Origin of the sequence: Actinoplanes sp. DH11 (assembly GCF_020873875.1) — a bacterium.
GTDB lineage: Bacteria > Actinomycetota > Actinomycetes > Mycobacteriales > Micromonosporaceae > Actinoplanes.
Genome location: NZ_JAHWGU010000014.1, coordinates 57,672 through 173,014, shown reverse-complemented (window position 1 = coordinate 173,014; position 115,343 = coordinate 57,672). Strand labels below are relative to the sequence as shown.

Sequence of the window (115,343 nt, the reverse complement as noted above, 5' to 3'; positions counted from 1 at the left end):
CGCGACCGACTCGCTGCTCCAGGAACTGGTCGCCGCCGGGGAGGTGGTCCTGGCCGGGACCAGCGCCGGCGCCGCGATGATGTCGTCCACGATGATCATCGGCGGCGACGGTCTCGGTGTGACCGCGTCGAGCGTGCGGACCGGTCCCGGCCTGGAGTTCCTGCCCGGCGTCCTGATCGATCAGCACTTCGCGGAGCGGGGCAGGCTGAACCGGCTGCTCAGCGCCGTCGCCTGCTACCCGCACGAACTCGGCCTCGGCATCGACGAGGACACCGCGATCCTGACCGACGGCGACTGTTTCGAGGTGCTCGGCAGTGGCACGGTCACGGTCGTCGACGCCGGCGCCGCCACCGACATCCAGGTTCCGCCGTTGGGACCGATCGCCCTGGCCGGCGCGTGCATCCACGTGCTGCCGGCCGGATACACCTTCCATCTCTCGGGCCGCCGACCGGTCGCCGGCACGCCCGCCGCTGAACGAGGACGAGCCGCATGAAGATCGAGTTTCTGCGCCGCCTGCGCGGCCCCAACGTCTATCTGTCCCGGCCCGCGGTGCTGGCCCGGCTGCGTCTGGAGGGGCTGGCCGGGCTGGAGACCACCGACGTCACCGGCTTCACCGAGCGGCTGCTGCGGTCGCTGCCCGGCCTCGCCGAGCACCACTGCGCGGCGGGCGCGCCGGGCGGGTTCGTCAGCCGGTTGCGCAACGGCACCTATTTCGGTCACGTCACCGAGCACGTGTGCCTGGAACTGTCCCAGCTGATCGGCCGGGACGTCAGCTTCGGCCGGACCGTCGCGGCCGGCGAGCCCGGGGTGTACGACGTGATCGTCGAGTGCCCGGTGGACGAGTCGCCGATGTCCCGGGTGCCCGGCGAACTGCTCGACGCCGCGATCGACCTGGTGCTCGAGGTCCATGCCGGCCGCGTGATGCCGGGTGGGACCGCGCCCGTACGCCTGGGTGCCGGTTCGCGCGACGGGATCCTGGCGCGACGTCTCGCCGGGCTCGCCGCCCTCGCGGAGCAGGAGGCGGCCGGGCCGAGCACCCGGGCGATCATCGCGGCCGCGCGCCGCCGCGGCATCCCGGTGGAACGCTACGACGACCTCAGCCTGTTGCGGCTCGGCTGGGGCAACCGCCGGCGGCTGGCTTGGGCGGCGATGACCGACCGGACCAGCGGGATCGGCGTGGACATCGCCGGGGACAAGTTCGTCACCCGGTATCTGCTGGCCGAGGCGGGCATCCCGGTGCCGCCGGGCGGTGCCGCCCGGACCCCGGCCGAGGCGGTGACCCTGCTCGGTGAGCTCGGCGCCCCGGTGGTGGTCAAGCCGCGGCACGGCCGGCAGGGACGGCGGGTGGCGCTCAACCTGAGCGCGCCGGACGAGGTGGAGCGGGCGTTCGCCGAGGCAGACGGCGAGGTGGTGGTGGAACGGCAGCTGCGGGGGCGCGACTACCGGGTGCTGGTCGTCGCCGGTGACGTGGTGGCCGCCGCCGAACGCCTCGCCGCGCACGTGGTCGGCGACGGCCGCGCCACGGTGACCGAGCTGGTCACCCGGGCCAACGCCGACCCGCGCCGCGGCGACGGGCACTGCCGCGAGCTGACCCGGATCGACCTGGACGAGAACGCCGAGCGGGTGCTCCGGCGGCAGGGGCACACCCCGGGCAGCGTGCCCGGCGACGGCGTGACGGTGTGGCTGCGCGACACCGCCAACCTTTCCACCGGCGGCACCAGCCGGGACGTCACCGACCAGGTGCACCCGGATGTGACGCGGCTCTGCCAGCGGGTCGCGGCGCTGGTCGGCCTGGACATCGCGGGCATCGACCTGCGGCTGCCGGACATCGGGGCGCCGCTGCCGCCCGGCGACCCGGACCGGGTGATGGCCGGGGTGATCGAGGTGAACGCGGCGCCCGGCCTGCGGATGCACCTGACGCCGGTGCACGGGCGGGCCCGGGACGTGGGGGACGCGATCGTGCGGGCGATGTTCCCGGGCGGCTCGGACGGGCGGATCCCGACCGTCGCGGTGACCGGCACCAACGGCAAGACCTCGGTCACCCGGCTCACCGCGCACCTGCTGAGCGGCAGCGGGATCAAGGTCGGCACGGCGACCACCGACGGCGTGACGATCGACGGGCGTACCGTCCTGGTGTCCGACGCCACCGGCCCGCGGTCGGCGCAGACGGTGCTCGGCGACCCGCAGGTGGAGGCCGCGGTGCTGGAGACCGCGCGCGGCGGCCTGGTCCGGCGCGGCCTGGGGTACGACTGGACCGACGTCGGCGTGATCACCAACATCACCGCCGACCATCTGGGGCAGGACGGTCTCGACTCGATCGAGGACCTGGCACACGTGAAGGCGGTGGTCGCGGAGCGGGTCCGCGAGGGCGGCACCCTGGTGCTCAACGCCGACGACCCGTGGGTGCGCAGCCTGGCCGACCGGCCCCGGGTCCGCGCCGACCGCAAGCGCCTGGTCTGGTTCGGGTTGGACGCGGAGAACCCGGTGGTGACCGAGCATCTCGGCCGGGGCGCCACCGCGTACGTGCTGCACGACGGCTGGCTGGTGCAGGCCACCGGCGCGCGGCGCACCCCGCTGATCCGGCTGGCCGAGGTGCCCGGCGCGTACGGCGGTGCCGCCCTGCACGTGGCCGCCAACACGCTTGCCGCGATCGCTGCCGCGCGTGCCCTGGGCGCCCGGCCGGAAACGCTTGTGGACCGGCTGGGCGAGTTCGACCCGAGTGTGGAGAACCCGGGCCGGGGCACCCTGCTGCGGATCGGTGACGTGTCGGTGTACGTGGACTACGCCCACAATCCGGCAGCGTTGGCGACGACCGTGCGGACCCTGCACCGGTTGTGGGGCGCGCAGCGCTGCGTGGCCGCGGTGACGCTGCCGGGCGACCGCCGGGAGGACCTGCTCGCGGCGTCGGCGCAGGTGCTCGCGGACGGCCTGACGCGGGTGGTGCTCTACGAGGACGAGGATCTGCGCGGCCGCTCGCCGGGGGAGGTGGCCGGCCTGGTGGAGCGGGAGATGCGGGCACGGCGGCCGCAGATGGCGTGTGTGCGCGCCGACGGATACCGGGACGCGATCACCGAGGCGCTGGCGCTCGCCGCGCCGGGCGAAGTGGTGCTGGTGATCTACGAGAAGTGGGCACCGGTCCGGGCGTTCCTGGCCGGGCTGGGAGCGGTGCCGGCGGGCGGATCGCCGGTGGTCTCCGGGCCCGCACTGCCTGCGGTGCCCGCCATGGGAGCGATCCCAGGCGTAACCCGCAACCTTACGGCCCAGCGGACACTCTCCCGCACACTGGAGTGACGCAGATGACAAATCTTGGACAAAGTCGATCTCTCTGCGTAGCGATCCATTGACCGATCGTGACACTGTCCGACGTGGACGTCTCTCTTGGTTGAAGGAGCAAGCTCTGACGAAGCGGGCATTCCCGCTGTGGTGTCGTGGCGCTACGTGTCCGGCCGGTCCCGGAGCGCCGATCTTGTCCCCCGCACGAGGGGCTCCGAGCGCTCAACGGACGGTGACGAGTGCCTGCTAGATCGCGTTTCCCCGTGTCGAACTGGTGACCGACAGGGACTAACATCCTCGCCGCCGATGGGGGATGCTCAGGGTCCGATGGTGGGCCCGACTCGCCCGGCGTCGGGCGGCATGGCGGTGCTTGCCCGGTGTTGATCTCGAAGCGCGCATGTGGGGGCACATGAGCACGACGGACCTGCCCGGTTCCGGGCTGCTCGCCGGTCGTTATCGACTGGTCGAGCGCCTCGGTGCCGGCGGGATGTCAGTGGTGTGGCGAGGGTTCGACGAGGTCCTCGGGCGTCAGGTCGCCATCAAGGTCCTGCCGCCCTCGACCAGCGCCGACCCGTCGTTCCGGCGCAGACTCCGCGCGGAGGCGCAGGCCGCTGCGCGGCTCACCCATCCGCACATCACCAATGTGTACGACTACGGCGAGGCCACCACCGTCGACGGCGAGCCGGTGCCCTACGTCGTGATGGAGCTCGTCGACGGCGAGTCCCTGGCCGCCGTGCTGGCCCGGGTCCGGATGCTGCCCTGGCCCACCGCCGTGCGGATCAGCGCCGAGGTCGCCGCCGCCCTGGCCTCCGCGCACGCGCGCGGCATCGTGCACCGCGACGTCACCCCGGCCAACGTGATGCTCACCCCGGCCGGCGCCAAGGTCGTCGACTTCGGCATCTCCGCCCTGATCGGCGAGAACGACGTCGACCCGGACGGCAGTCTGCTGGGCACCCCGGCCTACCTCGCCCCCGAGCGGCTGGAGGGCGGCCAGGTCAGCCCGGCCACCGACGTCTACGCGGTCGGCCTGCTGATCTACCGGATGCTGATCGGCCAGCTGCCGTGGGACGTGGGCACCACCACCGCCCTGCTGCGCGCCCATCAATACACCGAGCCCGAGCCGATGCCGCCCGTCGACGGGCTGCCGCCCGCGGTGGAGGCGCTGATCGCCCGCTGCCTCGAGAAACGTCCCGAGGACCGGCCGCCCACCGCCGAGCTGGCCCACGTGCTGGCCGGGGTCTCGGCCAGCGCGCCGCTCGTCACCTCCGGCTTCGAGGCGGGCTGGGAGGGCGACGAGGACACGTTCATCCTCCCGTCCGGTTACCCGTACGCGGGTTTCGGTCCCGCCGCCGCGGCGGCCGGCGCCACCGGCGCGGACGGGCCGACCGACGCCGGCGCGGTCCACCCGGTCGTCGGGCAGGCCACCACGGCGCCGTCCTTCGCCACGCCCGCCGACCTGGCGCCGGGGGGCCCGCCGCTGCGTCCCGGTGCCGGCCGCCCGCCCGCCGGTTCGCCGCCGTCCCGGCCGCCCGCCGGGCGTGCCCAGGTGCGCGCCCGCCGGATCCTCGTGCTGATCAGTGCGGCCGCGCTGATGAGCGCCCTGAGTTACGGCTGGAGCGCCATGGGGCAGCCGGCTGACAAGAAACCCGGCGGCGGTGCCGGTGCGGTCGCCCTGCCCAGCGTCGTGCCGATCGCCGGGCAGTGTGTGGTCAGCTACGCGGTCTGGTCCGACGACGACAAGCGGTTCAAGGCGCAGGTCACCCTGGCGAACCGGGCGGACACCCCGGTCGGCGAGTGGGACCTGTGGTTCCTGATGCCCGGCGACCAGGTGGTCTCCGGAAACGGCAAGACCGTGCTCAAGCAGGACGGCAGCTCGGTCACGGTCTCCTCGGTGGCAGCCCTGGCCGCGCAGAAGACGACAACCGTGCAGATCACCGGCCGCTACACCGAGAGCAACGCGGCACCGATGGTCTTCAAGCTCAACGGGCAGCGGTGCGAGGCGTACGTGTCGGCCGAGCCGGGCGAGCCGTCCCGCCCGGTGGAGCACCTGTCCGACGGGCAGGTCCGCTTCGGCGCACCCGACACGCCCACCACCGGCATCTCGATCGACCCGGGTGGGAACGTGCACATCACCCCGGCCGCCCCGCGGTCGTCGTCGCCGTCCCGGGTCCCGCCGATCAAGCCGGCGCCGAGCGTCTCGCCGTCGAAGTCGCCGACCAAGGACCCGGGCGGTCCCGATCCGGGTGGTGAGGGGCCGTCGTCGCCGATCCCGCCGTCGCCGCCGAGCCCTCCGCCGTCGGTGGGCCTGTCGCCGAGCCCCAGCGCGAGCCTGTCGTCCCCGCCGCCCGAGCCCGGCACCGGCATCGACGACCCGTGTGACCCTGAGGTGCCCGACGAGTGCCCCGAACCCATTGGGTCAGACTGAAGAAGGCGGCAGGGTGCCGGTCACCGAGCTACGGTGAACATGGATACCGACGGGCGCTCATGCTCCGATCCGCACGCGGGCCCGGTGGGCGGCGCGTCCGGCCACAATACCGGCGATTGCGGCAAATTTCGCACGGCGTGGCTGCCGGTCGGCGTGCCACTCACGGGGAAGATGGGCGAGGGCCCGCACCCGAGTTCCAAGCAGGTCGTCGACATCAGGAGTTCGACATGATCAGCACAGTCAATGAGCTGGCCGCCGAGGCGCTGTTCGTCTCGTGCCTGCAGCCGTCGGAGTGTCCCAACCGGGAAACCGTGCAGGACGCCATCACGACGATGATCCTGCGGTACGGCAGTGACGGCTGCGCGGCCGTCGTCGCCGCCGAGTTCGGGGATCACCCGGACGTCGCGGTGCGCCGGATGGCCTGGGTCCGGACCGAGTTGACGGAGATGCCGGTGCCGCGCGTCCCAGTGCTGCGCTGACCCGTCCGTCACCTGCACCCCTTCCGTCTCGAACCGGTAATACCGGACGGGCCGGGAGGGGTTTGTTCTTGTGGGGCTTTCGGTCCACCCTGGTCCCCCCGGGACTGAGGTTTTTCATGAAAAAACTCCATAAAAGCAACCGAGTTCGGGCTGCGCTGCACCTTACGGCGGCCAACCTTCTACTCGTCAGCCGGTGTTCATCAGCCGGTTCGTACGAGCGAGGAGGACTACGTGACCACCACGACCGAACTCCCCGCCACCATCGGCGCCACCCACGACGCGCCCTCCGCGCGCGACATCGAGGACCTGATCCGAGAAAACATGCCGATGGTTGGCCATCTGGTCCGGGAACTACTCAATCGGGTACCCGGCCATGTCCACGCAGATGACCTCTCCTCAGCCGGGTTCGCGGCACTCCTGGGGGCGGCCCGCTCCTTCGACGTGACCCGCGGCATCCCGTTCCACCGCTTCGCCGCGGTCCGCATCCGCGGCGCCCTGCTGGACGAACTGCGCGGGCAGGACTGGGCCAGCAGGTCCGTGCGGGCCCGGGCCCGCCGGGCGGCCGCGGCCCGGCAGGAGCTCACCGCCGCGCTCGGCCGGACGCCGAGCGACGCCGAGGTGGCCGAGGTGCTCGGCATCGGAGTCTCCGAACTCGCCAGTGTCGAGGACGACGTGCAGAAGGCGTCGCTGCTCAGCCTTCAGGGTTTTCCCACCGGAGCGGCCGAGGAAATGGTGCCGGAGACGTCCGAAGGGCCGGAGGATCTGCTGTTGAAGCGGGAAAGACTGGGCTACCTGCACCAGGCCATCCAGGCGTTGCCGGAACGGCTGCGCCAAGTGGTGCAGGAGTCCTTCCTGCAGGAACAACCGCTGAGCGAGGTGGCCGCACGCCTCGGCGTCACGGAATCCCGGATCTCACAACTGCGCACGGAGGCTCTGCGCCTGCTCCGCGAAGGCCTGAACAGCTCCCTCGCACCGGAACTGCTCACCGTCGCGGCCGGTGGCCCACGCACCCGCAAGGGCTGCCTGCAACGCCGCCGCACCGAGTACTTCGCGAAGGTCGCCCAGCAGGGCAGCCTGCACACCCGCCTGGCACTCACCGACAGCCACGGCGTCCCCATCGCGGTAGCGGCATAGAAACCCGCGGTCGGCGAGGGCGATCTCCCCGGTCGCCCTCGCCGGCTTTTTCCGTTGTACGCCTCCGTCAGGCGCCCGCCCGGTCCGGGTGCGCTCGATGAGGCCGCCGGTCCGGGTGCGCTCGATGAGGCCGCCGGCCCGGGTGCGCTCGATGAGGCCGCGGTCCCGGTGCGCTCGGTGAGGCGGCCGGTCCGGTTCGTTCGATCAGGCGGCCGCCGGTGCTGCTGTCCGGGCGGCGTGCCGCGTCGGGTGGGCCGCGCAGTAGGCGTCGAGCACCGCCGCCACCTGCCGGGCGTCGGCGCCGACCGCCGTGACCAGCACACCGCCGCCGGCCAGCGGCATCATCGCGGCGTCCCCGGCAAGCGGCTCGATGCCCGAGCCGGTGCTGAGGCCGGGCACGTCGGCTGGTGTTTCTGATGCCGGCCCGGTCGCCACGACCGTTCCGACGGCCCGGCCACCGCCCAGGACCGCCGCCCCCGACCAGCCCGGCGCCGCCGGACCCACGGTGAGTTCGTGCCGGTGGACGGTCCGCCCGGCGTACCGGATCGTCGTGTCCGCCCGCACGTCCCCGGACTCCTCGCCATGCCGCCCGCAGACCAGGTCGTCGCGCCACAGCAACGAACCGCCCTCCTCGACGTCCACGCGGGTGACCGCCACGTGATCGCACCCGGCCGCCGCGATGAGAGGTTCGGGCAGGTAACGCAAGGTCCCACCGGAAGCCACCGTGGCGATGACGGTCAGCCGCGACGCCGGCAGGAACGGCCGACCCGGCAGGGCCAGGGACGCCGCGACACTGCGGAACTCCAGCCACGCCCCGGCGCCCACCTCCACGGTCAGCGACAGCTCGTCTCCGCGCAGGGGCCCGGCCGCGCCGCCGACCAGGTGCACGACGGCGCCGGCACCGCCGCGCGGGCCGGTGCGCCGCAGCAGCAGCGGCGACTCCCCGCGCAGTACGGTGAGCCGGGTCCGGCCGAGCCCGTCGGCTTCGGCGAGCACCCTCGCCTGGGCCCGCATCAGCGCCCCACCGGCCGCTCAGGCAGCGGCCGCTCAGGCAGCGGCCGGTCAGGCAGCGGCCGGTCAGGCGGCGGCCGGTCAGGCACCGGCCGGCGCGGTCCGCGCCGCGACGAGGGATCGGATCCAGCCGGCCACCGGGCCGGCCGCCCGGTCCTCGGCCAGCGACAGGAACACCGTGGGCAGGTCGCCGCGGCGGGCGGCGGCGTCGCGTTCCATGACGGCGAGGTCCGCGCCGACCAGCGGTGCCAGGTCCGTCTTGTTGATCACGAGCAGGTCGGCGGTGGTCACGCCGGGGCCGCCCTTGCGCGGCACCTTGTCGCCGCCGGCCACGTCGACCACGAAGATCTGCCTGTCGATCAGGCCCTTGCTGAAGGTGGCGGTCAGGTTGTCGCCGCCGCTCTCCACGAGGACCAGGTCCAGCGGGCCGAGGGCCGACTCCAGGTCCTCGACGGCGTCCAGGTTCGCCGAGATGTCGTCGCGGATGGCGGTGTGCGGGCAGCAGCCGGTCTCCACGGCCCGGATCCGCTCGGCCGGCAGCACCCCGTTGCGCAGCAGGAAGTCGGCGTCCTCGGTGGTGTAGATGTCGTTGGTGACGACGGCCAGCCGCATCTGTTCGCCGAGGGCCCGGCACAGGGCGGCGACGAGCGCCGTCTTGCCGGACCCGACCGGGCCGCCGATGCCGATCCGCAGCGCGCGCGGCCCGGCGGCCAGCGGCTCGTGCGGGTCGACCCCGGCCTCGGGGTGGGTGTGCGGGACCTCGTCGGGGCCGTGTTCGTGCGGTTCAGGATGCTGCGGTTCAGGATGCTGCGGTTCAGGATGCAAAGAGACGCACCTCCCAGGTGGCGTGGTGCTCGGCGCCGATGTCGAGCAGGGGAGCGCCCGCGGCCGGCAGGTCGTCGACCGGGTCGCGGTACCGTGCCGCGGCGACCGCCGCGATCCGGTCACAGTCGGGGGCGAGCCGGGCCAGCAGCGCGTGCACCGCGTACGGGTCCAGGCCGAGAAGCCGGACCGCGGCGCTGGCCGGGCCGGTGATCGTGCCGTGCGCCGCGGCGACCGCGGCCTCGCCGGGTCCGAGCCCGGCCGCCGCCGCGAGCACACCCAGCGCGACCGGCTGATGGGGGTCGCGGCCGGCGGCGCCGCTGAGCGACCACATGGCCCGGCCGGCCCGCAGCAGCGCCCGGCCCTGTGCCCGGGACGCCTTGCGCAGAGCCGGCGACGGCGTCCGGGCGTCCAGTCCGGCGTCCAGCTCACCGCAGCGCGACACGTCACCGCAGGCGGCGGCGGCGAACGCGGCCGACACCAGGCCGCCGGTGGCGAGCCGGCCGCGGAGGAACCCGCCTAGCGCGGCCACGTCGCCGACCCGCCCGGCCGCGACCTGCGCCTCCAGCCCGCCGGAGTGCGCGTGTCCGCCGGCCGGCAGCCGACCGTCGGTGAGGAGCAGCAGCGTGGACAGGCTCACCGCGGCACCGCCGCCCGGGACCGGCAGGACGTCATCAGAACAGGAAGTACCGCTGGGCCATCGGCAGCGACTCCACCGGTTCCGGTTCGACCACAATCCCGTCGATGCGGACCTCGAAGGTGTCCGCCCGCACCTCGATCCGGGGCATCGCCGCGTTCAGCGGCATGTCCGCCTTGCCGACCGAGCGGGTGTCGGCGACCGGCACGAGCGCCCGTCGCGCCCCGATCCGGTCGCCGAGCAGCGCGTCGATCGCGGCCGGGGCGACGAAGGCGACGGACGTCTGTGCCGGTACGACGCCGTAGGAGCCGAACATCGGCCGGGGCAGCATCGGCTGTGGCGTCGGGATGGAGGCGTTGGCGTCGCCCATCTGCGCGTACGCGATCATGCCGCCCTTGATCACCAGGGCCGGCCGGACCCCGAAGAACGCCGGGTCCCAGAGCACCAGGTCGGCCAGCTTGCCCGGCTCCACCGACCCGACCTGCGCGGCCATGCCGTGGGCGATCGCCGGGCAGATCGTGTATTTCGCGACGTACCGCTTGGCGCGGTTGTTGTCGGCGGCGCCGTCGCCGGGCAGGGCGCCGGCCCGGGCCTTCATGACGTGCGCGGTCTGCCAGGTGCGCAGCACGACCTCGCCGACCCGGCCCATCGCCTGGGAGTCCGATCCGATCATCGAGATCGCGCCGAGGTCGTGCAGGTGGTCCTCGGCGGCCATGGTGGACGGCCGGATCCGGCTCTCGGCGAACGCCAGGTCCTCCGGGACTGCCGAGTTCAGGTGGTGGCAGACCATCAGCATGTCGAGGTGCTCGCTGAGGGTGTTGCGGGTGTACGGCCGGGTCGGGTTGGTCGACGACGGCAGGATGTTCGGGTGGGACGCGACGGTGATGATGTCCGGTGCGTGCCCGCCGCCGGCGCCCTCGGTGTGATAGGCGTGGATCGATCGTCCCGCGATGGCCCGCAGCGTCTCCTCGACGAAACCGGCCTCGTTGAGGGTGTCGGTGTGGATGGCGACCTGCACCCCGGAGGCGTCCGCCACGCCCAGGCAGGCGTCGATCGCGGCAGGTGTGGTGCCCCAGTCCTCGTGCAGCTTGAAGCCGCCGGCGCCGCCGCGCAGCTGCTCCCACAGGGACTCGGTGGACATCGTGTTGCCCTTGCCCAGCAGCAGCACGTTGATCGGCCAGGCGTCCAGGGACTCCAGCATCCGGGCCAGGTGCCAGGCGTTCGGGGTGACGGTGGTGGCCTTGGTGCCCTCGGCCGGCCCGGTGCCGCCACCGATGATCGTGGTGATGCCGGCGGCGAGCGCGGTGTCCAGGATGGTCGGGCTGATCAGGTGCACGTGGCTGTCGATCGCACCGGCGGTGAGGATCTTGCCGTTGCCCGCGATGATCTCGGTGCTCGCGCCGATCACCAGATCGGGGTGCACACCGTCCATCGTGTCCGGGTTGCCGGCCTTGCCGATCGCCGTGATCCGGCCGTCGCGGATGCCCACGTCGGCCTTGACGATGCCCCAGTGGTCGAGGACGACCACTCCGGTGATCACGGTGTCCGGGGTGCCCTCGGCGCGGGTGGCGCGGGACTGCCCCATCGACTCCCGGATGACCTTGCCGCCGCCGAAGACGACCTCGTCACCGGGCCGCGGACCGGCGCTGCGGTCCTCCTCGATCTCGATCAGCAGGTTGGTGTCGGCGAGCCGGATCCGGTCGCCGGCGGTGGGGCCGTAGAGCGCGGCGTACCGGCTGCGGTCCAAACGTGTCACCGTGGACTCCCGTTGTCGCCGTTGGGCTGGCTCTCACCGGTGTCCTCGTCGAGGGAGCCGGCGGGTTCGATGTCGGCCGGATCTGGTTCGGCCGGCGGCGGGTCGGTGTCCAGCGGCCCGCCGGCCAGGCCGCGCAGACCGGGCACGACGCGGCGGCCGGCGAGCGCGACGAGCGTGACGTCGCGCGGGATGCCCGGTTCGAAGCGCACCGAGGTGCCGGCGGGGATGCCGAGCCGGTGCCCCCAGGCGGCGTCCCGGTCGAACTCGAGGGCCGCGTTGGCCTCGGCGAAATGGAAGTGGGAGCCGACCTGCACGGGCCGGTCCCCGGTGTTGCGCACGGTCAGGGCGAGCGTGGGACGGCCTGGGTTGATCTCGATGTCGCCGTCGCCGTGCAGGACCTCGCCGGGGATCGTCACGAGATCGGCCCGTGCACGGTGACCAGCTTCGTCCCGTCCGGGAAGGTGGCTTCGACCTGGACCTCGGCGAGCATCTCGGGAACGCCCTCCATCACGTCGTCGCGGGTCAGCACCCGGCGCCCGGCGTCCATCAGGTCGGCGACGGTCCGGCCGTCGCGCGCGCCCTCCAGCAGGAAGGCCGTGATGATCGCGGTGGCCTCGGGATGGTTGAGCCGCAGGCCTCGCTCGCGGCGGCGCCGGGCGACATCGGCCGCGACGTGGATGAGCAGTCGTTCCTGCTCGTGCTGGCTGAGGAACAAAGGGACCTCCTGATCGCGCCCCGGAATGCTCGCAGCTGGAAGTTTCGGACGCGTTACCCGCCCACTTGGTGATCGTCGTCCGGTTCCGCGCCGAAATCCAGGACTCGCCCGAAACGCGTCGCTTGTCAGGCCGGGATGTGCCGCGCGAGCAGTGGTGCCAGCATCGCGGCGTACGCGGTGCTCATGTGACTGCTGTCCTTCCAGACCAGCAGGTTGCCCACCACGGCCGGGCAGACCGTCGCCGTGCAGAACCAGTCCCGGGGGTCGACCACGGTGACGCCGCGGGCCCGGGCGGCCGCGGCGACGGCTTCCCGGCGGGCCGGCTCCACGAACGCCTCCGGCACCGGCCGGGCGCACCGGCCCAGATCGTCCGGGTGGGTCACCACGCACTCCGGCGCGGAGCCGCGCGGCCACGGCGTGTCGAGCAGGAGCACGGGTACGGCGCCGGCCCGCACGATCCGGTCCAGGGTGACGTTCCAGGCGTCGACCCAGAGCCGGTCCCGGCCGGGGCCCCGGTCGATCCGCTCGCCGGCCGGTGAGACGAGCCCGCCGCTGTCCCCGCCGTTGGAGGAGAGCACCACGACCCGCGGGCGCTGCCGCTCGATCTCGGCGAGGACGCTCTCCCGCCAGTCGGCGCACTCCTGGTACGGCCGCTTCATGATCTCGTTCCAGACCAGTACCGACGCGGCCTGGCAGGCACTCTTGGTCCGGGAGAACAGTCGCAGGCCGCGGTCCCGAGCGACGGCGTCGGCCGCCGGGAACCAGTGCGCGGCGTGCGAGTCGCCGAGCAGGAACATCTCGCCGGTGCCGGCCGGGTCCCCGTAGACGCAGGGGTTGTCGGCGGCCACGTACGCGTACGCGAGGTGGCAGTGGTCGGCGTAGATCGGCGGCTGGTCGCTGTTCGCGGTCCGCGGGTCGGGCCGCAAGTTGGCCGGAACCGTCCGCTGCCCGGTCGCCTCGGCGAGCAGGGTGCGCAGCCGGGCCTCGGCGTCGGCGGCCGCGGTGATCCGGTCGCCGGTGTCGGCGACCGCGTCACCGGTCGCCAGGGCCGGGGTGAACCGGCCGGCGGCCACCGCGAGCCCGGCCGTCAGCACCGAGATCGCCAGTCCGGTGGCGAGGCCGCGCCGGGCCCGCGCGGTGATCCACGAGCGGGTCCGGGCCGGGTTCTCCACCAGGTGGTACGACCCGGCCGCGAGCACCAGCGAACCGGCGGCCAGGGCCAGGCCGAGCCCGAGCGACGGTTCCCGGCCCAGGGCCGCCGGACCGATGATCAGAACCGGCCAGTGCCACAGGTACCAGCTGTACGAGTACCGCCCGATCAGCTGGAACGGCCGGGTACCCAGCAGCGTCGCCGCGCCGCGCCGCGGTCCCGCGCAACCGGCCGCGATGATCACTGCCGAGCCGAGGACGGGCAGCAGCGCCGCGTGGCCGGGGAACGCGGTGTGGTCGTCGAAGAGGAACGCCGAGGCGGTGACCGCGGCCAGCCCGAGCCAGGTGAGCGCGGCGGCCAGACGGCCGGGCAGGCCGGCGAGCCGGGACGCGGCGACCGCGACCAGGGCGCCGGCGGCGAGTTCCCAGGCGCGGGTGTGCGCCCCGAAGTAGGCCCACGGCGCCGACGAGCGGGTCTGCAGCACGCTGACCAGCAGGGAGACACCGGCCACGAGCGCCAGGGTCAGGAGCAGGGGCAGCCTGGGGGCGCGCTCCGCCCGTACCCCCGCTGTGGTGTCCTCGGCGCATGCCGCCGGGGTCGCCGCGCCTCGTCGCCGGGCCCGCACCGCCGCGTAGGCCAGCAGCAGCAGTGGCCAGGCCAGGTAGAACTGCTCCTCGACCGCCAGGGACCAGAAGTGTTGCAGCGGCGAGGGCGCGGCGTCGGCGTTGAGGTACTGCACGCCCTCGTCGGCGAGCCGCCAGTTGATCCCGTAGAAGGTGGCGAACAGCGCGTCCAGGCTGACCGGGTGGAACCGGGTCGACGGCAGCCAGAACCAGGCACCGGCCAGCGTGGCCACCAGCACCACCGCGGATGCCGGCAGCAGGCGCATCGCCCGGCGGGCGTAGAAGCGGGTGAGCGAGACGGTGCCGGTGCGGTCCAGTTCCTTCAGGAGCAGGGTGGTGATCAGGAACCCGGAGATCACGAAGAAGACGTCGACACCGACGTACCCGCCGGTCAGGGCCCCGATCCCGGCGTGCGAGAGGACCACCAGGGTGACCGCGACCGCGCGCATCCCCTCGATGTCCGGCCGGAAGCCGGGGTGCGGGCGTGCCGCGACGGCCGCGGGCCGGACAGCCCGCGGCGGGGCGTCGGAGCCACGAGTTACCGTCATGCCTCGCCCTCGGTAGCGGCCTCGGCGTAACCGGCCCGCTGTGCGGCGCAAGGGTCAGGGTTCCTGCGCGGCGTTCCCGGCCTCGTCCCCCTCGTTCTCGTTCTCATCTGGCTCGTTCTCGTCCGGTTCGCCGGTCGGCCCCGTGGTCTCCGGTGCCGTGGTGGTGGTCGTGGGATCGGTCGTCGCCGGTGTGGTGGGCTCGGTGGTGGTCCGGCTCGGCGCCGCACTCGGCGCGGCGGGTGCCGTGCTCGGCTGCGACGGCCGGGGTGAGCGGCTCGGCTCGGTCTCGTTCTGCTGGTCCTTGTCGCCGGTGCCGCTGTTGCCGTCGTTGCCGGTGCCCCGGGTGGGTTCGTCGCCGGTCGTGGGACTGGGCCGGCCGGACGGCGACGTGACCGGGCCGGGTGCCTCGGTGCCCGGCGTCCGGTCGGAGAAGAACCCGAACGGGTCGGCCACCGCGATCAGCGCCCCGGAGCCGAGCAGCACCAGCAGCAACCCCGAGAGCAGTACCAGATTACGACGGCCGGCACTCTCGTGGGGAGGGTTGGTGGCCGCCGGCGGCGCGGCGGGCTCGACCGGGGCCTGCGCCACCATCGTCCGGGCGAGCAGCGCGGTGGTGTCGGCGGCGCCGGCCGGTGCGGGGGCGGCACCGGCCACCGCACCGCTCGCCAGCAGCGACTCCGCCGTCTCGGCCATGGCGGCCGCGGACGGGAAACGGGCCTCGGGGTCCTTCGCGAGGGCCGTCATGACGAGGTCCCGGACCGGCGCGGGCACGCTGTCCGGCAGCGGCGGTGGTGGCTCGCCGACGTGCTGAAGGGCGACCGCGAGTGGGTTGTCGCCGACGAACGGCGGCCGGCCGGCGAGGCAGTGGTAGGCGACCGCGCCCAGCGCGTAGATGTCGGCGGCCGGGCCGGTGGTCTGCTTGGACACCTGTTCCGGCGCGATGTAGAGCGCGGTGCCGACCACCTCCCGCGCGCCGGTGAGCGTGACCGAGCCGGCCGAGCGGGCCACCCCGAAGTCGACGAGGACCACCGTCCCGTCCGGTTCGATGATCAGGTTGCCGGGCTTGACGTCGCGGTGCACGATGCCGGACTCGTGTGCGGCGGCGAGGGCCCGCGCGGCCTGCGCGACGATCGACAGCGTCTCGGCCGGGCTCAGCGGGCCGCGTTCGGTGATCCGCTGGTTCAGCGGCTGACCGTCGACCCGGGCCATCACGAGGTAGGCGCCGTCGTCGGTCTCGCCGAAGTCGTAGACCGGCACCACCCCGCCGTGCCGGAGCGAGGCCATGGCGCGGGCTTCGTGCTGGAAGCGGGTCCGGAAACCGGCGTCCCCGGCGTAACCGGCGAGCAGCGTCTTGACCGCGACGGGCCGGCCGAGCACCGTGTCGGTGGCCCGCCAGACCTCTCCCATGCCACCCGCGGCGATGCGATCGTCGAGCCGGTACCGGTCGCCGAGCAACTCTCCTGGCTGAGGCATGAATCTTCCCCTACCCAGTTGCCGGTGCCGCTACCCGTGCGGGGAACGCCGGCGACGCTCCCCGCACCGGGAGCTCAGGCGCCGGTGTAGAGGATGGCGTCGATCTCGATGTCGAAGCCGACCAGCGGGACCGGCAGGGTCGTGCGCACCGGCAGGTGCTCGCCCTTGATGTACTGCGGGTAGATCTCGTTCAGCTCCGCGAAGTCGCCGAAGTCGCGCAGGTAGACGCCGACCCGGACGGCCTGGTCGAGGCTGGCGCCGGCGGCCTCGGCGACGGCCGCCAGGTTGCGGAACGCGGCGTGCGCCTGCTCCGCGAAGCTGCCGGTCACCCGGGTGCCGTCGGGCAGTGCCGGGATGGCTCCGGCCAGGTAGATCGTGTCGCCGGCGACGACCGCGTGCGAGTACGGGCCACCGGCCGGCGCCGCCTTGTCGGTGATCACAGCGCGCTTGGGCATCAGGAACTCCTCGGTTCGGTTCTCGGGAACTGTTCGGCCAGGCCGTCCACGCCGACCAGCGGCGTGGCGAGCAGGGCACGGATGTCGCGGGTACGGCCGGACAGGGCCGCCCGTTGCGCGTCGGTGAGTGGCACCCACGGTGCCGGTGCGGCCGGCAGCCGCGGCTCCAGGAGGCGGCCGGCCACGTAGGTCGCCTGGTTGACCAGCCGGATCGGCGAGACCCGGACCTGCCGGTGGGCGTCGGCAACGGTGAGCGGCTCCGCCCGTACCTCGAAGATCGCGATGTCGGCGGGGTCGCCGGCCGTGAGGGAACCGCCGGGCAGGCCCAGGGCCCGGGCCGGGTGGGTGGTGGCCGCGGCGACGACGTCCGGCAGGGGCACGCCGACGGCCAGCAGCTTGGCCATCGTGGTGGGCAGGTCGAAGACCGGGCCGTGCAGGGAGCGGGCGTGCAGGTCGGTGGAGATCGTGTACGGCCGGAGCCCGGCCTCCAGCTGGGCCTCGAGCACGTCGAACGCGAACCCGCCGGACCCGTGCCCGAGGTCGAGCAGCACGCCCCGCCCGGCCGCCGCCCGCACCGCCGGGCCGAGCGGCGCCGCGATGCCGCTGGAGCAGTGCGTCACCAGGTCGCCGGGGCGCAGCAGGTCGAGCACCTCGTCGAGGGAGGGCGGTGCCGTGCCGATGTGGACCATGACGGGTACGCCGCACGCCTCCGCAGCGGCCAGCCCCCGGCGCAGCGGCTCGACCCCGTTGGCGCCGACCGTCTCGCTGTCGATGCGGACCTTGATGCCGCGGAACAGGTCGCGGTTGGCCTGGATCGTGTCGACGGCCAGGGCGACGTCGCAGTTCGTCAGGTCCCGGCTCTCCCCGGTGCGCCCGGCCAGGCCGACCGCCGAGACGTTGAGCAGCGCGTGCACCCGGACCGCCGCGGCGTCGGCCACCCGGCGCAGCCCGGCCGCCGTGTACGCACCGGCCGAGCCCGCGTCCACCCAGGAGCTGACCCCGGTGTACCAGGCGATCGGGTCCGGGTCGATGCCCCAGTAACCGGGTCCGATGTGGGTGTGCAGGTCGATCAGGCCGGGGGTGACCAGGTGGCCGGTGGCGTCCACGATCCGGCGGGCGTCGCGGGGCAGGCCGGGCCCGGTCGCGGCGATCCGGCCGTCGTGGACCGCCACGTCGAACGGGTCGCCGCCGGCGATCAGCAGGTCCCAGGTCATCGGCCTGCTCCGCTCTCCAGGGCGTTCGTGATGGCCAGCCGGTAGAGCCGGGTGGGCCGGCCCTTGCGGTGCTCCTGCGCGCTGCCCGTCTCGGTGACCAGTTCCGCCGTGGTGAGCTTGCGGATCAGTCGCCGTCCGCTGGGGTCGGTGATGCCGAGGTTGCGGGCCAGCTCGCTGGGGGAGAGGGCCCGGCCCGCCAGGGTGCGTTCGATGGCCGCGAGCCGGGAGAGGGTGGCCGGGCTGAGCCCGGCCCGGCCGGCGAGGTCCTCGATGCCGCCGTGCTCGCGGTAGGTGTAGGTGAGCGGCGTCGCCGTGGCGCCCATCGGGCCGATCGTCATCCCGTCGCCGGTGAACAGGTAGGCGCCGGGGTCGGTGTCCTGCTCGGCCCGGGTGGCGGCGCGTTCGGCCAGGGTGACGCTGAGCCGCGCGGACGCCCCGATGCCGAAGCCGGCGACCACCCGGATGCCGAGCGAGTCACGGGCCTCGGCCAGGACCGGCAGCCCGGTCCAGTGGTGGGTGACGGTCTCGAAGAGCGCGGCCGGGGCGAAGACCAGCACGCCGCGCGCGCCGCGCTGGTCGATCCAGGCGTCGGCGAACTCCGGGGTGTTGAGCAGCAGGTGCTGCAGGCCGACCCGGGCCCGGTCGAGGTCGGGGCTCTGTTCCGGCCCGGCGGTCTGCGGCCGGGCGATGGACAGCACCGCGGCCGCGAAGCGCTGGCCGTCGGCGCGTTTGTTGCGGATCCGCAGAGCGAGTTCGTGCAGGTCGGCGCGGATGGTGCCGGGGGTGGCGAGCGCGTGCAGCACGGCGGTCTGCCCGTCCAGCGCGGCGGCGACGCCCATCCGGACGCTTATCACGTAGGGGGCGCCGGTGCGGGCCAGCTGCTCGCGGTGGAAGGCGACCACGTCGGCGACCGGCTGGTCCGGGTCGAACGGGCAGGTGGCGATCGCGCCGCGGTCCAGCCCGAGGGCGGCGGCCACCTCGTCGATCGTCTCGCTCGCGAACGTGTCGACGCTGACCGGGGTGGCCGGCCAGCCGTTGCCGCGGGCCCGGGCCCAGGCCAGCGCCAGGTCGAGCGCGGCCGAGCGGGTGACGGAGAAGGGCAGGTCGGCGGGGATGAGGTCACGGGCCCGGGCGTACGGCACCAGGCCGAGCAGCAGTCCGTCGAGGCGGTGGTCGCGCAGCAGCCCGGCGACCCGGTCGCGGACCTCGTCCTCGTGCTCGTAGACCGCCCAGGCGAACTCGATGCCGGTGACGGTGCTCGCCGCGTCGGCGAACCGCGCCCGGTGGCCGGCGTGCACCACCAACCCGATCACCATCTCATCCCCGTCCCCGTTCTGGTCTCCAAGTGGTTCGTTAATCGCCGTCGTAGCGTGCGCGATTCATCGGCCGCGGTCAAGTGCTGTCGCATTTAACAAGGAGGGTCTTGACGCTTCGGCGATCTCACCCCAGGCTATGACGCACTGATCAACGAACTATTTACGAACCTGGCTCGTCAGGAGAGTTGATGAAGATACGTCTCGCCGCGGCCGCTGCCGTCGCGCTCACTCTGACCGCATGCGCCCCCTCCACGTCCTCGCCGGCCGACACGCCCAGCGACGGCGGCCCCCGGACGGGTGCCCTCAAGGTCTGGCTCTTCGACGAGCCCAACCGCGCGCCCAAGGAGGCCGTGGTGCAGGAGGCGATCACCGAGTTCACCGCCTCGCACCCGGACACCACCGTGGACGTGCAGTACATCCCGGTGGACACCCGCAGCGAGCGGTTCAAGGGCGCCTTCAACGACCCGGCCAGCGCGCCGGACGTCGTCGAGTACGGCAACACCGACCTGCCCGAGTACGCGGCCGCCGGTGGACTGGCCGACGTCGGACCGGCCGTCACCGGCTGGGCCGAGGGCGCCGACCTGTCCGCCGACGCCAAGGCCAGCGCCACCTACGAGGGCACCCTGCTCGGTGTCCCGTGGTACCTGGGTGTGCGGGCGCTCTACTACCGCACCGACGTCTTCACCGAGCTCGGCCTCAAGCCGCCGGCCACGCTCGCCGAACTGACCACGACGGCCCGGACGATCCGCGCGAAGAAGCCGGAGATGTTCGGCATCGCGGTCGGCGGCAAGTACACCTACGGCGCGATGCCGTTCGTGTGGGCCAACGGTGGCGAACTGACGGCGATCAACTCGCCGCAGTCCCGGGCCGGGCTGAAGTCGTACACCGACCTGATCGCCGCGGACAACTGCCCGCCGCAGAACTGCGCCGACCTGACCGGCGGCAAGACCGTCGAACTGTTCGCCAGCGGCAAGGCCGCGATGGGCATCCTCGGCAACTTCAACCGCGCGGCCGTCGACGCCGGCGCGGCCAAGGGCAAGTACGCCGTCGTCCCGCTGCCCGGTGTCGACGCCGGTTCGGTCGCACCCGCCTTCGCCGGCGGCAACAACCTCGGCATCATGCGCAACGCGCCGCGCCCCGCGCTGGCCGCCGACTTCCTGACCCTGCTGGCCGGCAAGAAGTACCAGGCCAAGATGTACGACGCGATGGGCAACCTGCCGACCCTGAAGTCCGCCAGCGACGAGATCGCCGCCAAGGACGCCTTCGTCAAGCCGTTCATCGACACCATCGAGGCCGGAACGAAGTTCGTCCCGCTCGACCCGGGCTGGGGCAAGATCGACGCCTCCGCGGTGCTGCCCACGATGATCGAGAAGGTGGCCACCGGCAAGGCCGGCGTGGACCAGGCCACCGACGAGGCCGCCAAGCAGATCGACGAAGCCCTCACCAAGTGAGCATCAGCAAAAAGGGCACCCGGGCACCACTGTGGCTGCTGCTTCCGGCTGCGGTGGTGCTCGGCGGCCTCTTCCTCTACCCGATGTACCAGCTCGGCCTGCTGTCGGTGCTCGACTTCACCCAGGCGCAGGTCAGTGGTGGCCGGCCGGCCAGCTTCGTGGGCGCCGAGAACTACACCCGGCTCTTCGCCGACCCGCAGTTCTGGTCGGTGCTCGGCGCCACCGTGCTGTTCGCCGCCGCCTGCGTGGTCGCCACGCTCGCGGTCGGCGCCGGCCTGGCGGTCCTGCTCACCCGGATCAGCCGGGTGCCGCGCCTGCTGCTGTCGGTCGCCGCGATGGCCGCCTGGGCGGTGCCCGCGGTCTCCGGCTCCACCACCTGGATGTTCCTCTTCGACACCGACCTGGGTTTCGTCAACCAGCTGTTCGGCATCGAGGGGTTCAACTGGATGTACGACAGGTACACCGCGTTCGCCCTGGTCGGCGCCGTGGTGGTGTGGGCGTCGTTCCCGTTCGTGATGGTGACGCTCTACGCCGGCATCGAAGCCATCCCGAAGTCGGTGCTGGAGGCCGCGTCGCTGGACGGCGCGAACGCCTGGCGCGCCTTCTGGCAGATCATGGTGCCGATCCTGCGCCCGGTGCTCGCCATCGTGGTCATCCAGTCGATCATCTGGGACTTCAAGGTCTTCACCCAGATCTACGTGATGACCCGCGGCGGCGGCCTGGCCGGCCAGAACCTCACCCTCAACGTGTACGCCTACCAGCAGGCCTTCGCCTCCAGCGAGTACAGCCGTGGCGCCGCGATCGGCGTGGTCATGATGCTGATCCTGCTCGCCGTCACCGTCCTCTATCTCCGGACCCTGCGCCGATCGGGGGAGCAGCTATGAGAGCCGGCCGTCGCCTGCTCGACACGATGGCGGTGCTCATCGCACTCGTCACCGTCTTCCCGATCTACTGGATGGTCCTGTCCGCCGTGAAACCGGCCGGCGAGATCCAGTCCCTGGAACAGCGCCCGTGGACGTTCCACCCGTCGCTCGACGCCTTCCACCGGGTGCTCGCGGTCAACGACTTCGGCCGCTACCTGCTGAACAGCGTCCTGGTCGCGCTGGTCGTGGTGCTGGTGTCCGGGTTGCTCGCCTTCCTCGCGGCGGTCGCGCTGACCCGGTTCAACTTCCGCTTCCGCACCACCATCCTGGTGTCCTTCCTGATCGCCCAGATGGTGCCGATCGAGGCCCTGACCATCCCGCTGTTCTTCCTGGTCCGCGACGTCGGGACGGTCGTACCGGGCATCGGCCTCAACACGCTCGGCTCGCTGATGCTGGTGCACACCGCGTTCACGCTGCCGTTCGCGATCTGGATGCTGCGCGGTTTCGTGCAGGCCATCCCGGACGAGCTCGACGAGGCCGCGCAACTGGACGGCGCGGGCCGCTTCACCGTGCTGTGGCGCATCCTGTTCCCGCTGGTGGCGCCGGGACTGGCGGCGGTGAGCGTGTTCTCCTTCATCCACGCGTGGAACGACTTCCTGTTCGCGCGTACCTTCATCATCAGCGAGGCTGACAACCAGACCCTGCCGATGGCGTTGCTGGTCTTCTTCAAGCCCGACGAGAACGACTGGGGAGCCATCATGGCGGCGTCGACGCTGATGACCGTACCCGTGCTGATCTTCTTCCTGGTGGTGCGCCGGCGCCTCGTCGCCGGCCTGGGCGGGGCGGTGAAGGATTGATTCCGCGTCCGTCGTCGGTGGTGTTCGAGGAGGGTTCGGTCCGTCTTGACGGTGCCGCTCTTCTTGACGGGGCCGCGGCCTGGGCGCGGGGCGAGGCCGGTTCCGGCGACCTGCGGCTGCGTCTGGATCCGGCGCTACCCCCTGAGGGGTACGAGCTGAGCACCGTCCCCGGGCATGTGGAAATCACCGGGGGCTCCGACGCCGGGATCTTCTACGGTCTGCAGACGCTGCGCCAGCTGCTCCCACCCGCCGCCCTGCGCCACCCTTCGTCACTCACCGCCGGGCCCGTCGAGGTGCCAATTCTTCGGATTTCGGACGCGCCGCGGTTCGCCTGGCGCGGGGTGCTGCTCGACGTGGCCCGGCACTTCATGCCCGTCCCGGACGTGCTGCGGTTCCTCGACCTGGCCGCCTTCCACAAACTGAACGTGCTGCACCTGCACCTCACCGACGACCAGGGCTGGCGCATCGAAGTGCCGGGATGGCCCCGGCTCACCTCGGTCGGCGCCTGGCGCACCGAGAGCATGCTCGGCGCCCGCGTCCACGAACGGTACGACGGGCGCCCGCACGGCGGCTTCTACACCACCGACGACCTGCGGCAGATCGTCGCCCACGCGGCGCAGCGGCACATCACCGTGGTGCCCGAGGTCGACATGCCCGGGCACATGCAGGCGGCGATCGCGGCGTACCCGGAACTCGGCAACGGCTTCACCGGCCCGGTCCGGACCGCCTGGGGTATCTCCTCGCACGTGCTCAACCTGGAACCGTCGACCCTGGACTTCTGCCGCCAGGTGCTCGACCACGTCTGCGACATCTTCCCCTCCGAGCTGATCGGCATCGGCGGCGACGAATGCCCCACCGACGAATGGCCCGGCGGCCGCGAACTCCAGGCCCGCTTCACCGCCGAGATGGCCGCGCACCTGGCCGCCCGGGGCCGCCGGCTCTACGGCTGGGACGAGATCCTGGCCGGTGGCGCCCCCGAAGGGTCGGTCGTAGCGGCCTGGCGCGGCGTCGAACCCGCCGAGGTCGCGGTCCGGGCCGGTCATCAGGTCGTGGCCTGCCCCGACGTGAAGCTCTACCTGGACTACCGCCAGTCCGACGACCCGGCGGAGCCGACACCGGTGGGCACGCTGCTGACCATCGAGGACGTCTACGCCTACGAACCGCCGCAATCGGACCTGGTGCTGGGCGCGCAGGCGAACATCTGGACCGAACACATGGAGTCGCTGCGGCGCGTCGAATACATGGCGTACCCCCGGCTGTGCGCCTTCGCCGAAGCGGTCTGGGGCCCGGCACAACGCGACTTCGCGGACTTCGCCACCCGCCTCCCGGCCCACCTGGCCCGCCTGGACGCGCTCGGCGTCAACTACCGCCCCCTCAGCGGCCCCCGCCCCTGGGACGCCCGCCCCGACGCGCCCGGCAACCCCCGAACCCTCACCGACCGGCTCGCCGAACTGCACGAGATGACCGCGGACCTACGGTGACCTCAGGGCACCAGAGGCAGCAGCCGACGAGCCACCCGCAGCGCCCGCCCGGTGCGCCGGCGGCCCGCGCCGAAGCCCTCACCCCCACCCCCGGCGCCTCGCTCCCCGCCCTCGGCGGCTCCCGCCTCGCTTCCGAGGCCTCGGGCCTCACCCCCGGCGCCTCGCGTCTCGCTTCCGGGGCTCGAGGCCCTGCTCTCGGAGGCAGGTGCCTCGCCCTCGAAGGTCCAGACCTCGCAGAGCATCGCCTGAACAAAACCCCAGGCGGCCACCCGCTCGACGGACATGCCCAGACCGTCGGCCAGCTGCTCCACCCGGGCCGGGAGCAAACCCAGCACGGTGTCGTCGCCGCTCCACGGGTCCGGGTTGTAAAGGCAGGCCCCCACCTCGTACCCCGCATCCCCGACCAACCCGTGCGGGTCGATCGCCAGCCACGGTTCGCGCTCCGCGGCAAGCACGTTGCCGTGGTGCAGATCCCCGTGCAGCACCACCCACCCATTGCCGCCACCGCTTTCGCCAGTCCCTCCGCTACCGTCGCCGCCAGCGCTGTTGGTGGCGCTGTGCGGCCGCGCTTGCTCGGTGGGGGAGGCGCAGAGCCCGGTGAAGAGCTCGGCGGCCCTCTCGACCAAGCGCCGGGGCAGCGGGTCGTCGCCGGGGAAGCGGCGCAGATGCCTGTCGAAGGCGGCGCCCCGGGCCGCAAGCGTCGGCAGCGCCAACCCCGGCGGCGCCGGACGGTGCAGCCGGCGGATGACCTCGATCAGTGCGGCGGTCGCAGCCTCGTCCCGTGCCGGCGCCCGCGCGGGTACCATCTCGTCCCGGGCCGGCGCCGACGCGGGCACCATCTCGTCCCGGGCCGGCTCCGACGCGACCGGCGGCTGGCCCCGTGTCGGCACCAGGGCGGTCACCGGTGTGCCGGGACGTGCCTCCTCCAGCAGCAAAGCCCCCAGGCTGTCGTCGCGGGCCAGCATCTCCACCGCACCCCGGCCGGCGAAGAACTCCAGGGCAGTGGCCTCGTCCGCGAGATGACCCGCGCCCGGTACGCCCAGCTTGAGGACTGCCCGCGAGCCGTCCGCCCGGCGTACCCGCGTCACCCAGTTGATGCTCAGCGGGAACGGCTCCTCCAGCCGCAGTTGCCAGTCGTGGCGGAGCTCTTCGATAAGCGTGGGAAGCATGCCCAGCCAGCGGCGGCCGGCGTCGCCGAAGAGGTTCTCGACAGTGCGGACGAACGGCGCGGGCAGGATCATCCCGGCAGTTTCACAGATTTTTCAGGTAGTTCTCCGTTCGCGTCGGGTCCGGCCGTTGCTCGTACCGCTGGCGCCGGAATCAGGTTTGTCTGTTCAATCCAGCTTTCAAGGAGGCTCCGTGACTGTCGACTGGCGTAGCAAGGGTTTCTGGGCGCCGGAGCAGGCCTGGGACGCCGCACGGTTCGCGGCGGAGCAGCCCAGCATCTTCGGCGGCGCTTTCACCTGGCCGCTGCTGGTGGTGCGGCGCGCGGCGGTGGAGGCGAACATCGCGACGATGGCCGCGTACTGCCAGCGGCACGGCTTCGACTTCGCCCCGCACGCCAAGACGACCATGGCGCCCGGCCTGCTCGAAGCCCAGCTCGCGGCCGGCGCGTGGGGGATGACCGTCGCCACGCCCAACCAGGCGCTGGTGCTGCGGCGGCTCGGCGTGGAACGGGTGCTGATCGCCAACGAGGTGCTCGATCCGACCGCACTGGCCTGGCTGGCGGGGGAGTCCGCGGCGGGCTGGGAGGTGTACTTCCAGGTCGATTCGGTGGCCGGGGTCCGCGCGGCGGCGGCCACCGGCGGCCCGCTGCGGATCCTTGTCGAGCTGGGGCATCCGGGTGGGCGGACCGGGGTTCGTACCCTCGACGAACTCGAAGATGTGGCGCGTGCTGTCGCCGACACCCCCGGCCTGGAGCTGGCCGGTGTCACCGGGTACGAGGGGCAGCTGGCAACGGCCGGCGAGGTGGACGAGTATCTCGACCGGCTCGCCGGCGGCGTGGAACGGCTGGCGGCGGCGGGCTTGCTCCCGGAACGGCCGATCGTCTCGGCCGGTGGCAGCGCGTGGTTCGACCGGGTGACCGACCGGCTCACCCGGCTCGCGGCGCAGGCCCGGCTGGTCCTGCGCAGCGGTGCCACGGTCACCCACGACGACGGGTTCTACCGGGAGCGGACACCGTTCGTGCGGGTCCCGGGGGAGGGGCCGCTCGCGGCGGCACTGGAGATCTGGGCCCAGGTGATCTCGACGCCCGAGCCGGGACTCGCGATCGCCGGGATGGGCAAACGGGACGCGCCGTTCGACGAAGGCCTGCCGGTGCCGCTGGAGGTGCGGGGCGCGGACGGCACCGTACGGCCCACGGACGGGATCGTGGTGACCAAACTGAACGACCATCACACGTACCTCGCGGTGGACGCGGCCGACCTCGTGCCGGGCGACCTGATCAGGTTCGGCATCTCGCACCCCTGCACGGCGTTCGACAAGTGGCGCACCATCCCGGTTGTCGACGAGGACCGGCGCGTCGTGGACGTCCTGGAGACCTACTTCTGACGGTCGTCCCGCCGTGGGTCGCCTCAGCGGGGGATGGTTCATCGAGATCAAGCCGATTTATGGTCGGTGTGCGTCGAAGAAGAGTTATTCCCTTTAGCGCCGCCGGAGTCCGCCATGCCCGTTTTCCGCGCAGACGGTCCTGAATCCGCCGACCAGCCCCGTCGCCATCCCGGCGGCCACCCCGTCCCGAACCCTCCCTCCCCGCGTCCGCAGCACTTCCCGACCGACAACCCGGCCCACCCACCGTCCCGGGCCGTGCCACCCCCGCACGCCGGGACGGACCAGCCCTGGCCCGCCCACCTCCTGAACCCGGACGGCCCGACCGAACCCCTGAACGCGCCTCGCCCCTCCGCACCCGTTCAGCCCTCCGCCGCCCCGATCCGCTCGGCCTCACCCAGCTCATCTCCGTCACCCAACCTCTCCGCGCCTGTCCCGCCTTCAGCGTCAGCCGGCCCTTCCGGGCCCGCCCGGCCCTCCATGTCAGCCCGCTCTTCCGCGCCGGGCCGTCCTTCCGTGCCGAGTCGCTCTTCCGCGCCGGGCCGGGCTTCCGCGCCGGGCCGGGCTTCCGCGCCGGGCCGGGCTTCCGCGCCGGGCCGGGCTTCCGCGCCGGGCCGAGGTTCCCCGGCAGCCAGGCTTTCGGTGCCGGCTCGGCCTTCCGTGCCGGTCAGAGGTTCGGTGCCACGCGGGCCGAAGAGCGGGCGTCGCGGCGGGGCTGCCGCCGTTGTGGTCAGCGTGCTCGCCCTGCTGATCTCCGCGGCGGCCGGCTTCTTCTCCTGGCAGACCTACCGGCTGGCCACCGCGTCCGCCGTTGCGAACACCGCTGCCCCCGGCGTTCCCGCCCCCTATGCCGTCTCCTCGTCCGCCGCCTCTGTCGATCGCCAGCCGGAGCCTGAGGAGTATCCGGCCGTCTATGCCAAGGAACCGCTCCGAGTGCAGGTCGGCTGCTCTGCCGTGCTGTTCCTGGACTTGGACGAGCCGCGCGTCGACGTCACCGAACCCGTAGCTGACCTGCGCTATGACAGTCGCTGCGGCGCTGCGGCGCCGCGCCTGCGCGTCGGTCCCGGTGCGGACGGTGGCAGCCGGCTCGGCAGCGCTGACACGGACGCGGCCGGCTGCTTCCGGGCCATCCGGACGAGCCCACTCGGCCCCGGTGCCGACATGGAGGTAAAGAAGGGAGCCGCACTGTGCGTACGGACCTCTGAGGCGCCGGCGGTCCTCGCACTTGTGGAGATCATCGACGTCGGCGGCACCGGCACCGCCGGCCTGCGGGCCACGGCGTGGAGAGTTCCTGACTAACCCGTGGCACGCAGCGCGGGGCGTGCCTGACAGAATGTCGGGTGCGCCCCGCGAACCCTGTAAGGAGACATTTCCGTGATCCGTACCCATGACGCCGGCACACTGCGCGCCAGTGACGCCGGCACAACGGTGACGCTCGCCGGGTGGGTCGCCCGCCGGCGCGACCACGGCGGTGTCATCTTCGTCGACCTCCGCGACGCTTCCGGCGTGGTTCAGGTCGTGTTCCGCGAGGAGGACGCGCACGCGCTGCGCAACGAGTTCTGCGTGAAGGTCGTCGGCGAGGTCAACACCCGTCCCGAGGGCAACGAGAACCCCGAACTCGCCACCGGCGCCATCGAGGTGGTCGCCAGCGAGCTGGTTGTGCTCTCCGAGGCCGCGCCGCTGCCGCTGCCGATCGACGACACGATCACCGCGGCCGACGACCTGCGCCTGAAGTACCGTTACCTCGACCTGCGCCGCTCCGGCCCGGCGAAGGCGCTGCGCCTGCGCAGCCGCGCCAACCAGATCGCGCGCGAGGTCCTGCACGCCCACGACTTCAACGAGATCGAGACGCCGACCCTGACCCGGTCGACGCCCGAGGGCGCCCGCGACTTCCTGGTCCCGGTCCGGCTTCAGCCGGGCACGTGGTACGCGCTGCCGCAGTCCCCGCAGCTCTTCAAGCAGCTGCTGATGGTCGCCGGCATGGAGCGCTATTACCAGATCGCCCGCTGTTACCGCGACGAGGACTTCCGCGCGGACCGCCAGCCCGAGTTCACTCAGCTCGACATCGAGATGTCGTTCGTCACGCAGGACGACATCATCGCGCTCGGTGAGGAGATCGTCTCCAAGCTCTGGAGTGAGCTGGCCGGTTACGAGATCCCGCTGCCGATCCCGCGGATCACCTGGACCGACGCGATGAACCGCTACGGCTCCGACAAGCCCGACCTGCGTTACTCCGTCGAGCTGGTCGAGCTGACCGAGTACCTGCGTGGCACCGCGTTCCGGGTGTTCGCCGGTGCGATAGACGCGGGCGGTTACGTCGGCGCCGTCGTCATGCCCGGCGGTGCCTCGCAGACCCGCAAGGAGCTGGACGGCTGGCAGGACTGGGCGAAGGCCCGTGGCGCCCGCGGTCTCGCCTACGTCGTCCTTGACGCGGAAACCGGCGAGGCGCGTGGGCCGGTCGCGAAGAACCTGTCGCCCGAGCACCTCTCCGGCCTGGCCGACGCGGTCGGAGCCAAGCCCGGTGACGCGATCTTCTTCGCGGCGGCGGCACAGCGGCGCGAGGCACAGGAACTGCTCGGCGCGGCCCGGATCGAGATCGCCAAGCGGTCCGGTCTGATCGACGAGTCCGCCTGGGCGTTCTGCTGGGTGGTCGACGCCCCGATGTTCGAGCGCACCGACGACGGCGGCTGGACCGCCGTCCACCACCCCTTCACCTCGCCGAACGAGGAGTGGGAGCCGCGTTTCGAGGAAGCGCCCGACCAGGCGCTCGCCTACGCCTACGACATCGTCTGCAACGGCAACGAGATCGGCGGCGGCTCGGTGCGTATCCACCGCGCCGATGTGCAGAGCCGCGTCTTCGAGCTGCTCGGTATCACCCCGGACGAGGCCGCGGACAAGTTCGGCTTCCTGCTGGAGGCCTTCAAGTACGGCCCGCCGCCGCACGCCGGCATCGCCCTCGGCTGGGACCGCACCTGCATGCTGCTCTCCGGCAACGAGTCGATCCGCGAGGTCATCGCCTTCCCCAAGACTCGGGGCGGCTTCGACCCGCTGACCACCGCGCCCACCCCGATCACCGCGCAGCAGCGCCTCGAGGCCGGCATCGACGCCAAGCCGAAGGCCGCCGCCGGCACGCCGGGCACGGACGGGCAGGCCGCCCCGGTGCAGCACTCGAACTGAGTCGGCCGGACCGCGGCAGCCCGCCGTGGTCCCTGTGGTCCCACCCCGGATCTTCGCCTCCCGGCCGGCCGGGACGCCGGACCAGCTCGCTGCCCGAGCTGGTCCGGCTTCGTTCTGTGGGCTCGTTGGTCGTGCCGGGGGACCGTGCTGCTCGCGGGGCGGCTGCCCCGGCCCGCCGAGGCTGCGTGGTCGTAGGTCGCGTGTGAGACTGTCCAGGTGGAGCCGACCATTGTGCAGCGCCCGGAACAGCCTTACATCGGCCGTCGTGAGTCGATCGCCATGACCGAGTTCGCGCGCGTGGCCGATCATCTGCCCACCATGTTCGCCGACCTCGCGGACCGCGGCGTCCCGGTCACCGGGGCGCCGTTCTTCCGTTACCGGGAGATCGACATGGCCGCCGAGATGGTGATCGAGGCCGGCATCCCGATCGCGGGCCCCGTCGAGGTGGACGGCCCCGGCTTCACCGACACGCTGCCCGCCGGGCGGTATGTGACGGTCGCCCACATCGGACATCCCGACGAGCTGATGGCGGTCACCGCCCGTCTCCTCGACTGGGCGCAGGCTCGCGACCTGACGTGGGACATGACACCGACCCCCACCGGTGAGATCTGGGCCAGCCGGCTCGAGATGCTCATGACGAATCCGGCCGAGCAGCCCGACATGCACAAGTGGGAGACGGTCCTGCTCTTCAAGCTCGCCGACTGACAACAGCGCCTCTTCCTGCCCGGCGGCCCCGCCGCAGTCTTTTCCGGCCTGCCGTCGCCTCCGCCGTCGTCCGCTCCCGGCGTTCACCATGGGCTCTGCCCTCCGCTCCTGTAGGGCTCCTGGCGGGTCGGAATCTCGTTCCTCATCGCCACCCCGCCGACCGGTCCTCGGCTCGACAACAGCATCGTGCCACAGATGCACAGGTTTTGTGCATAGCTATTGTGCACAGAGTTTGTGCAGCGATAGTGTGTCTCCATGGCCGACGAACTCAGTCATGTACAGCTCACCAACCGGCAGATCCGGGTGCTGGCGCATCCGCTCCGCATCCGGCTGCTCGCGCGGCTCCGCGGTCAAGGCCCGTCCACGGCGACCCAGCTGGCGGCCTTGCTGAACACCAACACCGGGGCGACGAGCTATCACCTGCGGCAACTGGCCGACGCCGGCCTCGTGGCCGAGGAGGACCGGCCCGGTGGCGGCCGGCAGCGCTGGTGGCGGGCCGTGCACGACATGTCGAGCTGGCGGCGCAGCGATTACCTCGACGATCCGGATGCCGCCGCCGCTGTCGTGTGGCTGGAGACGTTCCAGGTCAACCGGTTCGTCGAGATCGCCGAGACCTGGCAGCACGGGGTGGGTGCCGAGCCGCCGGAGTGGCGTGACACCGGTGGCATCTCCGATTACCTGCTGACCCTGAGTCCTGAGCAACTCCGCGACATGACCGACGAGCTCGAGGAGATCGTCGAGCGCTACGCCCGGGCCGAGCCGGGCCCGGGCGCCCGCGGGGTCAACTTCTATTTGGCTGCCCTGCCGAAACCGGCGGAGAAGGCGGAGCCGACGTGATGACCGCCGACCAAGCCCGCTTCCGCTTCCTTTTCCTGCTCGGGCTGCGCTGGTTCCCGGTCGGGCTGACGATTCCGGTGGTGGTGCTGCTCCCGCTGGAGCGGGGCCTCAGCATCGCGCAGGTCGGTGCGGTCGCGGCTGTCCAAGGCATCACGGTCCTGGTGCTGGAGCTGCCCACCGGCGGTCTCTCCGACGCGGTCGGCCGGCGACCGGTGCTGCTGATCGCCGGGGTGGTCAACGTGGCCGCGCTGGCTCTGTGGACCTTCGCCGACTCGGTGGCGTTGTTCGCCGTGGTCTATCTGTTGCAGGGCCTCTACCGGGCGCTGGACAGCGGGCCGCTCGAAGCCTGGTTCGTCGACCACGCGCTGGCCGTCGATCCGGAGTCCGACATCGAGGGCGCGCTGTCCCGCAGCGGCGTCGTGCTCGGGCTGGCCATCGCCGGTGGCGCGCTGATGAGTGGTGGGCTGGTCTGGCTCGGCCCGGTGGGACCGGTGAGTGCGCTCGGCGTGCCCGTCGTGGTGGCTCTGGCCGTGAGTCTGATCGGCATCCTGGCCGTGGCGCTGCTGATGCACGAGCAGCGCCCGACGCGCGGGTTCGTGGCTTTCGTCGCGTCCGTCCGCGGCGTACCCACGGCGATCGGTGGCGCATTGCGGCTGGTCCGCCGGTCGCGCGTGGTGATGGCGCTGATCGCGGTCGAGTTCTTCTGGAGCTTCGGCATGGTGACCTTCGAGAAGCTGATGGCGGTCCGCCTCAGCGAGGTGACCGATGCGGATGCGGCGGGTGCCCTACTGGGCCCGGTCAACTCCGTGGCCTGGGCGGCATCGGCTGCCGGCGCCGCTCTCGTGCCGCTCCTGAGCAGCCGGGTCGGCGCCGCCTGGGCCGGGTTCACGCTGAAGATCGTGCAGGGCGTCACGATCGTCGGGATGGGACTGTTCGCCGGTCCGGTCGGGCTCATCGGGGCGTTCCTGCTGTGTTACGCGATGCACGGTGCGGCCGGCCCGGTGCACTCCGGATTACTGCATCGGCAGGCGGAAGGGGAGTACAGGGCGAGCCTGCTCTCGCTGAACTCGATGGTCGGTCAGCCGGGCTTTTCCATCGGCGCGATCGCGCTGACCGCCTTGGCGGCGGGCGCGGGAACCCAAACGGCGATCATTGTGGGTGGCTTGGTGCTGGCTCTGGCGGCACCTCTCTACCTCGTTCGATCGAAGGATGTGTTTCGGGAGCACTCCCAGTCGGGTACCAGCAGGTCACTGGCTCTCTGATCCCCCCGGAGGAACCTGATGTTGGCTATCGCTGCCGCCGTCGTGTTCGGATTTGCTCTGCTCCTCGACCTGCTGAACACCGACTTCGGTGCCCCCGACCTCTTCAACTTCGAAACCCTGCTCCTGATCGGCCTGCTCCTGACCGCGCTCTACCTGGCGGGCGTCGGCAGCGGACCGCGGGCCGGCTCCGGCTCCGGCTCCAGCGGCCGCCGGTTCTACGGCCGCCGCCCGGGCCGCGGCTGATCCCGGCCGCGCCGCCCCGGCGGGCTGGCACCTGGCTGCCCCGGCGGGCTGGCACCTGGCCGCCCCGGCCGGCACCGGCGGGCACCGGCCGGGCTGGCGCTGGGCTGGCAGCTGGCCGCACCGGCCCGCTGCGAGCTGGCCGCACCGGCTGAGTCGGCCTCGCCCCGCCGTCACGGGTGCGGCTGACCTCGGGCAGCGTCGCCCGAGTGGGCCCGCCGTGACCGCGCGTGAGACTCATTCTCGACGCGGTCGGTGTTGCCCGTGGCGCGTGGTGGCTCGTGGCGCGCGGTGTATCGCGGCGCGTTAGCTTATGGCGCGCGGTGCAGCGGGGCGCGGTGGCTCGTGGCTTATGGCGCGCGGTGCAGCGGCGCGCGGTGCATCGTGGCTCATGGGCGCGCGGTGCATCGTGGCGTGCTGGCGCCCGGTGGCGTGTTGGCGCGGTTGGTTTCTGGTTTTGCGGGTCGGTGGACCCCCGACGCCGGCCCGTGCCTACTCCTTGTCGACGGCTCAATTGCTGATCGTTGACTGCTGTGACTGACGGTCCGCCCGGCTTGCCCGGGTGGGCCGTCAGTGGTTTCGGATTGGGTCGCAGCGGCCGGTACTGTCGATTGCGATGGACACGGACGGGCTCTTCACACTGGCTACGCCGGGCGCGCCACCTGCGGCCCCGGCCGGCACCGACACCGCCGGGTTCGGGACGCCCTCCGCCGACGCGCCGCTGCCGGTGCGCATGCGCCCGGCCTCGCTCGACGAACTCGTCGGGCAGGAACACCTGCTCGCGCCCGGTGCGCCGCTGCGTCAGCTGGTGAGCGGCGCCAGCCCCATGTCGGTGATCCTCTGGGGGCCGCCGGGGACCGGCAAGACGACCATCGCGCATCTCGTCGCGCACGCCACCGACCGCAAGTTCGTCGCGATGTCCGCGCTCACCGCCGGCGTCAAGGATGTCCGCGCCGTGATCGACACCGCGCGGCGCGAGCGGCGGTACGGTGGTCCGCCCACGGTTCTTTTCATCGACGAGGTGCACCGCTTCAGCAAGACCCAGCAGGACTCGTTGCTTGCCGCCGTCGAGGACCGGACTGTCACCTTGCTCGCGGCTACGACCGAAAACCCGTACTTCTCGGTCATTTCGCCCCTTCTGTCCCGCTGTGTGCTGTTGACTCTTCAGGCGCTCGGTGACGACGACGTGCGCGGCCTCGTCCGGCGCGCGGTCACCGACGAACGCGGGCTGGGCGGCGCGGTCACGCTGTCGGCCGAGGCGGAGGAGCATCTGGTACGGCTGGCGTCCGGCGACGTCCGCAAAGCGCTCACCGCGCTCGAGGCCGCGGCCGGTTCCGCGGTGGCCCAGCAGGCGACGGAGATCGACCTTGCCACGGCCGAGCGCGCGGTGGACGTGGCGGCGGTCAGGTACGACCGGGACGGCGACGCGCACTACGACGTGACGAGCGCCTTCATCAAGAGCATGCGGGGCAGCGACCCCGACGCGGCGTTGCACTGGCTGGCCCGGATGCTCGTTGCGGGCGAGGACCCGCGGTTCATCGCACGCCGCATCGTGATCTTCGCGAGCGAGGACGTCGGGATGGCCGACCCGCAGGCGCTGCTGGTGGCTACTGCCGCTGCTCAGGCCGTACAAAATGTGGGTCTGCCCGAGGCCGGTCTGAACCTTGCGCAGGCCGTCGTTCATCTCGCCACCGCGCCGAAGTCGAACAGCGTGACCACCGCGCTCGGCGAGGCAATGGCCGACGTGCGCGCCGGCCGGGGTGGTGCGGTGCCGGCGCACCTGCGTGACGCGCACTATTCCGGGTCCAAGGGGCTCGGGCACGGGCGGGGCTACCGCTACCCGCACGACGACCCGCGCGGTGTGGTGCGGCAACAGTACGCTCCCGACGATCTCGTGGACACCGACTACTATCGGCCGACCGATCACGGCGCCGAACGTGCCGTGGGTGAGCGGGTGCCACGTCTGCGCCGGATCGTGCGGGGTCTCGGCCCCGGTCCGCGGCCGGCCGGGACAGAACCCGTGACGAAGGGCGTGACCAGGCAGTCCACCGCTTCGGCGGTGCCGCCGGACCAGGCGGCGGGTGGTGAACGAGCCGGGGATGCGTCACAGTCGTCGGCGGGCTCCGACGCGGGCCCGGGGTCGTCTTCGGACGGTTCCGGGGACTCCTCGGGTGGGGCTGACGGACGTGACATCCGGGTAGACGACAGCGGCGACGCCGCCGGAGAGGAACAGCCGTGACAGCGCGGGGTGCCGATCGGCCCGAGGACGCCGGCCCTGGCGGCAAGAAGGGGCGGCGTTTCGGACGCGGCCGCAACGCCGCCGAGCAGCCCGTCGCACCTCCGCAGGAGGAGACCGGCTGGCTGGACGACCTGCGCACGGCGAAGGAGGAGCGTTCGGCCATCGGGCCCGGCACCTTCCCGGGCGAAGGCCGCACCAGCAAGTCCGGCCGGGTCGCCCCGGGCCCGGACGATGCTGCCGCCGACATCGCGCTCCCCGGCCACGACGACGAACCCGACGAGGGTGCCGGCGCCCGGCAGCCCGGTTCCGCCCCGGCGCCGAACCAGCCCGGTGCCCGGCCGGGGAATGTTCCGCCCGGGCCTGGCGGGGCGCGGACTGCTGCCGGACAGCCTGGGGGGATGCAACCGGGGCAGCGTACGGGTGGCGCGGCTCCCCAAGCTCAGCGACCGGGTGTTCCGCAAGCTCAGCGACCGGGTGTTCCGCAAGCTCAGCGACCGGGTGTTCCGCAGGGGCAGCGTCCGGGTGCTCCGGGTGCGGGTGCCACGGGTCCGATGCCGTCCGGTCAGCGGCCGGGTGCGGGTGCCGCCGGCGCGGTTCCGGCCGGGCCGGTTCAGCCGGGGCCGGGCCGGGCGGCTGCGGGCGCTCCCGGTCAGGTTCCTCCGGGCCAGGCGCGGCCGGGCGGTGCCGCCGCGGTGCCGCCCGGATCTCCCGGGCAACGGCCCGGTGCGGTCGCGGGCGGTCCCGGAGTTGCTGGGCAGATGCCGCCCGGTGGGCGTGCCGGTCGGTCCGGTCCGGTGCCGATGGGGCAGCAGGGCGGGCCGCGACCGGTTTCCGGTGGGGCGCCCGGCCCTGGGCGGCGGCGGGTCGACGGCGAGCCGGGAACCCCCGTGCCGGGTGCGGGCGGGGCGGTTCCGCTCTCCGGTAACGCGCCGGAGATCCCTGGTGCGCGTCCGGGCCAGCCCGGACCCCGGGGTACCGCGTCCAGCGCGCGGCCGGTTTCGCCCGGCATGCGAGGTGCTTCGCCGGGTGTTCGGCCTACCTCGCCGGCCGGCCCGGCTCGCGATCGGTTCCGCTCCGGGGAACCGGGCCAGCCCGGTCGCCCGGGTGGCTTCGACCCGGCCGTGCACCAGTCCGGGGCACTTCCCGAACAGTCGGGGGCCATGCCGCGCGGGTTCGAAGCGGGACCGGTCGATTCGGCGGTGCATCAGTCCGGTCCGGTACCGCGCTTCGCCGGCGGCGCCGCTCCGGTGGACCCGGCGGTGGACCGGTCAGGGGCGATTCCGCGTGGGTTCGACGGGCCGGATCCGGCTGCCGGCCGGCGGGCGCCGGACGACGGTGCGGGACTGCCGGGCCGGGGACGTGGCCGGCGCGCTGGCGCCGAGGGTGACGTGTATGCCGAGGAGCCGACGGGCCGCCACGGCCGTGTCGTGCCTACCGGACAAACCGGCCCTGGTCAGCCTCCTGCCGGGCGTGCGGCGACGGGCCAGGCCGGCCCTGGGCAGGCTCCTGCCGGGCGTGCCGCGATCGGCCGGACCGGGCCGGGTCAAGCGGCCGCCGGGCGGGCGGCGATGGGGCCGGCGGGCCCCGGGCAACCAGCTCCCGGACATGCGGGCACGCCGGGACATACGCCCGGGCATGCGGCTCCGGGGCACGCGGCGCCGGCGGACGGCGTACGGGGACGTGCGGTGCCACCGGCCCCCGGTGAGCAGCGTGCCGGCCGGCACGGGTCGCCGGACGGTGGCGCGCCGGGTGTCGTACCGCAGATGGGCACCGACAGCGGCGCGCACGCGTTCGTGCACCCGGGTACGGACAGCGGCTCCTACGGCGTCGTGCCCGGCGCCGAACCGCGCAGCCGGGGCGCCCGCCGGGCCGGTCAGGCCGGCACGGAGACGGGTGCGCAGCGGTTCGTGCGTCGCCGGGGTGCGGACGCCGATCCGGAGGGTGACACGGGTACGCACGGGTTCGTGCGGCCCGGGCACCGGGCGGCGGACGCGGAACCGGGTACCGAGCCGGCGGACGGTGGCGACACCGGTACGCGCGGCCTCCTGCGACCGGGCCGGCGAGCCGCGAGTCCGGAGGACGGTGGAACCGAGCAGGGCGCCGGTGCGGCGGGGCAGCGGCGGATCGGTCCCGGTGACGGGCGCCCGGTTCGTGGGGCGGCCGCGGTGGTGCCGCCGGTGGTGCCGGGACCGGAGGGTGCTCGTACCCCGGCGGTCCCGGGGCGGGCCGGCGCGATGGCGGACAGCACTTCCGGTGTGATCCAGCGGCCCGCTCAGGGCCGGCGTGGCAGCGCGGCTGTGCCGCCGGCAGGTCCGGCCCGAGGCGGCGCGGCGGTGCCGGGTGCCGGTGACGCGTCCGGGGCGATCGGCGCGGCTCCGGCGGCGCGGGGCACGGGCAAGGTGCGACCGGTCAGTGGTGCGGCGCGCGGTGGCGCGGCAGTGCCGGGCGGTGCGGGTCCGGACGACGGCGGAAGCGGCTCGTTCCGCGCGGGGGCAGGCATCCCGGGCAGAGGCGACGGTGAGGGCACGGGGTCGTTCCGGGCTGGTGCTGCGGTGCCGGGCCGGGCTGACGGTGAGGGTACGGGTTCGTTCCGGGCCGGTGCAGGCGGCGATGGTGAGGACTCCGGGTCGTTCCGGGCCGGTGTCGCGGTTCCGGGGCGGGCGAGTGCCGGTCCCGACGGCACCGGTCGGGTTCGTGCCGGCGCGGCGGTGCCGGGCCAGGACGGCGAGCCTTCCGGATCGTTCCGCGCGGGAGCGGCAGCCGCCGCAGGCACGGCGAGTGTCGCAGGCACGGCGGGTGTCGCAAGCGCTGCGGGTGTCGCGGCTCCGGGACGGGCGAGTGTCGCGGTCCCCGGGCGGGCAAGTGTCGCGGTCCCGGGACGGGTGGGCGCCGGCCCCGACGGGACCGGGCCGGTTCGCGGTGGTGCGGCGGTGCCGGGGCATGACGGTGCGGACTCGGGTTCGTTCCGGGCGGGTGCCCGGTCGGGCGGCCCCGGCGGTGCGGACTCGGGTTCGTTCCGGTCGGGCGGCCCCGGCGGCGAGGCGGGATTCGAGCCGGACGAGCCCGTACAGCCGGAGGGTGGGCTTCGCGGTGCCGGCGCCGAGTTGCGCCGTAAGTTGCGGACGCAGCGCAGGCTGCGGGTGGGTGCGTTGTCGGCGCTCGCCGCCGTGGTGCTGCTCGTGCTGCCGGCGTTCCTCGGTGTCCGGGCGATGACCAGCGACCCGGTGTTCGCGTCCCTCGACGCGCTCGACGTTCCGTCGTGGGCCGCGCAGAAGGCCGAGGATCAGAGCAGCGGGAACCGCTGGTGCTTCCTGAACTGCCGGTTCCGGGAGCGGATCGCCGAGTCGGAGCGGCCGCCGAAGGAGACCGCGCAGGCCTACACGACCGCGCTGAGCGGGGCCGGCTGGCGGGAGTGGCAGGTCGCCGAGTGCCCGGAGACGGACATCAGCCCCGAAGAGGGCGCCTACAGCTGCTGGCGGCGTGACGAGTTGACTCTGGACCTCTATGTGAGCCTGCCGGGGTGCGCGGTGGACCAGATAGCGGCCGGTGCGGTCCCGGCGGAGGGCACCGCGGAGGAGGCCGCTCCGAAGGAGTGTGTCGGCTCGACGGTCAGCATCAAGGTGCAGAACACGATCACCGATCTGCGGGGCAAGAAAGAGACCAATCCGGGGCCCGTCGGGGTGACCCCGGACCCGGTGCTGCCCACTGATGATCCCCTCTTGGAGCCGACACCCGAGGCGTCGTGACGCGCGCGGTGGTCACGGACGGTAGGGTCTCCCACGTTGTCCCGCCGAACCGTGACCACCCGAAGAGGAGACGCGTTACATGAACCCCGGAGAAATCGCAGGTCTGATCGCGGCGGGCGCCTTCCTGATGCTCGTGCTCGTGCTGGCCGTGCCGATTCTCAAGCTGGGGCGCACGGTGGACGCCGCCACCCGCGCGATCAACGACGTGGTTGACCACACCGGTCCGCTGCTGACCAACGTGAACACGACCGTGGAGAATGTGAACACCGCGCTCGGCCAGGTTCAGGTCTCTTTGGACGGCGTCAACGTGCAGCTCGCCAAGGTCGACACGATGACCGAGCACGCCCAGAACGTCACCGCCAACGTCGCGAACCTGGTCACCGTGGTTTCCGCGGCCGCCGCGAACCCGCTGGTCAAGGTCGCTTCGTTCGGGTACGGGCTGCGTAAGGCCGCCTCCGCGCGCCGGCACGCCGAGGAGGACCGTGAGGTCCGTGCCGCCCTCAAGCAGCGCCGCCGGGCCGGCCGCTGACTTCCCGCCCAGAAGCTACAGATAGGGGATCGCCGTCATGAAGCGCCTGCTCTGGCTCGGTGTCGGCCTGGCCGTCGGCGCCATCGTCGTCCGCAAGCTCAACCAGAAGGCCAACGAGTTCACGCCCACCGGGATCGCGACGTCACTGTCGGAATCCGCTGGCGGGCTCGTCGAGTCGCTGCGTAGCTTCGTTGATGACGTCCGCGACGGCATGGCCGAGCGGGAGCAGCAGATCGCCGAGGCTTTTGCCGCGGGCGAGCTGTACGAGGACAAGTTCGCCGACCTCCGCGAGGACGCGGGGCACGGCACGCAGGAGGGAACTCGATGAAGACGGCTGAGGTCAAGCGGCGCTTCCTGGCGCATTTCGAGGCGAACGGGCACACGGTCGTCCCGAGTGCCCCGCTGCCCGCCATCGACGACCCGAACCTGCTGTTCATCAACGCCGGCATGGTGCAGTTCGTGCCGTTCTTCCTGGGTCAGCGGACGCCGCCGTACCAGCGGGCGGCGAGTGTGCAGAAGTGCATCCGGACGCCGGACATCGACGAGGTCGGCAAGACGTCGCGGCACGGCACGTTCTTCCAGATGAACGGCAACTTCTCGTTCGGCGACTACTTCAAGGCGGGCGCGATCCCGCTGGCGTGGGAGTTGTCGACGAAGCCGGTCGAGCAGGGCGGTTTCGGGCTCGACCCGGAGAAGATCTGGGCGACGGTCTACCTCGACGACGAGGAGGCCATCGAGATCTGGAAGAAGACCGGGATGCCGGCCGAGCGGATCGTGCGCCGGGGCAAGAAGGACAACTTCTGGTCGATGGGCATCCCGGGCCCGGCGGGCCCGTGCTCGGAGCTCTACTACGACCGCGGCCCGGCGTACGGCCAGGAGGGCGGCCCGGAGGTCGACGAGGACCGGTACCTGGAGTTCTGGAACCTGGTCTTCATGCAGCACGAGATCACCGACGTGACGTCGAAGGAGGACTTCCGGATCGTCGGTGACCTGCCGAAGCAGAACATCGACACCGGCATGGGCCTGGAGCGGATCGCCTCGATCCTGCAGGGCGTCGACAACCTGTACGAGATCGACGAGGTCCGCCCGATCCTCGCCAAGGCCGCGGAGATGACCGGCAAGGTGTACGGCGCGCACTCGGGTCACGCGGCGAACCAGTCGCACCCGGACGACGTGCGCCTGCGGGTGATCGCCGACCACGTGCGGACCTCGCTGATGCTGATCGGCGACGGTGTGACGCCGAGCAACGAGGGCCGCGGTTACGTGCTGCGCCGCATCATGCGCCGGGCGATCCGGGCGATCCGGCTGCTCGGCTGGCAGGAGGAGGCGCTGCCGATCCTGCTGCCGATCGCGCGGGACTGCATGGCGCCGTCCTACCCGGAGCTGGCCGAGGAGTTCGGCCGGATCTCGACGTACGCCTACGCGGAGGAGGACGCGTTCCTCTCCACGCTGAAGGCGGGCACCACGATCCTGGACACCGCGATCGCGGACACCAAGAAGTCGGGCGGGGCGTCGCTGGCGGGCGCGAAGGCGTTCCAGCTGCACGACACGTACGGCTTCCCGATCGACCTGACGCTGGAGATCGCGGCGGAGCAGGGTCTCGCGGTGGACGAGGCGGGTTTCCGCCGGCTGATGGCCGATCAGCGGTCCCGCGCGAAGGCGGACGCGGCGGCGCGCAAGACGGGTCACGCGGACCTGTCGGCGTACCGGTCGGCGCTCGACGCGGGCGGCCCGGTGGAGTTCACCGGTTACCAGGAGGTGAGCCGGGAGTCGCGGGTCCGCGCGCTGATCGGCGACCGGGGTGGTCTGGAGGTCGCCGGCGAGGGTGACTTCGTGGAGCTGGTGCTCGACACCACGCCGTTCTACGCGGAGGGCGGTGGCCAGCAGGCGGACACCGGTTTCATCAACGTCGGTGGCGGCCGCGTCGAGATCGTCGACGTGCAGCAGCCGATCCCGGGTCTGATCGTGCACAAGGCGCGGGTGCTCAGCGGCGAGGTGCGTGCCGGCGAGACCGGCTTCGCGGAGATCGACATCGACCGCCGCCGGGCGATCTCGCGGTCGCACACCGCGACCCACCTGGTGCATCAGACGATGCGCAACTTCCTCGGCGAGTCGGCGACCCAGGCGGGTTCGCTGAACGCGCCGGGCCGGCTCCGGTTCGACTTCAACACGCCGGGGGCGGTCTCGCCGACGGTGCTGAACGACGTGGAGCAGCAGATCAACGAGGTGCTGCTGCGCGACCTCGAGGTGCACGCCTTCATCACCTCGCAGGAGGAGGCGCGCCGGCTCGGCGCGATGGCTCTCTTCGGCGAGAAGTACGGCGACGAGGTGCGCGTGGTCGAGGTCGGTGACTACGCCCGGGAGCTGTGCGGTGGCACGCACGTGGCGCGGTCCGGTCAGCTGGGCCTCGTGAAGATCCTCAACGAGGCGTCGATCGGTTCCGGTGTGCGCCGGGTCGAGGCGCTGGTGGGCATCGACGCGTTCGGCTTCCTGGCCAAGGAGCACCTGCTCGTGTCCCGGCTCGCGGAGCTCTTCCGGGTGCCGAACGACCAGGTCGGCGACCGGGTCGAGCACACCGTGGCGGCGCTGCGGGACGCGGAGAAGGAGCTGGAGAAGATGCGGGCGCAGATGGTGCTCGCGGGTGCCGGCTCGCTCGCCGAGGCGGCGAAGAACCTGGACGGCGTGGCCTACGTGGGCACGGAGGCGCCGGAGGGCGCGGCCGGCAACGACGTGCGGACGCTGGCGCAGGAGATTCGCGGCAAGATCGATCCGGCGCGTCCGGCGGTCGTCGCGGTGACGGCGCGCTCCGGGGCCAAGGCGTCACTCATCGTAGCGATCAACAGCGCCGCCAAGGGTCGCGGACTTTCGGCGTCGGACCTGGTCAAGGCGGCTCTTTCGGGCCGTGGCGGGGGCAATGCGGACCTTGCTCAGGGTGGCGGCGTTCCCGCAACCGAAGCCGCTAAGCTCTTGGGCGCGATCGAGAAGGCGATCATCGAGGCGAGCTGAACCGGGCTCCGACCGATCGGTGGCCGCTCGTCGCCTCGTCGCTCGATCGGATTCTGGAGGCACGTGTTGCTGCTGTGCAGGGTGATGGCGTGACGGTGCCTTTCGCTCGAGGCGTACGCCTGGGCGTGGACGTGGGCCAGGTGCGTGTCGGGGTCGCCAGGTGTGACCCCGACGGCATCCTGGCCAGTCCGGTGAAGACCGTGCCGCGGGACCAGGTGACCGGCCCGGACGGGGTTCCGGCGGACATGGCCGAGCTGAGGCGGCTCATCGAGGAGTTCGAGGCGATCGAGGTCGTCGTCGGGCTGCCGGTGGCCTTGAACGGGCGGGAGGGTGTGGCGGCCGGCCACATCCGGGCGTACGCGGACCGGCTCGGCCCGGTGATCGCGCCGGTTCCGGTCGTGTTCACCGACGAGCGCATGTCGACGGTCGTCGCGGCCCGCCGGTTGTCCGAGCGGGGTGTGAAGGGCCGTCGTCAGCGTGCGGTCGTCGATCAGGCGGCCGCCGTCGAGATCCTGCAGGGCTGGCTGGACGCGCGGCGGAGTCGGGGCTGATGTGACCGAGGAGCGGCTGGATCTCAGCTTCGAAGGAACGGCGGACCGCGGGCGGTGGCGACATCGCATGAAGGAGGGCCCCGGCCGTACGATCGCCGCGTCCTTCCTGGTCCTCATGCTCTTCGTCGCGCTCGGCGGCGGCGCGTGGTACGGCTTCGGCGCGGTGAGCGGCTTCCTGTCCGCGGCCGATTTCCCGGGTCCCGGCCGGGGTGAGGCTGTCGTCGCGGTGGAGTCCGGGGACAGCGCGACAGCGATCGCCGACACCCTGTACGGCGAGGGTGTGGTCAAGAGCGCGGCAGCGTTCGTCGCCGCTGCCAAGGACAATCCCGACAGTAAGGACATTCAAGTCGGATCGTACCTGCTCAAGAAAGAGATGAAGGCGAGCGACGCGCTGACGATGCTGCTCGACCTGAAGAACCTGAACGTGCACCGGGTCACGCTGCCCGAGGGGCTCACCTACCTGCAGGTCTACGACCGGCTCGCGAAGGCGACGGGCATCCCGGTGGGCGACTTCAAGAAGGCCGGCAAGGATCCGGCCGGGCTGGGTGTGCCGGCGCTGTGGTTCAAGCGCGACGACGGCAAGAAGATCGACCGGACCAACATCGAGGGCTTCCTCTACCCGGCGACGTACGAGATCGCCAAGGGCGCCACGGCGACCGACGTCCTCAAGCAGATCGTCAAGAACTTCAACACCGAGATGGCCGAGACGGGCTTCCCGGACACGGTGCGGGCGAAGCTGGACATCTCGCCGTACGAGGCCCTGGTGGCGGCGTCCATCGCGCAGGTCGAGGCGCTGCTGGACAAGGACATGGGCCCGGTGGCGCGGGTCCTCTACAACCGGGCCTACACCGGGAACTTCCCGTGCGAGTGCCTCCAGCTGGACAGCACGGTCAACTATTGGCTGCGGCTGACCGGCAAGGAGGCGAAGTCGTCGGAGAAGTTGCTCGTCACTGAACTGCACGACCCGAAGAATCCGTACAACTACGACGTCAAGGGTATGGCGATCGGACCGATTAGCAACCCGGGCGACGTGGCACTACGGGGTGCGATGAATCCCAAGAAGAGTGACAACTACTTCTTCGTGACGGTGGATGACAAGGGCGCCATGGCGTACGGGAAAACGTTCGCCGACCACGAGAAGAATATCGAGAAGGCCTGTGAGAACGGCATTCCGATCTGCTGAGCTGATCACTCGCTGCGACCGCCGGGGCGTGCTTTCCCGGTGGCTGTGGCGTTTCGCAGGCACGCCCGCCGCGTTAGGCAGACGTGCTGCTGATCGGAAGCAGAGCGGAGCGTAATCGCTGGATCGGCGTACGGTTGCCGGGGTGGGCGGCGAGCCATCGAAGTGGGTATGGTGCGCCTCAGTGCCGGGCCTCGATGGCCGTGCGGAGAGATCCGGTGGAGCCGGCTGGGACGGGCAGCGGAGGCAAACGAAGTGATCGACGAACTGGACGTGGCGTTCGACGAGAGCGCCGAGCGGAGCACACCGCGGCGTCATCGCGCCAAGCGGAGCGGCGGTAAGACGGCCGTCGCCGCGCTGCTGACCTTCCTGCTTCTGGCGGGTCTGGGCGGCGGTGTGTACTTCGGCTACACGAAGGTGGCCGGTTTCTTCGTGGCCGCCGACTACAGCGGCCCCGGTTCCGACCCGGTCGAGGTGACGGTCGCGAAGAACGCGTCGCTCACCGAGATCGGCAACGAGCTGGTCAAGGTCGACGTCGTGAAGAGCACCAAGGCCTTCACCAACGCGGCCGACGAGGAGCCACGCAGCAAGAACATCCAGTCCGGGACGTACCAGCTGCGCAAGCAGATGGCGGGCAAGGAAGCGGTCGCGCTGCTGCTGGACCCGAAGGCCCGGATCGCCAAGGGCGTCACGATCAAAGAGGGCACGACCGCGAAGCAGACGTACGTGCTGCTGTCGAAGGCGACCGGTCACCCGGTGAAGGCGTTCGAGGACGCCGCCAAGGACCCGGAGGCGCTGGGCGTGCCGGACTGGTGGTTCAAGCGCGGCGACGGCAAGAAGGTCGCCAAGACCGCCGAGGGCTTCCTCTTCCCGGACACCTACGAGTTCGACCCCAAGGCCACCCCCGAGCAGGTGCTGCGGACCATGGTCGACCACTTCCTGACGGTCACCGGTGAGCTGGGCTTCGCCGACGACGTGCAGAGCAACCTCTCCGTCTCGCCGTACGAGGCCCTGATCGTCGCGTCGCTGGCGCAGGCCGAGGCAGGCATCGCCGAGGACCTGCCGAAGGTCGCCCGGGTGGCGTACAACCGGGCCTACAAGGAGAAGATGACGCTCCAGTTCGACGTCACCACGAACTACTGGCTCGAACTCAAAGGCAAGGACCCCAAGCACTCCGGCCAGCTGCTGACCGAGGAGATGGAGGACCCGACGAACCCGTACAACACGGAGATCGTCAAGGGTCTGCCGATCGGGCCGATCAACAGCCCCGGCAAGGACGCGCTGGCCGGTGCGATGAAGCCGGCCGAGGGGCCGTGGCTGTTCTTCGTGGCGGTCGACAAGGAGGGCCGATCCGCGTTCGCGACGACCAACGCCGAGCACGACAAGAACATCCGGAAGGCGTGCGCCAACGGGATCAACCTCTGCGGCAACTGAGGGACGCCGTTCCGTAGAGTGGGCCGCGTGCAGAGCCAAGACGAGACCCGCAAGGCAGCGGTCTGCGGGAAGCCGATCGCCCACTCGCTCTCTCCGGTCATCCACAATGCCGGGTTCGCCGCGGCCGGCCTGACCGGGTGGAGCTACGAGGCGATCGAGTGCGCCGAGTCGGAGCTGCCCGACCTGGTCGCCGGCCTCGGTCCGGAGTGGGCGGGCCTGTCGCTCACCATGCCGCTCAAGGAAGCGGCCCTGCGGATCGCGACGGTGGCCACGCCGGTCGCGATCGCGGCGGGCGTGGCCAACACGCTGGTCCGCCAGGAGGACGGCTCCTGGCACGCCGACAACACCGACATCGGCGGCATGGTCCGGGTGCTCCGGGAGGCGGGCCTGGGCCTGAGCCGCGGCCGGCACGCGAAGAAGGAGGCGCCGCCGCGGATCACCGTGCTCGGTGGTGGCGGCACCGCCCGCGCCGCCCTGGCCGCCGCGGCCGAACTGGGCGCCGATCGGGTCACCGTGGTGACCCGCCGCCCGGAGGCCCGCGACGACCTGGCGCCCGTCGCCGTCGCGCTCGGCCTGACGGTCGAAGGCGTCGACTGGGCCGATGCGGCGAGCACGTTCAGCGCCGACGCGGTGATCTCCACGGTGCCGAAAGGCGCCGCCGACGACCTGGCCGAGACGGTCACCTGGCGCGCGGACGGCGTCTACTTCGACGCGCTCTACGACCCGTGGCCGACGCCGCTGGCCGCCTCGGCGCAGCGGGCCGGTGTGAGCGTCCACTCCGGGCTGGACCTGCTGCTGGCCCAGGCGCTCAGCCAGTTCGAGCAGTTCACCGGGGTCGAGACGGCGCCCGAGGAGGCCATGCGGGCAGCGCTGGAGAACGCCGTGCACAGGCCCTAACGGCGGGCCAGCACCAGCACCGACAGCAGTGCCGCCACCGCGAAACCGACGATCACCACGCTCATCGGCACGCCCTGGCCGGGATCACCGAGACCGGCCAGCGGCGCGGCCACCGACGCGACGATCGACTGCACCCCGCCGAGCAGCGCGGCCGCCGAGCCCGCGTGCGCCGGGTAACGGTCCAGGGCCAGCGCCGTCGAGTTCGGCTGAATCACGCCGATCGCCGCGACCAGCAGGAACAGTCCGGTGGCGAGGACGACCAGGCTGCCGGTCGCGGCGCCGAGCAGGGCCAGCGCACCGGCCACCACCTGCACGACCAGGCCCAGGTACATCAGCCGGCTCAAGCTCCACCGGTCGAGCAGGACGCCGTTGGCCTGACTCGCGACGATCAGGCCGATCGCGTTGCCCCCGAAGAGCAGGCTGTAGACGGTGGGGGAGAGGCCGTACCCGTCCTGGAGCACGAACGACGACCCGCTGATGTAGGCGAAGAGCGCCGCGAACGTGCAGGACTGCGCCAGCGCGTACCCCAGGAAGACCCGGTCGGTGAAGAGTTCTCGCGCTGTCCGCGCCACCTCGCCCAGCCCGCCGGTGCTGCGCCGCGCCGGCGGCAGCGTCTCCGGCAGCGCGACCGCGGCCAGCACGGTGAGCAGCACCGCGACGATGCCGAGCGCCACGAACACCCCGTGCCACGACGAGAACCGCAGCACCGCGCTGCCCAGGCTGGGTGCGGCGATCGGCGCGATGCCGAAGATCAGGGTGAGGCTGGAGAAGAGCTTCGCCGCCTGGTTGCCGGCGGCGACGTCGCGCACCACCGCGCGGGCGACGACCACGCCGGCACCACCGGCGAGGCCCTGCAGCAGACGCAGACCGGTCAGGACCGGCGCGGTGGGGGCGAGGGCGATCAGGAAGGAGAAGAGGGCGTACGCGGCCAGCCCCCACACCACCGGCCGGCGACGACCCCACCTGTCGCTGAGCGGGCCGAAGATCAGCTGGCCCAGTGCCATCCCGATCAGGCACGAGGTGAGCGACAGCTGCACCTGGGCGGGCGAGACCTCCAGGTCGCGGGCGATGTCCGGGAGGGCCGGCAGGTACATGTCGAGCGACAGCGGCCCGATCGCGGTGATCAATCCGAGGATCACGACGAGCAGGGCGCGGTTCGGTGTACGGGTGGTCTCGGCCGGCACGGCCGCGAACTTACCCACCGGCCGGGTCGCCGGGCGGCCGTTTGTGACAGTCCCCTCGTCCCGCATCCTCCTCCCGGAGAGCGGGACGGCACTGCCCGCATTCCGGGCAGTCGCGGCGTCGTGACAGACTGATCGCCGTGTTGCGCTGGCTTACCGCAGGTGAATCGCACGGACCGGCCCTCGTCGCCATGCTGGAGGGTGTTCCCGCCGGGGTGGAGGTGACGAGCGCGGACATCACCCGTGACCTCGTGCGCCGCCGCCTGGGTTACGGCCGCGGCGCCCGGATGAAGTTCGAGCAGGACGAGCTCGAGATCATCGGGGGTGTCCGGCACGGCGTCACGCTGGGCAGCCCGGTGGCGCTGCGGGTGGGCAACAGCGAGTGGCCCAAGTGGGAGACGGTGATGGCCGCCGACCCGGTGGACCCGGCGGAACTGGCCAGCCAGGCGCGCAACGCGCCGCTGACCCGGCCCCGGCCCGGCCACGCCGACCTGGCCGGCATGCAGAAGTACGGGCACACCGACGCCCGCCCGATCCTGGAGCGCGCCAGCGCCCGGGAGACCGCGGCCCGCGTCGCCGTCGGCGTGGTCGCCAAGCAGCTGATCAAGCAGGCGCTCGGCATCGACATCGTCTCGCACGTGATCGAGCTGGGCTCGGTCGCCGCGAAACCCGGCCTGCTGCCGACGCCGGAGGACTTCGACCGGATCGACGCCGACCCGCTGCGCTGCCTGGACGAGGAGGCAAGCGCCCGGATGGTGGCCGAGGTGGACGCCGCCAAACAGGACGCGGACACCCTCGGCGGCATCGTCGAGGTGCTCGCCTACAACGTGCCACCGGGCCTCGGCTCGCACGTGCAGTGGGACCGCAAACTGGACGCCCGGCTCGCCACCGCGCTCATGTCGATCCAGTCGGTCAAGGGCGTGGAGATCGGTGACGGTTTCACCCAGGCCCGGTCCCGCGGGTCGGTGGCGCACGACGAGATCGTCCCCACGCCGGACGGCGTGAAGCGGGTGACCGACCGGGCCGGTGGCCTGGAGGGCGGCATCACCAACGGTGAGCCGCTGCGGGTGCGCGCCGCGCTCAAGCCGATCTCGTCGCTGAACCGGGCACTGCAGACCGTCGACATCACCACCGGCGAGCCGGCCACCGCGATCAACCAGCGGTCCGACGTCTGCGCGGTGCCGGCGGGCGCCGTGGTCGCCGAGGCGATGGTGGCGCTGGTCCTGGCCGAGGCGGCGACCGAGAAGTTCGGCGGCGACTCGGTGGCCGAGATCCGGCGGAACCTGGCGTCCTACCTCGACACGCTGGTCATCCGCTGATGGCTCCGGTCGCGGTCCTGACCGGCGTGATGGGCGCCGGAAAGACCACGGTCGGCGTGGCGCTTGCCGAGCGGCTGGGCGTGCCGTTCGCCGACACCGACACGATCATCGAGGAGCGGGCCGGCAAGCCAATCCCGGAGATCTTCGTCGACGACGGCGAGGCCGCGTTCCGCGAGCTGGAGCGCGCGGTCGTGGTCGAGTGCCTGGAGACCTTCGGCGGCGTGCTGGCGCTGGGCGGTGGCGCGATCCTCGACGAGAGTACGCGCCGGCGGCTCACCGGCCTCCCCGTCGTCTTCCTGTCCGTCGGGCTGACCGACGCCCTGAAACGGGTCGGCCTCGGTGCCGGCCGCCCGCTGCTGGCGATGAACCCGCGGGCGACCCTGAAGTACCTGATGGACCAGCGGCGGCCGCTCTACCTGGAGGCGGCGGCACACACCGTCGCCACCGACGGCCGCACCCCGGAGGACCTCGCCGCCGAGATCGCCGGCCTGCTCGCGAGCTGAGCGGGCCGCGGCTGGGTGGCCGCGCGACCGGGCGCCGGGCTGGGCTGTGCTGGGCGCCGGGCTGGGCTGTGCTGGGCGCCGGGCTGGGCTGTGCTGGGCGCCGGGCTGGGCTGTGCTGGGCGCCGGGCTGGGCTGTGCTGGGCGCCGGGCCGAGTCGCTTCGTCGCCCAGGCGCGCCCCGTGGCTGCAGCAGTCCGCTGGACGGGTGGTCAGCTCAGCCAGTACCGCCCGCGCATCGACCCGGACCCCGATCCGGCCCCCTAGCGGTGCCAACACGCCGTCCACGGCGAGATGTTGATCTGCTAGCGCTACGAAATCGCTGTGATCATGGGGTTAAAACCGCGATTTCGTAGCGCTAGCAGATCAACGTCGCTGCGGAGGCAACGCAGCCGGTTACGGCCTGCGGGCCGGCGGGCGTGACAGAGCAGGCCGGCGGGTGACATCCGGTTGGCGAGCGGCGGAAGCTTGGTGCGATCCGGCCGGCGGCCCGGCATCCGGTTGGCGAGCGGCGGAAGCTTGGTGCGATCCGGCCGACGGACTGGCATCCGGTTGGCGAGCGGCGGGAAGCTCGGTGCGTCCCGGTTGCCGGGCGCGGTCAGGTGAGGCGCTGCTCCAGCCGCTCGATGCGCTCGGCCAGGGGCGCCAGCTCGGCGCGGACCGCGGTCAGCAGCGTGGCGGACACGGAGGGTTCGGCGTTGCCGGCGCGCAGGTGGGCGTACCCCGCTACGGCGGCGGCCACGGCACGGCGGGCGGCCTTGCCGTCGACCGCCCGGGAGCGCAGCAGGCGGCCGGCGGCGCCGTCGGGTTCGCCGGCGAGCCCGATCAGCAGGTGCTCGCAGCCGACGTAGTTGTGACCGAATCCGATCGCCTCACCCACCGCGAGTTCGAGGCTGACCGCGGCGGGGGCGCTGAACCGCAGGCCGGCGGCGACGGTCCCGGCTGCGGGTCCGGTGGTGGCGGGCCTGGTGGTGGCGGGCCCGGTGGTGGCGGGCCCGGACGTGGCCGGCTCGCTGGCCGCCGGTTCGGCCGCATCCGGGGCGGTCAGCGAGTCGGGCGCCACGTCCATCGCGCCGAGGACCTGCAGGCCCAGGTTGTGGTTCTCGGCGAGCATCGCGTGCAGCAGGTCCCCCGTGGTGACCGAAGCGGCGCCGGACTCCCGGGCGCGCCGAGCCGCGAGGGTGAGCACGATGACGAGCCGGCCGGTGAAGCTGGGCAGCTGCTCGGAGAGCCGGTCGGGGTCGAGGTCGCCGAGCACGGCGGCCCGGATCGTGGTGATCCGGCGGACCGCCTGTTCGAGGGCGCGCTGGCAGATCGGCGACACGGGCAGGCCGGTCTCGCGGACGGCGTCGGCGAGGTCGTCCGGCAGGTACACGTTGATTTTCGGCATGCCATCGTTGTAACCCGCCAGGGGTTATCTGTATATAACCCCATCCGACCAGTGGAACGGGTGAGGCGGGGCCACATCGGTGCGGCCGCACGTGGATAGGGTGACCGCGTGGTGACACGGATTCCGGTGACGGGTGACCGTCCCTACGACGTGGTCGTCGGGCGCGGGCTCGAGACCGAACTGCCCGGGATGATCGAGGGCGCGAGCCGGGTGGCGGTGCTGCACCCGCCGACGCTGCGCGACCGGGCCGAGGCGGTGGCCAAGGCGGCCGGCGTGGCGACGGTGGTGCCGATCGAGGTGCCGGACGCCGAGCGCGGCAAGTCGATCGACGTGGCGGCCCGCTGCTGGGACGAGCTGGGGGCGGCCGGGTTCACCCGGACGGATGCGGTCGTCGGTGTCGGCGGCGGCGCCACCACCGACCTGGCCGGTTACGTCGCCGCGGCCTGGCTGCGCGGTGTCCGCTGGGTGCCGGTCGCCACCTCGGTCGCCGGCATGGTCGACGCCGCGGTCGGCGGCAAGACCGCTGTCAACATCGCCGCCGGCAAGAACCTGGTCGGCGCGTTCCATCCGCCGGCCGGGGTGCTGTGCGACCTGGACGCGCTGGACACGCTGCCGGCGGCGGACGTGGCGGCGGGGCTGGCCGAGGTGGTCAAGGGCGGGTTCATCGCCGACCCGCGGATCCTGGAGCTGATCGAGGCCGACCCGAAGGCCGCGCTCGACCCGCGCAGCGACGTGCTGCGTGAGCTGGTGGAACGCAAGATCAGGGTGAAGGCGCAGGTCGTGAGCGTGGACCTCAAGGAGTCCGGGCTGCGGGAGATCCTGAACTACGGGCACACGCTCGGTCACGCGATCGAACGCCGGGAGAACTACACCTGGAAGCACGGTGACGCGATCGCGGTGGGGCTGGTCTTCGCGGCCGAGCTGGGCCGGCTCACCGGGCGGCTGGACGACGCCACCGCCGCGCGCCACCGGGCGGTCCTGGAGTCGCTGGGGCTGCCGACGGCGTACCCCGCAAGCGCCTGGAGCGAGCTCCTGCCCGCCATGCGCGTCGACAAGAAGGCGCGGGCAGCGACCTTGCGGTTCGTGGTCCTGGACGGCCTGGCCGAGCCGGGCATCCTGACCGGTCCGGACGAGGCGCTGCTGGAGCGGGCCTACGCGGCGGTGGCCCGATGATCTACGTGCTGAACGGGCCCAACCTGGGCCGGCTGGGGCTGCGCGAGCCGGGCATCTACGGCTCGTCGACCTACGCCGACCTGGTGGACCTGTGCAAAACCGCCGCCGCCGACCTGGGTGTGCCGGTCGAGGTGCGCCAGACCGACGCCGAGCACGAGATGCTCGGTTGGCTGCACCAGGCCGCGGACGAGGGCGCCGACGTGGTGCTGAACCCGGGTGCCTGGTCGCACTACAACTACGCGGTCCGTGACGCCTGCGCGATGCTGCGTGGGAAGCTGGTCGAGGTGCACATCTCGAACATCCACGCCCGCGAGGAGTTCCGACACCATTCGGTGATTTCCGCCGTTGCGACAGGGGTCATCGCCGGTCTCGGATTCGACGGATATCGTCGCGCGCTGGAGCATATCGCGCGGTAAGCCCGATTCGCTGGGAGAGACCCACCGTCGGTAGACTCGTTCGGTCACCGATTCGCCCCAAGATCAAGGCAGGACATGGCTTCCACCAACGACCTGAAGAACGGCCTGGTTCTCAACCTCGACAAAGAGCTGTGGTCGGTTGTTGAGTTCCAGCACGTCAAGCCGGGCAAGGGTCCGGCGTTCGTGCGCACCACGCTGAAGCATGTCCTGTCCGGCAAGGTCGTCGACAAGACCTTCAACGCCGGCACCAAGGTCGAGACCGCGACCGTGGACAAGCGCACCATGCAGTACCTCTACAAGGACGGCGAAGACTTCGTCTTCATGGACCTAGACACCTACGACCAGATCCACGTCTCCGGTGCCACGGTCGGCGGCAACGCCGACTACCTGCTGCCCGAGGCCGAGGCCGTCGTCGCCACGCACGAGGGCGTCCCGCTCTACGTCGAGCTGCCGACCAGCGTGTTCCTCGAAGTCACCTACACCGAGCCGGGCCTGCAGGGCGACCGTTCGACCGGCGGCACCAAGCCGGCGACCGTCGAGACGGGCGCCACCGTCCAGGTCCCGCTCTTCATCACCACCGGTGAGAAGATCAAGGTCGACACCCGCGACGGCCGCTACCTCGGCCGCAGCTGATGGCGGAAGGCCCCAAGAAGGAACGGCTCGCGCGTCGTAAGGCCCGCAAGCGAGCGCTCGACGTCCTGTTCGAGGCCGACCTGCGTGACCTCCCTCCGGGTCAGGTGCTCATCACCTACCTGGAGCGGATCGCCAAGCCCCACCCGGAGCACATGGGCTACGCCATCGAGCTGATCGAGGGCGTGTCCAAGCATCTCGACCGGATCGACGAGTTGATCGCCAGCTACGCGGAGGGCTGGACGATCGATCGGATGCCGGCGGTCGACCGCAACCTGGCCCGGATCGCCGTCTTCGAGCTGCTCTACGTGCCGGACGTCGACGACCCGGTGGCCATCACCGAGGCCGTCGAGCTGGCGAAAGAGATGTCGACGGACGACAGTCCGCGCTTCCTGAACGGTCTGCTCGACCGGATCGCGGCGTTCGCCACGCGCTGAACCAGGCGCTGAAGCACGCGCTGAACCACCCGCTGTTCCACCGCACCGACAAAGGCCGGGTCATCGTCGTCCGACGATGGCCCGGCCTTGTGCGCGATCGACGATCATCTTACGGTGACGTGATCGCTCCGGGGGGAGGCGGCAATCCTTTTCGACTTCTTCGCCATGCGGGTACGGATCGAGGCGCTCCGCAAGGGCCGTCATCAGGTCCTGGTCGGTGGCTTCGGCGGCAACGGCAACGGCGCGCGGGCACACTCCCTGCGCCGCCTCACCCTGATCTCCAGCTCGGCCTGGCAGTGGCCGGCGGACGAGGCGACCTGCCGGCGGCACGGCGAGATGCTGCGCGGCCTGCGCGGCGGCGTCTCCCGGCTCCGGCAGACCGCGACGATCGACGAGGTGGTCGGCGTGCTCACCGACCTCTGCCTGGCGCCGCGCGGCACGGCGCGTGACCTGCTGCTGGCCGCCCGGCACCGGATCCACCTGCGCCGCCCGGAACTCACACTGATCCTGCCCGACCTGCCCGCGGACGTGCACGTCGTGCTGGACTTCGCCTTCGAGGACTACTGGGACCAGCTGACCTGCGTGCTGAAGGTCTCGGTCTCCACGCACCCACCGGGCCCGGTGCCGGGGCCGGCCACCGACGTGGCCGGGCCGGACTGGGTGGAGCTGCTCGGCATGGTGCGGGACGGCGTCGAGACCTGGTTCGCCGGGCAGGGGCTCTACCGCACCGACTTCCGGATCCAGGGCCGGGAGTACCGGCTCCCGACGGTCTGGGTCGGCGAGCTCAACGACCCGGCCGCCGACGCCGGCGCCTACCTCACCGAGTCCCTGGACGTGGTGAACGGCCTGGCGGCGCGGACCCTGCGGGTCGGTGACGCCCGGGACTGCGTGGTCACCCCGAGCGTGCTGAACGGCCAGATCCTGGCCCTGCGCCGGTCCGAGGCGCTCAAGCTGGAGGAGCCGGTCCTGCAGCCGACGTACCTGCTGGTGCCGGAGCGTGCGGCACCCGGCGACCCGGACGGTCGGCAACTCGGCGAGCTGGAGGAGACCCTGGTTGACGCGCTGGTCTCGCTGGAGGGGCAGGCCGCCGACCGGCTGTGGCGGATCGAGGCCGACGTCGACGTGTGGGAGCACCAGCTGGAGGTCTACGACCAGGTGGCCGAGCGCGGACTGGTGCTCTGGGACGCGCTCTCCACCCACCTGCCGGTCCGCCGCGGCCGGCAGCTGGAGCGGGTGCACCGCAGCGTGGAGCTGATCCACCAGATCCTGTTGCAGGGCGTGGCCGACCTGGCCCGGATGGAGACGCGCACCCAGGACTGCCTGGCCCAGGTGGGGCGGGCCCGCGCCGACCTGGTGGACGCGTTCGACACCCTGATCACCGAGTTCCACACCGGCGAGTTCGGCCTGCGCACCGCCCTGGCACAGACCGGGCTGGTCGGCGAGGTCGAGGTCAGCGCCGCCGCCGTGGTGCGCCAGGCCGCCCGGGTCAAGGCCAAGTACGACCACCTGCTGGGTGCCATGTCGCACGCCTTCGACGAGCGCCGGGTACGTGAGTCCGACGTCGTGCAGCGGGCCAGCGGGAAGGTCGGCTTCGCGCTGGCCTTCATCGGGGTGATCACCCTGCTCGACGCGACGGTGCAGATGAAGCCGGAGAGCCTGGCCTCGGGGGCGTACCTCTGGCCGGGGCTCGGCTGGCTGAGCGCCCTGGCGCTGATGCTCAGCGTGCTGGCCGGGCTTGGTTTCCTCGCGCTGGTCTGCTGGGTGGTGTTCAGCGCGATGGAGGAGGGTCCGCTCGGCTCGAAGAAGTTCTTCCGCCGGATCTACAACGGGCGGCGGGACAGTGGCGACAGCGGCATGTGGAAGTTCCTCCGCGACTCGTCGAGCGCCGAGCTCAACAAGGTGGCCGACGACCCGGCGGCCTGGCGGGCCCGCGACGACCAGCTGGCCGCGCGGTTCGCGCAGCTGTGGGACGAGATCGGCGAGGTGGACCCGAACCGGCTCGCCGGCAACGGCCGATGGGACGTCGGCACCGACATCGACCGGGTGGCCGGGCTGATCGAGCAGTGGGGCCTGTGGACGCTGCTGGTCACCGAGCGTCCGTTCGGCCGGCTGGCCCGGTACCGGCTGCCCCGGCTGACCCTGCTCTACCGGGTGTGCACGCTGCTGCCGGGGACGTTCCTGACCGGCGCGCAGGCGAGCGTGGTCTCCGAGGACGACTGCCGTCGCAGCCTGCAACGGCTGGGCCTGACGTGGGCAGAGGCCGGCCGGGTCGAGAAGTCGCTCGTCGCGTGGGTCCGGCAGCGCGGCGACGTGTCCGCCTGGGACGTGCTGCGCCTGCTGGACGACTGGTGGGTGCACGCCGACGCGACCGGCCCGGAGATCGCCGAGCGGGCCGGCTGACGGTGCCCGGCGCAGGCCGGGTGACGAAGAAGCCCGTGCCGCCGGGTGGCGGTACGGGCTTCGGGCAGTGCGGAGCGCGTCAGGACGCGAAGAACGCTCGCGGGTCGGCGACCAGGACGCCCTGCTCCGTCAGGCGCTCGATGAGGCCGGAGGGCGAGATGTCGTAGACGATGGCGAGCGCGCGCAGGTCGTCGGCGCGGATCGACAGGACGCGGCCGTTGTAGTCGCCGCGCTGCTGCTGGATGGCCCGGGCGTACCGCGCGACGTAGGCGAGGTCCTCGCCGGTGGTGTCGTACAGCTTCTCCAGGTCCAGCACGATCTTGTTGGTGGCCTCGAGGCGGATGCCGCTGCCGTCGGGCAGGAGCTCCGAGACGGGGACTCGGTAGAAGTCGGCCAGTTCGGCCAGACGCGAGACGGTCACCGCGCGGTCACCGCGCTCGTACGAGCCCACCACGACCGCCTTCCAGCGGCCGTTGGACTTCTCTTCGACGCCCTGCAGGGACAGGCCCTGCTGCTGGCGGATGGAGCGCAGGCGGGCGCCCAGCGACTTGGCGTACTCAGACGGCATACGGACACTCCCGGTACTGTGCTGGCCCGGAGGGTTCTTTCCTCGCGGATCGCTACGCTGCGTGACGGTACGGAGTTTGCGACCGCCGGTCAAGTGTTGGTTACCGATGAGTCGTGCGGGCCGCCCCAAAGTCACCGGCTGTATCCCCAGTTGCAGGATTTGTCCGGTTCATTCCAGTCAGGCACGTCACCATGGTCAACGCGGCGGCCACTGGTAACGTAGCGTCAGCCCTCGGGCCGGCCCGTAATGGGGTCAGTCCCGACCGACGTCCTTTAACGACCCGTCCCGTGAGGCGGGGAAGGAGGTCCGCCGTGGCACAACCACGCGCAGACGCCCCTAGCAAGATCATTTTGGCGGATTCCGACCTGCACCGGGTCGTCGACCGCATCGCGCACCAGATCCTCGAGAAGACCTCCGGCGCCACCGGCACCGTGCTGCTCGGCATCCCGACCCGCGGTGTCCCGCTCGCGCACCGGCTCGCCGCGCGGATCCACGCCTTCGAAGGCGTCGACGTCCCGGTGGGCTCGCTCGACATCACGCTCTACCGCGACGACCTGCGCCTCAAGGCCACCCGCGCGCTCGGCAAGACCGAGCTTCCGGCCGGCGGCATCGACGGCCTGCGGATCATCCTGGTCGACGACGTGCTCTTCTCCGGCCGCTCGGTGCGCGCCGCCCTGGACGCGTTGAAGGACCTCGGCCGGCCCAGTTCGGTGCAGCTCGCCGTGCTCGTCGACCGCGGTCACCGGCAGTTGCCGATCCGCGCCGACTATGTGGGCAAGAACATCCCGACCGCGCTCAGCGAGAGCGTGAAGGTCGCGCTCACCGAGGTGGACGGCGCCGACGAGGTACGGCTGATCGGGGGCCTCAAGTGATCAAGCACCTGCGCTCGGCCGCGGACCTGGACGCCGCGACCGCCACCCTGATCCTGGACACCGCCGCCGAGATGGCCGCGCTCTCCGGCCGTGAGGTCAAGAAGCTGCCCGCACTGCGCGGCCGCACCGTGGTGAACCTCTTCTACGAGGACTCGACCCGCACCCGGATCTCCTTCGAGGCGGCCGCCAAGCGCCTCTCCGCCGACGTGATCAACTTTTCGGCGAAGGGTTCCAGCGTCTCCAAGGGCGAGAGCCTGAAGGACACCGCGCTCACCCTGCAGGCCATGGGCGCCGACGCCGTGGTGATCCGGCACTCCGCGAGCGGGGCGCCGCATCGGCTGGCCGGCTGGGTGGACGGGTCCGTGGTCAACGCCGGCGACGGTACCCATGAGCACCCGACGCAGGCGCTGCTCGACGCGTACACCATGCGCTCCCGCCTGGGTCGTCTCGACGGCCTGCGGGTGGCCATCGTCGGCGACGTGCTGCACAGCCGGGTGGCCCGCTCCAACGTCCTGCTGCTGACCACCCTCGGCGCCCAGGTCACCGTGGTCGGCCCGCCGACCCTGATCCCGCTGGACGTGGCGGCCGCGCTGTCGTCGCGGACCCGGGTCTCCTACGACCTAGACGCGGTGCTGCCGGACAGCGACGTGGTGATGATGCTGCGGGTGCAGACCGAGCGCATGCAGGACTCGTACTTCCCGTCCGCCCGCGAGTACAGCCGCCGCTACGGGCTCGACATGCCGCGGATGAAGAAGCTGCCGGAGCACGCCATCGTGATGCACCCCGGCCCGATGAACCGGGGCATGGAGATCGCACCCGAGGTCGCCGACTCGCCCCGCTCCACGATCGTCGAACAGGTCGCCAACGGCGTCAGCGTCCGGATGGCCGTCCTCTACCTGCTTTTGGGAGGCAAGTGATGGCGTACCTGCTCAAGGACGTCTCGATTCTCGGCGGTTCGCCGACCGACCTCGCCATCGTCGACGGCGTCATCGCCGGTGACGCCCCGGAGGGCGCCGAAGTCATCGACGCGACAGGCCTGGTCGCGCTGCCCGGCCTCGTCGACGTGCACACCCACCTGCGCGAACCCGGCCGGGAGGACGCCGAGACCGTGGAGACCGGCTCCCGGGCGGCCGCGCTCGGCGGGTACACCGCGGTCTGCGCGATGGCGAACACCTCGCCGGTCGCCGACACCGCCGGTGTGGTCGAGCAGGTCTGGCGGCTGGGCCGGGAGGCCGGCCTGGTGGACGTGCAGCCGATCGGCGCCGTCACCATCGGCCTGGCCGGCAAGCAACTCGCCGAGCTGGGCGCGATGGCCAGCTCCGCGGCGAACGTGCGGATCTTCTCGGACGACGGTTTCTGCGTGGCCGACCCGCGGCTGATGCGCCGGGCCCTGGAGTACGTGAAGGCGTTCGACGGCGTCATCGCCCAGCACGCCGAGGAGCCGCGGCTCACCGAGGGCGCGCAGATGCACGAGGGCGAGGTCAGCACCCGCCTCGGCCTGACCGGCTGGCCGGCGGTCGCCGAGGAGGCGATCATCGCCCGGGACGTGCTCCTGGCCGAGCACGTCGGCAGCCGGCTGCACGTCTGCCACGTCTCCACCGCCGGTTCGGTCGAGGTGCTGCGGCAGGCCAAGGCCCGCGGCGTGCGCGTGACCGCCGAGGTCACCCCGCATCACCTGCTGCTCACCGACGAGCTCGCGGCGGGCTACGACCCGGTCTTCAAGGTCAACCCCCCGTTGCGTACGCGCAGCGACGTCGAAGCCCTCCGCCAGGCGCTGCTAGACGGCGTGATCGACGTGGTCGCCACCGACCACGCGCCGCACGCCGTCCAGGACAAGGAGTGCGAGTGGGCGTACGCGCGCCCCGGCATGCTGGGTCTGGAGACCGCGCTGCCGATCGTGCTGAGCGTCTTCGGCGAGAAGTGGGACCTGATCGCCGACCGGATGTCGATCGCCCCGGCCCGGATCGCCGGGCTGACCGGGCACGGCGGCGACCTCTCGGCCGGCACGCCGGCCAACCTGACGCTCGTGGACCCGTCCGCCCGCCGGGTCGTGGACCCGGCCGAGCTGGCGAGCCGCAGTCGAAACACGCCGTACGCGGGTATGACCCTGCCCGGTCGCATCGTCGCGACCTTCCTGCGGGGCGAAGCTACGGTTCTGGACGGGAAGGCTGTCAAGTGACTCTCTCTAACGATCTTGCGGGATTGCGGCGAAGCCGCCCTGGCAGCTCAGCGATTCTTGTACTCGAGGACGGGCGCACCTTCACCGGCGACGCCTACGGCGCGGTGGGGGAGACCTTCGGCGAGGCGGTGTTCACCACCGGCATGACCGGATACCAGGAGACGCTCACCGACCCGTCGTACCACCGCCAGGTCGTGGTGCAGACCGCACCGCAGATCGGCAACACCGGCGTCAACGACGAGGACGACGAGTCCGACCGGATCTGGGTCGCCGGTTACGTGGTCCGCGACCCCGCCCGCCGCCCGTCGAACTGGCGCTCGCAGGGCGACCTGGGTGAGCGCCTGGCCGCCGAGGGCGTCGTCGGCATCAGCGGCGTCGACACCCGCGCGCTCACCCGCCACCTGCGCGAGCGTGGCGCCATGCGGGTCGGCATCTCCTCGGTGGACCTCGACCCGCAGTCGCTGCTGGAGCGGGTCAAGGCCGCGCCGCAGATGGTCGGCGCCGACCTCTCCGCGCAGGTCACGACGCCGGATCTGTACACCGTCAAGGCCGAGGGCGAGCACCGTTACACGGTCGCCGCGCTGGACCTGGGCATCAAGCGCAACGTGGCCCGCAGGCTCGCCGAGCGCGGTGTCACCACGCACATCTTCCCGGCGTCCACCTCGATCGAGGACATGCTGGCGGTCAGCCCGGACGCGGTGTTCTTCTCGCCCGGTCCCGGCGACCCGGCGACCGCGGACGGACCCGTCGCGCTCGCCCGTGAGGTGATGCGCCGGGAGATGCCGCTCTTCGGCATCTGCTTCGGCAGCCAGATCCTCGGCCGCGCGCTCGGCTTCGGCACCTACAAGCTGGGGTACGGCCACCGCGGCATCAACCAGCCGGTGCTCGACAAGACCACCGGCAAGGTCGAGGTGACCAGCCACAACCACGGTTTCGCCGTGGACGCCCCGCTGAACACCGTGATCGACACGGACTTCGGCGGTGTCGAGGTCTCGCACGTGTGCCTCAACGACAACGTGGTCGAGGGCCTGCGCGGCATCGAGGTGCCCGCCTTCACCGTCCAGTACCACCCCGAGGCCGCCGCCGGCCCGCACGACGCCGACTACCTCTTTGACAGGTTCGTCGAGCTTGTGGAAAAGAAGGGCTGACACCCATGCCGAAGCGTGAAGATCTCAAGCACATCATGGTGATCGGCTCGGGCCCGATCGTCATCGGCCAGGCCTGCGAGTTCGACTACTCCGGCACCCAGGCGTGCCGGGTGCTGCGGGCCGAGGGCATCCGGGTCTCGCTCGTCAACTCCAACCCGGCCACGATCATGACGGACCCGGAGTTCGCCGACGCCACCTACGTCGAGCCGATCACCCCGGAGTTCGTCGAGCTGGTCATCGCCAAGGAACGCCCGGACGCGATCCTGCCCACCCTGGGCGGCCAGACCGCGCTGAACACCGCGATCGCCCTGCACGAGAGCGGCGTGCTGGAGAAGTACGGCGTCGAGCTGATCGGCGCGAACGTGGACGCCATCCGCAAGGGCGAGGACCGTCAGCTCTTCAAGGACATCGTCGCGACGGCCGGTGGTGAGACCCCGCGCTCGCGGGTCTGCCACTCGATGGACGAGGTCCGCGACACCGTCGCCGAGATCGGCCTGCCGGTCGTCATCCGCCCGTCGTTCACCATGGGCGGCCTCGGTTCCGGCATGGCGCACACCGCCGAGGACCTGGAGCGGATCGCCGGCACCGGTCTGGCCGCCTCCCCGGTGCACGAGGTCCTCATCGAGGAGAGCGTGCTCGGCTGGAAGGAGTACGAGCTCGAGCTGATGCGCGACAAGCACGACAACGTCGTGGTGGTCTGCTCGATCGAGAACATCGACCCGATGGGCGTGCACACCGGCGACAGCGTCACCGTGGCCCCGGCCATGACGCTCACCGACCGCGAGTACCAGAAGATGCGTGACCTCGGCATCGCGGTGCTGCGTGAGGTCGGCGTGGACACCGGTGGCTGCAACATCCAGTTCGCGATCAACCCGGACGACGGCCGGATGATCGTCATCGAGATGAACCCGCGGGTGTCCCGCTCGTCGGCGCTGGCCTCGAAGGCCACCGGCTTCCCGATCGCCAAGATCGCCGCGAAGCTGGCCATCGGCTACACGCTCGACGAGATCCCGAACGACATCACCCTCAAGACGCCGGCGGCCTTCGAGCCGGCGCTCGACTACGTGGTCGTGAAGATCCCGCGGTTCGCGTTCGAGAAGTTCCCGGGCGCCGACAAGGAACTCACCACCACGATGAAGTCGGTCGGTGAGGCGATGAGCCTGGGCCGCAACTTTGCCGAGGCGCTGAACAAGGCGATGCGCTCGATGGAGACGAAGGCGGCCGGTTTCTGGACCGCGCCCACCTTCACCGACGTGGACGAGGCCCTCGCGGCGCTGCGCATCCCGCACGACGGCCGGCTCTACACGGTCGAGGCCGCGCTGCGGCTGGGCGCGACCGTCGAGCAGGTGCACGAGGCGAGCGGCCGGATCGACCCGTGGTTCCTGGACGAGATCCAGGCCCTGGTCGACCTGCGTGCCGAGATCCTGGCCGCGCCGGTCCTCGACGAGGAGCTGCTGCGCCGGGCCAAGCGGTCCGGGCTCTCCGACCTGCAGCTGGCGACGCTGCGCCCGGAACTGGCCGGCGAGGAAGGCGTCCGCGCGCTGCGGCACCGGCTCGGCCTGCGCCCGGTCTACAAGACGGTGGACACCTGCGCCGCCGAGTTCCAGGCGAACACCCCGTACCACTACTCGTCGTACGACTCCGAGACCGAGGTGGCGCCGAGCGACCGGCCCAAGGTGATCATCCTGGGCTCCGGGCCGAACCGGATCGGCCAGGGCATCGAGTTCGACTACTCCTGCGTGCACGCCGTGCAGGCGTTGCGCGGGGTCGATTTCGAGACCGTCATGGTCAACTGCAACCCGGAGACCGTCTCCACCGACTACGACACCGCCGACCGGCTCTACTTCGAGCCGCTCACCTTCGAGGACGTCCTCGAGGTCGTGCACGCCGAGGACAGCTCCGGCAAGGCGGCCGGTGGCCCGGGCGTGGTCGGCGTGATCGTCCAGCTCGGCGGCCAGACCCCGCTCGGCCTGGCGAACCGGCTCAAGGCGGCCGGCGTGCCCATCGTCGGCACCTCACCCGAGGCGATCGACCTGGCCGAGGACCGCGGCCTGTTCGGCGCGGTGCTGGCCGAGGCCGGCCTGCGCTCGCCGGACCACGGCACCGCGACCACGTTCCCCGAGGCCAAGGCGATCGCCGACAGCATCGGTTACCCGGTGCTGGTCCGCCCGTCCTACGTGCTCGGCGGCCGGGGCATGGAGATCGTCTACGACGAGCCCACCCTGGAGGGCTACATCCAGCGGGCCACCGAGATCTCGCCGGACCACCCGGTGCTCGTCGACCGGTTCCTGGACGACGCCATCGAGATCGACGTGGACGCGCTCTGCGACGCCACCGGCGAGGTCTACCTGGGCGGCGTGATGGAGCACATCGAGGAGGCCGGCATCCACTCCGGCGACTCGGCCTGCACGCTGCCGCCGGTCAACCTGGCCGCGCCGCACCTGGCCGAGGTGCGCCGCTACACCGAGGCGATCGCCCGCGGCGTCGGGGTGCGCGGCCTGCTCAACGTGCAGTACGCGCTCAAGGACGAGACGCTCTACGTGCTCGAGGCCAACCCGCGCGCCTCCCGGACGGTCCCGTTCGTCTCCAAGGCGACAGCGGTTCCGCTGGCCAAGGCGGCCGCCCGGATCGCGCTCGGCGCCACCATCGCCGAGCTGCGCGCCGAGGGCATGCTGCGGTCCGACCACGACGGCGGCGAGACCCCGGCGCACGCGCCGATCGCCGTCAAGGAGGCGGTGCTGCCGTTCAAGCGGTTCCGCACCCCGGCCGGCAAGAGCGTGGACAACCTGCTGAGCCCGGAGATGAAGTCGACGGGCGAGGTGATGGGCATCGACGCCGGCTACGGCCAGGCGTTCGCCAAATCGCAGGCTGCCGCGTACGGCTCGCTGCCGACCTCGGGCAAGGTCTTCGTCTCGGTGGCGAACCGGGACAAGCGGTCGATGATCTTCCCGGTGAAGCGGCTCGCCGACCTGGGCTTCACCATCGTCACCACCGCCGGCACCGGTGACGTGCTGCGCCGGTACGGCATCGAGTGCGAGGTCGTGCCGAAGCACTACGAGAGCCCGGGCAAGAACGCGGTCGAGCTGATCCTGGCCGGCGAGATCTCGCTGATCATCAACACCCCGCAGGGTTCCGGCGCGAGCGCCCGGCTGGACGGGTACGAGATCCGCAGCGCCGCCGTCACCGCGAACGTACCGAGCATCACCACGGTGCCCGGCGCGGCCGCCGCCGTGATGGGCATCGAGGCGCTGATGCGTGGCGACATGACCGTCCGCCCGCTCCAGGAGTGGCACGCGCTGCTCCGGCCGGAGCTGACCAAGTGAAGCTGTTCGACGACGCCGTCCGGCCGGTCCTGTTCCGGCTGGGCGGCGGCGACGCCGAGCACGCCCACGAGTGGACGCTGAACCGGCTCGCCGCGCTGCCCGCCCCGGCGCTCGCCGCGTTGCGCCGCCGGTACGCCTTCGCGGCACCGGTGGAGGCGTTCGGCGTCCGGTTCCCCAACCGGGTCGGCCTGGCCGCCGGGATGGACAAGAACGGGATCGCGTTGCCGGCCTGGCCGGCGCTCGGCTTCGGCTTCGTCGAGGTCGGCACGGTCACCGCGAAGCCGCAGCCCGGCAACGACCGGCCGCGGCTGTTCCGGCTCAAGGGCTCCGAGGCGATCATCAACCGGATGGGGTTCAACAACCTCGGCGCGGCCGCCCTGGCCGACCGGCTGGCGGCCCTCGGCACACTGGACGTGCCGCTGGGCATCTCGCTCGGCAAGTCCAAGGTGACGCCGCTGGAGGAGGCGGTCGAGGACTACCTGACCTCGTACCGGCTGCTGCACCCCTTCGCCGACTACATCGCGGTCAACGTGTCGTCGCCGAACACGCCCGGGCTGCGCAAGCTCCAGGACTCCGACGCGATCGCAGGCCTGCTGAAGGCGCTGAGCGGCCCGGTGCCGGTGCTGGTGAAGATCGCGCCGGACCTGACCGAGGCGGCCATCGCCGAACTGCTCGAGGTCTGCCTGCGGCACGGCGCGGCCGGGCTGATCGCGACGAACACCACGCTGTCCCGGGACGGCATCGACGACGCCGACCAGCACCTCGCGGGCGAGGCCGGCGGACTCTCCGGCCGGCCGCTCACCGAGCGGGCCCGGCAGGTGGTGAAGTTCGTGCACGACGAGACCGGCGGCCGGCTGCCGATCATCGGGGTCGGCGGCATCATGTCGGTCGACGACGCCTCCCGGCTGCTGGACGCCGGCGCCTCGCTGGTGCAGCTCTACAGCGGGTTCATCTACCGGGGGCCGGAACTGGTCCGAGCGGTCGCCCGGGGCGCCCGGCCGGTCCGCTCCCACCGCGCACGATGACCGGGGACGGGCGCGACCCGCTCGCGCCCGGCCTGCCGGGGCCGGACCTGCCGGCACCGGATCTGGCAGCGCTGGACCGGGCGCACGTCTGGCACCCGTACGGCCCGATGCCCGGCCGCACCGACCCGTACCTCGTGGAGAGCGCGGCAGGGGTGCGGCTGCGGCTGGCCGACGGCCGGGAGCTGGTCGACGGGATGTCGTCCTGGTGGGCGGCGATCCACGGGTACCGGCACCCGGCGCTGGACGCGGCGCTCGCCGAGCAGGCCGGCCGGATGAGCCACGTGATGTTCGGCGGGCTCACCCACGAGCCGGCGATCCGCCTGGCCACCACCCTGGTCGAGCTCACCCCGCCGGGTCTGGAGCACGTCTTCCTCTGCGATTCCGGCTCGGTCGGTGTCGAGGTGGCGATCAAGATGGCGCTGCAGGCCCAGCGGGCCCTGGGGCGTCCCGGCCGGCAGCGGCTGGCGACCTGGCGAGGCGGGTACCACGGCGACACGTTCCACCCGATGAGCGTCTGTGACCCGGTCGGCGGGATGCACGCGCTCTGGACCGGGGTGCTGCCGGCGCAGGTCTTCGCGGACGTGCCGCCGGCCGAGTACGACCCGGACTACGCGACCGCGCTCACCGACCTGATCGGGCGGCACGCGGACGAGCTGGCCGCGGTGATCGTGGAGCCGGTCGTGCAGGGCGCCGGCGGGATGCGCTTCCACCACCCGGAGTACCTGCGGGTGCTGCGGGAGGCGACCGCCGCGCACGGGATCTTCCTGATCTTCGACGAGATCGCCACCGGCTTCGGGCGTACCGGGCGGTTCTTCGGCGCCGATCACGCCGGGGTCAGCCCGGACATCATGTGCCTCGGCAAGGCGCTCACCGGTGGGTACCTGACCCTGGCGGCGACCCTGTGCACGCCGGAGGTGGCGTCGGCGATCTCGGCGGGCGAGGGCGGCGGACTCGCGCACGGCCCGACCTTCATGGGGAACCCGCTCGCCTGTGCCGTGGCGAACGCCTCGCTGGAGCTGCTGCGGGGCGGCGGGTGGGCGGAGCGCGTACCCCGCATCGAAAGCCGGCTGCGGGACGGCCTGGCGCCGCTGCGCGAGGCGCGCGGGGTCGCTGACGTCCGCGTGCTCGGTGCGATAGGCGTGGTGCAGCTCGATCATCCGGTGGACATGGCGCGCGCGACCTCGGCCGCCGTGGCCGAGGGGGTCTGGTTGCGGCCGTTCCGGGATCTGATCTACACGATGCCGCCCTACGTGGCGGACGACGCGGACGTGGACCGCATTACCGCGGGGATCATCGCCGCGGTGCAAGCTACCTGACACGGAAGAAGGAAATTTCGATGGAGACCTTCGGCGAACGCCTCCACGCGGCCGTGGCGGAGCGTGGTCCGCTCTGCGTCGGCATCGACCCGCACGCCTCTCTGCTCGCCCGCTGGGGCCTCTCCGACGACCTCGCCGGCCTGGAACGCTTCGCCCGTACGGTGGTCGACGCGCTGGCCGATCGGGTGGCTGTTCTGAAACCACAGTCCGCGTTTTTTGAGAGATTTGGGTCACGTGGTGTCGCGATTCTTGAGTCAACTATCCGACAGTCCCGAGAGGCCGGCGCGCTCGTCCTGCTTGACGTGAAACGTGGCGACATCGGCTCGACGATGGCCGCGTACGCGTCCGCGTATCTGGATCCGGCGAGTTCTCTCTGTGCCGACGCGATTACTGTGAGTCCCTATCTTGGCGTCGGCTCGCTGCGGCCCGCGTTCGACCTGGCGGCCGCGAACGGCGGCGGAGTCTTCGTCCTCGCCCTGACCTCGAACCCCGAGGGCCCGGCCGTCCAGCACGCCGTCGGACCGGACGGAAAAACCGTCGCGCAGACGATCATCGACGAGATTTCCCAGGTCAACGCGGGTGCGCAGCCGCTCGGCAGCCTCGGGCTCGTGGTCGGCGCGACGATCGGCGAGACCGGCCACGACCTCTCCGCGGTGAACGGCCCGCTGCTCGCTCCGGGCCTTGGCGCGCAGGGTGCGACGCCCTCCGACCTGCGCGCGGTCTTCGGCGAGAGCCTGCGGAACGTATTGCCCTCGTACTCACGCGAAGTCCTCGCGGCGGGTCCGCAGAGTAGTGATCTCCGGGCCGCGGCGGAGCGTGTTCGTGACGACTGTCGCGCCGCGCTCGGGTGAAACGGCCTGCGTAGCAGGGTGTCGAAGAGCGGTTCGCGGGGTACCCCCACGTTGCCGAAAGCGCCGTTGACCGCTAGTTTTCCCCGCGCCGGGAACCACATGCCCCTTTGGTTCCTTGGCACACCACGTTTCACGCAAAGCGCCGGTATGAACTACCGCCGCGTGAGGGACCTGAGGAGAACTGGTGCCGCTCCCGTCACTGAGCCCCGAACAGCGCCAAGCTGCGCTGGAGAAGGCCGCGGAAGTTCGCAAGGCTCGGGCTGAGCTGAAGGAACAGCTCAAGTCCGGCAAGACCACCCTCGCCGCCGTGCTCGACCGCGCGGAGGCCGATGAGGTCGTCGGCAAGCTGAAGGTTTCGGCCGTGCTTCAGGCGCTGCCGGGCATCGGCAAGATCCGGGCGACCCAGATCATGGAGAAGCTCAAGATCGCTGAGAGCCGCCGGCTCCGGGGTCTTGGCGACCAGCAGCGCAAGGCCCTCCTGGGGGAGTTCGCTGCGAACTGACTCATCGGCTCGTGTAGTAATGAGCCGTGAGCATGGATGACGACGCGCGCCCGGCAGCCCGCCTCACTGTTCTTTCCGGCCCCTCAGGGGTCGGAAAGGACAGTGTGATCGAGCTGATCCGGGCGCGCTCGCCTTGGATCAGGTTGTCCGTTTCGGTCACGACCCGAAAGAAACGGGACTACGAGACCGACGGCGAGCATTATCACTTCGTGAACCGCACCGAGTTCCAGCGCCTGATCGACGGTGATCAGCTGCTGGAGTGGGCGGAGTTCGCGGGCAACCTCTACGGCACGCCCCGGGCGCAGGTCGAGGGCTGGCTCCAGCAGGGCCGGCCCGTTCTGTTGAAGATCGACCTGCAGGGCGCCCGGCAGGTCCGTGCCGCGATGCCGGAGGCCCAGCTGGTCTTCCTGGCTCCACCGAGTGTCGATGAGCTCCAGCGCCGCCTGATCGGCCGGGGCACCGACGACGCCGAGACGATCAAGCGCCGGCTGGCCCACGCGGACGAGGAACTGGCCGCCGAGGCCGAGTTCGACGTCACCGTGGTGAACGACTTCGTCGAGCGCGCCGCCGATGAGCTGGTAGGATTGCTCGGTTCATCGAGCTTAGCGTCCGCTCAAGTCCTCGAGCATTAAGGAAGCAGACACAAGTGGGAACCATCGCGAACCCCGAAGGCATCACCAACCCGCCGATCGACGAGCTGCTGGACAAGACCTCGTCGAAGTACTCGCTGGTGATCTTCGCGGCCAAGCGCGCCCGCCAGGTCAACGCGTACTACAGCCAGCTCGGCGAGGGCCTCCTGGAATACGTCGGCCCGCTGGTCGAGACCACCCCCCAGGAGAAGCCGCTCTCCATCGCGATGCGGGAGATCAACGCCGGCCTGCTGACGGCCGAGCCCACCGACAACCCGTAATCCGCCGATCCACCATGATGATCCCGCGTCCCGCATCTTGGGCGCGGGATCGCTTGCTTTGACCAACCGCTCTGACGAGGTGCGTGCGTGACCGAGGTCGTCCTGGGTGTCTGCGGTGGCATCGCCGCTTACAAGGCGTGTGAGCTGCTGCGCCTGTTCACCGAGTCGGGGCACGGCGTGCGCGTGGTGCCGACCGCGGCCGCGCTCAAGTTCGTCGGCGAGCCGACCTGGGCCGCGCTCTCCGGCCGGCCGGTCGCCACCGAGGTCTTCGACGACGCGCACGAGGTGCCGCACGTGCGGATCGGCCGGGCCGCCGAACTCGTCGTGGTCGCGCCGGCCACCGCGGACATCCTGGCCAAGGCGGCCCACGGCATCGCCGACGACCTGCTCACCAACACGCTGCTCACGGCGACCTGCCCGATCGTCTACGCGCCGGCCATGCACACCGAGATGTGGGAGAACCCGGCCACCCGGGCGAACGTGGCGACCCTCCGCGAGCGCGGGGCGATCGTGATCGAGCCGGCGGTCGGGCGGCTCACCGGCAAGGACACCGGGAAGGGGCGGCTGCCGGATCCCGCGGCGATCTTCGAGTACGCGTTGCGCGTACACCGCCGGGGTCCTGACCTTGATCTTGCCGGGCGGCACCTGGTGGTCACCGCCGGTGGGACGCGCGAGCCGCTGGACCCGGTCCGTTTCCTCGGCAACCGCAGCTCCGGCAAGCAGGGGTACGCGCTGGCCCGCGCCGCGCTGGCCCGTGGCGCCCAGGTGACCCTCGTGTCGGCGAACGTGTCGCTGCCCGACCCGGCCGGCGCCGACCTCGTGCGGGTCGGCACCACCGAGGAGCTGCGCAAGGCGACCGTCGAGGCGTTCGCGGCGGCGGACGCGGTGGTGATGGCGGCGGCGCCGGCCGACTTCCGGCCCGAGACGGTCGCGGCCCAGAAGATCAAGAAGAGCGACGGCGGTACGCCGGACCCGATCACCCTGACCACGAACCCGGACATCGCCGCCGAACTGGGTGCGGCGAAGCGTCCCGGGCAGATCCTCGTCGCCTTCGCCGCGGAAACCCACGACGCGCTGGAGCACGCACGCGCGAAACTGGTGAAGAAACGCGCCGACCTGATCGTCGTTAACGAGGTGGGCCCGGAACTGGTGTTCGGGCAGGACCGGAACACGGTCACCCTGCTGGGCGCCGACGGATCGACCGCGATCTTCGGGGAACTCCCCAAAGATGATGTGGCGGATATGATTTTGGACCACGTGGTGGCACGCCTGGACGCCCAGGTCGGTCACGCTCGGCGCGGCTGACTAGACTTCCGCGTTACGTTGTATTCGACAAATCTGAGGAGCACCGTGGCACGCCGCCTGTTCACCTCCGAGTCGGTCACGGAAGGCCACCCGGACAAGATCGCTGACCAGATCAGCGACGGCATTCTCGACGCCCTGCTCGAGCAGGATCCGCGCAGTCGCGTCGCGGTGGAGACCCTGATCACGACCGGCCAGGTGCACGTTGCCGGTGAGGTCACCACGCAGGCCTACGCGGACATCCCGAAAATCGTTCGGGACACCATTCTGGGCATCGGGTACGACTCGTCGAAGAAGGGTTTCGACGGCGCGTCGTGCGGCGTGAGTGTCTCGATCGGCTCGCAGTCGCCGGACATCGCGCAGGGTGTGGACAGCGCCATCGAGCTGCGGTCCGGCGACAGCGAGCACGTGCTGGACGCGCAGGGCGCCGGCGACCAGGGCATGATGTTCGGGTTCGCGTGCTCGGAGACGCCGGAGCTGATGCCGCTGCCGATCGCGCTGGCGCACCGGCTGGCGCGGCGGCTGTCCGTCGCGCGCAAGGACGGCACGATCCCCTACCTGCGGCCGGACGGCAAGACGCAGGTCACCATCGAGTACGACGGGCTGCGCCCGGTGCGGCTGGACACCGTCGTGGTGTCGTCGCAGCACGCCGCCGACATCTCGCTGGAGTCGCTGCTGACGCCGGACATCCGGGAGCACGTGATCGCCCCGGAGCTGGAGAACCTGGGCCTGGACACCGAAGGCTACCGGCTGCTGGTGAACCCGACCGGCCGCTTCGAGATCGGCGGCCCGATGGGTGACGCCGGCCTGACCGGCCGCAAGATCATCGTCGACACCTACGGTGGCTACGCCCGCCACGGCGGTGGCGCGTTCTCCGGCAAGGACCCGTCGAAGGTGGACCGGTCCGCGGCGTACGCGATGCGCTGGGTCGCCAAGAACGTCGTCGCCGCCGGCCTGGCCGAGCGGTGCGAGACCCAGGTGGCGTACGCGATCGGCAAGGCCCACCCGGTGTCACTGTTCGTAGAGACGTTCGGCACCGAGAACGTGCCGGTCGAGAAGATCGAGAAGGCCATCAACGAGGTCTTCGACCTGCGTCCGGCCGCGATCATCCGCGACCTGGACCTGCTGCGCCCGATCTACCAGCAGACCGCGGCGTACGGCCACTTCGGCCGCGAACTGCCCGAACTGCGGTGGGAGAGCACCGACCGGGCGGCGGACCTGAAGAACGCCGCTTCCTGAGCTGGTTCGCAGGTGAAGGCCGGCACCCGGTGGGTGCCGGCCTTTCGCGTCCGGTCTCGCGTCCGGTCTCGGTGGCCGAGAGCCGCTGCGGTGGGTCCGCAGGGCGTTATTGATCTGCTAGCGATGCGAAATCGCGGTTTCAGCCCCTTGATCACAGCGATTTCGCATCGCTAGCAGATCAACTTCTGCGCGTTCAGTGCCGCGGGGTCGGCCCTCCTCTGGTCTGGGCGGCGGGGGAATGTCGGAGGGGCCGGGCAGAATGTTCGGCGATGGGGTTCAAGGGTGTGCGCAGCGAGCGGGAACCGGCCGAGAGGCTGCCGGTGGCCCGCGTCTGTGTCGACGTGCCGTTGCCACACCTCGACCGGGCGTTCGACTACCTGGTGGCGGCGTCCGACGACGAGGCGGCGCAGCCGGGGGTGCGGGTCAAGGTCCGATTCGCCGGGCAGCTGGTGAGCGGGTTCCTGCTGGAACGGGTGGAGTCGTCCGAGCACGCCGGAAAACTCGCCTACCTGGAGAAGATCGTCTCGCCCGAGCGGGTGCTCGACCCGGAAATCCTTCGACTGGCGCGGGCGGTGGCGCAGCGTTACGCGGGCAACCTGGCCGACGTCCTGCGGCTGGCGGTGCCGCCGCGGCACGCACGGGTCGAGGCCAAGGCCGCCGAGTCGGCTGCGGCTGCCGCTACTGCCACCTCCGAGGCTCCGGCCGCCCTCGCCGCTAGTGCTGCCCCCGGCGCTCCGGCCGTGACTGTTGCGCCTGTTGCTTCTGCCGCACGCGCGGTGGACGTTATCGCTCCTACCACCGCCGCTCCGGCTGCCGCCGCCGCTCCTACCGCTGCCGTCACTACGGCTGCTGCCGCCACTCCGGCCGTCGCGCAGCGGGAGGCCGAGACCGGCGAGGGCCCTCCAGCAGAGCCGGCGGCGCGGTCCGGTGCGGCTCCTGCGGTGGGGCTTCCTGCCTCGTTCGACGGCGCGGCTTTGGTCGCCCGTGATGCTGAGCTTGGCAGCGCGGCTTCCGTGAAGCTCGGTGAGTTGTCTGGCGGTGCGGCTTCCGCGGGGTTTGATGCGTTGTCTGGCGGCGCGGCTTCCGGGGGGCTTGGTGCGGCGACTGGCGGTGCGGGCTCGGTAGGGATTGATGCCGAGGATGCTGAGGACGGCGCTGCGGGTTCGGTGGGGCTTGGTGCGTCGTCTGGCGGTGCGGGTTCTGTGGGGCTTGATGTCGAGGACGGTGGCGCGGGTTCCGGGGGGCTTGATGTCGAGGACGGTGGCGCGGGTTCCGGGGGGCTTGCTGAGGCGGTTGCTGTGACACGGGACGCTGCGGCTGGTGACGCGGCTCGTGGGGAGGTTGACGGGGCGTCCGGGGCCGAGGCGTCGGGAAGAACGCTGCCGCCGCGGCAGGGGGTGGCTGCGGCGGGTGGCTGGGATTCGTATCCGACCGGGCCCGGCTATCTGCGGGCACTCGCGGAGGGGCGGCCGGCCCGGGCTGTCTGGTCGGCGCTGCCGGGGGAGGACTGGGCGACGCGGATCGCTGAGGCGGCGGCCGCTACCGTGCGTGGCGGGCGGGGTGTGGTCGTCGTGGTGGCCGACGCGCGGGATCTGGAGCGGGTGGACCGGGCGCTCGGCGCGGTGCTCGGGCCGGGGCTGCACGTCGCGCTGAACGCGGCCCTGGGGCCCGCCGAGCGGTACCGGCGATTCCTGGCGGCCAGCCGGCACCAGGTTCCGGTGGTGGCCGGGACCAGGGCCGCGATGTGGGCGCCGGTGCCGCGGCTGGGGCTCGTGGTGATCTGGGACGACGGGGACGACGTGCACGCCGAGCCGCGGGCGCCGTACCCGCATGCCCGCGAGGTGCTGCTCACCCGGGCGCAGCTGGCCGACTGCGCGGTGCTGGCGGGCGGGTTCGCGCGCACCGGTGAGGCGCAGTTGCTGCTCGAGACCGGCTGGGCCAAGGAGATCGTCGCGGATCGGGGGACGCTGCGGCGGCGGTCGCCGGCGATCATGCCGACCGGGGATGATCCGCAGTTGGCGCGCGATCCGGGTGCGGTGAGTGCGCGGTTGCCCAGCCTTGCCTGGCAGACGGCGCGGCAGGCGTTGCAGGCCGCGGCGCCGGTGCTCGTGCAGGTGCCGCGGCGGGGGTACCTGCCGGCGGTGGCGTGTGCCGAGTGCCGCACCCCGGCGCGGTGCCCGCACTGTTCCGGGCCGCTCGGCCTGCCGGGGGCGCGGGACGTGCCGGTCTGTCATTGGTGCGGGCGCGCTTCGGCGGCGTACGCGTGCCCGGCCTGCGGCGAACGCCGCCTGCGCGCCTCGGTGACCGGGGCCCGGCGCACCGCCGAGGAGCTGGGCCGGGCCTTCCCGGGTGTGCCGGTGCGCACGTCGGGGCGGGACGAGGTGCTGTCCACGGTGCCCGCCGAGGCGTCCGTGGTGGTCTCGACGCCGGGGGCGGAACCGGTGGCCGACGGCGGTGGCTACGGCGCGGTGCTGTTGCTGGACACGTGGGCGCTGCTGAGCCGGTCGGATCTGCGGGCCGCCGAGGAGACGATGCGCCGCTGGTTGAACGCGGCGGCGCTGGCCCGGCCGGCGGGGGCCGGCGGCAAGGTGATCGTGGTGGCGGACGGTTCGCTGGCGCCGGTGCAGGCGTTGTTGCGCTGGGATCCGGGCTGGTTCGCGGCCCGGGAGCTGGCGGAGCGCCGGGAGCTGGGGTTCCCGCCGGCGGCCCGGATGGCGAGCGTCACCGGGACCGCGGCGGCGGTGGCGGACCTGCTCGGGCAGACGCGGCTGCCGGACGGCGCGGAGGTGCTGGGGCCGGTGCCGGCGGCCGAGGACCAGGAGCGCATGCTGCTGCGGGTGTCCCGGTCGCGGGCCGGTGACCTGGCCCGGGCGCTGCACGAGGCGGCCGCGATGCGCAGCGCCCGCAAGGCCGCGCAGCCGGTGCGCATCCAGGTCGATCCGGCCGACCTGTTCTGATCGCGGGGCGGCCGGGACGAAGCCGCGGGGCGGTCGGGGACGACGGGTGGGGTGGCGCGGGGCGAAACGTAGACTGGGTGGGTGCAAGCCACCACAGTCAGGAGTTCCGCCGCGTGACCGTCCAGCAAATCCGTCTTTTCGGCGATCCGGTCCTGCGCACCGAGGCCGATCCCGTCGTCGACTTCGACAAGGAACTGCGCAACCTGGTCAAGGATCTGGTCGAGACCATGCAGGACGAGGGTGGCGCCGGCCTGGCCGCCCCGCAGCTCGGTGTCGGTCTGCGGGTCTTCACGTTCGACGTCGACGACGTGGTCGGTCACATCGTGAACCCGGTGCTCTCCTTCCCGGACGAGGAGGAGCAGGACGGCCCGGAGGGCTGCCTCTCCATCCCGGGGATCTACGTCGACACCAAGCGCCGGCAGAACGTGGTCGCGAACGGCTTCAACGAGTACGGCGATCCCATCCAGCTGGTCGGCACGGGTCTGATGGCCCGATGCGTGCAGCACGAGACCGACCACCTCGACGGCGTGCTCTTCCTGGACCGGCTGGACGCCGCCGCCCGCAAGGACGCGATGCGGCAGATCCGGTCCGCCGAGTGGTACGACGCCGCCAAGCCGCCCACCATCAAGGAGAGCCCGCACGGCCGGGGCATCTTCGGGCTGGGCCGGTGACCGGAATGCGCCTGGTCTTCGCCGGCACGCCCGAGGTGGCGGTGCCGAGTCTGGAGGCGATCGCCGCTTCCGGGCACGACCTGGTCGCCGTCGTGACACGTCCGGACGCCCCCGCCGGCCGCGGCCGCCGGCTGGTCCGGTCCCCGGTGGGTGCCTGGGCCGACGAGCGCGGCATCGAGGTGCTGACGCCGGAGAAGCCGCGGGACCCCGAGTTCCAGGAGCGGCTGCGGCAGATCGCGCCGGACTGTGTGCCCGTGGTGGCGTACGGCGCCCTCGTCCCGCCGTCCGCGCTGGAGATCCCGGCGCGCGGCTGGTTGAACCTGCACTTCTCGCTGCTGCCGGCCTGGCGGGGTGCCGCCCCGGTGCAGCACGCCGTCCTGCACGGCGACTCGGTGACCGGCGCCAGCGTCTTCGAGCTGGAGGCGGGGCTGGACACCGGCCCGGTCTACGGCACGCTCACCGAGCAGATCCGCTTCAACGACACGTCCGGCGACCTGCTGGGTCGTCTCGCCACCGAGGGCGCGGGCCTGCTGGTGGCGGTCCTCGACGCGATCGAGGCGGGCACCGCGCGGGCGCATCCGCAGCCGCACGACGGTGTCTCGTTCGCACCGAAACTGACCGCCGACGACGCCCGGATCCGCTGGGACGACCCGGCGTTCGCGGTGGACCGGCGGATCCGTGCCTGCACCCCGGCGCCCGGCGCGTGGACGACGCTGCGCGGTGACCGGCTGAAGCTGGGCCCGGTGCGGCCGGTGGCGAACGTCCCGTCGTTGCCGCCGGGTGAGCTGCTGGTGGAGCGTTCGCAGGTGCTGGTCGGCACCGCGACCACCCCGGTGATCCTCGGTGAGGTGCGGGCGGCAGGCAAGAAGCCCATGGCGGCCACGGATTGGGCGCGTGGGACACGAATTCAGGCAGGGGAGAAACTGGCGTGACGGAACATCGGGCCTCGCGGCCGCACGGCGGGCGGCCGATCCGGCCGGCCGGTCCGGGGTACGGCCGGGACGAGCGGAGCGGCCGCGCGCCGCGGGCCGGTCGTCCGCCGTCGGATCCGGCGCGGCAGGCGGCGTACGAGGCGATCGCCGCGGTGCACCGCGACGACGCGTACGCGAACCTGGTCCTCTCCGAGATCCTCGGCGGGATGGGGCTGCACGGGCGGGACGCGGCGTTCGCGACGGAGTTGACCTACGGGACGCTCCGCGCGCTCGGCACCCTCGACCTGATCATCGCGGATGCGGCCGGCCGGGATGTCGCCCGGATCGACCCGCCGGCCCGGGACGCGCTGCGCCTCGGCGTTTATCAGCTGCTCTACACCCGGGTGCCGCCGCACGCCGCGGTGAACCAGACCGTCGACCTGGTGCGTTCGGTGGCGCCGGGTGCGGCCGGTTTCGCCAACGCGGTGATGCGGACGGTCTCGGAGACCCCGCTCGACGCGTGGCTGGAGAAGGTCGCACCGGATTACGCGGCCGACCCGATCGCCAACCTGTCGGTCATGCACCACCACCCGCAGTGGATCATCCGGTCGTTCGCCGAGTCGCTCGGTGGCGACCTGGAGGACACGGCCCGCCTGCTGATCGAGGACAACCAGCCGCCGGCCGTGCACCTGTGTGCCCGTCCGGGCCGGGCCGACGCGGTCGACCTGGCCGACGAGGTGGGCGGGGTTCCGGGTGCGTTCTCGCCGTACGCGGTGTACCTGAACGGCGGCGCCCCGCGCGACCTGGCCGCGATCCGGGAGGGTCGCGCCCACGTCCAGGACGAGGGTTCCCAGCTGGTGGCCGCCGCGCTGCTGGCGGCGCCGCTCGAGGGCCGGGACACCCGCTGGCTGGACCTGTGTGCCGGCCCGGGTGGCAAGACGGGTCTGCTCGGTGCGATCGCCACCGGCCGGGGTGCCGAGGTGACCGCGGTGGAGGTGGCCGAGCACCGGGCCCGCCTGGTGGATCAGGCCACCGAGGGGATGCCGGTGACGGTGCTGCCGGTGGACGGCCGGTCGGTGGGCCGTGACCCGGACCTGCCGGAGGAGTCGTTCGACCGGGTGCTGGTGGATGCGCCGTGCACCGGGCTGGGTTCGCTGCGCCGCCGGCCGGAGTCGCGCTGGCGCCGCCAGCCGGCGGATCTGCCCCCGCTGACGAAACTGCAGCGGGAGCTGCTGGTGGCGGCGCTGCGGGCGGTACGGCCGGGCGGCGTGGTCGCCTACGTGACGTGTTCCCCGCACATGGTGGAGACGCAGGTGACGGTCAGCGAGGGCGCCCGCCGCAGCGGTGTCGAGGTGGACTTCGTGGATGCCCGCCCGCTGCTGCCGCCGGGGATGCCGGGTCTGGGTGCCGGGCCGACGGTGCAGTTGTGGCCGCACCGGCACGGCACGGACGCCATGTTCCTGGCAGTCCTGCGCCGCACCAGCTGATCCGGGACTGATACCGGGACGGCCTGAACAAGGCTGGGACGACGAGAGGCCGGGCCCGCGACGGGCCCGGCCTCTTCGTTCGTGACGGGGTCAGTTGCCGCCGCTGCGGCTGACCCCCGGAATCACCAGGGTGTCGGCCGCGGACGGCTCCCGCTGGGCGGGCGCCGGATGCCCAGCCGGCGTGTCAGCGGGCGGTGAGGCGGGCGCCGGAGCAGCCGGCGGGCCGGCGGGCCGGCCGAACCGGTCGTCCCGGCCGAGCGACGCCGCCGCCTCGTCCAGTTTGCGCTTCATGACCCGGGCCAGCGGTTTCTCGATCAGCCGGTGCAGCAGGTATGCCGCCAGCAGCATGATCACGATGGCCGCGCCGAGCATCACCAGCGGCGGGCCGAACCCGCGGATCCCGTAGATCACGGTCCAGCCGACGTTCTCGTGCAGCAGGTAGAACGGGTACGTCAGGACGCCCGCCGTGGTCAGCCAGCGCCACCGGATCCGGGACGTGTACCCGAGCGCGACGAGCGTCAGCACCGCGAAGAAGACCGTGACCAGGGCGGCGCCGACGAGCGGGGACATGTCGACGTCGTACCGGTTGTTGTAGTGCCGCAGCAGGCGGTCGGCCCAGTACTGCGACAGCACGAACGAGAGCCCGAGCAGGCCCCACAGGAGCAGGTCGGGCCCGAACCGGTGGATCAGGTACAGGGCGATGCCGGCGACGAAGAACGACGCGTACCCGGGCTGGAGGAACGTCTTGAGCAGCGGGACGCCGGAGTTCTGCGCGAGCATGGCGGCGATCAGCCACCCGTACCCGAAGATGATCGCTCTTTTCAGGGTGAGCCCGCGCCAGACGACGAACGCGAAGAGCAGGTAGAAGAGCCCTTCGTTCCAGAGCGTCCAGTAGACCGCGTCCACGTGTGCGGCGCCGACCGCCTCCTGCATCATCGAGAAGTTGATCACGACGTCGTTCCAGCGCTTGTGCTCGCGGACCACCGGCCAGAGGAAGAGCACCACCGTGGTGATCACGATGGCGGCCCAGTACGCCGGGAAGAGCCGGGTCACGCGGGAGCGGAAGAACGCGCCGGGGGAGCGGCCCCAGCTGCTCATGCAGATCACGAACCCGCTGATCATGAAGAACAGTTCGACGCCGAGCCAGCCGTACTGCCCGATCTTGTGCAGGTGGGGGAAGGCCGTCTCGCGGGTGATGCCCCAGGCGTCCCGGACGCCCGGCGCATAACCGGTGTAGTGGTACAGCGCGACGAAGAGCGCGGCGATCAGGCGCAGCCCGTCCAGGGCCGCGAGTCGGCCGCCGGCGGAGGGGCGCCGCCGGCCGGGAGCTTCGGTCATGGCGCGTAACGATACAGAGATCGCCGTCGTACACAGAACTGTCCCGGGCCGGTCTGGGGGCCGTCGCGCCAGGTGGCAGCCGGGAAGTCATACACTTTCAGCCGTGGAACAGTCGCCGATCATCGCGCCGAGCATCCTCGCCTCCGACTTCTCCCGGCTCGGGGAGGAGGTTCGTGCCATCGAGGGAGCGGCCGACTGGGTCCACGTCGATGTGATGGACAACCATTTCGTGCCGAACCTGACGCTGGGCCTGCCCGTGGTGCAGAGCCTGCGGAAGGCGACGAGCATCCCGTTCGACGTGCACCTCATGATCACGGACCCGCAGCGCTGGGCCCCGGCGTACGCGGAGGCCGGCGCCTACAACGTCACCTTCCACGCGGAGGCCTGCGACGACCCGGTGGCGCTCGCCAAGACGCTGCGGTCGGCCGGTGCCAAGGCCGGGCTGGCGATCGACCGGGACACCCCCGTCGAGCCGTACCTGGAGCTGCTGCCCTACCTGGACACCATCCTGATCATGACGATCAAGGCGGGCTTCGGCGGCCAGGCGTTCCTCCCGGAGATGCTGGACAAGGTCCGCGACGTGCGCCGCCGTGCCCGGGTCAACAACCTTCAGATCCGGCTCGAGGTGGACGGCGGCATCGCGGCGGACACCATCGAGCAGGCCGCCGAGGCGGGTGCCGACGCGTTCGTCGCCGGCACCGCGGTCTACGGCGCCGCCGACCCGGCCGAGGCGATCGCCAAGCTCCGCGGACTCGCCGCTCGCGCGATGGGGGTGGCGTGAGGGGCGGGCCAGGGCCCATCATCGGAACCGATACCGCTACTCCAGCCCCCGGCAGGCACAGGAAGGTGCGATGAGCGCGGCTGAGCCCGAGGTCGATCCGGAGCTGGACCCCGAGGAGGGTCCGGATCTCATCCTGGTGGTCGACGACGACCAGGACATCGCCAGCTTCGTCGAGTTCAACCTCAAGGTGCACGGCTTCGACGTGATCCGGGCCAGGGACGGCCAGGAGGCGCTCGAGATGATGGAGACGCACCGGCCGAACCTCGCGGTCGTCGACTGGATGATGCCGCGGATGGACGGTGTCGAACTGGTCCGCCGGCTGCGGGCCGAGCCGCTCACCTCCGCGCTGCCGGTGATCATGCTGACCGCCAAGAGCATGACCGTGGACAAGGTCGTCGGCCTGACCGCGGGCGCCGACGACTACCTGGTCAAACCGTTCGACACGGCCGAGTTGATGGCCCGCGTGATGACCACGCTGCGGCGCAACAAGGACGCCCGCGAGGTGTCGCCGCTGACCGGCCTGCCGGGGAACGCCCGGGTCCGCCGGGAGATCTCCGAGCGGATGCGGGTCGGCGGGGAGTACTCGGTCGGCTACATCGACATCGACCGGTTCAAGAGCGTCAACGACGTGTACGGGTTCGACCGCGGCGACGACTTCATCATCGCGCTCGCCCGCAGCCTGCAGCGGGCGAGCTCCAAGACCGGCCCGCCGTCGATCTTCATGGGGCACATCGGCGGCGACGACTTCGTCTTCATCTGCACGCCGGACCAGGTGCTGCCGCTCACCAAGCGCACGGTCACCGACTTCGAGGAGGCGGCCGACCGCCTCTACGAGCCGGAGGACGCCCGGCGTGGCTTCATCGAGGTGCCCGACCGGCGCGGCAACAAGCAGAAGGCGGCCCTGGTGACGCTCTCCATCGGGGTGGCGCAGGCGACCCTGGAGGGCCGCCGGTTCACCGATCCGCGGGTCGTGATCGCGGTCGCCTCGGAGATGAAGAAAGTGGCCAAGTCCCAGCCGGGGTCGTACGTGGCGATCGACCGCCGCCGCGGCGAGGACCCGGAGTGACCGACCGTCGCGCGGCGGCGGCTCAGTCCCGGATGGCCGGCAGCACCAGGGTGTCGCCGTCCATGCCGGGACGCTGATCCGGCACCGGCCCGGGCGACACCGGCCCGATCGGCGCGGGCGAGACCGGTGCGGGTGACACAGACGCCTGTGACATCGATACCTGTGCTGCGGGTGCCTGTGCTGCGGGTGCGTGTTCCGGGGATGCGGGCGCGACCGGCACCTCGGATCGCACGGCCGGTGTTTCGTCCGGGGCGTCGGGCGCGGTGCGGTACCGGCCGGGGATGCTGGCGGCCGCGGCGATCCGGGTGTTGAGCCACGCCGACAGCGGGCGCTCGACGAGCCGGTGCAGCAGGTAGGCGGCGACGAGCATGGTCGCCGTGGTGCCGCCCAGCACGACCCACCAGTGCAGGTGCTCGTGCAGGTGCTCGATGATCAGCCAGCCGATGTTCTCGTGCAGCAGGTAGAACGGGTAGGTCAGCAGGCCGGCCGTGGTCAGCCAGCGCCACTGGATCTTCGAGGTGTACCCGAGCGCGATGAGCGCCATCACGACGAAGAACAGCGTGATCAGGCCGACGCCGACGTGCTCGGACAGTTGCCGGTGCGCCTCGTTCTTCCCGACGTCCCTGAGCCGGCCGATGATGTGGTGCTGCGCCAGCAGGTACGAGAAGGCGACGAGTCCCCAGAGCACGATGTCCGAGCCGAACCGGTGGATCAGGTAGAAGGCGATGCCGGCCACGAACAGCGGCGCGTAGCTCGCCATCAGCATCGTGTTGATCAGCGGTTCTTCGAGCCGGACCAGCGTCACCGAGGCGATCAGCCAGGCGTAGCCGAAGACCACCGCCCGGCGCAGCGACAGCCCGAACCACACCAGGAACGCGAAGAGCAGGTAGAACCGGGCCTCGACCCAGAGCGTCCAGTAGACGCCCTCGACCGGCCCCGCCCCGAGCGGCCGCTGCATCATGGTCAGGTTGGTGAGGACCTCGTACCAGTCGCGCGCCTTGACGGCGGAGGAGTCCCAGATCTTCAGCACGACCGTGGTGATCAGCGCGGCGGCCCAGTAGGCCGGGAAGAGCCGGACGATCCGGGACCGGAAGAACGTGCCGGTGGTCTTGCCCCAGCAGCTCATGCAGATGACGAATCCGCTGATCATGAAGAACAGCTCGACGCCCATCCATCCGTAGACGGCGAACTCGTCGACGCCGGGAAACGCCTTGGTGTTGTCGACCCCCCAGATGATCTCCACGCTTTCGTCGCGGCCGGTGTAGTGCCACAGGGCGACGGTGAGCGCGGCGAGAATACGGAGGCCGTCGATCACGACGAGGCGAGGACGGGGCCCGGACCGGGTGGGCCCCGGCTTCGAAGTCATGGCGAGCCACGATACAGAACACGATCGGTTTTCACAGTTACGGGACGGTCTCGCCGCAGGCTCAGGACGCCGCCCGGTGGTCCGGATGTGAGGTAGCTCGCTGGCCGGGTGGCAAAATCGCCGGCGCGTGCAAGACTCGGGGGTGACCCACCACGCGCTGGCGGGACTCGGTGAAATTCCGAACCGGCGGTGATCCGGCACGCAAGTGCCCGGTAAGCCCGCGACCCGGACGTCGACCATCGACGGCCGGTGGACCTGGTGAGACTCCAGGGCCGACGGTTGATCAGGCGAAAGCCCGGTCAGACAGTCCGGATGGGAGACAGCGCGCGGGATCGGCGAGTCGTGCCCTCATGGCAGCGGCTCCGCCGGGGTGCGCGAAGCGTACCCTGGTTGTCCGATTCCTGGCGTTTCTCCCGCATCCTCGTCGCGCGTGACCGTGCCGCGCGAGAGGACAGGCTCCGATGGTGACCGAGGACGAGGCGATGCGCCGCGCGATCGCGCTGGCCGCCCGTGGTCTCGGCACGACAAGCCCCAACCCGGTCGTCGGCTGCGTGCTCCTGAGCCCGGACGGCGACGTGGTCGGTGAGGGTTTCCATGCCTACGCGGGCGGGCCGCACGCCGAGATCGTGGCGCTGGCGCAGGCCGGTGAGCTGGCCCGGGGCGGGACGTGCGTGGTCTCCCTGGAGCCGTGCAACCACACCGGCCGGACCGGCCCCTGCTCCCAGGCCCTGATCGGAGCGGGCGTGCGGCGGGTGGTGATCGGGGTCGACGACCCGAACCCGGTGGCCTCCGGTGGCGCGTCCGCCCTGCGTGCCGCCGGCATCGAGGTGGTGACGGGGCTGCGTCACGAGGAGGCCGAGGCCGGCAACATCGCCTGGCTGACCGCGGTGCGGCGGGGCCGGCCGTACGTGACGTGGAAGTTCGCCGCGACGCTCGACGGCCGCTCGGCCGCCGCCGACGGCACCAGCCAGTGGATCTCCTCGGCCGAGTCCCGGGCCGACGTGCACGTGCTGCGCAGCACCGTGGACGCGATCGTCGCGGGCGTCGGCACGGTGCTCGCCGACGACCCGCAGCTCACCGTGCGGGACCTGCGCGACGGCACGCTGGCGATCAAGCAGCCGCTGCGGGTGGTGGTCGACTCCGCCGGCCGTACCCCCGAGGACGCCCGGGTGCGCGACGCGGCCGCACCCACCTGGATCGTCACCGCGGCCGAGGCCGGAAGCGACCCGCAGGGGCGCGTCGATCTGAGCGCCATGCTCACCCAGCTCCACGCGCGCGGGGTGCGCAATGTGCTGCTGGAGGGCGGACCGACCCTGGCCGGGGCTTTTCTCGCGGCCGGACTGGTCGATCGGGTGATCGGATACATCGCACCCAAGCTGCTCGGCGACGGGCGGGCCGCCCTGGTCGACGCCGGGGTCGGCACCATCGCCGACGCCCTCGAACTGGAGCTCACCGAGATCACTCAGGTCGGCGGCGACCTGCGGTTCACCGCGCTGCCGCGTCAGAAGCCCGCCGAGCCGCCCCACTCCCAGCCATGAAAGGACTGCCCGTGTTCACCGGAATCGTCGAGGAACTGGGTGAGGTCGTGCGCCTCACCGGTGCGGAGAGCGACTCGGCGATCATCGCCGTACGCGGACCGCTCGTCACGTCGGACGCACGGCACGGCGACTCGATCGCGGTGAACGGCGTCTGCCTCACCGTGATCGACAACGAGGACGGCGTGTTCACCGCCGACGTGATGGGTGAGACCCTGCGCCGCTCGTCGCTCGGTGCGCTGGCCGTCGGCAGCCAGGTCAACCTGGAACGGGCCGCCGCGCTGAACAGCCGCCTCGGCGGCCACCTGGTGCAGGGCCACGTGGACGGCGTCGCGCGGATCATCGCCCGCGAACCGGCCGACCAGTGGGAGGTGGTGCGTTTCTCGCTCCCGTCCGGGCTGGCGAAATACGTGGTGGAGAAGGGTTCGATCACCGTCGACGGCGTCTCGCTGACCGTCATGGAGGTCGACGCGGACAGTTTCGCGGTCGGGATGATCCCGGCCACCTCGAAGCTGACGGTGCTGGGCAGCAAGGCCATCGGCGATCAGGTCAACCTGGAGGTCGACGTGATCGCGAAGTACGTCGAGAAGATGCTGGGGAGCCGGAATGTTTGAGAACATCGAGCGCGCGATCGCGGACATCGCGGCCGGCAAGGCGGTCATCGTCGTCGACGACGAGGACCGCGAGAACGAGGGTGACCTAATCTTCGCGGCCGAGCACGCCACGCCGGAGCTTGTCGCCTTCATGGTCCGGTACACGTCCGGGTACATCTGCGTGCCGCTGCCCGAGGACGAGGCGGACCGGCTGGACCTGCCGCCGATGTTCCGGACCAACCAGGACGCCCGCGGCACGGCGTACGCGGTGACCGTCGACGCCCGGCACGGCGTCAGCACCGGCATCTCGGCCGCCGACCGGGCGCACACGATCCGGCTGCTCGCCTCGGCGGAGACCCAGCCCGCGGACCTGTCCCGGCCCGGCCACGTGGTGCCGCTGCGGGCCCGGCCCGGTGGCGTGCTGCGCCGGCCCGGTCACACCGAGGCCTCGATCGACCTGGCCGTGCTGGCCGGCTGCCGGCCCGCCGGTGTGCTCTGCGAGATGGTCAACGACGACGGCACCATGCAGCGCCGGCCGGATTTGGAACGGTTCGCGGCCGAGCACCACCTCACGCTGATCACGATCGCCGAGCTGGTGGCCTACCTGAGCCTGCGTCAGGGCCGGCAGGTGGAGCGGGTGGTGGAGACCCGCCTGCCCACCGAGCACGGCGTGTTCACGGCGGTCGGTTACCGCACCGAGGCGGACAACGGCGAGCACGTGGCGCTGGTCTTCGGCGAGATCGGTGACGGCGAGGACGTGCTGGTCCGGGTGCACTCCGAGTGCCTGACCGGTGATGTCTTCGGCTCGCACCGCTGCGACTGCGGCCCGCAGCTGGACGCCGCCCTGGAACGGGTCGCGGCGGCCGGGCGGGGCGTGGTGCTCTACATGCGCGGTCACGAGGGCCGGGGCATCGGGCTGCTGCACAAGCTTCAGGCGTACCAGTTGCAGGACGGCGGGCTGGACACCGTCGACGCGAATCTGGAACTGGGGCTGCCGGCGGACGCCCGCGACTACGGCACCGGCGCGCAGATCCTCGCCGAGCTGGGGATCCGCTCGATGCGTCTGCTCACCAACAACCCGGCGAAGCGGGCCGGCCTGGAGGGCTACGGCCTGCGCGTGACCGGCCGCGAGGAGCTGCCGGTCCGGCTGCACCCGGAGAACGTGCACTACCTGCGGACCAAGCGGGACCGGATGGGACATCTCTTCGAGGCGTTGGGCTGATCTCTTCCCCGCCCACGGTGAACAATGTCAGGCAACAGAGGGGGACACACATATGGCCGGCTTCGGTGATCCGCACACGCAACCCGTCGACGCGGCCGGGCTGCGGCTCGGCATCGTCGGCTCCCGCTGGCACAACGACCTGGTCGACCACATGATCAACCGGGCCCGGGCGGCTGCCGAGGCCTGTGGCGTCACGGATGTGATCACGGTGCGGGTGGCCGGTTCGGTGGAGCTGCCGGTGGTGGCGCAGGCCCTCGCCCGCAAGTGCGACGCGGTGGTCGCCCTCGGCGTGGTGATCAAGGGGGAGACCCAGCACTTCGAGTACGTCTGTGACGCGGTCACGTCCGGCCTGACCCGGGTCGCCCTCGACGAGGGCACGCCGGTCGCGCACGGCGTGCTCACCGTGCAGAGCCTCGGGCAGGCCCGGGACCGGGCCGGCCTGGAGGACTCGATCGAGGACAAGGGCTGGCAGAGCACGGTGGCCGTGCTCGACGCAGCCCTCACCCTCCGCGAGGTCGGCAAGGCCTGACGGTCAGAGCCGTCCGGCCTCGATGATCCGCGCCAGGAACTGACGGGTACGCGCCTCGACGGGGTCGCCCAGCACCTGCTCGGGCGGCCCCGCTTCGAGCACCTTGCCGCCGTCGAGGAAGGCCACCCGGTCGGCGACCTGCTTGGCGAACCCCATCTCGTGGGTGGCCAGCACCATGGTCATGCCCTCGCCCTTGAGGTCTTTGATCATGGTGAGGACCTCGCCGACCAGCTCCGGGTCGAGCGCCGACGTGACCTCGTCGAGCAGCAGCAGCCGCGGGTTGTTCACCAGCGCCCGGACGATCGCGACCCGTTGCTGCTGGCCGCCGGAGAGCCGGTCCGGGTAGGCCCCGGCCTTCTCCGCCAGCCCCACCCGGGTCAGCCAGGTCATCGCCTGTTCCGTCGCCTCGGCTTTCGTGCGCCGATGCACCTGGATCGGCGCCAGCGTGATGTTGTCCAGCACCGTCATGTGCGGGAACAGGTTGTAGGACTGGAAGACCAGGCCGATCCGCTGGCGGATCCGGTCCGGGTCGGCCCGCGGGTCGGTGATCTCCGTACCGTCCAGCCGGATCTCGCCGTCGTCGATCTGCTCGAGCAGGTTCACGCAGCGCAGCAGCGTCGACTTGCCCGAGCCGGAGGCCCCGATCAGGGCGACCACCTCGTGTTCGGCGACGTCCAGGCTGAGACCGTCGAGGATCACGTGATCGCCGAACGTCTTGCGTACGTCCGTGCAGGAGAGCACCACGTCAGGACCCCGCGTTCTGGCGGCGGGCCGCGCGCAGGGTCACCCAGTCGGTGACCCCGATGAGCGGCAGGGCGAGAAGGACGAAGAGCACCCCGGCCACGATGTACGGGGTGAAGTTGGCGTCCTGGGCGACACCGATCTGGGCCGCGCGGATGGCGTCGATCGGTCCCGCCAGGGAGATCAGGCCGACGTCCTTCTGCAGGGCCACGGTGTCGTTGAGCAGGGGCGGGGCGACCCGGCGCACCGCCTGCGGCAGCACCACGTGGCGCATCGCCTGCCGGTAGCTGAGCCCGAGCGAGCGGGCCGCCGCGATCTGGCTCGGGTGCACCGACTCGATGCCGGCCCGGAACACCTCGGCCAGGTACGCGCCGTAGGTGATGATGATCGCGGCCGCGCCGAGGACGAGCACGTCCGGGGTTCCCTGCAGCCGCAGGCCGGGGATGCCGAAGGCGTACAGGTAGATCACGATGATCAGCGGCAGACCGCGGAACGAGTACGTGTAACCGGTCGCCAGCGCCCGCACCGGGAAGAAGACCGGGCCGCGCAGCGTGCGCAGGACCGCCACCACGAGGCCCAGGGCCAGTGCCAGCGTGGCGCAGACCACGAGCAGCCGCAGGTTGAGCCACAGTCCGGTGAGGATGTCGGGCAGGTACTCCCGGGCCGCGTCCAGGTCGAAGAACGAGGATTTGACCCGGTCCCAGCCGGGAGCGCCGGTGATCGCGACGGTGAGCAGGGTGCCGACCACGGCCGTGGAGAGGGCCGCGAGCAGTACGGAACGGATCGTCTGCCGTCTGCGGTAGGCGATCCGTTCCTGTTGCCTGGTGCTTGGTGCGTATGTCACAGGTGTGCGCCGGTCAGGAGAGCTCGGTGGCCCCGCCGGTGTCGGCCAGCCACGTCTTCTCCAGCACGGCGAGGGTGCCGTCCTGGCGGAGCTGGTCGACCGCCGTGCTGACGCAGCCGGTCAGCGCCGAGCCCTTGTCCAGCACGATGCCGAACTGCTCGGGGACGCCGACCTGGGGCAGCTGGCCGACGATGACGCCGTTCTCCAGCTCGGCCGAGGTCATGTAGAACGCGGTCGGCAGGTCCACCACGATGCCGTCGACGGTGCCGTTCTCCAGCGCCTTCTTGGCGTCGTCGTTGTTGTTGTAGACCGACGGCTGCTGGTCCGGCTTGATCACGTCGGTGACGGCCTGGTAGCTGGTGGTGCCGACCTGCGCGCCCAGCTTGGCGCCCTTGAGGTCGGCCAGCGACTTGGCGCCGGCGATCTTCGAGCCCTTGGTGGTGATCACCGTCTGCCGGACCAGGTAGTACGGCGAGGAGAAGTCGACGGCCTGCTTGCGTTCCTCGGTGATCGAGAACTGGTTGATGTCGATGTCGTACGCCTTCGGGCCGGGCGCGATGGCGTTGTTGAAGGTCACCGAGGTCCAGACCACGTTCGCGGCCGGGTAACCGAGCCGGTCGGCGACCGCGTACGCGACCGCGGACTCGTAGCCCTTCCCGTTGTCCGGCTTGTTGTCGCTGAACCATGGCTCGTACGCCGGGTTGTCGGTGCCGATCGTGAGCTTGCCCGGGGTCTTCGTGGCGAGGCCGCCCGGCGCGCAGCTCTGCGCGGAGGAGGACGGCGAGGTCGCAGTGGTGGATTCTTCCTCCACCGGGGAACAGGCGGTGACGGCGGCGAAGAGCATCGCGACGCCGCCGAGCGCAACGGGGGTGTATCGGCTGACCATGCCGGGCAGCTTAGAAGACGCCCCAACCACTGGGGGGCGTTCGTCGTCAAGACGTGATGAGCTGCCACAATCGTTGCTCGTGAAGACGTTCGAAGAACTGTTCGCCGAGTTGCAGCGCAAGGCGGCGGAACAGACCCCCGGCTCGGGCACCGTCGAGGCGCTCGAGCGCGGAGTCCACTTCATCGGCAAGAAGGTCGTCGAAGAGGCCGCCGAGTCGTGGATGGCCGCCGAGCACGAGGGGCCGGAGCGCGCCGCCGAGGAGATCTCGCAGCTGCTCTACCAGGCACAGGTGCTGATGATCGCTACCGGTCTCGAGCTCAAGGACGTCTACCGACATCTCTGACGCGCGTCCCTGACCCGTTGATCGAGATCGAAGGAGCACGTCCGATGCTGCGCATCGCCATTCCGAACAAGGGCACCCTCTCGGCACCCGCGTCCCAGATGCTGCGGGACGCGGGGTACCGCCAGCGCACCGACCCCAAAGACCTGATCTGCCGTGACGAAGCCAACAACGTCGAGTTCTTCTACCTGCGGCCCCGGGACATCGCCACCTACGTCGGCTCCGGTGACCTGGATCTCGGCATCACCGGCCGGGACCTGCTGATCGACTCCGGCGTGCCGGCGGCCGAGCTGCTCGACCTCAACTTCGGCGGCGCCACGTTCCGCTGGGCGGCGCCGGCGGGCACGCTCACCAGCGCGGACCAGATCGGCGGCCGGCGGATCGCCACGGCCTACCCCGGCGTGGTCGGCCGCTACCTGGCCGAGAACGAGCTCAAGGCGGACGTGGTACGTCTGGACGGCGCGGTGGAGAACGCGGTGCGCCTCGGCGTGGCCGACCTGATCGCCGACGTCGTCGAGACCGGTGCCACGCTGCGCCAGGCCGGCCTGGTCACGCTCGGCGAGCCGATCATGCGGTCCTCGGCGATCCTGATCGGGCGGGAGGCGGAGGCACCGGCGGGCGCGGCCCAGCTGCTGCGGCGCCTGCAGGGCGTGCTCGTCGCCCGCAACTTCGTGATGCTCGCCTACGACGTGCGCGCGGACCTGCTGGAGCAGGCGACCGGCCTGACACCGGGCATCGAGTCGCCGACCGTGTCGCCGCTGCACCGGGAGGGCTGGGTCGCCGTGGAGGCGATGGTGCAGCGCAGTGACGTGCACCGCATCATGGACGAGCTGTACGAGCTCGGCGCCCGCGCCATCCTGGTCACCGACATCGCGAATTGCAGGCTCTGATGACCGCAGTGATCTATCGGCCCAAGAAGATCCGGGTGGTCGCGATCCCGGTCGCGGTCTCCGTGGCGCTGCTCTTCACCGTGCTCAGTTTCGGGCTGACCGGCAGCGCCGGGTTCCAGAACCAGAACGCCACGTTCCAGCGCGGCGACCAGCTGGCGATGATCGGCCTGGGGATCCTGATCGGCCTCGGCGTGCTGGCGTTCTGCCGGCCCCGGGTGGTCGCCGACGAGCGGGGCATCCGGGTGCGCAACGTGATCGGCGGCTACGACCTGCCGTGGGAGGTCGTGCGCGCCGTCCGGTTCGACCGCAACTCGGCCTGGGCCCAGCTGGAGCTGCACGACGACGAGCAGGTCGCGGTGCACGCGTTGCAGGCGGTGGACAAGGACTACGCGGTGGAGGGCGTGCGTACCCTCCGGGCCCTGCATTCCGCTGCCGGCGGAGCCTGATAGACTTCACGGCAGTCGACCTCGCCCTGCACCCCGTCAGCTTGCTGGCGGCGGCACGGGGCGCGAAAGAGGAGCCCGCAGGTTCCCACCCGAGTCACTTCAGTGGCCGGGTCCGGTCACCCGGCCAGGGTTTCCCTGGCGCGGTGAGCGTCCTCCCGGACGCCGATGACCGGTCGAGCGGGCCCCGCATGTGCTCTTGCAGCACAGTCGGGGCCTTCTGCTTTCCCGGCGTCCCGCCACCCCGCGGGACACTCGGGGCCGACCGACATTGGCATCATCCGCGGCGCGGAAAGCGTTGCAGATGAGAGAACAACGTTCTGAGGAGGCCCCATCAGCGTCGAACCACGCGTGAACGAACAGATCCGGGCTCGAGAGGTCCGACTGGTCGGTCCGGAGGGTGAGCAGGTCGGCATCGTGCCGCTCGAGCGCGCTCTTCAACTGGCTGCGGATGTCGACCTGGACCTGGTCGAGGTTGCTCCGATGGCGCGGCCGCCGGTGTGCAAGCTCATGGACTTCGGCAAGTTCAAGTACGAGAGCGCACTCAAGGCTCGCGAAGCGCGGCGCAACCAGCAGCAGACCGTCATCAAGGAAATGAAGCTGCGGCCGAAGATCGACCCGCACGACTACGAGACCAAAAAGGGTCACGTGGTGCGGTTCCTCAAGGCGGGCGACAAGGTCAAGGTGACGATCATGTTCCGTGGTCGTGAGCAGAGCCGTCCCGAGCTGGGTTTCCGGCTCCTGCGCCGGCTCAGCGAGGAGATCTCGGAGCTCGGCTTCGTCGAGGCCAGCCCGAAGCAGGACGGCCGGAACATGATCATGGTGTTGGCCCCGCACCGGGCCACCAAGGTTGCAGCGGCCGCCACGGCCGCCGCCAGCGCGCGCCCGCCGCGGGAGCCGCGCGAGGGTGAGGCCGCCGAGGCTGCCCCGGCAGACAGCACCGCAGAGTAGTCAGCTTTTCCCCGTGTCCCCGGGCGCGGGGAAAGATCAGAAAGAGGCGTTCAGTGCCGAAGATGAAGAGCCACACCGGCATGGGCAAGCGCGTGAAGGTGACCGGCAAGGGCAAGCTCGTCCGCGAGCAGGCCGGCAAGCGCCACCTGCTGGAGCACAAGAGCTCCCACGTCACCCGCCGGATGACCGGCACGGTCGTCGTGGCCAAGGCCGACACCGCGCGAGTGAACAAGCTTCTGGGCCGCTGACGCGAGCCTGACCAGTTCCCCTAAGGAGTAACTAGAAATGGCACGCGTCAAGCGGGCGGTAAACGCCCAGAAGAAGCGCCGCACCCTGCTCGAGACCGCGAGTGGCTACCGCGGCCAGCGCTCGCGCCTGTACCGCAAGGCCAAGGAGCAGGTGCTGCACTCGATGCAGTACTCGTACCGTGACCGCCGTGACCGCAAGGGCGACTTCCGCCAGCTGTGGATCACCCGGATCAACGCGGCTGCTCGTGCCAACGGCATGACGTACAACCGCCTGATCCAGGGCCTGAAGCTGGCCGAGGTCGAGGTCGACCGCAAGATCCTGGCCGACCTCGCGGTCCACGACGCCGCCGCGTTCGCCGCCATCGTGGAGATCGCGCGTGCGGCCGTCGCGGCCGAGGGCACCGGCGGCGCTGCCGCGCAGGCTGCCTGATAACGCGAAGCACCTTTGGAGGCGCCTCCCGATTCGTCGGGGGGCGCCTCCGCTGCTTACGGAGAGCTGATGTTCACACCCCGTACCCCTCGCATCGTCGCGGCCCGGCGCCTGCAGCGCCGCAAGGATCGCGACCAGACCGGCCGATTCCTGGCCGAAGGCCCGCAGGCCGTGCGCGAGGCCCTCGCCGCCGGCGCCGTGCTGGAGCTTTTCGCCACCGCCGCCGCGCTGACCCGGCACGCCGAACTGGCCGCGCAGGCGCCGGAGGTCTCGGCGGTGACCGAGGAGGCGCTGGCCGCGCTCACCGAGACGGTCAGCCCGCAGGGCCTGGTCGCGGTCTGCGAGCAGACCGATGTGCCGCTCACCGAGGCGCTCGCGAAACAGCCCCGGCTGGTCGCGGTGGTCGCGGAGATCCGTGACCCGGGCAACGCCGGGACGGTACTGCGCACGGCCGACGCGGCGGGCGCCGGCGCGGTGATCTTCGCCGGGGACGCCGTCGACCCCTACAACGGCAAATGTGTACGGGCCTCCGCCGGCTCCCTGTTCCACGTGGACGTGGTCCGCGCGCCGCTGTCGGTGACCGACCTGCTCCAGGACAACGGGCTGCAGGTGCTCGCCACCAGCGGCACCGGCGAGGACGACGTGGATTCGCTGCTCGACGGCGGCCTGCTCACCGCGCCGACGGCCTGGCTGTTCGGCTCGGAGGCGCACGGGCTGCCCGCGGAGCTGCTGACCGCTGCGGACCGCCGGGTCCGGGTGCCGATCTACGGTGGTGCGGAGAGCCTCAACCTGGCCGCGGCCGCCGCCGTGTGCCTATATGCCTCGGCCCGCGCGCAGCGCTGAGGGTAAGCTGGGCGCATGTCAGGTCGTTCGTTTATGCAGCCCGCTGGTCGCGGGCGCCGGGTCTGACACTCTCCTGCGCGAACTCCGCTGACCGGCGGGCTGCGGCCCAGCCGCGCCTCCGTAGACTGACCCACCGAGTCGCCCCTCGCGGTCCCCGCTGCGCTCGGTGCACTCGGTTCCGACGAGCCGACGGCTCATCCGGTTTGAGGGAGTTCGCCCGACCATGTCCTACCGCAACGATCCGTACGATCCGAAGCAGGCCGCCCTGCTCGACCCTTCGTCGCTCGACGGCGCCGTCGCCGAGGCGGAGAAGGCGTTCGCGCAGGCCACCGACCTCGACGCGCTCGCCGCGCTGAAGCCGGCACACCTCGGTGACCGCTCGCCGATCTCGCTGGCCCGCCGGGAGATCGGTTCCCTGCCGCCGGCCGCGAAATCCGACGCCGGCAAGCGGGTCAACGTGGCCCGGCAGGCGGTGCAGGCCGCCTACGACGCCCGCGCCACCGAGCTCGAGGCCGACCGAGCCGCCCGGGTGCTCGTCGAGGAACGCGTCGACGTCACCCTGCCGTGGACCCGGCGCCCGCGCGGCGCCCGGCACCCGCTGACCACGCTGATGGAGCACATGGGCGACATCTTCGTCGGCATGGGCTACGACATCGTCGACGGTCCCCAGCTGGAGCTGGAGTGGGCCAACTTCGACGCGCTCAACATCGGCCCGGACAACCCGGTGCGCGGCTCGTCCGACACCTTCTTCGTCGACCTGCCGGGCCTGGTGATGCGGACGCACACCTCGCCCGGTCAGGTGCGCACCATGCTCACCCGGCAGCCGCCGATCTACGTGGTCAGCCCGGGCCGGGTCTACCGCACCGACGAGCTGGACGCCACGCACAGCCCGGTCTTCCACCAGATCGAGGGCCTGGTCATCGACGAGGGCATCACGATGGCCCACCTGCGCGGCACGCTCGACCACTTCGCGCGGTCAATGTTCGGGCCGGACGCGCGGACCCGCTGGCGGCCGCACTACTTCCCGTTCACCGAGCCGTCCGCGGAGTTCGACGTCTGGTTCGCGCAGCACCGCGACGGCCCGCGCTGGGTCGAGTGGGGTGGCTGCGGCATGGTCAACCCCCGGGTGCTCACGGCCTGCGGCATCGACCCGGCCAAGTACAGCGGGTTCGCGTTCGGCATGGGTGTCGAGCGGACCCTGATGTTCCGCAACGGCGTCAGCGACATGCGCGACATGGTCGAGGGCGACGTGCGGTTCACCACGAACTTCGGAATGGAGTCCTGAAGCGATGAAGACGTCACTGTCGTGGCTGCGCGAGTACGTCGAGCTGCCCGCGGGGATCACCGCTTCCGAGCTCGACGCCGCGCTGACCAACCTGGGCATGGAGGTCGAGGGCATCGTCGACCAGGCCGCCACGGTCACCGGTGACCTGGTCGTCGGCCGGGTGCTGACCATCGAGGAGCTGACCGGCTTCAAGAAGCCGATCCGCTTCACCACGGTGGACGTCGGCCGGGACACCCCGCAGGAGATCGTCTGCGGCGCCCGCAACTTCGCCGAGGGCGACCTCGTGGTGGTCATCCTCCCCGGTGGCGAGCTGCCCGGCGGCTTCAAGATCGGCGCCCGGAAGACGTACGGCCGCAACTCCCACGGCATGATCTGCTCGGCGGCCGAGCTGGGGCTCTCCGGCGACCACTCGGGCATCATCGTGCTGCCGTCCTCGGTGGACGCGGCGCCGGGTGCGGACGCGCGGCCGGTCGTCGGTCTCGACGAGGTGCTGATCGAAGTGGAGATCACGCCGGACCGGGGCTACGAGATGAGTGTCCGCGGCATCGCCCGGGAACTCGCCACGTACTTCTCCGTCCCGTTCACCGACCCGGGCCTGACCGCCGCCCCGGCCGGCACCGACGCCGTGCCCTACGCGGTGGACGTGCAGGACACCGTCGGATGCGACAGGTTCGCGGCCCGCGTCGTGCGCGGCATCGACCCGGACGCGCCGTCACCGGAGTGGATGCAGCGCCGCCTCGTCGCCGCCGGCATCCGGACCATCTCGCTGCCGGTCGACATCACCAACTACCTGATGCTCGAACTCGGCCAGCCGATGCACGTCTTCGACCTGAACCGGCTCAAGGGCGGCCTCGTCGTGCGCCGGGCCCACCCGGGCGAGAAGCTGACCACGCTGGACGGCGTGGCCCGGGTGCTGGACGTCGAGGACATGGTGATCTGCGACGAGACCGGACCGATCTCGCTTGCCGCGGTGATGGGTGGCGAGACCAGCGAGTGGCAGCAGGGCACGGTCGACGTGCTCCTCGAAGCCGCGCACTGGGACCCGGTCATGGTGGGCCGGACCGCCCGGCGGCACAAGCTGTTCAGCGAGGCCGCCAAGCGGTGGGAGCGCGGCGTCGACCCGCGGCTGTCGCTTGTCGCGCTGGAGCGGGCCGTGCGGATTCTCACGTCGCACGCCGGCGGCACCGCCGACGAGCGGATCCTCGACATCGACCACGTGGCGTCGCCGGCCGTCGTCCGGCTGCCCGCCACGCTCGCCTCGAAGATCATCGGGCTGGAGTTCTCCGCCGCGCGGGTGGCCGAACTGCTCACCCGGATCGGCTGCGACGTCAGCGGTGACGACGAGCTGGAGGTCGTGCCGCCGTCCTGGCGCCCCGACCTGGTGGCGCCGATCGACCTGGTCGAGGAGGTGGCCCGGCTCGGCGGCTACAACGAGATCCCGAGCGTGCTGCCGCCGGCCGGTGCCAGCCGGGGCCTCACCCCGGGGCAGCGTCAGCGTCGCTCGATCGGGCGGGCGCTGGCTGAGAACGGCTACGTCGAGGTGCTGTCCTACCCGTTCGTCGCGCCGGGCACGGCCGACGCGCTCGGTCTCGCGGCCGACGACCCACGGCGCAGTGCGGTGCGGCTGACCAACCCGCTGTCCGAGGAGGAGCCGATGCTGCGCACGTCGCTGCTGGCCCCGCTGCTCGGCACGCTCAAGCGCAACCTGGGCCGGGGCCGCCGGGACGTCGCGCTCTTCGAGGCCGGCACGGTGTTCCGGCCGCACCTCGCCGCCACCGCGCCCCCGGCGCTCGGCGTCGACAGGCGTCCCACCGACGAGGAGTGGGCCACCGCGAACGCGATCGTCCCCGAGCAGCCGTGGCACCTCGCGGTCGTGCTCACCGGCGACATCGACCCGGCCGGCTGGTGGGGCGACGGGCGCGCGGCCTCGTGGGCGGACGCGATCGAGGCGGCGCGGATCACGATCGCGGCGGCGGGCGTGCCCGCTTCGCGCGTGACCGTACGGGCCACCGAACACGCACCCTGGCACCCGGGCCGCTGCGCCGAGATCCTGGTCGACGACACGGTGATCGGCCACGCGGGCGAACTGCACCCGTCCGTGATCGCGGCGTTCGAGCTGCCGAAACGCACCTCGGCCGCCGAACTCGACCTGGACGCGCTGCCCGCCGCCCCGGTGATCGACGCGCCGCTGATCTCCACGTTCCCGGCCGCGCTGATCGACGTCGCGCTGGTCCTGGACCGGGGGATCCCGGCCGCCGACGTGCAGGCCGCGCTCGCCGAGGGCGCGGGCGAGCTGCTCGAGTCGGTGTCGCTGTTCGACGTCTACGAGTCCGAGCAGCTCGGGGCGGACAAGCGGTCGCTGGCCTACAAGCTGACGTTCCGCGCGGCCGACCGGACCCTCACCTCGGAGGAGACGATCGCCGCCCGGGACGCCGCCGTGGCCGTGACCGCGTCCCGTTTCGGCGCCGTCCTGCGCGGCGCCTGACCGGTCGTCCCACAGGCCCGCGGCTCGGGTGCCGCGGGCCTGCGGCGGCGCCGGTCGGATCACCGCGGGCCTGCGGCGGCGCCGGTCGGGTTGTGGCGAGGGTTGTGGTCTAGCTCGGTTGCGGTGCGGCGACCGGGCTGCGGTTGCCGGCCGTGTCCACCGCGCGGACGCCGAAGAAGACGTTGTCCTTGGAGATGTCCACGGTGACCTCCGTGACGTTGCCGACGCGGATCACGTGCTCCCAGTCCGGCGACGTGGTCTCGCGCCACACCACCTCGTACCCGGCCAGATCCGGCTCGGTGCCGGCCTGCCAGCGCAGGGTGGTCTCGTTGGTCAGCAGGGTGGTGTCGATGACGGCGCCGCGAGGTGTGCCCGGCGCCTGGGCCAGCGACCACAGGGTGGCCGCGTTGACCCGGGCCACCCGGGCGATGTAGCCGAAGTCGCAGAACTCCACCAGGTCGCCGTACTGCACGCCGTCCTCCACCCGGACGTCCTGGTGCTCGTGCGCGAAATTCTCCCGGGGCTCGGTGAACCGGGCCGCCGGATAGCCGCGCAGCAGGAACGAGATGTGGTCGCTGCCCCGCAGGTACCGGTCGCGGCGCCAGATAACCCGGACGTCCATGCCGGTCTGCGCGTTCCCGGCCACGTCGCCGACGAACCGGCCGAGCTGGCGGGACGGCCCGTCGTTCTCGCCGCCGACACTGCGCCGCACGTTCGCCTGCGCCGCCGTCTCCGAGGTGGGCACGCCTTCGACGAACAGCCGTACGGTCCGCGGGTCGGGGCGGCTGCCGTCACCCGGCGCCCCGGTGCCGACGATGTCGTTGCTGAACATGCCCTGGATGTCGGCGCCCGCGTCGCGGTACCGCTGTGCCATGTGGTCCGAGCCGTACAGCCCCTGCTCCTCGCCCGCGACCGCGGCGAAGACCAGGGTGGCCTCGGGCCGGCGGGTGGCGAGCACCCGGGCCAACTCCATGATCACGGCAACGCCCGACGCGTCGTCGTCGGCGCCGGGCGCGTCGCTGACCGCGTCCAGCACGTCCGAGGCCCGCGAGTCGTAGTGGCCGGTCACCACGTAGATCCGTTCCGGCGTGACACTGCCCCGCAGGGTGGCGACCACGTTGGTGATGGTGGTGGGCGCCGGGATCCGCGGGGAGACGGGCTGCACGAAGGACTGGAGTTCGACGGTCATCCGGCCGGCGGACGCCGTCGCGTGCTCCTGGAGCTGCTGGAAGATCCAGTCACGGGCGGCGCCGATGCCCCGTACCGGATCGGTCTGTGACGAAAGGGTGTGCCGGGTGCCGAACGCGGCGAGCCGGCGCACGATCGCCTCGATCCGCTTCGGATCGATCTCCCGCAGGATCGACCGCAACTCGGCCGAGGGCGGGTGCGGGCGCGGGCCGGCGGCCTGTGCGGCGCCGGGCGGTGCGGTCAGGGGTACGGCGACCGCGGCGGCCGAGAGGGTGAGAACGGTACGCCGGGTCGATCGGGTTCCATCCATAGGTGTGAGTCTATGTCTGCCGATGGCGATCCGGTGTGGTCCGCTTCTGCCGGCACCGGACGGGACACTACGGCCGGAGCGCGTATGGCATCCTGCTGATCATGTCCGTGCCCGCCGATGACCTGGCTGAATATTCGAGCACCCTGCAGCAGGAGTCGGAGGAATCGGACCCGATCGCCCGGTGGATCGACGCCGATCGGGTCCGCGCCGTGTCCCTCGCCCTGATCGTGGTGTCGGTGGCCTGGCGGGCCGCCATCGCCGTGCGAGGCTGGTTCTCCCAGGACGAGTTCGTGATCGCGGCCCGGGCGATCGACACCGGGTTGACGCCCGGCTACCTGTTCGAGGTCTTCAACGGGCACTTCATGCCGGGTGGACTGTTCCTGGCCTGGCTGCTGGTGCGGGTCGACGGGCTCGAAGGCTGGCCCTGGGTGCTGCTGCTCATCGTCGGGCAGGCGGCGGTGAGCGTGGCCTTCTACCGGCTGTTGCGTGCGCTCCTGCGGCCCGGGTGGGCGCTGCTGGTGCCGCTGTGCATGTTCCTGTTCAGCCCGCTGACCCTGGAGGTCAGTTCGCTGTGGATGGTCGGCCTGCTGATCCTCCCCGTCCAGCTGGCCATGGTCCTCGCGGTCGGGGCGCTGATGCGGTACGACCGCACCGGCCGCCGCCGCCACGCCGTGGGTCTGCTGGTCGCGGTGCTGCTCGGGCTGGCCTTCGACACCAAGGCGCTGCTCATCGTGCCGCTGGTGGCCCTGCTGGCGGTCACCCTGTTCAGCGTCGGCGGCCCGATCGCGAGCGTCTGGTCGGCGATCCGCCGGTTCTGGGCCGGGTGGGTGGCCCTGGCCGTGCTGACCGCCGCCTACGTGCCGCTCTATCTCTCCCGCCCGGCGTCCCGCCTGCAGGAGCCCGAATCGCCCGGCGGCGTGGTGACGTTCGTCGTGGACCTGGTCGGGGTCAACCTGGTGCCCGGACTGCTCGGCGGCCCGTGGCGGTGGACGTACGCCGGTGACGGCCCGCCCCTGGTCGACCCGCCCCTGCCCCTCGTGTGGCCGGCCTGGGCGGTGCTGCTGACCCTGGTGGTGGTGACCGTGCGGCGCCGCGCCGTGGCGCGCCGGGCGTGGCTGTTGCTGCTCGGGTACGTCGCCATGGTCGCCGGGCTGTTCATCGTGACCCGTCTCGGCAACAACCTCGGCAGCCTGGCCGGCCTGGTGCCCCGGTACCTGTCGGACGTCGTGGTGGTCGCGGCGCTGTGCGCCGGCGTCGCCCTGCTGGGCCTTCGGGACCGCAAGGAGCCCGCCGCGGCGCAGCAGCCGGTGCCGCCGGGCGGGGTGCCGCAGGCGGTGCCGCCGAGTACCCGGCGGACGCGTGCGTCAATGGTGGCGCTTGTCGCCGCGGGCGTGGTCGCGGCCGCGGTGGCCGCGGGCAACATCTGGAGCATCGACCGGTTCAACGACGTGTGGGACACGAAGCACGGGCGGGACTACCTGACGACAGCACAGGCCGAGCTGGCCGCGGCGCCGCCCGGCACGGTCCTGCTGGAGGGCATCGTGCCGGACCGGGTGGTCGCCGGCTTCTTCCACCCGGACAACCTGCAGTCGCACTTCTTCCGCGCGGCGGCGCGGCAGCCCGTCTTCGTGACCGAGGCCGTGGACGGGTGGATGTTCGACGACAACGGGCGGATCCGGCCGGCGACGGTGCAGGGCATGGACATCGTCCCCGGGCGCGTCGCCAACTGCGGGCACCGGGTTGCGGCCGGCCGCGCCCTGCGGATCCCGCTGGAGGCCCCCGCCAACGACTGGCCGTGGTGGGTCCACGTCGGATACCTGAGTTCCGGCGACTCGCCCGTCACCTTCCGGCTGGGCGAGGCGACCTACACGTTCGAGGCGCGCAGTGGGCTCAACCAGATCTACTTCAAGCTGCAAGGGCAGGGCGATGCGGTCGAGCTCCGCCTCAGCGACCCGAAGGTGACCTTCTGCACCCAGAAGATCACCGTCGGAACCCTCACCCCCCGGGCGTCCTGAGAGGCACGCCGGTCCGGGCCTGCTGAGAGGCACGCCGGTCCTGGGCCTCCTGGGAGGCACGCCGGTCAGGTGACGATCTCCACCGAGGTGCCGCCGGGCGGGTTGCCGAAGGTGCGGGCCGCACTGCCGCCCCGGGCGAGCAACTCGTAGAACGCCCGGCCGCGCCAGCCGGAGCTGCCGGGGGCGAAGGACATCGTGCCGGCGGGAACCTCGAACACGCCGTCGCTGACCGTCGCCTCGGCCTCCGCCGCGCCGACGCGCACCCGCACCACCGAGCCGGCCGGGGCGGGCGCCGCGTCCCAGGTCGTCTTGATGTTGCCGTATCCGTCGACGTAGGCCACCGCCTGTTTCGGCGGCTGCCCGACCGGCAGCTCGTCGCCGAGCAGGCCGTCGTCCCCGCCGGCCAGCCTGGCCAGCGCGGCCGGGAAGACGTCGCGCGAGCGGAACTGGGAGCCGCGATCGGCCGTGTCCACCGCCCGGACGCGGACCCCCTCGGCGGCCAGGAAGGCGAGGCTGGCCCCGGAGTTCACCCCGACCACCAGCACGCCCGAGTCGAGCCGGGCCGCGGCGAGACGCTCGCCGGCGTTGTCGGCCCGCGGTTCGTCGCGGTCCTGGCGCGGGGCGACGTTCGCATAGACGACCCGGTCCGCCGGCCCGTCGCCGAAGGCGAGCTGTGCCACGCAGAAGCCGGCGGCGACCGTGTCGAAGGGCGGCACCGGCACCGCCGTGACCTCGGCGTCCGGCAGCAGCCGGGCGAGGCGCTGGCGGACCTCGGCGAAAGCGAGATCCCCGATGCCGTAGTCGGCGACGACAGTGACGAGCATGACCCCAGATTACTGGGATCGTGCCCTGTTTGTCCGGAGTAGCCGGCGAGCGTGCGACCGGTCCGCGGTGTCCATCCGCGTGCACCCCGAGGAGATCAACTCCCAGTCACCCGTGGACAGGGCCTCGTCGAGGCGGGAGCGGACGTCCTCGACCCGGTGTGGTTCGGTGGCGAACAGCACCCGCACCCGCCACCCGTCGTCGCCGTCGGCGGCCACCGCGGTGTGGTGCGCGGCGAGCGGGCAGGGCGGCTCGTGCTCCCAGTGACCGCAGAGCGCGACGGTGACGGCCGCGCCGGGCGCGGCGGGACTCTTGAGGGATCGGATGACAGCCTGATGTGCGTAGACCTGCCGCATGGACGCAACGGTAGCTCTCAGTCGATGGTGTGCCCGCCGTTGACCGTGATCCGTTCGCCGGTGACGAAGCGGGCGGCGTCGGAGACCACGAACGCGACCACGTCCGCCACGTCCTGCGGGGTGCCGATGCGGCCCAGGGGCACGTCGGCGACGTACCCCTGGGTGTCGTCCGCCGTCAGCGTGCCGTGCCGCTCCACCGGGATCCAGCCGGGCGCCACGACGTTCACCGTCACGTTGTGCCCGCCCAGCTCCCGGGCCCAGGTCCGGGCCAGCCCGAGCTGGGCGCCCTTGGCGGCGTTGTAGGCGGACGCGCCCGGCAGGGCCCGCTCGAACGAGTCCGAGCCGATGTGGACGAACCGGCCGGTGCCGAGCGTGCGCATCCCGGGCAGGGTGGCCTGGAGCAGCAGCGTCGGGCTCTTCACGAAGAACTCCAGCTGGTCCAGGTGGTCGCGCCAGGAGACTTCCTCGGCGGGGGCGGCGGGCTGCGGACCCGTCGCGTTCGCCACCACCGCCTGCACCGGGCCGAGCCGGTCGGTGGCGGCCGCGACGAGGTCCCGTACGCCCTGCTCGTCGGTGATGTCGGCGCGCAGGGCCGCCGCCCGCCCACCGGCCGCAACGATCTCCGCGGCGATCCGCTCGGCGCCCTCGGCGTCCGAGCGGTAGTTGATCGCGACCGGCCAGCCGTCGGCAGCCAGCCGCCGGGCGATGTGCGCGCCGAGGCCGCGCGAGGCCCCGGTCACCAGAGCACTTCCCAAGATCGGCACCTCGGTACGGTACCGCCTCGGACGGCCGGGCCGCGTCCCTCGATTCCGGTCGCGGCCCGGCCTTTCCCCGCCTTGATCAGCGAGATGTCACCCGCTGATCACCCAGATGTCCGGTCCTGAGCAGCGAGATGTCCGGTCTTGATCAGCGAGATGCTCGGTCTTGATCAGCGGGAGATGTAGAGGCGTTGCCCCGAAGGCCGGTAGCCGACCCGCTCGTAGACCCGCCACGAGTCCTCGCCGCCCGCCTCCAGCCAGGCGATCTCCACGCCGCGCGCGAAGAGCCGCGCCGTGATGCCCGCCGTGATCGCCTGCCCTACGCCGCGACCGCGGAACGGCTCGCGCACCCCGATGCCGGCGACCTCGCTGACCCCGTCGTGCGGTGGCATCGCCTGCCCGCCACCGGCGCATCCCCGGTCGATCAGGGCCGCCAGTGCGACCCCTCGGCGTTCCTGGTTGCGGCGCACCCGCGCCACGTCGGCCTCGGACGCCTGCGGCGCCTCGCCGAACGCCTCGTTCGTCGCCTCGACCAGTGCGGCCCGGTCCCGGTCGGTGCCCGGTTCCTCGAGATCCACATCCGGGTGTACGGGTGACGCGACGAGTCTTTCCGCCGTGCAGACCAGGTACTCCTGCCGGGCCTCCACGGTGAAGCCGGCGGACAGCAGCAGGTCCTCGAGTTCCGGGGAGCAGTTCGTCACGTACTCCAGGCGCGGTTTGCGACCGGCCCGGTCGAACGCCCGGACCAGGGCGGTCACGTCGGCCGCGGTGATCGGCACGCCGGGCAGCGGCGTCGCGTAGTTGATGAAGGGACTGTCGGTGTCCGGGTCGAGGCCGGCCACGAACGGGCCGATCTCGACGACCTGCGGGCGGTTGCCGAGGTGGGACACGACGGAGCGCTGGATGCGCAGATCCATGGTTGAGTGCCTTTGCGAAAGAGGAAGGAGTGAAGACGTCTGCGGGGGACCACCGCAAACGGACGGAACCGTCAGCGGCGGCCGGTCGGCCGGGCGGCGATCACAGGCTTCACTCTTTCGGGCACTCGGGGCGCGCGGTCGGATCCGCGCTCGCCCGGTGAGCCTGCCAGAAGCCCGCGAGCCGGGCAAGCACCTATTGCCGTCACCGTCGTCGATGTCACTCGCGGCGGGCGGAATTTCTGTCGGTGGTGCTCGCTAGGGTTCCGGCCATGCTCTCGTTCGCCGTCCCCGCCGCGTGGTGCCGATCCGTGCTGCCGACCGAGGTGTTGTCATGAGCCGGGCCGTCTTCTCCGGGGTCTCCGACCCGTCCGCCGGCCGGGCCCAGCGACCACCGGCCGAGGTGCGCCACGCCGACGAGCTGGCCCGGCTGCGCGGCGCCGACGACGCGCCGAGACCACCGGGCTGGGCGCTGAGCCTGCGGGCGGCGCGGGCGTTCATCGTCGGCGACGGGGCCCTCGGCATCAGCCGCAAGTTCGTCGGTGACCCCTCGCTCATCGACCGCGCCCTGGTCAGCCTCGCGACCAGTCGCGGCCTGCTGCTGGTGGGCGAGCCCGGCACCGCCAAATCGCTGCTCTCCGAGCTGCTCGCGGCCGCCGTGAGCGGCGACTCCACGCTGACCGTCCAGGGCGGCGCGGCCACCACCGAGGATCAGATCAAATACTCGTGGAACTACGCCCTGCTGGTCGCCGAGGGCCCGACCGAGCGGTCACTGGTGCCGGCGCCGCTGCTGCGCGGCATGGCACAGGGGCGGACGGTGCGGTTCGAGGAGATCACCCGGTGTCCCCTCGAAGTGCAGGACTGCCTGCTCTCACCGCTCTCCGACCGGGTGATGGCGGTGCCCGAGCTGCCCGGCGACGCCGGCATGGTGTTCGCCCGCGACGGCTTCAACATCATCGCCACGGCCAACACCCGGGACCGCGGCGTCAACGACATGAGCTCGGCGCTGAAACGGCGGTTCAACTTCGAGACGGTCTTCCCGATCGCCGACCTCGACACCGAGCTCGCCCTGGTGGAGTCCGAGGCCACCGAGCTGCTGCGCCGGTCCGGGGTGACCGCGCCACCGCGGCGTGACGTGCTCGAGGTGCTGGTCACCACGTTCCGGGAGCTGCGGACCGGCCGGACGTCCCGCGGCGACGAGATGGAACGGCTCAGCTCGGTGATGAGCACGGCCGAGGCGGTGTCGGTGGCGCACGCCGTCGGGCTGCGCGGCTGGTTCCTGCGGGGCACCGCCGGTGACGCCGCCGACCTGGTCTCCTGCCTCGCCGGCACGGCCGCGAAGGACAGCCCCGAAGACCTCGCCAAGCTGCGGCGCTACCTCGAACAGCACACCGCGTGGCGGGGCGGCGAGCAGTGGCGGGCCCTGCGGGACGCGCGGCGGGAACTGCCGGGCGGATGAGCCTCACCGTCCTCGGGGTCCGGCACCACAGCCCGGCCTGTGCCCGCCTGGTCGGCGAGACGATCGCGGCGCTGCGACCGGCGTTCGTGCTGATCGAGGGGCCGGCCGACATGAACCACCGGATCGGTGAGCTGCTGCTCGGGCACGAGCTGCCGGTGGCGATCTTCACCAGCTACGCCGACGACCACCGGCGGCACGGGTCGTGGGCGCCCTTCTGCGCCTACTCACCGGAGTGGGTGGCGCTGACCGCCGGCCACGCGGCCGGGGCCGAGCTGCGCTTCATCGACCTGCCGGCCTGGCACGAGGCGTTCGCCGACCGCAGCAACCGTTACGCCGACGCCGAGCAGCGCTATGCGGAGGCGGTCGAGCGGCTCCGCACGGCGTTCGGGGTGGACAACACGGACGCGCTCTGGGACCACCTGGTCGAGATGGAGCCGGGGGAGGGGCTCACCGAGCGGCTCACGGCCTACTTCGACCTGATCCGCGGCGAAGCGGCAGCCGGCCCCTCGGACACCGCGCGCGAGGCCTACATGGCCGGCTGGCTCCGCGCCGCCGTGCGCGCCGCAGGCGACCGCCCGGTGGTGGCCGTGGTCGGCGGCTTCCACCGCCCGGCCCTGCTCCGCCTCGCCGCCGACCCGGCTCCCGCCGGCTCTGCCACCCCCGGCCTGGCCGCGCCTGCCGCTTCCGGCCCGGTCGCGCCTCCCTCCGCGCCTGCCGCTTCCGACGCCTCGGGTGCGGTGGGCTGGCCCGCGGTGCCGGCGCCGCCGGCGGGTGCCAGTGGCGGCAGCTACCTCGTGCCCTACTCGTTCCGCCGGCTCGACGCGTTCGCCGGATACCAGTCCGGGATGCCCTCCCCGGAGTACTACCAGCGCCTCTGGGCCGACGGCCCGGCCGAGGCCGCCCGCTACCTGGTCACCGCGGTCGCCGGGCGGCTGCGCGGGCGCGGGCAGCCGGTCTCCACCGCCGACCTGATCGCCGCCCGCACCAGCGCCGAGGCCCTCGCGCTGCTGCGCGGGCACCGGCACCCGGCCCGGGTCGACGTCCTCGACGGGCTGGCCGCGGCACTGATCAACGAGGCGCTCGACGTGCCGCTGCCCTGGTCGGTGCGGGGCACCATCACGGCCGGCCAGCACCCGGCCGTGGTCGAGATGACCGCGGCGCTCAGCGGCGACCGGGTCGGCCGGCTGCACCCCGGCACGCCCCTGCCGCCGCTGGTGCACGCCGCGACCGCGGAACTGGAACGCCTCGGGCTGGACCGCGACGGCGAGCACCGGCTCGATCTGCTCGAGCCGGCGGACCGCGAGCGCAGCCGGGCGCTGCACCGGCTGCGGGTGCTCGACGTCCCGGGTCACGTGCGAACCGCCGGCCCCGCCACCGGCGCCGACCCGGTGCTCACCGAGACGTGGACGGTCCGCACCGACGCGAACCGCCTGGTCGCGCTGATCGAGGCCGGCGGCTACGGTCCGACGCTCGGGTCCGCCGCCACCGCCCGCATCGGCGAACGGGTCGACGAGGCCGGCAACCGGCTCGGGCAGCTCGCCGACGCGCTCTTCGACGCGGCGCTCTGCGGGGTCACCGAACTCGCCGGTGACCTGCCGGCCCGGCTCGAACGCGGGGTCGCCGCCGGCACCGACCTGGCCGAACTGGGCCGGGTCCTCGCCGTGACCCTGGCGTTGTGGCGGCACGACCGGCTCCTCGGCACGGCCGGCAGCGACCTGCTGGCGGCGGTCGTCGTGGGCGCGACCCGGCGGATCCTCTGGCTCGCCGAGGGCTGGCACGGCGCTGCCCTGCCGGCCGACCCGCACCGGATCCGGGCCGTCGTGGCGGTGCGCGACGCGGTCCGGCATGCGGGTGTGGTGGGCGTCGAGCGTACGCCCGCGGTGGCCGTCGCCGAACGCATCGCCGCCGACCGTGCCGCACCTCCTGACCTGCGCGGCGCCTTCTTCGGCCTGGCCCGCGACCTGACCGGGGACGACGCCGACCCGGCGCCGGCGGTGCGCGGGGCGTTCCTGGGCGGCACCGCCGGCGACTGGCTGGCCGGCCTGTTCGCGGTGGCCCGGGAGTCGGTCCTCGAACCCGGGGGCATCCTCGCGGTGCTCGACGAGTTGGTGCGCGGCCTCGGGGCCGAGGACTTCCTGGTGGCGTTGCCGGCGCTGCGGCAGGCGTTCGAATTCTTCCCGCCCCGCGAGCGGGAAACCATCGCCGACCGGCTGCTGGAGCTGCGCGGGCTCCGCGGCTCCGCGCGCGACCTGCTGCGGACCACCGTGCCGCCCGGGCTGGTCGCGGCGGGTCTCGCGCTGGACGAGGCCGTCGAGCAGCGCCTGACCCGGGCCGGTCTGATCCCCGGGGTGTGCGGTGACTGACGCCGGGATGGAACGGTGGCGGCTGATCCTCGGTGAGCCGGCGGACGGCAGCCTCGGCTCGCCCGGTGGCGCGGCGGCCGGGCAGGACGCGGCGTTGGACTGGCTCTACGGCCGCGACGGCGAACTGGACCGGCGCGACATCCGGCGGCGGCAGGGCGGCGCCGGTCCGTCCCGGATCACCACGGTGGACTGGCTCGACGACATCGTCCGGCTCTTCCCGAAGGAGACGGTCGAGCGACTGCAGCGGGACGCCGTCGAGCGCTACGAGATCCACGACATCGTCACCGACCCGGCCGTGCTGGAACGGGTCGAGCCCAACCCGGCGCTGCTCCGGGCCGTGCTGCGCACCAAGCACCTGATGAACCCCGAAGTCCTGCGGCTGGCCCGCCGCATCGTCGAGTCGGTGGTGCGCGACCTCACCGCGAAACTGGCGACCGAGGTGCGGCGCAGCTTCTCCGGCGCGCGGGCGCGGCAGGCCAGCCGGTTCAAGCAGGCCCGCGACTTCGACGCCAGGCGGACGATCCGGGCCAACCTCGGGCACTGGGACCCGGAGAAGCGGCGGCTGTCCGTCGAGACGCCGTACTTCCTGGCCCGCAACCGCCGGCACCTCGCTCCCTGGCAGGTGATCCTGGTCGTCGACCAGTCCGGTTCGATGCTCCCCTCGGTCATCCACTCCGCGGTCACCGCCGCCTGCCTGTGGGGGCTGCCCGGGGTGCGGACGCACCTGATCGCCTTCGACACCGAGGTGGTCGACCTGACCTCGGACGTGGCCGACCCGGTCGAGTTGCTGATGAAGACACAACTCGGCGGGGGCACCGACATCGCGCGTGCGGTGCGGTACGCCACCCAGCTCGTCGAACGCCCCCGCCGCACCATCGTCGCGGTGATCAGCGACTTCTTCGAGGGAGGTTCCGAGGCGGCCCTGGTGCGCGCCGTCCGCGAACTCGTCGACCAGGGCACCACCGTCCTCGGGCTGGCGGCGCTGGACGAGCAGGCCGACCCGGCGTACGACCGGGCCTGCGCACAACGGCTCGCCGACGCGGGCGCCTGGATGGGTGCGATGACCCCGGGACAGCTGGCCGAGTTCGTCGCGGAGAAGGTGGGCCGGTGAGCGCGGAGACGCGGCCGTCGCTGCCGGAGCGGGCCGATCTGCGGGCGCTCGACGCGGACGCGCTGGCGGCGCTCGCCAACCGGGGGCTGGTGAAGCGGGCGGCGCGCGAGGTCGAACGGGACCCACCCCGGTTGCTCGCCGGTGCGGGCACGGCGGTGGTCGCCGAGTTCGTCGACGGTGTGCGCACCGAGCTGCCGGTGGGCGGCCTCGACCTCGGGACGTGCTCCTGCGGCGCGATCACCGTGTGCCGCCACGTGATCGGCCTGGTACTGGCGTATCAGGCGGTCGCGCCGACGTCCCGGCAGCCGGCAGCGCCCGCGTCGCCGATCGATCCGGGCGCGGTCGTTGCGGACGGATCGGGATCTGGTTCTGGAGCTGGGGCTGCGGATCGGCCGAGGCCGGGCGAAGCCGGCCCGGCCCTCGATGCGGGGCCGGGGTGGTGGTCGCCGGGAGAGTTCCCGGACTCGGACGTCGCGGCGCGGATCGGGAACCGGCTTGTTGCGGCGGCCCGGCGGGTGTGGCGGGGCGGGTACACCGCGCGGGTGCGGCGGGGGACGGTCCCGGTGGTGGAGCTGCCGTCGGCGACGGTGCGGTTCCTGGTGCCGCACGACCTGGGGTACGTGCACACCGACGCGCGGACCGGCGCCCGCGACGACGTGATCGCGCTGGCCGTGTGGGCGTTCCGGGCGGCCGACGCCGAACACCCCGGCGAGGCGGACTGCGTCGTCGGGGTGGGTGGCGCCGAACCGGGGGCCGGCAGCGACGGCAGCGGGCTGGAAGCGGTGCTGGAGTTCGCCGCCGAGGTGCTGCGTCACGGGGCGGTGCACGCGGGCGAGGGCCTGGCCGCGTCGGTCGCCGGTCATCTCAGCCGGCTGGACCGGGCCGGGCTGCGCTGGCCGCTGGACGCCACGGCGGAACTGGCCGACCAGCTCGCTGCGTACCGGGAACGGAGTGCCCGCTACTCGCCGGAGGCGCTCGCCGACCTACTCGCGGAACTCTTCGCGCGGCACCGCGCGGTCCTCGCCGGCGGTGGCGCCGGTCTGCGGGCGCGGGTCCTCGGTACGGAGGAGTCCGCCGAGACACCGCTGCGCCGGGTACGGCTGGACGGTCTCGGCGCTCGCGTGCACGCCGTCGGCGACGACCGGCGGCGGGTGGAGATCTTCCACGCGCAGGCGGCCACCGGGGTCGTGCTCGTGTCGCACCGGGAGTGGACGGCCGACGACGACGGGCCGGTGCTGGCCCGGCGGCGGGTCGGTGGGTCGACCGTCGGCGCCCTGGCGGCGGGCGTGGTGGTCACCGAGTCCGCGGTGCGCAGTGCCAGCCGGGCGGTGCGGCTGGCGACGAGCCGGGTCGCGCGTTCCACGGTCACCGCCGGCACGGGCGCGTGGGATCGGCTGCCGCCGGGACTGTTCGTCACGGACTACTCCCGGCTCGGCGCCGAGATCGACGAACTGCCGCCGCGGCCGGTGCGTGCGCGGGTGCGGGCAGAACTGGTGCGGGTGCTCGCGATCGCCGAGGTCGGTGACGTGCGGTACGCGCACGGCGAGCAGCGGCTCACCGTGGAGATCAGGGACGGCGCCGGACGCCGGGCGACCGTCCAGGCCACTCACGCCGGTGTCGCGCCAGGCCGGATCGACGCGGTGGCGGCGGCGCTGACCGGGCGGCACGGCACGCCGAGGTTCGTGGCGGGCAGCGTGCACCGGGGTGGGGGCGAGCTGGTCGTCGACCCGTACGCCATCGCCGCCGACGGACCACCCGTCGTGCCGGACCTGGCCGATCCCGATCCGGAGGCGTCCCGGATCCCGCCCGTCGCGGGCCCGGGCGCCGACCCGCTCACGGTGGCCGTGACGCGGGCGCAGGCGGTGCTGGCCGAGGCCGCGCACACCGGTCTCGCCCATCTGCCCGGCGCCTGGTCCGACCGGTTGGCGGAGGCGCGGAACGGGCTGGCGGCGGTCGGTCTGCACCGGGTGGCGGCGGCGTTCGACGGCTTGGCCGCGGTCCTGGGCCCGGATCCGGGTGAGGCGGCCGTGCGGGCCTGGATCGACGCCAGGCTCCGAGCCGGAACGGCGGCCGAACTGCTGTGACAGATAAATGAAGGCGAGATATCCGACTATGGGGCGAGACGGTGGGTCCAGGTGCGCCACTCGTCGAGCCAGATCGTCTGGGCCGAGGTGAGTGGGCCCGCCCGGGTGTAGTCGGTGGGGCGCAGGCCCTGCCGGCGCAGCCAGGCGAGCTGGGCGGGACGGCTCGGGACGTCCGGGCCGAGGCCGGTGGTGAAGAGCAGGGTTTCGGCGACTGCCCGGTCGCGCAGGGACTGGTCGGTGCGGAACCATTCGGCTTCGGCGTGCAGGGTGGTGAGCTGGCTCAGCATGAGTTGGACGGCGCGTTCGGCGTCGGGTTCCGGCTGCGCGGCCAGGTCGGCCTGGCGGCGGACGGCGGAACGCCAGAGGGCCGCCCAGTTCGCCGGGAGCCGGGGTGGTGGGCCGCCGTCGGTGAGCCATTCGATGCGCTGCCGCTCGGAGCTGAGGACCTCGTCGACGAGGACGCGGTGCGGTTCGCCGGGTGGTGTGGTGTCGTCCGGCTGGGGTGGTGGCACGAAGGCGGGCGGGACCGGGACCACCGAGACCAGTTCGTCGATCTCCATCAGGTTGAGGGTGCGCACGGTCAGTGCGGAGTCCCAGTCGTGCGCCACCACGCTGATCTCCACGTCGCGCAGCGAGCAGCGCACCGCCCACCAACGGGCGCCGGCGCGCAGCCGGCGCCCGGAGACGGTGCGCCCGTCGACGGTGATGCCGCGGTCGTCGCCGATCCACTCGACCGCGGAGAACCGGTCGCCGTTCTGTCGCATGTGGTGTTCGAGCAGTTCCCGCAGCGGGCCGGCGGAGATCTGCGTGCCGGACCAGCGGGCGGTCTCCACACTCACCCAGGGACCGGCCGCGCTGAGGTTGCCGTGGTCGACGCGGACGGACGTGGCGGCTCCGTTGAAGGTCTCCCAGCCGCCGAGCCGTGCGGGCGGCAGGCCCGTCACGCCGGCGAGGACCGCCACCGGCAGGGGCCGCCTCCGCAGGGCCCGCCGGAGTTCGTCGCGGCCGGAGCGGAGCAGGTCCTCGGCGCTGCTGAGTGGATCGAACTCCATCGGTGCACCCCCTCGCTGGTAGCCAAGTGTGGCACCACGGGCAAAGCCCGTCACGCCGGCCGCGGCGAGGGGGTGGGTGTGCACCGGGGAGGGCCGTCAGCGGGCCTGGGCCAGCGCCACCCCGAACCACTGCCGCGGGTCGGTCCACCAGTGACTCAGGGCGAACCCGGCGGCCGAGAGCTCCGCGCTCAAGCCGTCGCGGCGGAATTTCGCCGACACCTCGGTACGCAGTTCCTCGCCCGCCGCGAACGTGACGGTCAGGTCCAGGGCGGTGATCCGGACCCGCTGCTCGCCGGACGCCCGCAGCCGCATCTCGATCCACTCCCGCCCGGGGTTCCAGGTGGCGACGTGGGTGAACGCGAGCGGGTCGAAGTCGGCGCCGAGTTCCCGGTTCACCACGTGCAGGACGTTGCGGTTGAACTCGGCGGTCACCCCGGCGGCGTCGTCGTAGGCCGGCACGAGGATGCCCGGGTCCTTGACCAGGTCGGCGCCGAGCAGCAGCCATTCGCCGGGGTGCAGGGTCTGGCGCAGCGCGGTGAGGAACGCGGCACGTTCGGCGGGTACGAGGTTGCCGATGGTCCCGCCGAGGAACGCGACGACCCGGTTGTCGCCGTCCGGCAGGTGCCCGAGGTGCCGGGCGAAGTCGCCGATCACGCCGGTGACGGTGAGCCCCGGGTACGCCTCGGTCAGCGCGCCGACGGCGGCGGTGAGTGCGGATTCGGAGACGTCGAGCGGGACGAACGCGCCGAGCGTGCCCCGGCTCAGCATCGCGTCGAGCAGCAGGCGGGTCTTCTCGGAGGAGCCGGAGCCGAGTTCGACGAGGGTTTTCGCGTCGGTGGTCCGGGCGATCTCGGGTGCGGCCGTGGTCAGGACGGCCCGTTCGGTGCGGGTCGGGTAGTACTCCGGCAGCCGGGTGATCTCTTCGAAGAGTTCGCTGCCGCGCGCGTCGTAGAACCATTTCGGCGGCAGCCATCTGGCGCCGGGCGCGGCGGTGAGTCCGGCACGGACGTCGGCCCGCAACGCCCGGGCCTGGTAGTCCTCGTCCAACAAGTTGATCATGCGAGACCTCCGGAACGGGACAACAAGCCGGTCATGCGAGACCTCCGGAATCGGACAGCAGTTCGGTCATGCGAAGCCTTCCGTGATCGAGAGGTGTCCGGGGCGGGCGACCACCAGCCGCCCGTCCGGCACGGCCTGCCAGGCCGGATCGCCATCGAGCGGCTCGGAGGCGACAAGTACCGCGTCGTCGCGGGCACGCACCGACAGCGCATGCCCCGCGGTCGTCGCGATCAGCTGCTCTCCGTCGGTGAGCAGCAGGTTCAGCCGGGATCCGGGCGCGGCCGCGAGCACCTGCGCGACCACTACGGCGACGGCCTTCGCCGGTGGTTCGCCGGCGCGCAGCTTCGCCCGTACGAGTGCGAAAAGAGCCGCCGCATCGGTCGGCGCCTCCAGCGTCAGCAGGTCCTCGACCGGCAGGTCGCCGGCGAGGCCGGCGATCGTTCCCGGCCAGCCGCGCACCACGCCGTTGTGGCTGAGAAGCCACCGCCCGTCGCTGAACGGCGCTGCGGCGGTCTCGGTGACCGGCATGCCCACCGTGGCCGAGCGGACCGCCGCCAGCACCGCACCCGCCGCTGTGGTGGCGGCGAGCGCGGGCAGCGCGGCATCGCTCCAGATCGGCATCGCGCTCCGATATCGCACGGGTGCGGCGGGACCGGCCGGGTACCACCCGACGCCGAAGCCGTCCGCGTTGATCGTGCCTCCGCCGCGCATGTCGCGCGGCGCCCACGCCTGCGTCGCCAGCGCGTGCGCCGGATCGAAGAGAAGATCCGCCAGCGGTACGGGCGGACCCACGTACCCCAGGTGGCGGCACATCAGCCGGCGTCCCGCGCGAGCCGGAAGCCGCTGAAGATCTGCCGCCGGATCGGGTGGTCCCAGTTGCGGAAGGTGCCCCGGCAGGCGGCCGCGTCGGTGCCGAACGACCCGCCGCGCAGCACCCGGTAGTCGCCGCCGAGGAAGACCTCGGAGTATTCGCGGTAGGGGAACGCGCCGAACCCGGGGTAGGCCTCGAACCCGGACGACGTCCACTCCCAGACGTCGCCGATGAGCTGGTGCACCCCGAGCGGTGACGCACCGCGGGGGTAGGCGCCGGCCGGTGCCGGTGACAGGTGACGCTGGCCCAGGTTGGCGTGGTCCGGCCCGGGTGCCTCGTCACCCCACGGGAACCGGCGGGACCGGCCGGTCGCCGGGTCGAAGCGGGCGGCCTTCTCCCATTCGGCCTCGGTGGGCAGCCGCTTGCCGGCCCAGGCGGCGAACGCCTCGGCCTCGAACCAGCAGACGTGCACCACGGGCTGTTCCGGGTCGAGTTCCTCGATCCGGCCGAAGACGTCGCGCGACCAGCCCGAGGCCTGCGAGATCCAGTGCAGGGGTGCGACCAGGCCGGCTTTCTGGCGGTACGCCCACCCGCGCGCACTCCACCACCGCGGGTCGTCGTAACCGCCGGCGTCGACGAACTCCAGGTACCGGCCGTTCGTCACCGGCGCCGCGTCGATGAAGAAGCCGGGCACGTGCACGTCGTGGGCCGGCCGTTCGTTGTCCAGCGCCCACGCCTCGGTGCTGGTCCCCATGGTGAACCGGCCGCCGGGCACGAACACCTCGCCGGTGACGGGGACGGCCGCGGCCGGTGGCGGGGGAGCGTGCAGGACCGGCGCGCCGGTGCGCAGCTGATGGGTGGCGAGCATGGTCTCGGCGTGCTGCTGCTCGTGCTGCAGGATCATGCCGAAGGCGAACCCGTCGTCGAGCAGGGGGCGGCCGGTGAGGCGTACCCGGTCGAGCACGTCGAGGGCCTTGTCCCGGACCTGCGCGACGTAGGCGCGGGCCTGTGCCGGGTCGAGCAGCGGAAGAGCCGGCCGGTCGCTGCGGGCGTGCTTGAAGGCGTCGTAGAGCTCGTCGATGTCCTGCCGCACCGGGTCGCGGCCGCCCACGTCCCGGACGAGCCAGAGTTCTTCCTGGTTGCCGATGTGTGCCAGGTCCCAGACCAGTGGGGACATCAGCGGGGAGTGCTGGCGGACCAGGTCAGCCTCGTCGACGGCGTCGGTGAGTGCCTCGGTGCGGGCGCGCGTGCGTTCCAGTTCGGCCGCGATGGACAGCCGCAGATCATGACTCATGTGGGGTGCTCTCCAAGCGAGGATCAAGCCGCGACGGCGAAGGCGTGCAGGCGGCGGGAGAGGATCTCCGAGACGTCGGATCGGGTGGCGGCCGGCAGATCGGTCCGCTCCAGGTTCCGGCCGGCCAGTTCGGCGAGACCGGCGGCGCAGCCGCGGATCACCGGGTCGGCGAGACCGGCCCGGGCCGCGTCGAGCCAGCGGCCGGCGGACGGTTGCGCGAGGTCGCGGGCCCGGTCGGTGGTGGCGTCGTCGGCGACGAGGGCGGTGAGCACCGCGGCCGGTGCGATCCATTCGCCGCCGGGCTGGGCGTCCAGATATCGGACCTCGAGGTAGCCGCGGGGGCGTACCGGTGGGAAGAGGGTTCCGAGGTGGTATTCGACGTCGTCGAACGTGGGCCGGGAGCCGGTGGTGCCGGCGCCGACCGGGCCGGCGGTGCCGTTCTCGATCCGGCTCGCGGTGCCGTTTCCGATCCAGCCGGCCAGGGTGAGGCCGGGTGGCGCGTCCCAGTGGCCGGCGTCGCGCCGCACGCAGAGCAGTGGGGCGGCCAGCGCGTATCGCGCCCAGTCCTGGGCCGGGTCGTCGCCGAGCGGCACCGGACCGGTGCGGCGTGGTTCCATGGCGAGCCAGGCGCCCATCCGGGCGGACGCCCACCGGGTGTCGCGGCCCGCGTGCCGTCGCGAGTTGGCGAAGAGCGCGAGCATCGCCGGGCCGATCTCGTTCAGCGCGGCCCATCGCCGGGCGGAGCCGGCGTCGAAGCAGACCTGCAGGCCGGCGGTGCTGCCCATCATGGTCCGCCCGGCGCGGTCGAAGGCGCGCTCCATCGCGGCGTAGCGCGGGGTGTCGAGGATGCGCCGTGGCGGCCGGTGGGGGTCGATGCCCCGATCGCCGAGGACGATGCCGGAACGGGCCAGCAACTCGGTGAGTGCGGCGTGATCGGCGGTGACGGCGGTGTGCAGTTCGGCGAGTGATCCGGCCACGGCCGAGGAGATCTCGACCTGCCCGCCGGGTTCGCAGGTGACGGTGCTTCCGCCGGGCAGGGGTACGGGTTCCGAATTACCGAGTGTGGCGGGCGTGTGCTCGCCGAGGGCGGCGGCCAGGTCCTCGGCCCGCAGGTATGCGGACTCGTCGCCGGCGTGGTGCGTGGTCCATTCCAGTTCGACGCCGACCCGTTGCGGCGGGCCGGTCTTGAAGCAGATTCCGGAGATGTGCTCGATCGCCTCCTGGGTCGATCGAAGCACCCGGTCGGACGAAGTCATCGCTCCTCGCTCCTCACTCAGAGTGATTTTCCAACTTCTATGAGTGTGGTCTTCTGGGGACGATACCCACATCCGGACGGCCTCGTCCTCCCATGAGCGTGTGTCGATCCTCTCCGGGTCCGAAATGAACCAGCCACGAGATCGTCAAGTTCCGGAACCGGGGCGGGGTGCCGGAACCGGTTCCGGACTGGAAGACTTCGAGCCGTTCGTGTTCGGCAGACCGGAGGCACTCATGCCCGCAGACTTCCCATATCAGGATCCATCGCTCTCCATCGAGGAGCGGGTGGAGGATCTGCTGGGGCGCATGACACTTGCCGAGAAAGCCGGGCAGATGATGCAGCTCGACGCCCGTCAGGACCTCCCGGAGATCATCCTGGAGAAGCTGGCCGGCTCGATCCTGCACACCTCCCCGGCCAAGCTGATCGAGGCGGCCGAGCTGGTCGCGCGGACCCGCCTGCGGATCCCGCTGCTGACCGCCGAGGACTGCATCCACGGCCACTCGTTCTGGCCCGGCGCGACGATCTTCCCGACGCAGCTGGCGATGGCCGCGACCTGGGACCCGGCCCTGATCGAGCGGGTGGCCCGGGCCACCGCCGTCGAGGTCTCCGCCACCGGCATCCACTGGACCTTCTCGCCGGTGCTCTGCATCGCCCGCGACCTGCGGTGGGGGCGCATCGACGAGACGTTCGGCGAGGACCCGTTCCTGATCGGCGAGTTCGGTGCCGCGATGATCCGTGGTTACCAGGGCGGCGGGCTGGCCGACCCGACCGCGGTCCTGGCCACCGCGAAGCACTTCGCCGGCTACTCCGAGACCCAGGGTGGCCGGGACGCCAGCGAGGCCGACATCAGCCGACGCAAGCTGCGCTCCTGGTTCCTGCCGCCGTTCGAGCGGGCCGCCAAGGAGGGCTGCGCCGTCTTCATGCTCGGCTACCAGTC

General features: G+C 72.0%; 99 protein-coding genes, 2 pseudogenes and 1 riboswitch (2 of these 102 cut by a window edge). Of the genes and pseudogenes, 71 read left to right on the top strand and 30 right to left on the bottom strand.

Annotated elements, in window-relative coordinates; all coding sequences use genetic code 11:
* From LPA41_RS21670 to LPA41_RS21650, 5 genes are all read left to right on the top strand, one after another.
* A protein-coding gene (locus tag LPA41_RS21670) for a cyanophycinase (protein ID WP_229072487.1) crosses the window boundary here: on the top strand, window positions 1–493 show its 3' portion. 329 nt of this gene lie to the left of the window's left edge; only the last 493 of its 822 coding nucleotides appear in the window; its start codon lies beyond the left edge, outside the window; it ends in the stop codon at window positions 491–493.
* Window positions 490–3,291 carry a cyanophycin synthetase gene (cphA, locus tag LPA41_RS21665; protein ID WP_229072486.1) on the top strand — a complete coding sequence of 934 codons (2,802 nt, stop codon included), beginning with the start codon at window positions 490–492 and terminating at the stop codon, window positions 3,289–3,291. The genes LPA41_RS21670 and cphA overlap by 4 nt, the downstream gene beginning before the upstream one ends.
* 391 nt (window positions 3,292–3,682) lie before the next feature.
* A complete protein-coding gene (locus LPA41_RS21660; RefSeq protein ID WP_374238190.1) occupies window positions 3,683–5,698 on the top strand; it encodes a protein kinase in 2,016 nt (671 codons plus the stop codon).
* Between the two features lie 227 nt (window positions 5,699–5,925).
* A complete protein-coding gene (locus LPA41_RS21655; RefSeq protein WP_229072484.1) occupies window positions 5,926–6,177 on the top strand; it encodes a hypothetical protein in 252 nt (83 codons plus the stop codon).
* Window positions 6,178–6,408: 231 nt separating this feature from the next.
* Window positions 6,409–7,311: a sigma-70 family RNA polymerase sigma factor gene (locus LPA41_RS21650; protein WP_229072483.1), complete on the top strand. Its 903-nt coding sequence runs from the start codon at window positions 6,409–6,411 to the stop codon at window positions 7,309–7,311.
* A 204-nt stretch (window positions 7,312–7,515) separates the two neighbouring features.
* On the opposite strand, the gene LPA41_RS21645 is transcribed toward LPA41_RS21650, so the two are convergent.
* The 11 genes and pseudogenes from LPA41_RS21645 to LPA41_RS21595 all read right to left on the bottom strand — a co-directional run bounded on the left by LPA41_RS21645 (window position 7,516) and on the right by LPA41_RS21595 (window position 19,031).
* Entirely contained in the window at window positions 7,516–8,325 is an 810-nt protein-coding gene (locus LPA41_RS21645) for an urease accessory protein UreD (protein ID WP_229072482.1), read from the bottom strand.
* A gap of 78 nt (window positions 8,326–8,403) precedes the next feature.
* Window positions 8,404–9,147 (bottom strand): urease accessory protein UreG, encoded by a 744-nt coding sequence (gene ureG / locus LPA41_RS21640; RefSeq protein ID WP_304523788.1) that lies wholly within the window; start codon window positions 9,145–9,147, stop codon window positions 8,404–8,406.
* Entirely contained in the window at window positions 9,137–9,784 is a 648-nt protein-coding gene (locus tag LPA41_RS21635; RefSeq protein ID WP_229072481.1) for an urease accessory protein UreF, read from the bottom strand. Before LPA41_RS21635 ends, ureG begins: the two co-directional genes overlap by 11 nt.
* Before the next feature lie 34 nt (window positions 9,785–9,818).
* A complete protein-coding gene (locus tag LPA41_RS21630; RefSeq protein ID WP_229072480.1) occupies window positions 9,819–11,537 on the bottom strand; it encodes an urease subunit alpha in 1,719 nt (572 codons plus the stop codon).
* 107 nt (window positions 11,538–11,644) lie between these two features.
* Window positions 11,645–11,947: pseudogene (locus tag LPA41_RS21625) on the bottom strand (urease subunit beta); the annotation flags it as partial.
* A gap of 2 nt (window positions 11,948–11,949) precedes the next feature.
* Window positions 11,950–12,252, bottom strand: coding sequence for an urease subunit gamma (locus LPA41_RS21620; RefSeq protein ID WP_229072478.1), 303 nt, complete (start codon window positions 12,250–12,252; stop codon window positions 11,950–11,952).
* 125 nt (window positions 12,253–12,377) lie between these two features.
* Entirely contained in the window at window positions 12,378–14,573 is a 2,196-nt protein-coding gene (locus tag LPA41_RS21615) for an SGNH hydrolase domain-containing protein (RefSeq protein ID WP_229072477.1), read from the bottom strand.
* A gap of 54 nt (window positions 14,574–14,627) precedes the next feature.
* A complete protein-coding gene (locus LPA41_RS21610; RefSeq protein WP_229072476.1) occupies window positions 14,628–16,046 on the bottom strand; it encodes a serine/threonine-protein kinase in 1,419 nt (472 codons plus the stop codon).
* A 74-nt stretch (window positions 16,047–16,120) separates the two neighbouring features.
* Window positions 16,121–16,501 carry a Rid family hydrolase gene (locus tag LPA41_RS21605; RefSeq protein WP_229072475.1) on the bottom strand — a complete coding sequence of 127 codons (381 nt, stop codon included), beginning with the start codon at window positions 16,499–16,501 and terminating at the stop codon, window positions 16,121–16,123.
* Window positions 16,501–17,715, bottom strand: a complete 1,215-nt coding sequence (locus LPA41_RS21600) for an amidohydrolase family protein (protein ID WP_229072474.1) — start codon at window positions 17,713–17,715, stop codon at window positions 16,501–16,503. The genes LPA41_RS21605 and LPA41_RS21600 overlap by 1 nt, the downstream gene beginning before the upstream one ends.
* Window positions 17,712–19,031, bottom strand: a complete 1,320-nt coding sequence (locus LPA41_RS21595; protein ID WP_229072473.1) for a helix-turn-helix domain-containing protein — start codon at window positions 19,029–19,031, stop codon at window positions 17,712–17,714. The genes LPA41_RS21600 and LPA41_RS21595 overlap by 4 nt, the downstream gene beginning before the upstream one ends.
* A 188-nt stretch (window positions 19,032–19,219) precedes the next feature.
* Here LPA41_RS21595 and LPA41_RS21590 point away from each other — a divergent pair, with 188 nt between their 5' ends.
* The 4 genes from LPA41_RS21590 to LPA41_RS21575 are packed head-to-tail and all read left to right on the top strand — an operon-like array spanning window position 19,220 to window position 23,683.
* Window positions 19,220–20,482, top strand: coding sequence for an extracellular solute-binding protein (locus LPA41_RS21590; RefSeq protein WP_229072472.1), 1,263 nt, complete (start codon window positions 19,220–19,222; stop codon window positions 20,480–20,482).
* A complete protein-coding gene (locus tag LPA41_RS21585; RefSeq protein WP_229072471.1) occupies window positions 20,479–21,366 on the top strand; it encodes a carbohydrate ABC transporter permease in 888 nt (295 codons plus the stop codon). Before LPA41_RS21590 ends, LPA41_RS21585 begins: the two co-directional genes overlap by 4 nt.
* Window positions 21,363–22,202, top strand: coding sequence for a carbohydrate ABC transporter permease (locus tag LPA41_RS21580; protein WP_229072470.1), 840 nt, complete (start codon window positions 21,363–21,365; stop codon window positions 22,200–22,202). The genes LPA41_RS21585 and LPA41_RS21580 overlap by 4 nt, the downstream gene beginning before the upstream one ends.
* Window positions 22,199–23,683: a beta-N-acetylhexosaminidase gene (locus LPA41_RS21575; RefSeq protein WP_229072469.1), complete on the top strand. Its 1,485-nt coding sequence runs from the start codon at window positions 22,199–22,201 to the stop codon at window positions 23,681–23,683. The genes LPA41_RS21580 and LPA41_RS21575 overlap by 4 nt, the downstream gene beginning before the upstream one ends.
* A 2-nt stretch (window positions 23,684–23,685) precedes the next feature.
* Here the strand turns inward: LPA41_RS21575 and LPA41_RS21570 are convergent, their stop codons facing one another.
* Window positions 23,686–24,852, bottom strand: a complete 1,167-nt coding sequence (locus LPA41_RS21570; protein WP_374238194.1) for an aminoglycoside phosphotransferase family protein — start codon at window positions 24,850–24,852, stop codon at window positions 23,686–23,688.
* Between the two features lie 190 nt (window positions 24,853–25,042).
* On the opposite strand from LPA41_RS21570, the gene LPA41_RS21565 reads away from it, so the two are divergent.
* The 16 genes from LPA41_RS21565 (at window position 25,043) to LPA41_RS21490 (ending at window position 46,033) form a co-directional block, all read left to right on the top strand.
* Complete coding sequence (locus tag LPA41_RS21565) at window positions 25,043–26,233, top strand: alanine racemase (RefSeq protein WP_229072467.1); 1,191 nt, start codon at window positions 25,043–25,045, stop codon at window positions 26,231–26,233.
* A 732-nt stretch (window positions 26,234–26,965) separates the two neighbouring features.
* Window positions 26,966–27,529, top strand: coding sequence for a hypothetical protein (locus LPA41_RS21560; protein ID WP_229072466.1), 564 nt, complete (start codon window positions 26,966–26,968; stop codon window positions 27,527–27,529).
* A gap of 75 nt (window positions 27,530–27,604) precedes the next feature.
* Complete coding sequence (gene aspS, locus LPA41_RS21555) at window positions 27,605–29,407, top strand: aspartate--tRNA ligase (protein WP_229072465.1); 1,803 nt, start codon at window positions 27,605–27,607, stop codon at window positions 29,405–29,407.
* A gap of 216 nt (window positions 29,408–29,623) precedes the next feature.
* On the top strand, window positions 29,624–30,112 hold the full coding sequence (locus LPA41_RS21550) for a GyrI-like domain-containing protein (protein ID WP_229072464.1): 489 nt from the start codon (window positions 29,624–29,626) through the stop codon (window positions 30,110–30,112).
* Window positions 30,113–30,367: 255 nt separating this feature from the next.
* Complete coding sequence (locus LPA41_RS21545) at window positions 30,368–30,949, top strand: winged helix-turn-helix domain-containing protein (RefSeq protein ID WP_229072463.1); 582 nt, start codon at window positions 30,368–30,370, stop codon at window positions 30,947–30,949.
* Window positions 30,949–32,211: an MFS transporter gene (locus LPA41_RS21540; RefSeq protein WP_229072462.1), complete on the top strand. Its 1,263-nt coding sequence runs from the start codon at window positions 30,949–30,951 to the stop codon at window positions 32,209–32,211. Before LPA41_RS21545 ends, LPA41_RS21540 begins: the two co-directional genes overlap by 1 nt.
* An 18-nt stretch (window positions 32,212–32,229) precedes the next feature.
* The gene (locus LPA41_RS21535; RefSeq protein ID WP_229072461.1) at window positions 32,230–32,454 is read left to right on the top strand and encodes a hypothetical protein; all 225 of its coding nucleotides are present in this window, start codon (window positions 32,230–32,232) and stop codon (window positions 32,452–32,454) included.
* A 613-nt stretch (window positions 32,455–33,067) separates the two neighbouring features.
* The gene (locus LPA41_RS21530; protein ID WP_229072460.1) at window positions 33,068–34,690 is read left to right on the top strand and encodes a replication-associated recombination protein A; all 1,623 of its coding nucleotides are present in this window, start codon (window positions 33,068–33,070) and stop codon (window positions 34,688–34,690) included.
* A 1,685-nt stretch (window positions 34,691–36,375) separates the two neighbouring features.
* Window positions 36,376–38,436, top strand: a complete 2,061-nt coding sequence (locus LPA41_RS21525) for a hypothetical protein (RefSeq protein ID WP_229072553.1) — start codon at window positions 36,376–36,378, stop codon at window positions 38,434–38,436.
* 79 nt (window positions 38,437–38,515) lie between these two features.
* Window positions 38,516–38,965: a DUF948 domain-containing protein gene (locus LPA41_RS21520; RefSeq protein ID WP_229072459.1), complete on the top strand. Its 450-nt coding sequence runs from the start codon at window positions 38,516–38,518 to the stop codon at window positions 38,963–38,965.
* A gap of 37 nt (window positions 38,966–39,002) precedes the next feature.
* Window positions 39,003–39,293, top strand: a complete 291-nt coding sequence (locus LPA41_RS21515) for a hypothetical protein (RefSeq protein WP_229072458.1) — start codon at window positions 39,003–39,005, stop codon at window positions 39,291–39,293.
* Window positions 39,290–41,971: an alanine--tRNA ligase gene (gene alaS / locus LPA41_RS21510; RefSeq protein WP_229072457.1), complete on the top strand. Its 2,682-nt coding sequence runs from the start codon at window positions 39,290–39,292 to the stop codon at window positions 41,969–41,971. Before LPA41_RS21515 ends, alaS begins: the two co-directional genes overlap by 4 nt.
* Window positions 41,972–42,060: 89 nt before the next feature.
* Entirely contained in the window at window positions 42,061–42,522 is a 462-nt protein-coding gene (ruvX, locus tag LPA41_RS21505) for a Holliday junction resolvase RuvX (RefSeq protein ID WP_229072456.1), read from the top strand.
* Window positions 42,523–42,589: 67 nt separating this feature from the next.
* On the top strand, window positions 42,590–43,705 hold the full coding sequence (gene mltG, locus LPA41_RS21500; RefSeq protein WP_229072455.1) for an endolytic transglycosylase MltG: 1,116 nt from the start codon (window positions 42,590–42,592) through the stop codon (window positions 43,703–43,705).
* Window positions 43,706–43,957: 252 nt separating this feature from the next.
* Window positions 43,958–45,136 (top strand): endolytic transglycosylase MltG, encoded by a 1,179-nt coding sequence (gene mltG, locus LPA41_RS21495; RefSeq protein ID WP_229072454.1) that lies wholly within the window; start codon window positions 43,958–43,960, stop codon window positions 45,134–45,136.
* Between the two features lie 27 nt (window positions 45,137–45,163).
* Window positions 45,164–46,033 (top strand): shikimate dehydrogenase, encoded by an 870-nt coding sequence (locus tag LPA41_RS21490; protein ID WP_229072453.1) that lies wholly within the window; start codon window positions 45,164–45,166, stop codon window positions 46,031–46,033.
* Here LPA41_RS21490 and LPA41_RS21485 read toward each other — a convergent pair.
* Window positions 46,030–47,283 (bottom strand): multidrug effflux MFS transporter, encoded by a 1,254-nt coding sequence (locus LPA41_RS21485; RefSeq protein ID WP_255690056.1) that lies wholly within the window; start codon window positions 47,281–47,283, stop codon window positions 46,030–46,032. The two genes, LPA41_RS21490 and LPA41_RS21485, sit on opposite strands and share 4 nt — an antisense overlap.
* A gap of 71 nt (window positions 47,284–47,354) precedes the next feature.
* On the opposite strand from LPA41_RS21485, the gene aroC reads away from it, so the two are divergent.
* Both aroC and LPA41_RS21475 read left to right on the top strand, forming a co-directional pair.
* Window positions 47,355–48,533 (top strand): chorismate synthase, encoded by a 1,179-nt coding sequence (gene aroC / locus LPA41_RS21480; RefSeq protein ID WP_229072451.1) that lies wholly within the window; start codon window positions 47,355–47,357, stop codon window positions 48,531–48,533.
* A complete protein-coding gene (locus LPA41_RS21475) occupies window positions 48,533–49,036 on the top strand; it encodes a shikimate kinase (RefSeq protein ID WP_229072450.1) in 504 nt (167 codons plus the stop codon). Before aroC ends, LPA41_RS21475 begins: the two co-directional genes overlap by 1 nt.
* Window positions 49,037–49,630: 594 nt before the next feature.
* On the opposite strand, the gene LPA41_RS21470 is transcribed toward LPA41_RS21475, so the two are convergent.
* Window positions 49,631–50,422 carry a Clp protease N-terminal domain-containing protein gene (locus LPA41_RS21470; protein ID WP_229072449.1) on the bottom strand — a complete coding sequence of 264 codons (792 nt, stop codon included), beginning with the start codon at window positions 50,420–50,422 and terminating at the stop codon, window positions 49,631–49,633.
* 108 nt (window positions 50,423–50,530) lie between these two features.
* Here LPA41_RS21470 and aroB point away from each other — a divergent pair, with 108 nt between their 5' ends.
* The 5 genes from aroB to LPA41_RS21445 all read left to right on the top strand — a co-directional run bounded on the left by aroB (window position 50,531) and on the right by LPA41_RS21445 (window position 55,478).
* Window positions 50,531–51,595, top strand: a complete 1,065-nt coding sequence (gene aroB, locus LPA41_RS21465; protein WP_229072448.1) for a 3-dehydroquinate synthase — start codon at window positions 50,531–50,533, stop codon at window positions 51,593–51,595.
* The gene (gene aroQ / locus LPA41_RS21460) at window positions 51,592–52,011 is read left to right on the top strand and encodes a type II 3-dehydroquinate dehydratase (protein ID WP_229072447.1); all 420 of its coding nucleotides are present in this window, start codon (window positions 51,592–51,594) and stop codon (window positions 52,009–52,011) included. Before aroB ends, aroQ begins: the two co-directional genes overlap by 4 nt.
* A 75-nt stretch (window positions 52,012–52,086) precedes the next feature.
* A complete protein-coding gene (efp, locus tag LPA41_RS21455) occupies window positions 52,087–52,644 on the top strand; it encodes an elongation factor P (RefSeq protein WP_229072446.1) in 558 nt (185 codons plus the stop codon).
* Window positions 52,644–53,078 carry a transcription antitermination factor NusB gene (gene nusB, locus LPA41_RS21450; RefSeq protein WP_229072445.1) on the top strand — a complete coding sequence of 145 codons (435 nt, stop codon included), beginning with the start codon at window positions 52,644–52,646 and terminating at the stop codon, window positions 53,076–53,078. The genes efp and nusB overlap by 1 nt, the downstream gene beginning before the upstream one ends.
* 165 nt (window positions 53,079–53,243) lie before the next feature.
* Window positions 53,244–55,478: a hypothetical protein gene (locus LPA41_RS21445; protein WP_229072444.1), complete on the top strand. Its 2,235-nt coding sequence runs from the start codon at window positions 53,244–53,246 to the stop codon at window positions 55,476–55,478.
* A gap of 79 nt (window positions 55,479–55,557) precedes the next feature.
* Here the strand turns inward: LPA41_RS21445 and LPA41_RS21440 are convergent, their stop codons facing one another.
* Entirely contained in the window at window positions 55,558–56,046 is a 489-nt protein-coding gene (locus LPA41_RS21440) for a transcriptional regulator (RefSeq protein WP_014446326.1), read from the bottom strand.
* 287 nt (window positions 56,047–56,333) lie between these two features.
* Here LPA41_RS21440 and pyrR point away from each other — a divergent pair, with 287 nt between their 5' ends.
* From pyrR to LPA41_RS21355, 18 genes and pseudogenes are all read left to right on the top strand, one after another.
* Window positions 56,334–56,918 carry a bifunctional pyr operon transcriptional regulator/uracil phosphoribosyltransferase PyrR gene (pyrR, locus tag LPA41_RS21435; RefSeq protein WP_374238189.1) on the top strand — a complete coding sequence of 195 codons (585 nt, stop codon included), beginning with the start codon at window positions 56,334–56,336 and terminating at the stop codon, window positions 56,916–56,918.
* A complete protein-coding gene (locus tag LPA41_RS21430) occupies window positions 56,915–57,835 on the top strand; it encodes an aspartate carbamoyltransferase catalytic subunit (protein ID WP_229072442.1) in 921 nt (306 codons plus the stop codon). The genes pyrR and LPA41_RS21430 overlap by 4 nt, the downstream gene beginning before the upstream one ends.
* Window positions 57,832–59,097, top strand: coding sequence for a dihydroorotase (locus tag LPA41_RS21425; RefSeq protein WP_229072441.1), 1,266 nt, complete (start codon window positions 57,832–57,834; stop codon window positions 59,095–59,097). Before LPA41_RS21430 ends, LPA41_RS21425 begins: the two co-directional genes overlap by 4 nt.
* A 23-nt stretch (window positions 59,098–59,120) precedes the next feature.
* Window positions 59,121–60,245, top strand: a complete 1,125-nt coding sequence (gene carA, locus LPA41_RS21420; RefSeq protein ID WP_229072440.1) for a glutamine-hydrolyzing carbamoyl-phosphate synthase small subunit — start codon at window positions 59,121–59,123, stop codon at window positions 60,243–60,245.
* Between the two features lie 5 nt (window positions 60,246–60,250).
* The gene (gene carB / locus LPA41_RS21415; protein WP_229072439.1) at window positions 60,251–63,568 is read left to right on the top strand and encodes a carbamoyl-phosphate synthase large subunit; all 3,318 of its coding nucleotides are present in this window, start codon (window positions 60,251–60,253) and stop codon (window positions 63,566–63,568) included.
* Window positions 63,565–64,593: a quinone-dependent dihydroorotate dehydrogenase gene (locus tag LPA41_RS21410; RefSeq protein ID WP_229072438.1), complete on the top strand. Its 1,029-nt coding sequence runs from the start codon at window positions 63,565–63,567 to the stop codon at window positions 64,591–64,593. Before carB ends, LPA41_RS21410 begins: the two co-directional genes overlap by 4 nt.
* Window positions 64,590–65,909, top strand: coding sequence for an adenosylmethionine--8-amino-7-oxononanoate transaminase (locus LPA41_RS21405; RefSeq protein ID WP_374238188.1), 1,320 nt, complete (start codon window positions 64,590–64,592; stop codon window positions 65,907–65,909). Before LPA41_RS21410 ends, LPA41_RS21405 begins: the two co-directional genes overlap by 4 nt.
* A gap of 20 nt (window positions 65,910–65,929) precedes the next feature.
* Window positions 65,930–66,760, top strand: coding sequence for an orotidine-5'-phosphate decarboxylase (pyrF, locus tag LPA41_RS21400; protein WP_229072437.1), 831 nt, complete (start codon window positions 65,930–65,932; stop codon window positions 66,758–66,760).
* Between the two features lie 184 nt (window positions 66,761–66,944).
* Window positions 66,945–67,262, top strand: a complete 318-nt coding sequence (gene mihF, locus LPA41_RS21395; RefSeq protein WP_014446317.1) for an integration host factor, actinobacterial type — start codon at window positions 66,945–66,947, stop codon at window positions 67,260–67,262.
* Window positions 67,263–67,294: 32 nt separating this feature from the next.
* Entirely contained in the window at window positions 67,295–67,894 is a 600-nt protein-coding gene (gmk, locus tag LPA41_RS21390) for a guanylate kinase (protein ID WP_229072436.1), read from the top strand.
* A gap of 14 nt (window positions 67,895–67,908) precedes the next feature.
* Window positions 67,909–68,172, top strand: coding sequence for a DNA-directed RNA polymerase subunit omega (gene rpoZ, locus LPA41_RS21385; protein WP_014446315.1), 264 nt, complete (start codon window positions 67,909–67,911; stop codon window positions 68,170–68,172).
* 87 nt (window positions 68,173–68,259) lie between these two features.
* Window positions 68,260–69,477 (top strand): bifunctional phosphopantothenoylcysteine decarboxylase/phosphopantothenate--cysteine ligase CoaBC, encoded by a 1,218-nt coding sequence (gene coaBC, locus LPA41_RS21380; protein ID WP_229072435.1) that lies wholly within the window; start codon window positions 68,260–68,262, stop codon window positions 69,475–69,477.
* Window positions 69,478–69,522: 45 nt separating this feature from the next.
* A complete protein-coding gene (gene metK, locus LPA41_RS21375) occupies window positions 69,523–70,713 on the top strand; it encodes a methionine adenosyltransferase (protein ID WP_229072434.1) in 1,191 nt (396 codons plus the stop codon).
* A 269-nt stretch (window positions 70,714–70,982) separates the two neighbouring features.
* Window positions 70,983–71,327 (top strand): annotated as a pseudogene (locus LPA41_RS43315) (primosomal protein N'); the annotation flags it as partial.
* 327 nt (window positions 71,328–71,654) lie between these two features.
* On the top strand, window positions 71,655–73,670 hold the full coding sequence (locus LPA41_RS21370) for a primosomal protein N' (RefSeq protein ID WP_374238193.1): 2,016 nt from the start codon (window positions 71,655–71,657) through the stop codon (window positions 73,668–73,670).
* Between the two features lie 113 nt (window positions 73,671–73,783).
* Complete coding sequence (gene def / locus LPA41_RS21365) at window positions 73,784–74,341, top strand: peptide deformylase (protein WP_229072432.1); 558 nt, start codon at window positions 73,784–73,786, stop codon at window positions 74,339–74,341.
* A gap of 5 nt (window positions 74,342–74,346) precedes the next feature.
* A complete protein-coding gene (fmt, locus tag LPA41_RS21360; protein ID WP_229072542.1) occupies window positions 74,347–75,273 on the top strand; it encodes a methionyl-tRNA formyltransferase in 927 nt (308 codons plus the stop codon).
* Entirely contained in the window at window positions 75,270–76,739 is a 1,470-nt protein-coding gene (locus tag LPA41_RS21355; RefSeq protein WP_229072431.1) for an RsmB/NOP family class I SAM-dependent RNA methyltransferase, read from the top strand. The genes fmt and LPA41_RS21355 overlap by 4 nt, the downstream gene beginning before the upstream one ends.
* 90 nt (window positions 76,740–76,829) lie before the next feature.
* Here the strand turns inward: LPA41_RS21355 and LPA41_RS21350 are convergent, their stop codons facing one another.
* Window positions 76,830–78,077 (bottom strand): acyltransferase, encoded by a 1,248-nt coding sequence (locus tag LPA41_RS21350; RefSeq protein ID WP_229072430.1) that lies wholly within the window; start codon window positions 78,075–78,077, stop codon window positions 76,830–76,832.
* Between the two features lie 103 nt (window positions 78,078–78,180).
* On the opposite strand from LPA41_RS21350, the gene rpe reads away from it, so the two are divergent.
* Both rpe and LPA41_RS21340 read left to right on the top strand, forming a co-directional pair.
* Window positions 78,181–78,858, top strand: a complete 678-nt coding sequence (gene rpe, locus LPA41_RS21345) for a ribulose-phosphate 3-epimerase (protein ID WP_229072429.1) — start codon at window positions 78,181–78,183, stop codon at window positions 78,856–78,858.
* A 70-nt stretch (window positions 78,859–78,928) separates the two neighbouring features.
* On the top strand, window positions 78,929–79,924 hold the full coding sequence (locus LPA41_RS21340; protein WP_229072428.1) for a response regulator: 996 nt from the start codon (window positions 78,929–78,931) through the stop codon (window positions 79,922–79,924).
* Window positions 79,925–79,946: 22 nt separating this feature from the next.
* Here the strand turns inward: LPA41_RS21340 and LPA41_RS21335 are convergent, their stop codons facing one another.
* Complete coding sequence (locus LPA41_RS21335; RefSeq protein WP_229072427.1) at window positions 79,947–81,290, bottom strand: acyltransferase; 1,344 nt, start codon at window positions 81,288–81,290, stop codon at window positions 79,947–79,949.
* 152 nt (window positions 81,291–81,442) lie between these two features.
* Window positions 81,443–81,618: riboswitch (FMN riboswitch) on the top strand.
* Window positions 81,619–81,751: 133 nt separating this feature from the next.
* Between LPA41_RS21335 and ribD the strand changes: the two genes are divergently transcribed.
* The 4 genes from ribD to ribH are packed head-to-tail and all read left to right on the top strand — an operon-like array spanning window position 81,752 to window position 85,169.
* The gene (gene ribD / locus LPA41_RS21330; RefSeq protein ID WP_229072426.1) at window positions 81,752–82,828 is read left to right on the top strand and encodes a bifunctional diaminohydroxyphosphoribosylaminopyrimidine deaminase/5-amino-6-(5-phosphoribosylamino)uracil reductase RibD; all 1,077 of its coding nucleotides are present in this window, start codon (window positions 81,752–81,754) and stop codon (window positions 82,826–82,828) included.
* An 11-nt stretch (window positions 82,829–82,839) separates the two neighbouring features.
* The gene (locus LPA41_RS21325; protein ID WP_229072425.1) at window positions 82,840–83,439 is read left to right on the top strand and encodes a riboflavin synthase; all 600 of its coding nucleotides are present in this window, start codon (window positions 82,840–82,842) and stop codon (window positions 83,437–83,439) included.
* Window positions 83,432–84,640: a bifunctional 3,4-dihydroxy-2-butanone-4-phosphate synthase/GTP cyclohydrolase II gene (locus LPA41_RS21320; protein WP_229072424.1), complete on the top strand. Its 1,209-nt coding sequence runs from the start codon at window positions 83,432–83,434 to the stop codon at window positions 84,638–84,640. Before LPA41_RS21325 ends, LPA41_RS21320 begins: the two co-directional genes overlap by 8 nt.
* 52 nt (window positions 84,641–84,692) lie before the next feature.
* Window positions 84,693–85,169 carry a 6,7-dimethyl-8-ribityllumazine synthase gene (gene ribH / locus LPA41_RS21315; protein ID WP_229072423.1) on the top strand — a complete coding sequence of 159 codons (477 nt, stop codon included), beginning with the start codon at window positions 84,693–84,695 and terminating at the stop codon, window positions 85,167–85,169.
* Between the two features lie 3 nt (window positions 85,170–85,172).
* Here the strand turns inward: ribH and LPA41_RS21310 are convergent, their stop codons facing one another.
* From LPA41_RS21310 to LPA41_RS21300, 3 genes are read right to left on the bottom strand one after another with little or no spacing between them, the layout of a single operon-like run.
* On the bottom strand, window positions 85,173–85,913 hold the full coding sequence (locus LPA41_RS21310; RefSeq protein WP_308036589.1) for an amino acid ABC transporter ATP-binding protein: 741 nt from the start codon (window positions 85,911–85,913) through the stop codon (window positions 85,173–85,175).
* Window position 85,914: 1 nt separating this feature from the next.
* Complete coding sequence (locus LPA41_RS21305) at window positions 85,915–86,754, bottom strand: amino acid ABC transporter permease (RefSeq protein WP_229072422.1); 840 nt, start codon at window positions 86,752–86,754, stop codon at window positions 85,915–85,917.
* Window positions 86,755–86,767: 13 nt separating this feature from the next.
* On the bottom strand, window positions 86,768–87,640 hold the full coding sequence (locus LPA41_RS21300; RefSeq protein WP_229072421.1) for an ABC transporter substrate-binding protein: 873 nt from the start codon (window positions 87,638–87,640) through the stop codon (window positions 86,768–86,770).
* Between the two features lie 73 nt (window positions 87,641–87,713).
* On the opposite strand from LPA41_RS21300, the gene LPA41_RS21295 reads away from it, so the two are divergent.
* The 9 genes from LPA41_RS21295 (at window position 87,714) to pheT (ending at window position 95,555) form a co-directional block, all read left to right on the top strand.
* A complete protein-coding gene (locus tag LPA41_RS21295) occupies window positions 87,714–87,983 on the top strand; it encodes a phosphoribosyl-ATP diphosphatase (protein ID WP_229072420.1) in 270 nt (89 codons plus the stop codon).
* Between the two features lie 44 nt (window positions 87,984–88,027).
* On the top strand, window positions 88,028–88,870 hold the full coding sequence (hisG, locus tag LPA41_RS21290; RefSeq protein ID WP_229072419.1) for an ATP phosphoribosyltransferase: 843 nt from the start codon (window positions 88,028–88,030) through the stop codon (window positions 88,868–88,870).
* Entirely contained in the window at window positions 88,870–89,316 is a 447-nt protein-coding gene (locus LPA41_RS21285; RefSeq protein ID WP_229072418.1) for a PH domain-containing protein, read from the top strand. Before hisG ends, LPA41_RS21285 begins: the two co-directional genes overlap by 1 nt.
* A gap of 348 nt (window positions 89,317–89,664) precedes the next feature.
* Window positions 89,665–90,264, top strand: coding sequence for a translation initiation factor IF-3 (gene infC / locus LPA41_RS21280; RefSeq protein ID WP_229072417.1), 600 nt, complete (start codon window positions 89,665–89,667; stop codon window positions 90,262–90,264).
* Between the two features lie 53 nt (window positions 90,265–90,317).
* Window positions 90,318–90,512, top strand: coding sequence for a 50S ribosomal protein L35 (gene rpmI, locus LPA41_RS21275; protein ID WP_229072416.1), 195 nt, complete (start codon window positions 90,318–90,320; stop codon window positions 90,510–90,512).
* A gap of 37 nt (window positions 90,513–90,549) precedes the next feature.
* Complete coding sequence (gene rplT, locus LPA41_RS21270; protein WP_229072415.1) at window positions 90,550–90,942, top strand: 50S ribosomal protein L20; 393 nt, start codon at window positions 90,550–90,552, stop codon at window positions 90,940–90,942.
* A gap of 69 nt (window positions 90,943–91,011) precedes the next feature.
* On the top strand, window positions 91,012–91,785 hold the full coding sequence (locus LPA41_RS21265) for an RNA methyltransferase (protein ID WP_229072414.1): 774 nt from the start codon (window positions 91,012–91,014) through the stop codon (window positions 91,783–91,785).
* Between the two features lie 223 nt (window positions 91,786–92,008).
* Window positions 92,009–93,070, top strand: coding sequence for a phenylalanine--tRNA ligase subunit alpha (locus tag LPA41_RS21260; protein ID WP_229072413.1), 1,062 nt, complete (start codon window positions 92,009–92,011; stop codon window positions 93,068–93,070).
* Window positions 93,071–93,074: 4 nt separating this feature from the next.
* Complete coding sequence (pheT, locus tag LPA41_RS21255) at window positions 93,075–95,555, top strand: phenylalanine--tRNA ligase subunit beta (RefSeq protein ID WP_229072412.1); 2,481 nt, start codon at window positions 93,075–93,077, stop codon at window positions 95,553–95,555.
* A 109-nt stretch (window positions 95,556–95,664) separates the two neighbouring features.
* Here the strand turns inward: pheT and LPA41_RS21250 are convergent, their stop codons facing one another.
* Window positions 95,665–97,053: a M20/M25/M40 family metallo-hydrolase gene (locus tag LPA41_RS21250; RefSeq protein ID WP_229072411.1), complete on the bottom strand. Its 1,389-nt coding sequence runs from the start codon at window positions 97,051–97,053 to the stop codon at window positions 95,665–95,667.
* A 107-nt stretch (window positions 97,054–97,160) separates the two neighbouring features.
* Between LPA41_RS21250 and LPA41_RS21245 the strand changes: the two genes are divergently transcribed.
* A complete protein-coding gene (locus LPA41_RS21245) occupies window positions 97,161–99,068 on the top strand; it encodes a hypothetical protein (RefSeq protein ID WP_374238192.1) in 1,908 nt (635 codons plus the stop codon).
* Window positions 99,069–99,133: 65 nt separating this feature from the next.
* On the opposite strand, the gene LPA41_RS21240 is transcribed toward LPA41_RS21245, so the two are convergent.
* The 4 genes from LPA41_RS21240 to LPA41_RS21225 form a co-directional block, all read right to left on the bottom strand.
* Window positions 99,134–99,892 carry an S-adenosyl-l-methionine hydroxide adenosyltransferase family protein gene (locus LPA41_RS21240; RefSeq protein ID WP_229072409.1) on the bottom strand — a complete coding sequence of 253 codons (759 nt, stop codon included), beginning with the start codon at window positions 99,890–99,892 and terminating at the stop codon, window positions 99,134–99,136.
* Window positions 99,893–99,901: 9 nt separating this feature from the next.
* The gene (locus LPA41_RS21235) at window positions 99,902–100,246 is read right to left on the bottom strand and encodes a hypothetical protein (RefSeq protein ID WP_229072408.1); all 345 of its coding nucleotides are present in this window, start codon (window positions 100,244–100,246) and stop codon (window positions 99,902–99,904) included.
* A gap of 17 nt (window positions 100,247–100,263) precedes the next feature.
* Complete coding sequence (locus tag LPA41_RS21230) at window positions 100,264–101,010, bottom strand: SDR family oxidoreductase (RefSeq protein ID WP_229072407.1); 747 nt, start codon at window positions 101,008–101,010, stop codon at window positions 100,264–100,266.
* A gap of 164 nt (window positions 101,011–101,174) precedes the next feature.
* Window positions 101,175–101,921 carry a GNAT family N-acetyltransferase gene (locus LPA41_RS21225; RefSeq protein ID WP_229072406.1) on the bottom strand — a complete coding sequence of 249 codons (747 nt, stop codon included), beginning with the start codon at window positions 101,919–101,921 and terminating at the stop codon, window positions 101,175–101,177.
* Window positions 101,922–102,252: 331 nt separating this feature from the next.
* On the opposite strand from LPA41_RS21225, the gene LPA41_RS21220 reads away from it, so the two are divergent.
* From LPA41_RS21220 to LPA41_RS21205, 4 genes are read left to right on the top strand one after another with little or no spacing between them, the layout of a single operon-like run.
* A complete protein-coding gene (locus LPA41_RS21220) occupies window positions 102,253–103,377 on the top strand; it encodes an AAA family ATPase (RefSeq protein WP_229072405.1) in 1,125 nt (374 codons plus the stop codon).
* Window positions 103,374–105,740 carry a DUF5682 family protein gene (locus tag LPA41_RS21215; RefSeq protein WP_229072404.1) on the top strand — a complete coding sequence of 789 codons (2,367 nt, stop codon included), beginning with the start codon at window positions 103,374–103,376 and terminating at the stop codon, window positions 105,738–105,740. The genes LPA41_RS21220 and LPA41_RS21215 overlap by 4 nt, the downstream gene beginning before the upstream one ends.
* Window positions 105,733–106,851 carry a VWA domain-containing protein gene (locus LPA41_RS21210; RefSeq protein WP_229072403.1) on the top strand — a complete coding sequence of 373 codons (1,119 nt, stop codon included), beginning with the start codon at window positions 105,733–105,735 and terminating at the stop codon, window positions 106,849–106,851. Before LPA41_RS21215 ends, LPA41_RS21210 begins: the two co-directional genes overlap by 8 nt.
* Complete coding sequence (locus LPA41_RS21205) at window positions 106,848–108,935, top strand: hypothetical protein (RefSeq protein WP_229072402.1); 2,088 nt, start codon at window positions 106,848–106,850, stop codon at window positions 108,933–108,935. The genes LPA41_RS21210 and LPA41_RS21205 overlap by 4 nt, the downstream gene beginning before the upstream one ends.
* Window positions 108,936–108,961: 26 nt before the next feature.
* On the opposite strand, the gene LPA41_RS21200 is transcribed toward LPA41_RS21205, so the two are convergent.
* The 5 genes from LPA41_RS21200 to LPA41_RS21180 form a co-directional block, all read right to left on the bottom strand.
* On the bottom strand, window positions 108,962–109,987 hold the full coding sequence (locus LPA41_RS21200) for a hypothetical protein (protein WP_229072401.1): 1,026 nt from the start codon (window positions 109,985–109,987) through the stop codon (window positions 108,962–108,964).
* Window positions 109,988–110,083: 96 nt separating this feature from the next.
* Window positions 110,084–111,046, bottom strand: a complete 963-nt coding sequence (egtD, locus tag LPA41_RS21195; protein WP_229072400.1) for an L-histidine N(alpha)-methyltransferase — start codon at window positions 111,044–111,046, stop codon at window positions 110,084–110,086.
* A 66-nt stretch (window positions 111,047–111,112) separates the two neighbouring features.
* A complete protein-coding gene (gene egtC, locus LPA41_RS21190) occupies window positions 111,113–111,859 on the bottom strand; it encodes an ergothioneine biosynthesis protein EgtC (RefSeq protein WP_229072399.1) in 747 nt (248 codons plus the stop codon).
* Entirely contained in the window at window positions 111,859–113,151 is a 1,293-nt protein-coding gene (gene egtB / locus LPA41_RS21185; RefSeq protein WP_229072398.1) for an ergothioneine biosynthesis protein EgtB, read from the bottom strand. Before egtB ends, egtC begins: the two co-directional genes overlap by 1 nt.
* Window positions 113,152–113,174: 23 nt before the next feature.
* A complete protein-coding gene (locus LPA41_RS21180) occupies window positions 113,175–114,407 on the bottom strand; it encodes a glutamate-cysteine ligase family protein (RefSeq protein WP_229072397.1) in 1,233 nt (410 codons plus the stop codon).
* A 232-nt stretch (window positions 114,408–114,639) separates the two neighbouring features.
* Here LPA41_RS21180 and LPA41_RS21175 point away from each other — a divergent pair, with 232 nt between their 5' ends.
* Window positions 114,640–115,343, top strand: the 5' portion of a protein-coding gene (locus LPA41_RS21175) for a glycoside hydrolase family 3 N-terminal domain-containing protein (protein ID WP_229072396.1). The gene runs 1,543 nt beyond the window's last position; the window shows 704 of its 2,247 coding nt (coding positions 1–704); it begins with the start codon at window positions 114,640–114,642; its stop codon lies beyond the right edge, outside the window.

Excerpts from the sequence above, each read along its gene's own strand:
- gmk (WP_229072436.1), top strand. The coding sequence starts at position 67,295 with ATGGATGACGACGCGCGCCCGGCAGCCCGCCTCACTGTTCTTTCCGGC.
- LPA41_RS21300 (WP_229072421.1), bottom strand. The coding sequence starts at position 87,640 with ATGGTCAGCCGATACACCCCCGTTGCGCTCGGCGGCGTCGCGATGCTC.
- LPA41_RS21580 (WP_229072470.1), top strand. The coding sequence starts at position 21,363 with ATGAGAGCCGGCCGTCGCCTGCTCGACACGATGGCGGTGCTCATCGCA.
- LPA41_RS21335 (WP_229072427.1), bottom strand. The coding sequence starts at position 81,290 with ATGACTTCGAAGCCGGGGCCCACCCGGTCCGGGCCCCGTCCTCGCCTC.
- mltG (WP_229072455.1), top strand. The coding sequence starts at position 42,590 with ATGAAGGAGGGCCCCGGCCGTACGATCGCCGCGTCCTTCCTGGTCCTC.
- ribH (WP_229072423.1), top strand. The coding sequence starts at position 84,693 with ATGGCCGGCTTCGGTGATCCGCACACGCAACCCGTCGACGCGGCCGGG.
- ribD (WP_229072426.1), top strand. The coding sequence starts at position 81,752 with ATGGTGACCGAGGACGAGGCGATGCGCCGCGCGATCGCGCTGGCCGCC.
- alaS (WP_229072457.1), top strand. The coding sequence starts at position 39,290 with ATGAAGACGGCTGAGGTCAAGCGGCGCTTCCTGGCGCATTTCGAGGCG.
- LPA41_RS21235 (WP_229072408.1), bottom strand. The coding sequence starts at position 100,246 with ATGCGGCAGGTCTACGCACATCAGGCTGTCATCCGATCCCTCAAGAGT.
- LPA41_RS21530 (WP_229072460.1), top strand. The coding sequence starts at position 33,068 with ATGGACACGGACGGGCTCTTCACACTGGCTACGCCGGGCGCGCCACCT.
- LPA41_RS21180 (WP_229072397.1), bottom strand. The coding sequence starts at position 114,407 with ATGACTTCGTCCGACCGGGTGCTTCGATCGACCCAGGAGGCGATCGAG.
- LPA41_RS21660 (WP_374238190.1), top strand. The coding sequence starts at position 3,683 with ATGAGCACGACGGACCTGCCCGGTTCCGGGCTGCTCGCCGGTCGTTAT.
- LPA41_RS21590 (WP_229072472.1), top strand. The coding sequence starts at position 19,220 with ATGAAGATACGTCTCGCCGCGGCCGCTGCCGTCGCGCTCACTCTGACC.
- pheT (WP_229072412.1), top strand. The coding sequence starts at position 93,075 with ATGAAGACGTCACTGTCGTGGCTGCGCGAGTACGTCGAGCTGCCCGCG.
- LPA41_RS21485 (WP_255690056.1), bottom strand. The coding sequence starts at position 47,283 with ATGCGGGACGAGGGGACTGTCACAAACGGCCGCCCGGCGACCCGGCCG.
- LPA41_RS21545 (WP_229072463.1), top strand. The coding sequence starts at position 30,368 with ATGGCCGACGAACTCAGTCATGTACAGCTCACCAACCGGCAGATCCGG.
- LPA41_RS21220 (WP_229072405.1), top strand. The coding sequence starts at position 102,253 with ATGAGCCGGGCCGTCTTCTCCGGGGTCTCCGACCCGTCCGCCGGCCGG.
- nusB (WP_229072445.1), top strand. The coding sequence starts at position 52,644 with ATGGCGGAAGGCCCCAAGAAGGAACGGCTCGCGCGTCGTAAGGCCCGC.
- LPA41_RS21655 (WP_229072484.1), top strand. The coding sequence starts at position 5,926 with ATGATCAGCACAGTCAATGAGCTGGCCGCCGAGGCGCTGTTCGTCTCG.
- LPA41_RS21260 (WP_229072413.1), top strand. The coding sequence starts at position 92,009 with ATGTCCTACCGCAACGATCCGTACGATCCGAAGCAGGCCGCCCTGCTC.
- LPA41_RS21445 (WP_229072444.1), top strand. The coding sequence starts at position 53,244 with ATGCGGGTACGGATCGAGGCGCTCCGCAAGGGCCGTCATCAGGTCCTG.
- LPA41_RS21535 (WP_229072461.1), top strand. The coding sequence starts at position 32,230 with ATGTTGGCTATCGCTGCCGCCGTCGTGTTCGGATTTGCTCTGCTCCTC.
- LPA41_RS21350 (WP_229072430.1), bottom strand. The coding sequence starts at position 78,077 with ATGACCGAAGCTCCCGGCCGGCGGCGCCCCTCCGCCGGCGGCCGACTC.
- pyrF (WP_229072437.1), top strand. The coding sequence starts at position 65,930 with ATGGAGACCTTCGGCGAACGCCTCCACGCGGCCGTGGCGGAGCGTGGT.
- LPA41_RS21265 (WP_229072414.1), top strand. The coding sequence starts at position 91,012 with ATGTTCACACCCCGTACCCCTCGCATCGTCGCGGCCCGGCGCCTGCAG.
- LPA41_RS21615 (WP_229072477.1), bottom strand. The coding sequence starts at position 14,573 with ATGACGGTAACTCGTGGCTCCGACGCCCCGCCGCGGGCTGTCCGGCCC.
- LPA41_RS21610 (WP_229072476.1), bottom strand. The coding sequence starts at position 16,046 with ATGCCTCAGCCAGGAGAGTTGCTCGGCGACCGGTACCGGCTCGACGAT.
- LPA41_RS21405 (WP_374238188.1), top strand. The coding sequence starts at position 64,590 with ATGACCGGGGACGGGCGCGACCCGCTCGCGCCCGGCCTGCCGGGGCCG.
- egtC (WP_229072399.1), bottom strand. The coding sequence starts at position 111,859 with ATGTGCCGCCACCTGGGGTACGTGGGTCCGCCCGTACCGCTGGCGGAT.
- egtB (WP_229072398.1), bottom strand. The coding sequence starts at position 113,151 with ATGAGTCATGATCTGCGGCTGTCCATCGCGGCCGAACTGGAACGCACG.
- LPA41_RS21605 (WP_229072475.1), bottom strand. The coding sequence starts at position 16,501 with ATGCCCAAGCGCGCTGTGATCACCGACAAGGCGGCGCCGGCCGGTGGC.
- LPA41_RS21595 (WP_229072473.1), bottom strand. The coding sequence starts at position 19,031 with ATGGTGATCGGGTTGGTGGTGCACGCCGGCCACCGGGCGCGGTTCGCC.
- LPA41_RS21225 (WP_229072406.1), bottom strand. The coding sequence starts at position 101,921 with ATGGATCTGCGCATCCAGCGCTCCGTCGTGTCCCACCTCGGCAACCGC.
- carB (WP_229072439.1), top strand. The coding sequence starts at position 60,251 with ATGCCGAAGCGTGAAGATCTCAAGCACATCATGGTGATCGGCTCGGGC.
- efp (WP_229072446.1), top strand. The coding sequence starts at position 52,087 with ATGGCTTCCACCAACGACCTGAAGAACGGCCTGGTTCTCAACCTCGAC.
- LPA41_RS21600 (WP_229072474.1), bottom strand. The coding sequence starts at position 17,715 with ATGACCTGGGACCTGCTGATCGCCGGCGGCGACCCGTTCGACGTGGCG.
- aroQ (WP_229072447.1), top strand. The coding sequence starts at position 51,592 with ATGATCTACGTGCTGAACGGGCCCAACCTGGGCCGGCTGGGGCTGCGC.
- LPA41_RS21200 (WP_229072401.1), bottom strand. The coding sequence starts at position 109,987 with ATGGAGTTCGATCCACTCAGCAGCGCCGAGGACCTGCTCCGCTCCGGC.
- LPA41_RS21520 (WP_229072459.1), top strand. The coding sequence starts at position 38,516 with ATGAACCCCGGAGAAATCGCAGGTCTGATCGCGGCGGGCGCCTTCCTG.
- LPA41_RS21340 (WP_229072428.1), top strand. The coding sequence starts at position 78,929 with ATGAGCGCGGCTGAGCCCGAGGTCGATCCGGAGCTGGACCCCGAGGAG.
- LPA41_RS21285 (WP_229072418.1), top strand. The coding sequence starts at position 88,870 with ATGACCGCAGTGATCTATCGGCCCAAGAAGATCCGGGTGGTCGCGATC.
- LPA41_RS21540 (WP_229072462.1), top strand. The coding sequence starts at position 30,949 with ATGACCGCCGACCAAGCCCGCTTCCGCTTCCTTTTCCTGCTCGGGCTG.
- fmt (WP_229072542.1), top strand. The coding sequence starts at position 74,347 with ATGCGCCTGGTCTTCGCCGGCACGCCCGAGGTGGCGGTGCCGAGTCTG.
- egtD (WP_229072400.1), bottom strand. The coding sequence starts at position 111,046 with ATGATCAACTTGTTGGACGAGGACTACCAGGCCCGGGCGTTGCGGGCC.
- LPA41_RS21470 (WP_229072449.1), bottom strand. The coding sequence starts at position 50,422 with ATGCCGAAAATCAACGTGTACCTGCCGGACGACCTCGCCGACGCCGTC.
- hisG (WP_229072419.1), top strand. The coding sequence starts at position 88,028 with ATGCTGCGCATCGCCATTCCGAACAAGGGCACCCTCTCGGCACCCGCG.
- LPA41_RS21240 (WP_229072409.1), bottom strand. The coding sequence starts at position 99,892 with ATGCTCGTCACTGTCGTCGCCGACTACGGCATCGGGGATCTCGCTTTC.
- cphA (WP_229072486.1), top strand. The coding sequence starts at position 490 with ATGAAGATCGAGTTTCTGCGCCGCCTGCGCGGCCCCAACGTCTATCTG.
- LPA41_RS21515 (WP_229072458.1), top strand. The coding sequence starts at position 39,003 with ATGAAGCGCCTGCTCTGGCTCGGTGTCGGCCTGGCCGTCGGCGCCATC.
- rplT (WP_229072415.1), top strand. The coding sequence starts at position 90,550 with ATGGCACGCGTCAAGCGGGCGGTAAACGCCCAGAAGAAGCGCCGCACC.
- LPA41_RS21475 (WP_229072450.1), top strand. The coding sequence starts at position 48,533 with ATGGCTCCGGTCGCGGTCCTGACCGGCGTGATGGGCGCCGGAAAGACC.
- LPA41_RS21645 (WP_229072482.1), bottom strand. The coding sequence starts at position 8,325 with ATGCGGGCCCAGGCGAGGGTGCTCGCCGAAGCCGACGGGCTCGGCCGG.
- LPA41_RS21440 (WP_014446326.1), bottom strand. The coding sequence starts at position 56,046 with ATGCCGTCTGAGTACGCCAAGTCGCTGGGCGCCCGCCTGCGCTCCATC.
- LPA41_RS21250 (WP_229072411.1), bottom strand. The coding sequence starts at position 97,053 with ATGGATGGAACCCGATCGACCCGGCGTACCGTTCTCACCCTCTCGGCC.
- LPA41_RS21215 (WP_229072404.1), top strand. The coding sequence starts at position 103,374 with ATGAGCCTCACCGTCCTCGGGGTCCGGCACCACAGCCCGGCCTGTGCC.
- LPA41_RS21570 (WP_374238194.1), bottom strand. The coding sequence starts at position 24,852 with ATGCTTCCCACGCTTATCGAAGAGCTCCGCCACGACTGGCAACTGCGG.
- LPA41_RS21320 (WP_229072424.1), top strand. The coding sequence starts at position 83,432 with ATGTTTGAGAACATCGAGCGCGCGATCGCGGACATCGCGGCCGGCAAG.